20 protein-coding genes (1 of these 20 only partly in view) are annotated in these 104,042 nt (G+C 39.1%); 15 read left to right on the top strand and 5 right to left on the bottom strand.

What is annotated here, in order from left to right:
• Positions 1 to 432: 432 nt before the first annotated feature.
• Positions 433 to 1,086, top strand: coding sequence for a LysM peptidoglycan-binding domain-containing protein (locus FD688_RS04395; RefSeq protein WP_225426104.1), 654 nt, complete (start codon positions 433 to 435; stop codon positions 1,084 to 1,086).
• 50 nt (positions 1,087 to 1,136) lie between these two features.
• Here FD688_RS04395 and FD688_RS04390 read toward each other — a convergent pair whose 3' ends face one another.
• Positions 1,137 to 1,778: a hypothetical protein gene (locus tag FD688_RS04390; protein WP_138741949.1), complete on the bottom strand. Its 642-nt coding sequence runs from the start codon at positions 1,776 to 1,778 to the stop codon at positions 1,137 to 1,139.
• Positions 1,779 to 2,166: 388 nt separating this feature from the next.
• Between FD688_RS04390 and FD688_RS04385 the strand changes: the two genes are divergently transcribed.
• The 6 genes from FD688_RS04385 to FD688_RS04360 all read left to right on the top strand — a co-directional run bounded on the left by FD688_RS04385 (position 2,167) and on the right by FD688_RS04360 (position 10,353).
• Positions 2,167 to 3,105, top strand: coding sequence for an aspartate carbamoyltransferase catalytic subunit (locus FD688_RS04385; RefSeq protein ID WP_138741948.1), 939 nt, complete (start codon positions 2,167 to 2,169; stop codon positions 3,103 to 3,105).
• Positions 3,089 to 4,357 (top strand): dihydroorotase, encoded by a 1,269-nt coding sequence (locus FD688_RS04380; protein ID WP_138741947.1) that lies wholly within the window; start codon positions 3,089 to 3,091, stop codon positions 4,355 to 4,357. The genes FD688_RS04385 and FD688_RS04380 overlap by 17 nt, the downstream gene beginning before the upstream one ends.
• Positions 4,358 to 5,437, top strand: coding sequence for a carbamoyl phosphate synthase small subunit (locus FD688_RS04375; RefSeq protein ID WP_138741946.1), 1,080 nt, complete (start codon positions 4,358 to 4,360; stop codon positions 5,435 to 5,437).
• Between the two features lies 1 nt (position 5,438).
• Positions 5,439 to 8,615 carry a carbamoyl-phosphate synthase large subunit gene (carB, locus tag FD688_RS04370; protein ID WP_138741945.1) on the top strand — a complete coding sequence of 1,059 codons (3,177 nt, stop codon included), beginning with the start codon at positions 5,439 to 5,441 and terminating at the stop codon, positions 8,613 to 8,615.
• A gap of 11 nt (positions 8,616 to 8,626) precedes the next feature.
• Positions 8,627 to 9,571, top strand: coding sequence for a dihydroorotate oxidase (locus tag FD688_RS04365; RefSeq protein ID WP_138741944.1), 945 nt, complete (start codon positions 8,627 to 8,629; stop codon positions 9,569 to 9,571).
• A gap of 122 nt (positions 9,572 to 9,693) precedes the next feature.
• Positions 9,694 to 10,353 carry a class A sortase gene (locus FD688_RS04360; RefSeq protein WP_138741943.1) on the top strand — a complete coding sequence of 220 codons (660 nt, stop codon included), beginning with the start codon at positions 9,694 to 9,696 and terminating at the stop codon, positions 10,351 to 10,353.
• A 38-nt stretch (positions 10,354 to 10,391) separates the two neighbouring features.
• Here FD688_RS04360 and FD688_RS04355 read toward each other — a convergent pair whose 3' ends face one another.
• On the bottom strand, positions 10,392 to 11,357 hold the full coding sequence (locus tag FD688_RS04355; RefSeq protein ID WP_138741942.1) for a GMP reductase: 966 nt from the start codon (positions 11,355 to 11,357) through the stop codon (positions 10,392 to 10,394).
• Between the two features lie 15 nt (positions 11,358 to 11,372).
• Entirely contained in the window at positions 11,373 to 12,665 is a 1,293-nt protein-coding gene (locus FD688_RS04350) for an adenylosuccinate synthase (protein WP_138741941.1), read from the bottom strand.
• Positions 12,666 to 12,895: 230 nt separating this feature from the next.
• On the opposite strand from FD688_RS04350, the gene purB reads away from it, so the two are divergent.
• The 3 genes from purB to FD688_RS04335 all read left to right on the top strand — a co-directional run bounded on the left by purB (position 12,896) and on the right by FD688_RS04335 (position 15,586).
• Complete coding sequence (purB, locus tag FD688_RS04345) at positions 12,896 to 14,191, top strand: adenylosuccinate lyase (RefSeq protein WP_138741940.1); 1,296 nt, start codon at positions 12,896 to 12,898, stop codon at positions 14,189 to 14,191.
• Positions 14,192 to 14,273: 82 nt separating this feature from the next.
• Positions 14,274 to 14,822, top strand: coding sequence for a hypothetical protein (locus FD688_RS04340; RefSeq protein WP_138741939.1), 549 nt, complete (start codon positions 14,274 to 14,276; stop codon positions 14,820 to 14,822).
• 92 nt (positions 14,823 to 14,914) lie between these two features.
• Positions 14,915 to 15,586 (top strand): Lreu_0056 family protein, encoded by a 672-nt coding sequence (locus FD688_RS04335; protein ID WP_138741938.1) that lies wholly within the window; start codon positions 14,915 to 14,917, stop codon positions 15,584 to 15,586.
• A 35-nt stretch (positions 15,587 to 15,621) separates the two neighbouring features.
• On the opposite strand, the gene FD688_RS04330 is transcribed toward FD688_RS04335, so the two are convergent.
• Both FD688_RS04330 and FD688_RS04325 read right to left on the bottom strand, forming a co-directional pair.
• Positions 15,622 to 16,560: an alpha/beta hydrolase gene (locus FD688_RS04330; protein ID WP_138741937.1), complete on the bottom strand. Its 939-nt coding sequence runs from the start codon at positions 16,558 to 16,560 to the stop codon at positions 15,622 to 15,624.
• Between the two features lie 20 nt (positions 16,561 to 16,580).
• The gene (locus FD688_RS04325) at positions 16,581 to 17,363 is read right to left on the bottom strand and encodes a tyrosine-protein phosphatase (protein WP_190242907.1); all 783 of its coding nucleotides are present in this window, start codon (positions 17,361 to 17,363) and stop codon (positions 16,581 to 16,583) included.
• Positions 17,364 to 17,838: 475 nt separating this feature from the next.
• On the opposite strand from FD688_RS04325, the gene FD688_RS04320 reads away from it, so the two are divergent.
• The 5 genes from FD688_RS04320 to FD688_RS04300 form a co-directional block, all read left to right on the top strand.
• Positions 17,839 to 40,488, top strand: coding sequence for a DUF5776 domain-containing protein (locus FD688_RS04320; protein ID WP_138741935.1), 22,650 nt, complete (start codon positions 17,839 to 17,841; stop codon positions 40,486 to 40,488).
• A gap of 1,054 nt (positions 40,489 to 41,542) precedes the next feature.
• Entirely contained in the window at positions 41,543 to 48,328 is a 6,786-nt protein-coding gene (locus FD688_RS04315) for a DUF5776 domain-containing protein (protein WP_412174676.1), read from the top strand.
• Between the two features lie 202 nt (positions 48,329 to 48,530).
• Positions 48,531 to 62,741: a DUF5776 domain-containing protein gene (locus tag FD688_RS04310; protein WP_138741933.1), complete on the top strand. Its 14,211-nt coding sequence runs from the start codon at positions 48,531 to 48,533 to the stop codon at positions 62,739 to 62,741.
• Between the two features lie 207 nt (positions 62,742 to 62,948).
• Positions 62,949 to 88,007, top strand: a complete 25,059-nt coding sequence (locus FD688_RS04305) for a DUF5776 domain-containing protein (RefSeq protein ID WP_138741932.1) — start codon at positions 62,949 to 62,951, stop codon at positions 88,005 to 88,007.
• 307 nt (positions 88,008 to 88,314) lie between these two features.
• A protein-coding gene (locus FD688_RS04300; protein WP_138741931.1) for a DUF5776 domain-containing protein crosses the window boundary here: on the top strand, positions 88,315 to 104,042 show its 5' portion. It continues 1,174 nt past the right edge of the window; the window shows 15,728 of its 16,902 coding nt (coding positions 1-15,728); the start codon lies at positions 88,315 to 88,317; the stop codon falls past the right edge of the window.

Raw genomic sequence — 104,042 nt, 5'->3', positions numbered from 1 at the left:
GTTATTTTATCAAATTAAAATAATCATTTTATCGAAAGTGCTTTTATTTATCTGTTCAATATTATAACTTCAGTTCCTTCAACGCCTTTTTTTTATCGTTTTTTTGATTCATTTGAGCATTGCAAGGCTTTTTTTAAAATTTTTTAGCGCTTTTTTTGCCAGATTAGAAACAATTTTAGAATAATTTAAGCTGTATGTAACGTTCAAAAAGCTTTAGCCATGGGGAATATGGCGTTTTTGATGTCATATTGTTACAGCGTAACGACAATGTTACGAAAAAGCCAAATCTTTTAACGTGCATGATATGAGCATGTAATGGATACGATGTAGTATATATCACAGTTAATCAAATCGATTAACACTTTCGACGATACAGAAATACAGAATTATAGATTTTTATAGGAGTGAATTATTATCGTTAAATTAAATAGTATGAAGTCAATGTTATTTGCTACTGCCGCAGTAGCTGGATTATTTGTAGCTGGTGGCTCAAATGCCAACGCAGATCAAACTACTAATGCATCTGCACAACAACCACAACAACAAGCTAAAGCATCAGTTAAGAAGACTGTGACTGTTCAAAGTGGTGATACTCTATGGGGATTATCACAAAAATACAACGTTTCATTAAGTTCACTTAGAGCAGTTAACAACCGTGTTAACACAGATTTAATCTACGTAGGTGAAAAGATAACTTTACCTTCAAGTGCAACTGTATCTACTGATCAAAAGACTGTTGCCTCAGCAACAACTACTCAAAGTACTACTACTCAAAAATCAGCAGCACAACCACAACAACAAGCACAAACTCAAACTCAAAGCACAACTAATTACAGCCAATCACAAAGCTCAAGCTACACTGGTTCAAGCAGTTCTGCTAAAGAATGGATTGCTAACCGTGAATCAGGTGGTTCATACACTGCCTCAAACGGTCAATACTATGGTAAGTACCAACTAGGTGCTGCTATGCTACATGGTGACTACTCAGCTGCTAACCAAGAAAAAGTCGCTGATCAATATGTTACTGCCCGTTACGGTTCATGGGATAACGCTAAGTCATTCTGGTTACAACACGGTTGGTACTAAGATCTTAGCCGATTTATTCAATCGATATTTATATCTACAAAAAGACGCCTTTATGGGCGTCTTTTTTTGTCGGTTATTTCTTCACCAATTTTTACTAATTCATACCACGAAATGATTGTTAAAATAATTAGTGGTAGTTCAATGCAATAAATAAAAGCTAAGATAATATTAGCATTGGTAAAGCTAGTATTATCATCCATGATTTTAATTCCACCATATATAATGGAAATAACCGTAAAGGAATTTTTGAGCATTTCTAAAATAACTTTAGGTAAAAAGTATTTAGCTCGAAAACTATTTAGATTAGGATTGATTGTTTGGGTGTGGCGATAATAAAATATGGTTATGATGATTGAAAAACATAATAAAAGAATAATGACGAATGATAAAGATGATGTAATGTAATAATCGATAATGGATATTTTGGGATGAAAGAAGCTTAAAAAATTAAATGTTCCCAGACATGCAAGCTGAGCAAAAATAATCATATCTATAGAAATGATTAACATCTGTTCACCATTTCTCACTCTTACTATGATAAGAAATAATAACGGTACGCATATTGAAGAATAAAAAAGGTTAAACAGTTGTGATATATGGCCAAATAATGCACCTACTATTATTAAGGACGCCACTAAAGATATTTTTAATATAAATATTGTGGTAAATTTTGTTCTTAGAGATGGTTTCATCTAATCACTTCCAAATTGTAAAGTTATTTATTTACTGTCATTATACAAACAAAATGTCATGATGATTGAGATATTGGTAATCTTAAGAATGTTTTTAAAATTTGACTTGTTATATTTCATAATTGTGATATATTAGAAACAACATAAAAAGAGATTCGCCTTTAAGTATTGACCAGAGAGTCAGACAAGGCCTATGCGTAGAAACTATACGCCATCAGTGTAAACAACAGACATTGAGGGACTTTTCTGACACGGTCAGGGAAGTCCTTTTTTATTATCTTGGTTTCAATTAAGCAACTCCAGAGAGGGTGCATTGGAATATTACGCAATCAGTCCATTCCAAGCACCCACTCCATCGAGTTGGGTGCTTTTTTAGGAGGATGGATACATGCAAACACATTTTTTAGACCTTAATCAGCTAGACGATGACGAAATCATGGAACTACTCAAGTTATCTATTGATTGCCGAGACGGCAAGATTGTGCAACTAAAACGTCCGGTATACTTCGCTAACATGTTTTATGAAAACAGTACGCGTACCCACACATCGTTTGAAATAGCTGAACGTAAGTTAGGAATCACGCCAATTAATATCGATCCAAAGAATAGTTCGGTGCAAAAAGGTGAAACGCTCCCAGATACAATCAAAACGCTACAAGCAATTGGAACCGATGGGATAATCATCAGACATAAGACGACAGGATGGTATGAACCACTAATCGATGATAAAAGAATTCAGACATCATTGGTAAACGCCGGGGATGGTAGTGGTCAACACCCATCACAGAGCTTGTTAGATTTACTTACCATCTACGATGAATTCAAGAAGTTTAAGGGCTTAAAGATTGCCATCGTCGGAGACTTACTTCACTCAAGAGTCGCAAGGTCAAACGCTGAAATTCTAAAACGACTTGGAGCAAAGTTATACTTCGCTGGACCAGATGAATGGTACCCAAGCGATTTTGACCAATTTGGTGAGTTCACAAACATCGACACTATTGTCGGTAAAGTTGATGTCATGATGATGCTCAGGGTGCAACTAGAAAGATTAAATGAAGATGCCCGTGAAAGTTTCACTGCCGTGGAATACGCCAACATCTTTGGCCTAACTGTAGAACGCGGCAACAAGATGAAGAAAAAGGCCATTATCATGCATCCGGCACCGGTTAATCGAAACATTGAAATTGCCGATTCTCTTGTGGAAGCACCCCAATCTAGAATTTTTCGACAGATGCAAAACGGGGTGTTTGCCAGAATGGCTATCCTAACATCAATCCTAAAGAGTAAAGACTTAATTGTGGAGGACGATTATGAAGACATTAATTAAAAACGTATATGTAGACAATCAATTACAATCCATCCTTATCGAAGATAAAAACATCAAGGCCATCGGCAATAACCTAGGCGACAAGTTCAATCACGTGATTGACGGAAAGAAAACAATAGCACTACCCGGACTGGTAGACGTTCACGTCCACTTTAGAGATCCTGGACTAACATACAAGGAAACCACAGAGACGGGAAGTAAGGCCGCTGCACACGGTGGATTTACAAGCGTCTGTGTGATGCCAAACGTCAAACCAGTTGTGGATACACCACACGAGTTACAAGAACAATTAAGTCTAAATCGACGTGAGAGTGTCGTACATGCCTACCAATATGCAGCAATCTCAAAACAGTTAATCGCATACAAGCCAACTGACTTTACACAAATGGCCAAGATGGGTGCCATTGCATTTACCAACGACGGGCATGGGGTTCAAAACGCTGAAACAATGTATCTTGCAATGAAGGAAGCACAAAAATTAAATAAACCCCTAGTTGCCCACGTTGAAGACGACTCGTTAATTAACGGTGGGGTGATGAATGCGGGTGACAAGGCCGACGAACTTGGCTTGCCAGGGATGTCACCACTATCAGAATCATCACAACTAGCTAGAGACCTAGTTTTAGCCAAGGATACTGGAGTGCACTACCATGTCGCTCATATCTCCACTAAGGAATCAGTGGAACTTGTTAGAATGGCTAAACAACGTGGAATCAACGTGACTGCCGAAGTTTCACCACATCATTTATTACTGGATGATTCAATGATTGACAGTGATAATCCAATGATGAAGATGAACCCACCACTAAGAAGTCCAGAAGATAGACATGCACTAATTGCCGGACTATTGGACGGCACAATCGACATGGTAGCAACTGACCATGCTCCACACAGCGAAAAGGAAAAATCGGGATCGATGAGAGACGCGGCTTTTGGAATTGTCGGAATTGAAACAGCATTCAGCTTAATGTACACCAGCTTTGTTAATTCAGGATTGGTTGACTTAAAGACATTGGTTAAATGGATGAGCAAGAATCCTGCTGAAATCTTTCACTTGCCAGCAGGAAGGTTAGAAGAGGGTCAACCAGCTGACTTAATTTTGATGGATTTAGATGATGAATATGAAATCGATGCTAATGACTTCTTATCAAAAGGTAAGAACTCGCCATTCATTGGTAAAAAGGTATATGGCAAGACAAGACTAACATTAGTTGACGGCGACATTGCATATCAAGATGGGAGCGTGGAATAAATGCAATCACGTTATTTAGTATTAAAGAATGGATCAACTTACGAAGGAATTGGCTTTGGTTCCAAGAAGGTAGTTCATGGTGAATTGGTTTTCTCAACGGGGATGACTGGTTACCAGGAAAGTATGACCGATGCAAGTTATGATGGGCAGATGTTAGTGTTTACCTACCCACTAATCGGAAATTATGGGGTCAACAGAGATGATATGGAAAGTTTACATCCATCCGTTGCAGCTATTGTAGTAAATGAAATTGCTAGATTGGTTGGTAACTGGCGTAGCAACATGACACTGACTCAATATGCTGAACTAGAGGACCTTCCAGGAATTTCACAAATCGATACCAGAGCATTAACCCAAGAATTACGAGACGAGGGTTCAATGGAAGCTGTTATTGTAGATGATTTAAAACCAGAGACCATTCAATCAGCATTCGACCTGCCGCTAGAAAGTACATCTGCAAAAAGTGCTTCCACTAACAGCGTATACCAAGCACCTAACACTGGTTTGCGTGTTGCACTAATTGATTTCGGACTAAAAGACTCTATCTTACGTTCGCTAGCCCAACGTAATCTAAACGTAACGGTCTTCCCATCAACCAGCACTGCAGAAGAAATTTTAGCAAGTCATCCAGATGGAATCTTGTTATCAAACGGACCTGGGGATCCAAAGGAATTAAAATACGTTTTACCAGTAATTCGTGAACTAGAAGAACAATTACCAATACTTGGAATTTGTCTGGGTCACCAACTATTTGCCTTAGCCAACGGTGCTAACACCTACAAGATGAAGTTTGGCCATCGTGGGTTCAACCACGCGATTGCAGAAGCTGGGAAGCAACAAACTTACTTTACTTCACAAAACCACGGATACGCAGTGGATGCAGAATCAATTCCATCAACTGAATTAGAAATTACTCAAACAGAAATCAACGATGGGACGGTTGAAGGAGTGCGTTTGAAGAATAGGCCAGCATTCTCGGTTCAATATCATCCAGATGCATCACCTGGACCACACGACGCGGAATACGTCTTTGACGATTTTGTAAAAGCAATGCAAGATAATCAGAAAGCGGGGATTTAAGATGGCAAAACGAACTGACATTAATAAGATTTTAGTAATTGGATCCGGACCAATCATTATTGGGCAAGCTGCTGAATTTGACTACTCAGGATCACAAGCTTGTCTGGCTTTGAAGGAAGAGGGATACGAAGTTATCCTAATTAATTCCAATCCAGCGACAATCATGACCGACACTACGATTGCAGATAAGATTTTCGTTGAACCAATCACCTTGGAATTCATCAGTAAAATCATCCGCCAAGAATTACCTGACGCAATCCTACCAACTTTGGGTGGGCAAACTGGCTTGAACATGGCTAAAGAACTAGCTGACAGCAACATTCTTGATGAATATAATGTCGAACTATTAGGTACTAAGTTAGATGCTATCGAAGAAGCTGAAGATAGACTTCGTTTTAAAAATCTAATGGAAGAAATTGGTGAACCGGTTCCTGAATCCAAGACGGTCGAAAACATGGAAGACGCAATTGCTTTTGCTGAAGAAATCGGCTTTCCATTAGCCATTCGTCCTGCATACACGCTAGGTGGAACTGGTGGCGGATTCGCGCATAACATGGCAGAATTCGAAGAAATTATGGAAAATGGATTACGCCTATCACCAATCAGCCAAGTGCTAGTGGAACGTTCAATCGCCGGATACAAGGAAATCGAAATGGAAGTAATGAGAGACCAAATCGATAATGCAATGATTGTCTGCTCAATGGAGAACGTCGATCCAGTCGGGGTTCATACTGGAGATTCAATCGTTGCCGCACCAGTTCAAACATTATCTGACCGTGAATATGAAATGTTACGTGACGCAGCATTGAAGATTATCAGAGCTCTCCATATTGAAGGGGGATGTAACGTTCAAATGGCACTTAGTCCAACTTCAATGAAGTACTACATCATCGAGGTTAACCCTCGTGTATCACGTTCATCAGCTCTGGCTTCAAAAGCAACTGGGTATCCAATTGCTAAGATTGCAGCCAAGATTGCCGTTGGTATTAATTTAAACGAAATCAAGAATCCGGTAACTCAAATCACATTAGCTCAGTTTGAACCCGCCTTGGATTATGTTGTAACTAAGATTCCACGTTGGCCATTCGATAAATTCCCACAAGCTGATAACCACCTCGGTACTCAAATGAAGGCTACTGGTGAAGTCATGGCAATCGGTCGAAATTTCGAAGAGTCTTTATTAAAGTCAGTTCGTTCTTTGGAAATCGATCAACGCTACTTTGACCCAGGCCAATATGAAAATGTCGATACTGTCGACATGCTTCAAGCAATTGGAGAACCAACCGACGATCGACTATTTATGATTGCGGAATTAATCAGGAGAGGGGCTACCATTGAACAAATCAATGCCAGAACCCAGATTAACCTCTTCTTCTTAGATAAAATTCAACACATTGTGGAAATTGAAACAGAGTTAGCAACTGACCAATCACTTCCGATGTTGAAGATAGCCAAACGTTACGGCTTTTCAGACGAGTGGATTGCTAAAATTTGGAATACAGACGAAAATTCAATTCGTCAAATTCGTAAAGACAATCAAATTACACCAGTTTACAAGATGGTAGATACATCCGCTGGTGAAATCAAAGCCGCAACTCCATATTTCTACAGCACGTGGGGCCAACACAGTGAATCAGAAGTATCTAATCAGAAGTCAGTCCTAGTTCTAGGTTCGGGTCCAATTAGAATCGGTCAAGGAGTCGAATTCGATTACGCTACGGTTCACGGTGTGCAAACCCTACAACAGTTGGGCTATGAAGCCATTATTATGAATTCCAATCCAGAAACGGTTTCAACCGACTTCTCAATGTCAGACAAGCTATACTTTGAACCGCTAACTATTGAAGATGTGTTAAATGTTATCGATATTGAAAAACCAAAAGGAGTTATCGTCCAATTCGGTGGTCAAACTGCCATTAACCTGGCGGAACCACTTCATGAAGCAGGGGTTAAGGTATTAGGAACAACTGTAGAAGACATTAATCGCGCCGAAGATCGTCATGATTTCGACCAAGTTATCAAGCAATTAAAACTACCGCAACCACAAGGTGATACCGCTACAAACATCGATGAAGCCATAAAAATTGCCAATGCAATTGGTTACCCAGTCATGATTAGACCGTCATACGTATTAGGTGGAAAGGCGATGGAAATCGTCCACGACGATGATGAACTACATCGCTACATGACCAAAGCGGTTCATGCATCAAACGACCATCCCGTTCTAATTGACCAATACTTATTAGGATCAGAAGCCGAAGTTGATGTCGTATCAGATGGTGAAACTGTTGTTATTCCTGGAATTCTTGAACATATCGAGAGAGCCGGGATTCATTCGGGTGACTCAATGGGGGTATACCCACCACAAATCATGTCTAAAACTGTCCAAGACCAAATTGAAACGGCGGCGGTGGAATTGGCCAAGGCATTAAACACAAAAGGACTAATGAACGTTCAATTCGTTATTAAGGATGACGTGGCCTATGTCATCGAAGTTAATCCAAGAGCTTCAAGAACGGTTCCATTCATGTCAAAGGTTGCTCACGTCCCAATGGCTGACCTAGCCACCCGTGTCATGGCAGGGGAAAAACTATCAGGCCTTGGATACAAGTCAGGGGTGGTTACACCAGCTAAACGTATTAGTGTGAAATCACCTGTGTTTAGTTTCTCCAAACTACCACTAGTCGATAACACTTTAGGACCTGAAATGAAGTCCACAGGTGAAGCGATGGGTTCAGATACAAGTTACGCTAAAGCATTGTACAAATCATTCATTGCATCTGGAATTACGATTCCAACATCAGGGAATGTCTTATTCACTGTCTGTGATGAAGATAAGCAAGAAGCACTAGATTTAGCCAATCGTTTCAGAAGATTAGGGTTCCAAATTAAAGCAACTGAAAATACGCATCGCTTTTTCCAAGAAAATGGGTTAGACAATGACTTAATCCACAAGTTCTCAGAAGACGATGATAATAACCCGGTCAGCGAATTAAATAAGCAACATCTAAAACTAGTCGTTAACACTATCGACTCAACGGAAGCGACTTTCGACGATGAAGCGCAAATCAGGGCTGCAGCGATTGAAAATGCGGTCCCCTTGTTCACAGCATTAGACACTGTCGCATCATTGTTAACAGTACTAGAAGATCAAACACTAACCGTCAACGCACTTTAGGAGGAATTCAAATGTCAGTAGACTTATCAGCACAAATCGCCAACATGTCAGTAAAGAACCTATTTTTAAACGCGTCAGGAATTCATTGCCAAACAGAGCAGGAACTAGATGAATTGATGAACGAATCAGTATCAGGCGCCATGGTAACCAAGAGTATGACTCCCAAGAGTCGTTTTGGAAATCCGCTTCCCCGTTACTACCGTATGGAAAATGGCTCTATTAACTCAATGGGGCTACCTAATCAAGGGTTCGATTACTATATGAATTACTTGAAGAATCATGACCAAAGAAAACCAATCATTGTATCAGTGGCTGGGATGTCAAAACAAGAAGATTTAGAAATGTTACACCAACTTCAGGATGACGATGACTATCAAGGTTTGACCGAGTTAAACCTATCTTGTCCGAACGTGATTGGCAAACCACAAATGGCCTATGATTTTGAAGCTGCTGATGACTTACTACATGATGTATTTAGTTTCTATAAGAAACCATTAGGGATTAAGTTACCACCATACTTTGACCTAGTTCATTTTGACATGATTGCTGAAGTATTGAACAAGTATCCACTAAGTCACGTTAATACGATTAACTCTGTCGGAAATGGTCTGTGGGTTGATACCAATTCTGAAACGGTTGTATTAAAACCAAAGGGTGGCTTTGGAGGTGTTGGAGGATCGATGGTACTACCGACAGCTTTAGCCAATGTCCGTGGGTTGCGACAACGTCTAAACGACGACATTAAGATTATCGGTACCGGTGGAGTTACCAATGGACGAGATGCATTCGCCCACATCTTGTGTGGTGCAGAAATGGTTTCAATTGGTACTCAACTATATGAAGAAGGACTACGAACTTTTGAACGAGTAACAAGAGAATTAACTGACATTATGGAGGCTAAAGGATATACATCACTAGATGATTTCCGAGGCCAATTAAAGATAATTGAAGACTAAGTAAAAAAGACTGGGAAACCGGTCTTTTTTACTTAAGAATTGGTAATGGTTGCGCTTTATATAACGAAATTTGGATTTTTTGTGGTACGATAAAAATATAAAATAACTAGTGAGGAATCATTATGAAAAAGAAGTTATATACAGCTACATGGGTGTTATTGCTTGTGGTTGGAATTTTCTTAGTCAGCCTACCATTTCTAGAAAATTCAGTTATTCAACATTTGACTAATAGTGAAATGAATGGAAAAATCGTTCAACAAGATAAGAGCAAAAATGCTAACTTTGATTTTTCAAAGATTGAGAGCGTGAGCGCTTCTTCTATCTCAAAGGCTATCTTTAGTCATAAGCACACAATGATTGGAAAGATTTCCATACCATCGGTTTCAATTAATTTACCTGTATACTATGGTTTGAATAATCAAGAACTATTGTCAGGTGTAGGAACTATGAAACCTAATCAACAATTGGGGAAGGGTAACTATGCCATTGCCGGACATCATATGAACAATGAAAAGATTTTGTTTGGTCCATTACACAAGGTGGTTGAAGGTGAAGCAATTTACATCACCAATGGTAAAAAAGTCTACAAGTATGAAGTCAGTTCAGTCAGTGTGATCAGTCAATATGATACACAGTTCATTACCAAGAAATATAAGAAGCCGACGTTAACATTGATTACTTGTGCGAGTGGAACACCTAACGAACCTAACCGTACAATGGTAAGGGCTAAATTAAGTTCTGTTACCACATTAAACGATAAAACAGCTAAATACTTTAAATAAAAAAAGACCAACTCTTAAGAGTTGGCCTTTTTTTAATATTATGATTCATCAATGCTGTCTAGTAGTACGTAGTTAACTTTACGTAGTGACATTAAGTCTTTTCCACCAGCATATGAGATTGAGGATTGTAAATCTTCCTTCATTTCAAGTAGAGTGTCTTCAATGTTTCCCTTGAATGGGATTAATAATTGACGACCTTCAACATTGTGGTGTTCACCTTTTTGTTTGGCAGAAGCTGAACCCCAGTATTGCTTGAATTTCTTACCATTCTTTTCAACAATTTCACCAGGTGATTCAACATGGCCAGCAAATACTGAACCAATCATCATCATGGTAGCGCCGAAACGAATTGATTTTGCAAGATCACCATTAGTGCGGATACCACCATCAGCAATCATTGGTTTGGTTGCAGCTTTTGAGCACCATTTAAGTGCGGAAAGTTGCCAACCACCAGTACCGAAACCGGTCTTGTACTTAGTGATACATGCCTTACCGGGTCCAATTCCAATCTTAGTGGCATCGGCACCGGCATTTTCGATTTCACGAACCGCGTCAGGGGTACCTAAGTTACCAACTATTAGGAAGGTTTCTGGAATTTCTTTTTTGATGTATTTAATCATCTTGATAACGAAGTCTGAGTGACCATGAGCCACATCAATAGTGGTGTATTCAGGAACGGCGTCAGCAGCTTTTAATTCGTCGATAAAGTCGTATTCAGCATCCTTGATACCAACACTAATTGAAGCAAATAAACCTTTCTTGTGCATGCTTTGAACAAATTCTAGACGTTGTTCCGGTTGGAATCTGTGCATTACATAATAGTAATCATGTTGAGCCATCCAAGTAGCTAAGTTTTCGTCCATGACTGTTTCCATGTTAGCGGGAACAACGGGTAATTGGAATTTATGTGGGCCGAATTGAACTGAAGTATTAGCTTCACTACGGCTCTTAATGATACATTTTTCAGGTAATAGTTGAACATTGTGGTAATCAAAAGTTCTCATTACAATGACCTCACTTTATTTATGATCTTCCCATACGTTTTTCAAAATGTTTGTAGATTCACGGTCTGGACCGACAGCGAAGGTGCATAGTTCAACGCCAGTTAGTTCAGCAACGCGGTTTAGATAATTTTGTGCATTGGCGGGTAGTTCTTCGACAGTTTTGCACTTTGTGATATCTTCTGACCAACCAGGTAGGTCTTCAAAGACAGGTTCGCACTTGTCTAAGAAGTCTAGGTTAGCAGGGTAGTATTTGATTAATTCACCATTGTATTTGTATCCAGTACAGATTCGAACGGTTTCAAAACCAGATAATACATCTAAACAGTTAAGTGATAGATGGGTGATACCAGAAGTACGAACGGCGTGTTGTAATACAACGGCATCTAGCCAACCAATACGGCGAGGACGCTTAGTAACAACACCATATTCATGAGCAACTTCACGAATACGATCAGCACGTTCATCAAATAATTCAGTTGGGAAAGGACCATCACCAACACGTGAGGTGTATGCCTTACATACACCAACAACAGAGTTGATACGGTTAGGACCAATTCCTGTACCAGTAGCCGCATTTCCGGCGGTAGGGTTAGATGAAGTAACGTATGGATAAGTTCCATGGTCGATATCTAACATTGCGCCTTGTGCACCTTCAAATAGTACTTTTTTGTCGTTATCTAAAGCTTCATTAATTAGTAGAGAAGTGTCAGTAACGAATGGTGCAATCTTTTTAGCGTATGCGTTGTACTTGGTGAATATTTCATCGAAGTCAAAACCAGGTTGGTCGTAAAGTTTTTCTAAGATGTTATTTTTAATGTTTAATGCTTGGTGTAACTTGTCAGCAAAGGTATGTTCGTCAATTAAGTCGGCGATACGAATACCAATACGTTCTAGTTTATCCATGTAAGCCGGTCCGATTCCCTTATGGGTGGTACCTAATTTATGTTCTTTTTGTTCTTCTTGTAATTTATCAAACAAGATGTGGTATGGCATGATTACTTGGGCTCTGTTTGAGATACGTAGTCCAGAATAATCAAAACCATTTTCTTCTAAGTAGTCCATTTCAGAAATTAAGGTTTCTGGATTAACTACAACTCCGTTTCCGATGATGCTTAGTTTATCGGAATAAAAGATTCCAGATGGAATTAAACGGCAGTGAAATTCCTTGTTGTCAATAACGATGGTATGGCCGGCGTTGTCTCCGCCAGAATATCTTACGATCATATCAGCATCTTGACTTAGAAAGTCGGTAATTTTACCCTTTCCTTCGTCGCCCCATTGGCTACCTATAATAACGATTGATGACATCAAGTTCACCTCATATATTTCATTAAGTATTGAGGAGCGTGTTTCAACACTCCACGAAAGATTTTACCATGATGGAAAAATTAATCAAGAACTATTTGTACAAATGAGAAAATAATGTTCGGAAAAAAGACAAAAAACGAACAATAAGTATAATTAATTTTAATATAATAGTGAAAAAACGAATTTTGTATGTTAATATTAAAGCAAGATATTCGAAAGGATGGATTGTGATGATTGATCGTTATACCAGACCAGAAATGGGAAATGTATGGTCTAAATATAATCAATACGCCTCATGGCTAGCTGTGGAGGTAGCAGTTGACGAAGCTTGGGCTAAGTTAGGAGAAATTCCAGCAGAGGATTTAGCTAAGATTCAAAAGAATGCTACATTCGATGAAAGAGAAATTGAAGAAATTGAAAAGACTACCCATCATGATGTCGTAGCATTTACTCGTGATGTTTCAAGATACTTGGGCGATGAAAGTAAATGGATTCACTTCGGTATGACCAGTACAGATATCGTTGATACTGCACAAGGTTATCGTTTGAAACAGGCCAATGCGATTATTCGAAAGGATATCGAAGAAATTATTGAAACTATCGGTAACAAAGCACTTAAATACAAGGATACTGTTATCATGGGTAGAACCCACGGTGTTCAAGCTGAACCAACTACATTTGGTTTGAAGTTACTTCGTTGGTATGAAGAAATGAAACGTAACTTGGAACGTTTTAACATTGCATCTAAGGATGTTGAAGCAGGTAAGATTTCCGGTGCCGTTGGTACTTTTGCGAATGTTGATCCATACGTTGAACAATATGTGTGTGATAAATTAGGTATTCGTGCTCAATCAGTTGCCAGTCAAGTCCTACCTCGTGATTTACATGCAAATTACATTGCATGTTTGGGTGTAATTGCAACTAGTCTAGAAGAATTTGCAACCGAAGTTCGTGGTTTACAACGCTCAGAAATTCATGAAGTTGAAGAACATTTTGCTAAAGGCCAAAAAGGTTCTTCAGCAATGCCACATAAGAGAAATCCGATTGGATCAGAAAATATCTGTGGGTTAGCACGTGTTATGAGAGGCCACGTTGTGACAGCGATGGAAAACGTCGCATTATGGCATGAACGAGACATCTCTCACTCATCAGCAGAACGTGTTATTTTGCCAGATTCTACTATCTTAATTGATTATATGTTGCATCGTTTTAACAACATTGTTCGTGACTTAGATGTATTCGAAGACAGAATGTTAAGTAATCTAAATATCACAAATGGTCTAATCTACTCACAACGTGTGATGTTGAAATTAGTTGAAGCGGGAATGACTAGAGAAGCTGCTTATGACACAGTTCAACCACTTACTGCAATTGCTTGGGATGAAAGCAAGCAGTTCAAGCCATTGGTGGAAGCAAGCGAAACAATTAACGAAAAACTTTCCAAAGAAGACATTGATGATGCCTTTGATTATCACTATCACATCCGCCACGTCGATGAAATTTTCAAACGTTGTGGTTTAATGTAAAACAAAAAGAGTTGGCAATCCGTCAGCTCTTTTTTTGTGTAATTTTTTAAAATCAGTTAGAATGAATGGTAGGTGATATATAATGAATAAAAAATTTCAAATGACAAAAGAAGGATGGATATTTGCTATCCTATTCTTCTTATTTACAGTTTATTACAGTTTTAGTAAAGCCCACTTTGCTCACTGGGGCAGTGTGAAAGTGACATTCTTTTTAGTTAATTGGTCAACATTATTAAGTTCATTAATTTATGCAGTGATCTTGGTATTGTTCTACCTAGTTTGCACATTGTTACCATCACGTCGCATTGTGGCTTTACCAACAATTATTACGTTATTACTGGCTGGGCAGGAATTAGCACTTGCTTACTACACACTTCCAGTCGGTGATATTTTAGGCGGACTAGTATTATTAATTGGTGCTTTGACGATTCTATATATGGCTTATATTAATGCCAAGATTAGTTTCAACATTATTGATTCAATTATTGATGCAGATGAAGGACATTACTTCAGACGCTGGTTTAACCGTGTGAAAGTTAGTCTAGCGTACGATTGGAAGCCACTAGTGATTTCAATTGTTGTCTACATGATTATTAATGCATCAATGTTTATGACTCTAACTATTAAGTAAAGGAATAGCCTGTAAGGTTATTCCTTTTTTATTATAATTTTCCATAACCTTAAATTAATGATATTATAAAAATATTATAGGGAGGTTTTGTGATGAAAAAAATTATATGTATGATGGGGGTACTTGTTTTAATCTCAACTGCTTTAGTGGGTTGTGGAAAGAGTAAATCAAATACTTCATCAGATAAACCATATGGAGCGGGGGCAACTTCAAAAAAGGTCAGTTCGACAGCTACTAACTCAACTAGTTGTAGTTCAAGTGATAATCATTCTAGTCAAGTTAATGTAAATAACTTGGATGATAAAACAATTGGATTATTAGCTTATGAATGGACTAGAGATGAGCAGTCTAAATCTTTGGGTAAAAAGACTAATTTTGATCAATATTCTCATTACAACACTGTTATAAAGAGTAAATTTTTAGGTAATGATGATGGAAATACTGACGACTATTACCTTAGTAGGATTTGTTACGATGGGACGAAATCCAATGGATACAGTTCATTAACTTTAAATGGTGATGGTTTAGCTGATCTTCAATTTGATGTTGACGGATCAAACGTTAAGCTTCAATATCTCGATTCATCTCATTTGGGTAATAGACCTGTATCTCAAGCTCCGAAGGTAAATAAAACAGTTAGTGTGTTGTCTTTGGTTAAGACATACTACAATACTGTGGTACAAAAAAAACATGTAGATAATTTTGCTAAATCTATTTTGAGTGAATCAGAATGGACTAAAGAATACAATGAAAATAATGACTAAATAAAAAGACCCAGCGAAATGCTGAGTCTTTTTTATTAGTCAAAATGAGTACGTAAGAAATCTTTAACACGTTTTTTGTATGCAACTGGATTAACCCAGAAGCTTTCTTCATGACCAGCACCTGGCACGATCCAAAGTTGTTTTGGACCATTAGATGCAGCGTAGTTTTCATAAGACATGTAAGTTGGTACGTAAATGTCGCTATCTCCGTGAATGAATAGGGTAGGTAAATCATTTTTCTTCAATGCTTCGGTGCATGAGGCATTATGCAAACGATATCCAACCTTATACCAGTTAATTGCACTGACCAGAGGTTCAATTGGGTATGGAGGTAAGTGGAACATATCTTTTAGTAGGTAGTTAAATTCATCACCAACATTGGTGTATCCACAATCAGCGATAATTGCTTTAACTTGTTTTGGTAAATCTTCGCCACTTAACATTGTGACAATTCCAGCTCCCATACTGATACCAAACAAAAGAATTTTGGCATCTTCACCGACTTTTTCAAGTACTAGCCTAATCCAACGAAGATAGTCGATACGATCCTTCCAGCCATAGCTGACGTATTTACCGTCACTATCGCCGTGGGCACGATCATCTGGAGCTAAGACGTTAAAACCTAATTCGTGGTACATCTTAATGAAGTTAGCCATTGTTTCACGATTGCATCCAACACCATGAGCCATAATGATTGTTTTCTTTGTTTCTTCTTCAGCGGGGACATATGAAGCAATCATTTTTTCTCCAGTATCGACTTCTTTTAATACCCATTCTTCTTTTGGAATAGCGTGGAACCAATCGACATAACGGTAGTATGCGTATGCAAAACGTAATTGGCTAGTTTGTGGGACAGGTTCGTCGTCCTTTCTGTTCATACCTAATTTAAATAGGTAGTTACTGAACATAAAAGCTCCTGCCCCAACTGCAGTAGACATTATACCTAAAGCAGCAGCAGCTTTTTTAAATCCCATAAAAATCACTCCAATGTTATTTAATCAGTAAGGTAAATTTCTTTTAATTTAGCGATATCATCATCGGTTAACCCGATGAATTCATGCAAGAAGTTATTAATGTTACCATATTTAGCTTTGATGGTATCCATAGCAGCATCAAAGTATGATTCATCAACAGTATATAAGTCGTGTAGGTTTTGACGAAGTTCCTCGGTCATACCGTACTTACTGTATTGATCAATTTTCACTTGAATGAATGGTTTCATTGCTTCTTTTGATAATAAGTAATCTTTTTTTATAGTTTCTTCATCAACGCCCAGAGCAAACAAGAAGAAAGCAGCTGATAGACCAGTACGGTCCTTTCCTTGCGCACAATGGAATAGTACAGCTCCGTCGTCAGTGTTAGCCAATAAAGTTTTAAAAAGATTCTTAAAAGCTTTTTGTGCGGATGGACTAGTTACCATTGACTGGTATGAATTAATCATATTTTGTTTGCCGCGCGTAGCATCATTCATGTATTGTTCAGCATATTGACGCTCAGTCTTATCATGACCACTGTTGAAGACGGGGTTTGCGATAAACTTTGTCTTTTTAGGTAATTTATCTGAAGCCTTTTGTCTTTCAGTGTCTGATCTTAAGTCGACATCGAAATTAATACCATAATCTTCCAAAAAAGCTAAGTCAGAATCAGATAATTCGGATAGTTCTCCAGAACGCAGGACTTTATTCCATTTTACAAAACGGCCATCTTCGGTTTGGTATCCACCAAGTTCACGGAAGTTATAGCCGTTTTTAATGTCTAATAATCGTTGTTGTGACAAAATTTATACCTCCCATATTAACGCAAATATTATTTATTATATTGTAAAAGAAAATCATTGATAATGAAAGCTAGAAGAAAAATTATTTAATCTTTGCAAGTAAAGCTAAATAAGTATTTTTATGTTTATTTTTATTATAGAAATCTTAAGTTATATGTTATGATATTTGAGATTGAAATTAAAAGAATATTTAACAATTTATATAACTATATTTAAATATTAAAAAATCCTTAAACACATGATTTCACCGTTATTTCGGAGATTTTATTAGACACGGTGTATGTTTTAATCTAATAAAGTTAAAAACTTCTTCAAAATGTTTTAAAAAGTTTTAAGAAAATGATAATATAAAGATTATGTAAAATTACCTTAAGTGCGCGGTTTTTATGAATTAGCACTTTACAAAACATACAATAAATAGTTATTAACATCGACACCTAATAATGTAACTTAATTTTTTGAAAGGGCCATTAATATGCAATATAACAAGCAGCAATTTAATAAAGTAAAAGATAAAAAAATGATGAAGAAGGTTAAGAAACAATGGGTTGTAGTATCCGTTGCGACATTAGCCTTTTTGGGAACCACTGCATACACAATGGGCGGGACGACAGCTCATGCCGCTGATGGATCTAATGGTACCAATCCTGCCCCAAGCAATAGTAACAGTGGAAACACTCAAAATAGTGGAAACGGTGGTACTACAACCAATCAACAAAGTGGTGGTGGCGGAAACGCTGCAAATAACAATAACGCTGCCTCAAATAACGGGACCATTGCGTCTTCAGGAACCAGTGCGTCTGCTCCAGTTGTTACTGTAGGAACTACGAATGGTCAAGCTCCTAGTTTTAACAACAATGACGAATCAGCTAGTTATTCACAACAAATTCAACAAGGTTATTCAGATGCTTTCAACGGGAAAGGTAACAACTCAAATAACTTAACCGGACAAGCTGTAAACTACTACAACGCTGCCTACAATGGTGCTCAAGCGGCTATGAATGCCTACAACCAATTAACAAATGGTTATGGTGCAGGTACTCAAGATTACACATACTATGGTAATACTCCAGTTAGACGTAATGATAACGGAACCACTGCTAACGCCAGTTTAGCAGTTCCTTCTGGTACTCCAAGTGCAGCTGCAGTAGCATCACTACAAAGTAGTGATCCTGTTTCTGGAGCCACTATGTCTGCTCAGGCAATCATTGATGGAACTCCTCAATCATACGCTAGTAGTGACTCACCTTATCGTGGTGGTGCTAACAACCCGATTGAAGCAACTAACTCTGTTAATAAGTATGAAACAACATTGTTAAACAAATTAAATAATGCAGATAACGTCAGTGTTCAATTACCAAGTACAACTATTACTGTTCCAGATCAAAACAACCAAGTGATTACCAACGCTGAACAAATGTATGCTAATTACGCCGGTTTGAACAAAGCATTTCAAACAGGGGCTAATATGGCGTTAGCTCAACAAGGAATTAATGATGCTGAATCTGGTAAGTGGACTGGTATTTCAAAAGGTTCCACAAACAATACTGATTTTTATCTTCAATCTAATACTCAACCAACAAATAATCCTTATGATCAAGCTTATCGTGGTGCTAAGCTGGCTATTTCACAAACTTTCACCAATGATAATTATAATGGGAACAGTTCAATTCAAGCTAAAACAGCAACGAGTGATACAGATTACAACACTCTAGGTTATAACGACGTTGTAACGAAATCACAGAGTGGTACAGCATTTGTTTTAAATGGACAACAATTCTATTCAGTTTTAACTGGGCAACAAAACTCCATTTCAAATTCAGGTGGGTCAATTTCAGCTAACGTTAATAATATTAGGTTAGTCGGTGATGTGGGATTAACTGGAAATACTTTAAGTGGATTCACTAATTCAACAATCACCACTAACTTATCGTCGTTAATAGTTGATGGTCAGAATCACTTAATGGACTTTAACGGAATGAACTACGCCATAAGTGGAAATGCTTTTAAAGATTTATATTTAAAGAATTTCCAAACTCTATATGGATCTAATTATTATGGTCCTTTTCAATTAAATGGAAGTGGAAGTATCCATTATTCTAACTTGAACTACGTGGGGCCTCAATTACTTAGTGCTTATTCAAATGACGTATTCTTTTCTGGAAATGTTAACATCTTAAACCCATATGATATTAATACAACTAATGGTAATGTTGCTTACAATTACAATAACAATAATAATTATACTCCTTATCAAAGAAGTGGGGATGCGATTCAGGGTGGAGGTAACCAAGAGAACCTTGAAGTCAATAACTTTGTTCTAGAAGACGGTGCTCGATACTTTGGAGCTGTTTCTCCAGACAATGGTGGTACCAACATCATTGCTAAAGGAAACTTTACTCTTGGTCAAAACTCTAAGATGACATTGTTAACTCGTGATGCTTATGGAAAAGCTGAAGGCGCATACGATGGAGCTAACTATGGTATTTATTTATCCTCCGGCGGTGCTAACACGCCTTCACTGAACGTTCTTAAAAATGCGGTTTTGAACTTGATTGGTGGACAATCTACCCGTTCTAATTATATCGGTTCAGGTATTGCTACCGATTCTGCTGTTACTTCCACTATTAATGTTGATGGTGGGACAATTAATTATGAAGGTGCTAACGGTGTTCCGGGACAATATGGACAAGCATTTGACTTCAAAGGAACCACTACGATTAATGTAATTAATGGTGGACTAATCAAGGTGCTTTTAGCTCAAGCCCCTAGTTCATCAGTCGGAGCCAATTATAACGTTGGTGGAACCCCATCTAAACAAGTTACCTATGGTGGATTAATCAATAACTATAATTCTGGAAATCCTCAAACTGCAAACTTTAATGTTGCTAATGGTGGTAATTTAATCGTAGGTTTATACGATAATGGTGGGGGATATGTAATTCCTTACTATGGTAATTTGAACATGAACAGTGTTGGTCCAGATAATGCGGTCTTTTTGACAAATAATTCTACTAATGCATTTCAAACTAATAGTGGTACCAATGGACAAACTTATTCTGGGGCCATTACTGCCTATAACGTTGCTGTAACAACAGATAACTCTACTACTCCAACTAATTTCTACAAATTCCAATTACCTTCTGGAAGCACTACTTATACCGGTGTTACTTCTGATGGAAGAAGTGTATCTGGACAAATCTCTGATACTCATAAATTAGTCATTTCCAACCTACCATCAGTTCAATTTGTTGGAAATCTTCAAAGCTACGTTAATAGTAATGGAGATACTGTTGTGACTGCGAATGCCAAAGTTTCAAATTATTCTGGTAACTACCAAAATATTTACTACGGGGTCGGTTATTCTAACACAAATCCGAATGGTAACTTTAATTCATTAACTAGTTACAATAATTCAACTCTTAAAAATACGACACCTAACGTTGTAGATCCTAATTCTTACTATGGTTTTGTATCGGTTCCAAGTAACTACGACGGTTCAATTATTCCAATTTCCTTTACAATTCCTAAGTCAGTGGCATCTAATCCAACTTATGTCGGAATGAGACTTAAGTATGGTTTAGCCAGTGTCACAAGTGTATTGGGTGGTAGTAACTCTGTCACAAATATTGAAGGTTATTCATTACAAAATGGTCAAATTGCACAGGATACAAATGGTACTTTCTTAGTTGGTACCAATGACTTATCAAAACAAAAACTTGGTGCAAGTGATGCATTAATCGACTTGGTAAACAATAACTTAAATGCTAAAAATCAAGAAGATTTTAATACTCAAACTAACACTGATTACTCTGTAAGTTACACAGCTGCTAAGTCTGGATATCAAGCATTTAATATTAACAATCCACTTTCTGTCGACCAACTTAGACAGACAAGTGCCTACTCTAATTCACCAAACCCAACTGCATATGCACAAGGTTACGAACGTGCTTTGTATGATGCAGGTGTAAGGGATGCCAGGAATGGTATTACAACTAATTCATTATCACAACTACCTGATTATCAAGCAGGGATGAATCAATATGTATCCGCTTATACTGCCGCATTATCGACAAATAACCTTGGACTAGATGCCAATACGATTATAAGCAAATCTAATCTTCCGACATCTTATTTGGGTGCGCCAGCCACTGGTACGACAGCCGGGATTGCGGATGCAACTGGTGCTTCTGACTTCGTTCAAGATGAAAGAAACGGGACAATCCAAGCAGCTAATTCAAAATACGCTGCGATTACAGATCCTAACCGACAATCAGCATACCTAGATGCTGAAGCTGGTTATTTTGCTGCAGTAAATAACCAAAAATTGGATGCAACAGCTAGTCGTGCTAAACAAGCTGGATACCAATACGCCAAATCATTAATCGCTGGAGCAATGTCTCAAAGCCAGCCTACACAAAGTAACACTGACCCAAGTCTTAACTTCTCCGCAGTTCAAGATGGTTACAATGCTGCTCAGGCTGCGATTAACAAGGCGGCTACTAATTTATATGCTTCTGGTAATCAAGAAAGTCAAATGACCAGTCACGGAGCATTGAGTGATGATTCGTTTGCAGGTGATAGAACTGTATACAAGAGTATTAAATACGGATATTACCAAGGATCTAGATCAATAAATAGTCCATTCCAATCTGACGTAAACCTAATTGGCCAAACTGAAACTAAGCTAGACCAAATCGAAGAAGTTGGTTACGTTGCATATGTACAACCTTTGTCTTATGCAGCAGGGGCTAATAGTTATAACACTAAGGGTTCAAGCACACCAACTGCACCCTATAATAATTCAACGATTGGGCAACAATCATATACTAATGGTTATAATGATGCACAAACTGCGTTCAACCAAGGTCAATCTGATGGACTAACCAATGTAAAAAGTGTTGATAGCAGTCAGCTTAGCACCTTTCAGGATAACCCTACATCAGTGCCAAGCACCTATACCAACCAAAACGTCCAAAATTCATACTCAACAGGATATAAAGGGGCGGTTGATGGTTATAAAGATGGTATCGCTATAAACTCTGGCGGGACACCAAACGCTAATAACAACCAAGGTAATGCTCAAGCGACTTATACTAACTCATATGCTGAGGGTAATGCACAAGGAAAACAACAAGCTGGTGCCAATGATTACGTATCCAATAACGTTAATCAAAACCTACAAAAAACAGATAACAACTATGCAACGGGTGTACAAACAGCTGAACAAGGGCATGCTGATGGGTATGCTGCTGCTACAAATAATCCAAACGCAACCACTAATAGCACTAGTAAGACATACGTTACTGGGTTTAAAGTTGGGGTTAGTGACCAAATATCTGATGCCAAAAAATCTGGTGATATAGATGCCTTTCTTCAAGGTGCGCGCGATTACATTCAAAATAAAAAAGTGGCATCTGTAAATAATAAAGATGTTTACTACATTAACTATTACAATCAAGGGTATTCAACAGCCCAACGTGGTTTATTGGATGCTCGAGATGGTAATGAACAAACCTTACCGGTATACCCAACACCATCTAATAAGGATGATCAGTCTTATGTAAACTCTCAAGATATCATTAACCAATTTACTGCACGGCTACAAAATGCATACAATATGGGTTATACAGCATTTAAAAATGATGCTACAACCGGATTTAATGATGCTAATAATGCGTTAGTTAGTACTAAACCGTCCTTAACAGGTAATGATAGTAACAAGTCGGTAGCATATAACGTCGCTGCCGACATCTTCAACTCTGAGTTGGCATCATTGTCATTGCAAAATAACGCATACAGCCATAGCCAAGATAATACTGGTACTTTGTACAAAGACTTGCAAAATTGGTTCAGTACTAAAGCACAAGCCGATTACCAAAGTGGTGAAAGTGTTGCGAAAATGACAACCGTTCCTCCAACTACAGCTAACAATACTCCTCAGATTTCATTTGGATTCATCAAAGCTGGTTTTAATGACCTAACTAACGGATACAATGGATCTACTGGAAACAACGTTAATACCAACTCCGTTGGTTATATAGATGGTCAAACTCAAAAACAAAACTTAAAAACAGGGATTAATACTGCTATTCAATCAGTTAAAAACAACGCACCAAGCGATTCAGATCAATTGGATGCCTACAATGGTACCAAGGCTGGATACATGGATGTTGCTACTGGTTCAACTACTGGTTCTAAGACAATTACTTCCCAATTTGACAAGGTCTTCGTTGATGCATATAACAAGGCTTATTCAGATGGCGCTAATTTAGCTAGTGAAGCATTGCAACAATTAAGTCAAAATCAAACAGCATCTGGTTTAACATTAAATGCGGATGGTGCTAAGAACGATGCTTATACAGCAGCTTACAATCAAGTAATGGATGGATACCACGATAAGATTAAATTGCCATCTTCTGGTAACACTGCAACAACAAATGCTAACTATATTGCTGGTCAGGGTGTTGGAACTACTTTCTTAAGAGATTATGCTCAAGCTGAAAGTAAAAAGAATCCGCAATATCCTGCAGATTCAACATCAGAAACTTATCATGGTGTTTTCGATGCATTAAGCAATGCAGCTGCTAATGGTCAAATTACAACGATTCAAAATAGTCCAAACGGAACACTTTATGTTGACGGATACAACCTTGCCGTAGCTGATATCAATGCAGCTTCTGACCATGCTAAACAAGATTTCGCGAATGGTAACGCTGCGAGTGCAAATCGTGAAAGTACTCCAGCAATGCAGGCTGCATATATTCAAGCGTACAACCAAGCAACAGAAGGATTCAAACAAGCAATTAATACAACTAATACTTCCGCGCCAGCTAATACCAATGCATCCAGTGGATTCAAATTAGGTGCAAAGTATAAGCAAGGTTACCTAGATGCAATTACTGACTTTAATAGTGGTATTACATCAACTATTAATAGAAGTGAAGATGGATATGCGGATGCAATGCAAGCACTAGTCGATGCTAAGTCCGGTAAATATAACAATACTGATTACAGTTCCGTATATACCATGGCATACTCACAAGCATTGGGGACTAACAATGGACTTATTAATGTTAAGGCAAAACCAAATATCAGTAATGTTCCATCTGCAGGTAGCATTCCATCTAATGTTAACCAGACTGCTTATCAAAATGGATACCAAGGTTCTGTTGATGGATATCAAGATGGTGTTGCAAGTACTCAAGGAACATCAACCAACAAGAACACCTACAGTTCTACACAAGGGAACAACGTTATTTATCAAAACGCTTATAGTCTAGCTAATGCATCAGGTCGCCAACAAGCGGGGGCCAACGATTATACAGCCGGTTCCTTCAGTCAAAGCGAAGCGGCAAGTGATTCTAACTATGCTGCAGGTGGTAAAAGTGCTGCAAACGGATATACCGAGGGGGTGGCAAATAAACCTAAGAGTAGTCAAGATTTAACCTACCTAACTGGTTATACTCAAGGTCAACAATCTGGTAGTGGTGTTTCTCAAGCCCAACAATTGAATAGTACCGATAACGGCCTAACTGGTGATCAGTTAAATGCTTACTATGGTGTTAAGGATGCTTACGCCACTGTTAAGTCTACTAATACATCTACATTATCATTACCTTCCAATGGTAAGGAGGTTAACAAGACTTCTAATGCCTATGTAGCAGCATTTAATGCCGCTACCCAAAATGCACAAAAATCTGAATTAGATGGATTGGCATACTTCCAAAAAGGTAATATAACAGCACCACAACCAAATAATAATCCTGAAACCATTGACGATGATGCAAGACAAGATGGTTTTAATCAAGGATCAATTGGTTACGGTAAGGCACAGATCAATGAATTTGATTCCACTAACCAAAATATTGCCTACATTAATGGTGGCAAGATGTATTCAGATATTCAAGCAGGTATTAAGGATGCTCAGGCTGATCCAACTAAGATTGGTCAATATAGTAGTGGTTCAGCAGCAAGGGACGCTGCTTATGACGGTACTGCTGGAGCATACAATGATGTTTGGAATAATACGCCTAATTCAGCTAGTCAACCAAAGAGTCGTGATCAAAATCAAGCCAAAGCTTATGTTGATGCTTATAACCAATCAAACAACACTGCCATTACAGATGGAAATAACGGTGCTTCAGCATACGTTAGAGGTCAAAACCAAGCAATAGGTAATGATGCTGATTCACGAGCATTTAACTATGGATATGGGCAAGCACAAAAGGGTTTCAGTGATGGTTTAGCTCAATCAATTGCTCAAAACCCATCTAATACTGCATACATGACTGGTTACAATGCATATCAATCTGAAAATGCAGGTAATATTGATGCTGTTAATGGAAACACAGTTAACCAAAGTAGTGTTAAGGACTCGACCTCATATCAAGATGCACTAAATGCTTATAGAGATGCATATACTCAATTAATCCAAAATCCTGATGCGACAACAATGCCAAATAGGACTGGAAAATCTCAAGCATATCAAAACGCATACAGTGTTGCTATGGGTGAATTGAAAAATGATTATCAAATCGGATACCAAGCTTTGGCATCAAGCGTCACACAAAATACTTCTGTGCCTGCTGGATCAAACTCATATTCAACAAGTATGAGAACAAAAGGTTTGAACAATGCCACAGTTGGTTATGGATATGGTGTACTATCACAAAATGTGCCATCCACTTATAAAAATTCCGGTTCATTATATGGTCAACAACAAGGTCAACTTGTTGTTCAAGCAGCTAATGATATTGCTAACACAGGAACAAGCAACAGTAGTCTAACATCAAATCAAATCTATAATATTGCTGCGTTAGCTGCTGGAGATGCTAAAAATGCATTTGATACTAATCCAGATACTTCCGACGAAGCTGGAGGAATATCTGTAAATCCAAATAACAATAATGATGTTTATCGAACTGCCTACAAATTAGCAGTTGATGCTATGAAGGCTAAATATAATGCAGGTGCTCAACAATACCTAAACAGTCAAGCTGAATCTGCTAATCCAACTACTGAATACGACATGGGGTACAAGGATGCACAAAATGGATTCAAATCCGGCTTTACAGGTGCAAACCTTCAAAATAACCATAGTCAAACATTAGTTGGCCAAACAGCTGGTAAAAACGCGTTAGCTGGTTATAACGACGCCAAAACTGGAATTGCTTCATCTACTTACAGTAATGTAGATAGCAATAAAATGGATGGTAATCTTGGTGCTACCCAAGCTTATGATGACATTTCAGCTGGTAAAGGTAACATTCTTGCTTCATACACTAACGCAAGCAACGCCTTCCAAGCTGCATATAACAAGGCAGCTAATGAAGCAAAACCATACTATGATAATGGTGCAAATGGATATGTAAATGGTTATAGTAATACCAATGCTACTGATCCTCTATCAAAGGTTCAAAGCGCTGGTTATTTGAACGCGCAAAATGGTCATGATGCAGTCGTTAAAAACAAGACTAGCGAAAATGACTTAACTCAAGCACAAAAGAATGATCCATCATTTATGATTGGATTTAACAACGCCACTCAGGGTCAAACTGGTTTAGCATCTGCGGGAAGTAATACACCAGTATCTCAAGAAACATACAATTCTTGGAGTCAGTCTCAAAAAGACGGTTATGATGCTACTAATGCTGCTTACGCAACTGGTAAGGATGACAACCAAAAGGCAAATCTTGATGGTAAGAGTCAAGCCTACAAGGACGCATACAATGCAGCTTATGAAGATGCACAAAATAAGGCATCTCAAGGGGCAGCTAATGTGTTAAGTGGTCAATCTGTCGATGCAAGTACTTGGAATACTTGGAATGACAAGCAAAAAGATGCATATACGACTGGTCAAGCTAATGCCAACAGTGCATATTCAACAGCTGAAACCAACACTAAAGCATCAAATCCATACCCATCAGGAACAGATAAAGCAGAGACATTTAACGGTGCTCAATCAGCTGTTAATGACATTATTAGCGGCCAAGCTGGTCAAAGTAAGAATAATGACAGTAACCCTGTCTACAAAGCTGCTTATGAAAAGGCTCAACAACAAGCCCAAGCTAAAGTTAACGATGGAGTTACTGCCTTTACTAAGAACCAAGCAAAAGTAACAAATGACAATACTGCAGACGGCGTTGCTCAAAACTACGGTTACACTCAAGCAGACGCTGGTTACAATGGTAAAGCTGGAGCTGATATCAATACCAACGATCCAGCTTACCAAGCAGGTCGTCAACTACGTAATGATGAAGACACCGGTGTTTCAGAAGCTAAACAAGCAACTGGTAAGGATGACACTTCATTTAAACCAGCTAATGATTCACAAAGAGCCGCTTACGATGCTGCTATGGCAGGTATCCTAGACGGTGCTAAGAACAATACTAGTGGCCAAACAGTTCCTCAAGCCGATTCTGCTCAAGCTAAGGTATACACTGATGCATATACCACAGCTCATGCACTAGGAATACAATATGCTTCGGACGGTGCTAACACATTTAACGATGGTCAAGCCACCACAAACGATAATAGTTTGCTTGGTCAAGCTAAAAGCCAAGGTTACACTGATGCTAAGAAGGGTCATGACGCTGCTGTTAATAAGCAAACGCCAACTGCTGATGAACAAAACAATCCATCATTTATGGCTGGATACAATGCTGCTCAATCTGCTCGTACAGGTCTAGCTGACATTGAAAGTGGTGCTACTACGTCTTCTACTCACGAAGACGATAAAGCGTATGCTCAAGCTCAACAAGCATACAGGGAAGCTGCTCAATCAATTGCCGATAACCCAGACAATCCAGCAGCAACCACTAACACTTCACCTGCATATAAAGACATCTACAAGCAAGCTCAAAATGATTTGAAGAGCAACTATGTTGCAGGTCAACAACAATTCTTGAATGCCGAATCAAGCGCTGACACAAGCAGTTCTGATTCTCAACAAGGTAAGGATAGAATTAGCCAAGGTTACGCTGATGCACAATCTGGTTTCAATGCTGCAATTAACGGTCAAACCATTACTAATCCAAACGTTGCTCAAAAAGCAGGGATGGGCGCTGCTATGACATTGACTGACGCTGTTAAAGCTACAGTTAATGGTTTATATCAAAACAGTGACGATAAAGTCGCTCAAGCTGCTAATAGTGCAACCGATGCAGCTCGTAGTGACCTATTAAGTAATCCTGATTCTACTGGATCCACTAACACAGATATCGTAAATAATCCTGTTAAGGCTGCTGCTTACAAGCAAGCTCAAGCTCAATACAAGGAAAATTACGATAATGGTTCAACTGCATTCTTAAGTAATCAATCAAAACCTGCTCAAAATGATGCGCTAGGTCAACTAGGTTACAACAATGCTAAAGAAGGATTTGAAGCTGGTTTCAATGGCACTACAATGCCTAACCAAAACAGTGCTACTAAGACTGGCCAAACAGCTGGGCAAAATGCACTATCTGGCTACCATCAAGCAATGCAATCAAATGATTCAACATATTCAGTTCCAGCAAATGCATCACAAACAACTAAGGATGCAGCTAGTGGTGTTCAAAAAGCATTTAACGATGCTAAGAACGGCACGCAAATGACGAAATCTGAATTGGCAACTAAGCCAGTCGCTTTCCAAGATGCATACAACAAAGCAATTGATGACGCTAAAGCTGCTGTTTCTGCTGGTGCAAATGCATTTGCTAACGGTAGTGGTCGTCCAGTCGCTAGTGATGCTAAGACTAAGGCTCAAGCCGATGCTTACGATGATGCACAATCAGGTTATGATTTAGCTAAATCAGGTAAACAACTTAGTGAGGCACAAACTAATGATGCTTCATTTAAGGCTGGATATAATGCATATCACGATGCTCAAAATGGTCATGTTTTATTCGTTTCAGGTGGTAAGTTGACAGGAAACGAATCTGAAGCTGAAAAATTAGCTTATCGAGCTGCGAGTGACGCTTACCAATCAGGTGCTAACAATGAAGCTAAGAGAAATGATTTAAGTCAACAATCAGGTATTTACCAAGATGAATACAAGAAGGCTTATGATGACGCTAATAGTAAGGCATTGTCTGGTGCTCAAGAAGCATTTGGTAATGCTTCCTCTACTTTTAGCCAATCAGGATGGAATCAAGCTCAAAAGGATGCATATAAAGCAGGTCAAACTAATGCTAAGGCTGGTTACGACCAAACTAAGAGCGATGTTGATGCACAAAACACAAATGCTCAAGGTAGCAATGCTGCTGAAGCATTTGATGGTGCCAAGGCTGGTTTCTCAGACGGTAAGTCTGGTTCAACCACTGACCTAACTAATAAGACTGAGACATTTATCAACGCATACAACGCTGCTAAACAAGAAGCTAAACAAGCTGCTGAATTAGGTGCTGCAGAATTTAACGCTAATAAAACAGATACTGCTGTTGCCAATGCTAAGGATGCGATAAACGTTGCTCATTCAAATGGTTACACCCAAGCTGAAGCTGGTTATAATGCTCAAAACAATGGTTATGTCGATAAATCCAACAAGGATGCTTCATACCTATCTGGTGTTAAGACTGCTCAAGACGTTGCTAAGGGTTCTTCTGACGCATTAACTGATCCAAGTAAGAAGGGTTCATATAACTCTGGTTCAGCTGCCCAAGATGCTGCTTACAAGGCGACCGTTAATGGTTACCTAGACGGTAGCAATGGTAATAACGCAAATGCTCAATCCACTGATAGCACTCAAAGTAAGGCATACAATGACGCTTACCTAGTAGCTCAACAAAAGGGACGAGATGCCGCTTCAGCTGGTGCTTGTTCATACCTTGACGGTAATAACAAACCAACTGGAACTTCTGCAGAAAACCTTGCTCAACAAAGGGGTTATGAAGATGCATCAAAGGGATATAGTGATGCTAATAACAGTTCTGCTACTATTCCAGAAGGTGCTACTCAAGCATACAAAGATGGATTTAATGCTAACAAGTCTGGTCAAGCAGGTATTAGTGATATCGAAAACGGTACAACTACTACTCCAGCAGATACCACTGCATACACTAAGGCTCAACAAGCATACGATGCTGCTTCTAAAGCAATTAGTGCTAATCCAGATAAACCAGCAGGTGCTAGCGATAACTCACCGGTATACAAAACTGCTTATGCTAAGGCAATTAGCGATTTGAATCAAAACTATGCTACTGGTAAAGACCAATTCATTTCTGGTAATAAGCAAGCTGATACAAGCGTTGCCGTTTCAAGTCAAGCTAAGAGCCAAATTGAACAAGGTTACAACGACATTCAACGTGGTTTCGATGACAAGATTAACAAAGCAACAGCTAAAAACGCTAACTCAACTACCCAAGCTGGTGCTGAAATGGCGCAAAAGGTGATTAATTCTGTTAACGGCGTAGCAACTGGTAACGTTTTAAATAGTGATGATACAATTGTTCAAACTGCCAACGCTGCAGCTCAACAAGCAAAACAAGACTTGCAAAGCAACCCAGATCATTCAACTACTTCAGATGATCCAAACATTCAAAACAACCCAATCAAGGCTGCTGCATACCAAGTTGCAGTTAACCAAATGCATCAACAATACACTGACGGGTCAAATGCTTACTTGAATAATCAAGCTCAACCAACCACAACCCTAGGGGATAAAGGTTATACCGATGCCCAATCTGGTTTTAGTGCTGGTTTCAATAGCACTACAATGCCTAACCAAAGCAGTGCAACTGTAGCTGGTCAAAAAGCTGGTGAAGAGGCACTTGATGGATACCAATCAGCATTGGATGGTAAACAAGATAATTCAGGAACTGCAATGCAACAACAAGCTAATGCTGCTGCAAATCAAGCGTTTGAAGATGCTAAGCAAAACAAGACATCTGATATTTCAAACCAACCTAAGGTTTCTTATCAATTAGCATATGAAAAGGCGATGGCAGCTGCTCAAGTAGCTACTACAAGTGGTGCCAAGGCGTTTACTGATGGTGATACCGAACCTACTGGTGATAAGGCGTTAGATAAGGTATCTCAAGTTGCATACGAAGCAGCCAAGTCTGGATACGAAGCTGCAAGGGATGGTTCAACAATTACATCTGATGAACAAAAGAATCCTTCTTTCCAAGCCGGTGTTACTGCATACCACGAATCAATTCAAGGACATGACCATTATGTTTCAGGTCAAAAATTACCAGATAATGCAAGTGCTGCTGAAAAGGCTGGTTATGAAGCTGCTAAGAGTGCTTACACTATTGGACAAAATGATGGTGATAAACCAACTGATCTAAGCAGTAAGTCTGAAACTTATAACGATGTCTTCAACAATGCTTACAACGACGCCAAAGCTAAGGCTCAAGCTGGTGCTAATGAAGCCTTTGACAACACTACACCAGTTAGTCAAGATGACTGGACTCAAGCTCAAAAGGATGCATACGCAGCTGGTCGTCAAAACGCTCAAACTGCATATGACGACACTAAGAGTGATGACACCAAGAGCAATCCAAATGTACCTGGTACCGATGCAGCTAATGCATTTGATGGTGCTAAGGCCGGATTTAAAGCGGGTGCAACTGGTATTACGCCAGCTGACGTTAATGATCATCCAAGTGGTTACATGACTGCATACCAAAAGGCTCAATCCGAAGCTCAAGCCCAAGCTCATCAAGCTCAAATTGACTTTGCTAAGGGTCAAAATGATCAATCAACTGATTCCAATGGTGCATTAAACCAAGCTTACAAGTCAGCTTATGCTCAATTTAAGGATGGTTATAACAACAAAAAGAATGGTAACGTTGATTCAAACAACAAGGATATCAACTACATTCAAGGAATTGAAAACGCTAAACAATTAGCAAACGGTATCCAGGATGCGACAGATAATCCTAAAAATAATGGTACTGAATACAAGAGTACACCTGCTCAAGAAGCTGCATACAAGGCTACATTGAACGGTTACACTGATGGTGCTAATGGTAACTCAGCTAACCAAACACCAACCGACCCAAGTCAAACTGTGATTTACAATGATGCCTATGCAACTGCCAAGGCTCAAGCAAAAATTGATGCCGGAACTGGTGCTACTGCGTTTAACAACGGTTCTGATAAACCAACTGGTACTGATTCACACGTAGTCGCTCAACAAAAGGGTTATACAGATGCCAAAGATGGTTACGATTATGCTAAGGACAATCCAACAGCAGACCTACCAGCTAACCCAACTAACGCATACAAAGCGGGTTACAATGCGTTCCACTCAAGTCAAACTGGTCTAAGTGATGCTGAAAACAACACATCAACTAACCACGCTGATTCGACTGCATATCAAAACGCTCAATCTGCTTATGCTGATGCAAGTAATGCTATTGCATCCAACCCAGATAGTCCTGCATCTGCGCAAGAAAAAGCTCCAGCATATGTTGACGCATACAAACAAGCTATTAATGATTTGAAGGCTAACTACCAAACTGGGCTACAACAATTCAATAGTGGTGCTAACAGTACTGATACCATCGTGGTTACTTCACAACAAGCTAAGGATCGTTTGACACAAGGTTATGAACAAACTAAGGCTGGTTTCGATTCAGTCACAGATGGTCCAGCAATCGATCATCCAACTGCAGCACAACAAGCAGGAATTGACTCAGCTCATACTGTTCAAAACGCGGTTAGTGGAATCGTTAATAACAATACCGATGCCAACAACCAAGATCCTGTATACCTAAGTGCTACAGCTGCAGCTCAACAAGCTAAGGACGACTTGGTTAACAACCCTGGTCACAGCACTAGCTCAGACAATGCTGATATTCAAAATAATCCAATCAAACGTGCTGCGTACAAGCAAGCCATTGAAGCAATGCAAGTACAATACACACAAGGGGCCAACGCATTTGTAAATAACCAAGGAAAACCAAGTGACAAACTAGGTCAAGATGGTTATGAGGATGCTCAAGAAGGTTTCAATGAAGGATTTGCTGGTACTAAGGTTGCTGAGAGTGAAAATAGTGGGACTCAAACCGGTAACAAGTATGGTCTATCTGCATTAAGTGGATACACAGACGCATACAACGGTAAGGTCAATAATGACACTGACGATGCACCAAGAAACGAAGCTAATAAGGCTGCGCTTCAAGCATTCGATGATGCTAAGACTGGTAATACTACTGATTTATCTGATAAGTCATTGGCTTACCAAACTGCATACAAGAAGGCTCAAGCAGACGCTAGCCAAGCACTTCTTGATGGTGCTAAGGACTTTGCCAACGGCCAAAGCAGTCCAGCTGTAACCAACGCACCAAGCGGTGTTGCTGCAAAGGCTTATGCCGACGCACTATCAGGTTATCAAGCTGCTGCAAATGGTGGTAATTACACAGAATCTCAAGAAGCTAACCCTCAATTCATGGTTGGGGTAACTGCTTACAACGACATGGTTTCAGGTCGTCAATTATTCACTAGTGGCGGTCAATTGACTGGTAACGAATCTGCTTCAGAAAAAGCAGGTTATCAAGCTGCTCAAGCTGCGTTTGCTACTGGTAAGAATGATGAACCAAAGGATCCAAGTCTTTCAGGTCAATCAGTTCAATACCAAGATGCTTACAACAATGCTTATGACAGTGCTAAGCAAATTGCTACTAGCGGTGCTAACGATGCATACGCAACTAGCCCATCCACAGATACTTCAAAACTATCTTCAACTGAATTAGTTGCATACAATGCTGGTAAGCAAAATGCAGAAAACGCATACAACGCAATCAAAGGTGACACTACAATTGCTAACAATAACATTGCTAACAGTGATGCCTACAACTCATTTGAAGGTGCTAAGGATGGTTTCATTGCTGGCAAGACTGGTAACGATATTTCACTAGATGGTAAATCTACTGCATACATCAACGCATACAAGAGTGCTAAGTCTCAAGCTGCCCAAGCTGCTGCTGAAGGTTTAGCACAATTCAATGCGAACCAAACAGATACCGCTACTAATTCAAATGACGCAATCAATGTTGCTCATAAGAATGCATACAACCAAGCTCAAGCTGGTTACAATGCTCAAAACAGTAGTAACGTCGATAAATCCAACAATGATGCTTCATACCTATCCGGTGCTAAGACTGCTAAGGATGTTCAAACTGGTTACAGTGACGCCAAGACCAACCCATCAAGGGCTGTCTACAATGGAACTCCTGCTCAAGTTGCTGCATACTACGCAACTGTAAATGGTTTCCACGATAGTAGTTACGGTACTAACAACTCGACATCAACAGATGCCACTCAAGCTAAGGCATACGCTGATGCTTACAAAAAGGCAACTGCTGATGGTGCAACTGCCGCATTACAAGGGGCAAACACATACAATGCCGGTGGTGCTAAGAGTGATGACAGTAATGCATCAGGATTAGCCGCACAAAAGGGTTATGAAGATGCTAAACAAGGTCATGATGATGCAATTGCTAACCAACAAGCACCAGAAAATGCTAGTGCAGCATATCAAGCTGGAGCTCAAGCAGTAGCAGATGGTAAACGTGGAGCAACCGAATTTAACGGTCAAAAGGATGCTAACGCAAACTACTCATCATCAAATACTAATGTTCAAACTGGTCATGATGGTGCCAAGGATGGATACACTGATGCCATCAATGGTGCTAACAAGAAGTCATTCGATACTAATTCCGATAAGACTCAAGCATATCAAGACCAATATAGTTTGGAATACGACAAGGCGTTGACTAAGGCTTCTCTTGGAGCTCAAAACAACTTCACCAAGACTAATACTGATATGAATGGATGGACTCAATCAGATATCAACGCATACCAATATGGTCAAGCTAGTGCATCACAAGGTTACGATGAAGCACGTCAAAAACCAGATAACACCAGTCATACTGGTACTACCAATATCGACGAAAGTTTCAAGGGTGCTGCTGCAGCATTTAACGACGTGAAGAACGGTGAAGAAGGTCAAAACGCCACTGCCGAAACTAACCCGGTATATCAAGATGCTTACCAAGTTGCGTTAAATGCAGCTAAACAAGTCGCTAATAACGGGGCAACTAGTTTTGGTAACGGTCAAACATTATCTGATCAATTAGCAAAACTAGGTGACAACCAAGCTGATAAGAATGCATTTACTAAGGGATACAACGATGCACAATCTGCATACGCTCAAGCTCAACAAACACCTAGTCAAACTAGTCCATATGCAAATGGAACTAACAGTAACTTGGTATTTGAAGCTGCCCAAAACGCATTTAGCGATGTGAAGAACGGTGAAGCAGGAGCTCAAGCTAACAAGATTTTTGATCCTGCATATCAAGCTGCATACCAAAAAGCATTAAACGAAGTTCAACCGGTGGCTACTAATGGTGCCAGCGGATTCAGTAAGGGTGTTGATTTACAACAACAACTTGCTGCATTTGGTGACAACCAAGCACAAAAGGATGCTTATTCCAAGGGATACAATGATGCACAAACCGCATACGGACAAGCATTACAAAATGCAAATGACGTAGCTGACCACAGTACATCATCCAATGGTGATGAAACATACCGTGGAGCAGCCGCTGCCTTATTAGATGTTAAGAATGGTACTGTTGGCAAGAATGCAACTGCAGAACAATCAGGTCCATATAGGGATGCTTATGCTAAGGCATTAACACAAGCTCAAGCTCAATCCAATGCCGGGGCAACTGCATTTGGTAATAATGACAACCTTAAGACCGCACTTGGTCAATTTGGTAACAAACAAGCATTAAGTGATACCTTTGCTAAGGGATATGACGATGCCAGTTTTGGATACAATGATGCCCAAAAAGATTCTAATATGGGTTCTACTCATAGTTCGAATGGTGATAAAGACGAGGTCTATCGAGGTGCTGCTGATGCATTTAATGCAGTATTACGTTGGGAAAATCCAAATCCTGATTTATCACAAACTAATGCTGCATACCTTGCTGCTTTTAGCCGTGCTAAGAGCCAGGCATTACAAATTGCCAAAGATGCTGCAATTGGTTTCAGTAAAGGAACCACTCAACAAGAATTAATCAGTGCTCAAGGCGATAACAAGGCATTGCAAAATGCAGCAATTAGAGGATATATTGATGCTCAAGCTGCATACGCACAAGCTGAATTACAACCTGACACTACTACTCACCTAAGTGATACCAACGCTGATAAGACATTCCATGGTGCTTCCTTGGCATTCAACGATGTTAAGTCAGGTCAAGATGGTAATAGTCGACCAGCTGACAGTGATCCAGTTGCTCAAATTGCTTACGACAAGGCATTGAGTGCTGCTCAAGGTCTTGCTAAGAACGGTAGTACCGCATTCATCAAGGCATCATCACTAGAAAATGCATTGATGGCTGCCGGTAATAACCAAGCAGATAAGGATGCAATTACTAAGGGATACAACGATGCCCAAACTGCTTATGAAGCAGCTCAACAAAACCCAACTGCAACTAACCCATACGCTGCTAACACTAACAGCAACCTAGTATTTGCTGCCGTAGCAAATGCAATTGCTGATGTGAAGGCTAACAACATCGGTGCACAATCTAAGAACTCAACTGATCCTGTCTATGTTGATGCTTACCAACGTGCATTGAATGAAGCTCAACCTCAAGCAACTAATGGTGCGACTGGATTTGGCCAAGGTGTTAACCTTGCTGATGAACTTGCTAAACTTGGTAACAACCAAGTTCAAAAGGATGCATACAACAGAGGTTACACTGATGCGCAAAACGCTTACGCTCAAGCTCTTCAAAATGCTAATGATGGTGCAAACCATGCATCAACAAGCAACGGAGATGAAGTATACCGTGGAGCCGCTGCTGCCTTGTTAGATGTTAAGAATGGTACTGCTGGTCAAAATGCGAACGCAGAACAATCAGCACCATTTAGAGCAGCTTACACTAAGGCATTACAAGCAGCCCAAGCTCAAGCAAATGCTGGTGCTACTGCATTTGGTAACAAGGCCGACTTGAATTCATCATTAGGTCAATTCGGTAACAACCAAGCATTGAAGGATGCCTTCACTACTGGTTACACTGACGCCAATAATGGATTTAACGAAGCTCAAGTGGATGCATCTAAGGCATCTGATCATGCTAGTCAAAGTAATCAAGATGCAACTTATCGTGGAGCTGCTGATGCATTTAATGCCGTTGCCCAAGATAAGAATGCACAACCAGACGCAAGCAAAACTAACCCAGCTTACGTTGCGGCATTTAACCGTGCTAAAGAATTGAGTAATCAACTTGCTCAAAGTGGTGCGGTTGGCTTTAACCAAGGCAAAGCAGAAGCTGACTTACTTGCTGCACAAGGTAATAACGATACCCTTAAGAAGGAAATCAGTCGTGGATACTCAGATGCTCAAACTGCGTACGGTCAAGCTAAGAGTCAACCAGATACAGATAGTCGTCAAACTGATACCAATGCGGCTCAAACTTTCCATGGTTCATCACTTGCATTTAACGATGTTAAGTTAGGCCAAGCTGGAAACAGTCGTCCATCTGATTCTGATGTTGTGGCTCAAAGTGCGTACGATAAGGCATTGAGTGAAGCAATGGAAATCCTAAGAAGTGGTATGACTGGATACCTAAACGCAACTTCGCTAAGCGTCCTATTAGACCGTGTTGGTGATGACCAAGCAAGTAGGGATGCAATTACCAAGGGTTACGATGATGCTCAAGTTGCTTACGCACAAGCTCAACAAAACCCTAGTCAAACTAGCCCATACACATCAAACAGCAACAACGACTTGGTATTTAAGGCCGTTGTTAATGCAATTACCGATGTGAAGAATGGTAATAGTGGTGCTCAAGCAAATGCTTCAAGTGATAGCATCTACGTCGATGCATATCAAAAAGCAATTCAAGCTGCACAACCTGAGACCGTCAATGGGGCAACTGGTTTTGGTAACGATGTTAACTTAGATAACCAATTGGCAACATTTGGTAACAACCAAGCTCAACGCGATGCTTACACTAAGGGTTACTCCGATGCCCAAAACGGTTACAACCTTGCATTGCAAAATGCAAATGATGGCGTTAACCACACAAGCAACTCTAACGAAGACAGTGTCTACCGTGGAGCCGCTGCTGCGCTTAACGACATCAAGAATGGAAATCCTGGTCAATATGCAAATGCTGAACAAGGTGCTCCATACAAGGCTGGATACGCCAAGGCATTGGCATATGCTAGTCAAATTACTAAGAACGCCAGCGTAACTTACTTACAAAATGGTTCATTGAATGATTCATTAGGTCAATTTGGTAATAACCAATCCGTTAAGGATATCTTTACCAAGGGTTACAATGACGCTAAGACCGGTATTGAATTAGTTCAATTAGGTACTGATCAATTAGCAAGTCATAACAACAACACTAACGTTGATAACACTTACCGTGGTTCCGTATTAGCATTGATTGATATCAATTCTAACCGTCCAAATAACCATCTAAACGATAGTACTGACCCAGTCTTCGTTGCTGCATACCAACGTGAAGCTCAAATTGCTACGCAAGCAGCTAACAATGGTGCTAAGGCATACACTGAAGGTCTTACAGAATCAGCAGCTGTTAACAAGTACTCAGCTACTCCTGAAGACGTTGCATCAATCAAGATGGGTTACGAACAATCACAAACTGGTTATGGCGATGGAAACACAGCTAATGCCCAATCTAAGTCTGACAATCCTTATTACCAAGTTGGTTTCAACTATGCAGATTCTGCATACAAGGGTTACCAATCAGCTCAAAGCAATGGTAATCAAACACCAACTGGAAACGTTGCAACAGACGATGCTTACCAAGCAACAGTGGCTGCAAGTTCCGATGTTAAGAAGGGTGTTGCCAAACAAGATGTTTCTGGCAAGTCATTGGCTTACCAAACTGCATACGGCAGAGCTTACGACCAATTCTTGGCTAAGAAGAAAGCTGATCAAGAAAGTGACTTCTCCAAGGTTGGTAAGAAGTACTACAAGAAGAACTACAAGCTATTTAGAGTTATCAATAAGTATGGTGCGAGAGTATACACTAGTCCTAAGTTCACTAAGAAGAACTGGGTAATCACTCTAAAACGGGGTGACTTATTCAAGGCAGTTAAGATTGTTAGACACAATAAGACTACTAGATTCTACGTAGGTAATGGTGACTACATCACTGCTAATAAGGATTATGTAGAAGCAACACAACTAGCTAAGAAGGATAAGACCAAGAAGACTACTAAGAAGGCTAAGACAACCAAGAAGAAGGTTGTTAAGAAGGTCAAACCAGTCGTTAACACTAAACCAACTAAGAAGAAGGTAGTGAAGAAGACTCAAAGCACCAAGAAGCCAACAGTAGCTAAGACTCATAAGACTATCAAGAAGCAAGAACCTAAGAAGACTACTAAGAAGAACGTCAAGAAGACAACTGCTCCAGTAATCAAGAAGAAGCAAACAATTAAGCATCCTGGTTACTCAGTAACACTTACTCCAAAGGGTAATAGTCGTTACTACAGAAAGAACTACACTGTCTTTAGACTTCAAAAGGGTGCCTTGATTCATACGGATAAGACTTTCAATGAACATAACTGGGTATCTACACTACGTAGAAACGATGTCATTAGAGTCCAAAATGTTGTGAAATTCCATGGCATTACTAGATTCTATCTAGGTAGCGGTCGTTATGTAACAAGTAACAAGGAATTCGTGGTGGATGAAAATACTTACGAACAACGTAAGGGTACAAAGGCTGCTAAGTCCGATCGAGTAGCTAACAAGCCACTTCCAAATAACTTGTCTAAGTATAGCGACGCTTACGTTCAAGCATACTTGAAGGAATTCTACCAAGGTTCAAATGCCCAAGTTACATTCCGTCGTAGAGATAATGAGACTAAACAAGTCACTTCATCAAAAGCTAAGAATGATAAGGGTAGTTATTATCATGAGAATTACAAGGTATATAAGGTGATTGCTAAGAATGGTGTTAGAATTCACACTAATTTGAAATTTAGCGCTAATAATTGGACTGCTAAATTGCAACAAAACAACGTCTTTAAGGTTAAAAAGGTATTTAAATATTATGGAATTACTAGACTTTACATTGGAAATTCCGAATATATCACTGCTAATAAAGATTTTGTTAAAAGAAATGATGACTAGTATCTGTTCTAGTAAACGTTAATATATCAACTAAGAGGCGCGCTCCTAAACGGGAGCGTGCCTCTTTTTTGACTACTTTTTTAATAATGTTTAAATTTTTATAAAGAATTATTTAAGTTATTTAATCATTAATTAAAATCATTTTAAAAAATGGTTAAGAGTGTTATCATGATTAAGACGTGAAGTATAAATCACTGATTTTTTATTAATTGTAGGAGATGATATATTGCAATACAATAAGAACGAAATTAATAAAGTCAATGATAAGAAGATCATGAAAAAGGTTAAGAAACAATGGGTCGTAGTATCTATTGCTTCATTTGCCCTTTTAGGTGCATCTGCTTATGCAATGACAACTAGTTCTGCTGTGGCTCACGCCGACACAGTTCAAACTAGTCAATCAGGTTCAGCTGATAAATCAGCAAATCAATCTGATACAAGTTCCAATGGTCAATCTGACTCTAACCAGTCAACTGACCAAGGTACATCTACTTCAACTTCATCACAAGCTGCAGTAAATGTACCAGCAATTCAAACCCAAAATGCTGGTACAATCAGTACATACAACAATTCTGATGAATCAGCACAATATGCTAGCGAAACTCAACAAGGTGCTAGCGATGCTTTCAACAACAAAGCAAACCAATCAGCTAACATCAGTGGAGTAGGTGCAAGTTACTACCAAGCTGCCTACGATGGTGCTAAGCAAGCAATGAATTCCTACAACGCCCTAACTAATGGTAAGGGTACAGGAACTCAAGACTACAACTACTATGGAAACACTGTTATAAGACAAGATGGTTTCACTAGTGATAACAAGAATGCCCAAACCGGTGCAAACGGTAACGGTAACAAGACTGCTACACAAGGTGACAACGGTAATGCTAATGGTTCAACCAACGGTACTACTACAACATCAAGTTCAAACAGCCAAAGCTCAAGTAGTCAAACTGATGGTACTCCATTGAACTACGGTTCAACAGATGATACCAACCAAGGTGGGGCAAACGACCCAGCCTCTGCTTCAACTTCAGTTTCAAATTATGAAACTCAAATGAACAACAAACTAAACACTGCTACTAACACTTCTGTTAAGAATCTAACAGATGGTAAAGCAATTAACCTTCCAACTGCTAACACTGACGCTATCGTTCAAGAAAAGAACAAGTATAACGGTGTTGCAGGTTTAACTGCTGCTTACGCACAAGGTGTTACTTATGCCTTAACTCAACAAGGTTTAACTGATGCCGAAACTGGTAAATGGCAAGGTGTAACTGCTACTTCAAACGGTCAAACTGTCGACTTCTACCTAGACGGTAAGAAGACAGCTGATGCTTCTGATGCCTATGATTCAGCTTATCGTGGTGCTAGAAATGCTATGAATGCATTCTTCACTAAGAATAGCTACAACGGTAACACATCAGTTGCTCAAAGTAGCACTTCAAACGCTGCCTACGATGCTGGTTTTAATGACGTTGTAAACCAAGCTGCTCAAGGTATTGTATACGTTCAAAACGGTCAACAATGGTCATCAATTATTAGTGGTTCAACTACACCTGGTGGTGGTAACGTAGCTACTGGTATTAACACTATTAAGTTATCTAATGACATTGATTTGACTGGCGCAACTAATGGTGAATCTGATCCATCTATTAACGTTAGCTATCCATCACTTACTATTGATGGTCAAAACCATATGATGGACTACCACGGTATTAACTACACTATTAACCGCCCAGGTAATGGTAGTTTAGACTTATACGTTCAAAACTTCCAAACTATCTATGGTGCTAACTACTTTGGTCCATACCGTGCTGAATCAGGAGCTTCTATTCATTTCAGTAACTTAAACTACGTTGGCCCCCAACTATTAAGTTCAACTTCAAATGATGCATACTTCTCAGGTAACGTTAACGTGGTTGTTCCAACAACTTCAGACGCCACATACACTTCACCATTCCAAAGCAAGGTCACAATTGAAGGTAATGGTAACCAAGAAAACCTAGAAGTTAATAACTTTATCTTACAACCTAACTCTCACTACTTCGGTAGCACATCACCAGTTAACGGTGGTACTAACGTTGTCGTTTCAGGTAACATGACTTTAGGTGAAAACTCAAAGATGACTTTGATTCCTCGTGGTGGTAACGCTAATGCAGCAACTATCGCTGATGGTTCTGTGTGGGGTGTTTTCTTGAAGTCAAGTGGAGCTTCACTAAACATCAACAAGAACGCTACATTGAACATTATTCCTCAACTTTACAGCAAGCAAAGTAACATCTTTGGTGGAGCTGTTTATGCAGGTAATCAAGTAAATGTTAATATTAATGGTGGTACTCTAAACTACGAAGGTTACAAGGGAATTTCAGGTTACTACAACGAACCAGTTGATTTACAAGGATCAAGCCAAACTCAAATCAACGTTACTAATGGTGGTATCCTACAAGTATTGATGGATAGTATTCCTGATGTAACAACTTATAATTCATACAATAGTCAACACCAAGCCGTTTATGGTGGTTTAATTAATAACCTAAGTCAAGGAAGCATCAACATTGCTTCTCGTGGTAACTTGAATGTTGGAGTTACAAACTCTGATTCAACTTACAACGTTCCTTACTATGGACCTATCACCATTAACTCCGTTGGTGCTAACCACGTAATTTTCCAAAAATCAGGTGCAGTTAAGCAATTCCAAACTAATACTGGAGCTTCAACCACTGGTACTGGTGGAAACATTTCTGCTAACACTGTTGGTGTTATCCAAGGTGGACACCTACAATACCTATACAGCTTTAATGTTCCTTCCGGATCAAACACATACACTGGTATTGATCTAAACGGAAACAAGGTAAGTGGTACCATCCAAGGTAACAAGCTTGAAATTATGGATATTCCAGCTGTTCAATTTGTTGGTCCTATCAGCAAGCAAAAGAACGATGATGGAACTACCACAGTTAAAGCTTATGCTAGAATTTCAAACTTCAACCAAATTGAAGACTTGAAACAACAAAACCACCTAAGCGATGTTCCTTTATATGTTGGTATTGCATCTGGTGCAACTCCACAATCTGGAACTGTAACTTATAACTCATTAACACAAGCCACAGGTGATAATGTGTCTGATAGTGTATCAAAAGTAGATACTGCTAAATACACTAAAGCAATCACTATTCCTGATAACTACAACGGTGGAATTATTCCAATCAGCTATGACATTCCAGCTGGTCAAGATACTACTAACGTAGGTGTTAAGTTACGTTACGTTATCAATAGTGTTGATTCATTATTAGGACCAAACGTTTCTTCTAATGGTGATTACGCTACAAGCATCGAAAGTTTTAACCCAGATGCTAACGGTAACCTAACTCAAGGTGCAAGTGTTACTGTTGGTAATGGTAGTACTTCTACTATTCAACAAGCTCAAAATGATGCCTTGACTGATATGGTTAACGGTAACAATAACATGAGAGCAAGCCGTGATTTCACAACCCAAACAAGTCCTGATTACTCAGCTGCTTACAACAATGTCCAAGCTGGTTACCAAGCTTTCCAAGCTAACCCTAACCAAGACATTACTAAGTCTGACGCATACAAGAACTCAGACAACCCAACAGCTCTACAACAAGGTTTTGATCAAGCTGCTTATATGGCTGGTGTTACTGATGCTCAACAAAACAAGAGCAACTCAACTAACCCTCAATACCTTGCTGGTCAACAAGCATACCAAGATGCATATAACAAGGCTATTAAGGATATCGCTGCTGGAAAGAACCCTGCAGAGGTAATTAGTCATGCTAAGGCAAATGCTCAAAGCAACCCATTCACTAACAATGCTGTTGTAATGGCTCAAATCGATAACTGGCAAGGTGTTGCTAACTTCATCAAGGATGAACAAGCTGGTACTATCAGTACTACAAGTGACGCATACAAGAAGTTATCTGCTGGTCAACAAGCCGCATACAACGATGCTAAGACGGGTTATGAAAACGCATTGAAGGTTGGTCCAAACCAAGCTAACCCTGATAACAATGCTAACAAGTCAGAATCATCAGTATTCGACTATGCACAATCAATCATCAATGGTGGTTACAGTGAAGCTAGACCAACTCAAACTGCAGATCACATGACTAACCTAGATACTGCTCAATCAGCTTACGATTTAACTCAACAAGCTATCAGTGCTGCCAGAACTCATGGTAAAGATAGTGACGAAGCTAAGCAAACTGATCCTTCTAAGTTAGATGGTGAAAAGAGCACAGATGTTACTGCATACCAATACATCAAGTATGGTGCTTACACTGCATTGAAGGGACTATCTTCAGATGGTCTAAACCAAATGGAATTAGTTGGTTACAAGGCTATTAATGAAGCTGGTCCTAGAGCTTACAACAAGGGTGTTAGCCAATTGACTTCTGGTCAAAAGACTGCTGATGCCAGTGCTGAAGGTTCACAAGACCTTAAGGATGAATTAAACAATGGTTTCAAGGATGCACAAACTGGTTACAACGCTGCCATGAACGGTGAAACTGCTGCTCCTAAGAATGCCGATGGTTCAGATAACAAAGGTATGGACTCAGGTTACAACTATGGTAAGTCATTAATCGATGGTGCTTCAGCAGCTACTAGACCAACTGTTGCTACTGGTAACGATGATCTATCTACTGAACAAAAAGCTTATGACGATGCTCAAAAGGCTAAAGCACAAGCTAAGGCAGACCTTGCAAATGGTGTTCAAAACCCAACTGCTGACCCTAAGGGCAACAATGCAAACAACGCAGATGTTTATACAGCTGCTTACAATGCTGCATTGAAGGCTAACTCAAAGGACAACGCTGGTAAGAACGCTCATGATGCAGGTGTTGCTGACAACGATGGTGTTGGTAAAGCTGTTTACAACCAAATGCAAGACTCAGCACAAGGTGCTAAGGACTTTGTTGATGGTAAGGCTAACCAACAACCAAACAACCCAGCCTACACAGATGCTTACAACGATGCTGAGAAAGGTTTAAATGCCTACTTAGCAGACCCAACTAATACTAGCGATACAACTGATAACCCAGCATACAACAAGGGTGTTGACGCGGCTAAGGGTATTGAAGCAAGTGTTAAGAATGCTGAAAACAACACAAATGACGACAGTGACGCCGGTAAGGGTGCTGCTGATGCTATCAAGGCTGTTAAGGATGCAATTGCTAATGGTCAAGATGAATCAAAATTACCAGATAACGATGATTCAGATAAGCCAGCTGCTTACAAGCAAGCATACAATGCTGCATTAAAATCAGCTAAGGATGCTGCTGAACTAGGTAAGCAATCAGTTGTAAACCCAGATAGCAAGAACACTGTTGCTCCAAGTCAACCAGCTCTAGCTGATGTATACAAGGCTGCTGCCGACAATACTCAAAAGGGTTACGACGAAGGATTAACTAACGGTAACGTTGCTGATCCAAACAGTGACACTGAAAAGGCTGGTTACACTAAGGGACAAGCTGACAGACCTGCTTACTTAGCTGGTATCAAGGCTTACAACGATGCATCTGACAAGAACAATGTTCCTGCTGCTCCTTCAAACTTCGATGATGGTCAAAAGGCTGTTTACAACGAAGCTGTTAAGGCGCTACAAGATGCTGGTAAGGGAACAACCGATGCTACAGATGTTTCACCTGTATACAAGGCTGTTAACTCACAAGAACTTGGTCACCAAGCTGGATTAGCTGCTGCTAAGGCTGCTGATGCAAATGGTGAAGATCCAACAGCTAACCTTGATCAAAAAGCTCAAGAAGCTGCTGACAAGTCAACTGCTCCTGACAAGCAAGCATTTATCAATGCTTACAAGAATGTGATGAGTGGTTACACTGCAGCTAAGAACAACGATAACAATGCTCAAGCAAATGGCAATGATCCAATTGATCAAAAGGCATTTGATGATGGTAAGGCTGAATACCAAGCATACGCTGACGCTGCTAAGAAGAACTTAGAAGCTGGTGCTGAAGCATTGTTAAACGACAATAAATCAAACTCAGCTGATCATGCTAACGATGTTAAGAAGGCAAACCCTTCAACTAAGGATGATAAACAATTCAACCAAGGTGTTGACGATGCTAAACAAGCATTACTAGATGCTCAATCAAATGACCCATCTAAGGATGCTAAGTACGCTGGTACTAATGCTGATACTCTTGCTGGTGATGTATACCGTGGTACAAAGGATGCATACAACGCCGTTAAGAATGGTACTACTCCATTAAATGACGACCAACTAGCTAAGGAAGACCCAGTATATGCTGCCGCATACAAGAGTGCTCTACCAGTTGCCCAAGACGCTGCTGCTAAGGGTGCTAACGATGGACGCGACAACGCTGCTGACAACTCAGATAGCCAAGCCAATCCATTAGCTAAGGCCGTATACCAAAGTGCTAGAAATGATGAAGAAACTGCCTTCAAGAACAAGTTAGATGGTGTTGCTGACACTACTAACACTCCTGCTGCACAAGAAGGAACTCAAAAGGGTAGCCAATTCGCACAAGCACTTAAAGACGTTGCAAATGGTAAGCCAGATGCATCAAACAATGACGCAAGCTACAAGTACGGTGTAACTACTGCTGAAACTGCTATTGCAAACGCAACTAACGATGGTAAAGCTGGTAAGAAGCTTCCTGCTGACCTAAACAGCATTGAAGTTCCTGCTGGTGTTGATCCTGTTGCTTACAGAGAAGTTTACGCTGGTGTCCTAAGTGGATTTACAGACGGTGCTGCTCAAAAGCCAAGCAACTCTAACTCAACTAAGCCATACTACAATGATGCTTACGCTATCGGTTACAAGACTGGTAAGGATTCAGCTCAAAAACCTACAAGCGCTCCACAAGACTTCTTGAACAACAAGAAGGCTACTCCTAAGAACGCTGAAGAAGCTAAGGCTTACGCAGAACAATACAAGGAAGCTCAAGATGGTTTCGAAGCTGGTATGAGTGGTAAGAAGGCTAACTCATCAAGTCAATACTACCTAGCAAGTTACCAAGCTGCTAAGGATGGTTTAGCTGGTATCAAGTTAGCTAAGAAGGGTGACAGCAAAGCTTCCCGTGAACTACTTAAGAGTAAGCCAGCTGAATTTGCTCAAGGTTACAAGGGTTACCTAAAGGGTATCTCTGCAGCTAAGAGAACACTTAAGAATAATAAGAAACTTTCAAAGAAGGACTTATTAGGTAAGGATAAAGTTTATGTTTATGCATTCAAGGAAGCATACAAACATGAAGCTGCTATCCAAAGTGCTCAAGGTCGCAAAGCTGGAATTAGAAGTGCTAACAAGCATCACTCAATTCCAAGTAACTTGTACAATGCTCATTCTGCTAGTTATGCTAAAGCATATGTAAAGGCATTTAAGCATGAAATGAAGATTCACATGCCAAGATACATTTACAACACTGGTACTATCTACACTCACAAGGGTGTATTCTTCAGCAAGCGTTCAAGAATTAAGAAGTTCAAGTACTCAAGAAGATACAACTCAACTGTATTTAGAGTTGTTGGAGTATCTTACTACAAGAACCGTGTTCCTAGATATCATCTAAGCAACGGTGCTTATGTAACTACTACTTCTCTAGTTAAGAATGCTTACTACAGAAAACAATTTAAGAAGTTCCGCGTAATCAAACCTACTGGAACATTGATCCACAGAGGCAAGACATTTACTAAGAAGAATTCTGTAAGAAGACTTCACAGAAATGAAATTGTTAATGTTAAGAAAGTGGTTAAATTCTACGGAATTACCCGTCTATACATTGGTAAGGGTGAATACGTAACTTCAAACAAGACATTCGTTAAGGCTATTATTAAGTAGCATTAACAAAAAAAGATGTTGGAATTTTCCAGCATCTTTTTTTATACATATTTAATAAATTAATTAATTTCATATTTTATTAAGAAAAGTTAAAAAAGACGAAAGCATAAGGTTTTTTTATAAACATAAGGGTAAAATAGTGTTAGATTATAGTAAGTAAATGGACAACTTGTATATGTATAGATATAAGGGAGTGATAATTATGCAATATAACAAAAATGAATTTATGAAATCTAATGATAAAAAAATAATGAAAAAGGTTAAAAAACAATGGGTAGTTGTATCTATTGCCACATTGGCCTTTTTAGGAGCATCTGCCTATGGCATGATGAATACCAATGTCTCTGCATCGGCTGATACTGTTGCTGCAAGTGCCGATAATCAATTTAATAATAGTGATGAAACTGCAAAATACAGTAGTCAGATCCAACAAGGATACACTGATGCTTACCAAAATAAAGGTAACCAATCAAGTACTATGTCAGGTCAAGCCGCTAACTATTACAATGCTGGTTATGCTGGTGCTCAATCAGCAATGAATGCATATGTACAAAAAACACAAGGCGTGGGTGCTGGTAACCAAGATTATAATTACTATGGTAACACCGTTACTAAACAAGATGGATTCCAAAACGACAATGCTGACGCTAACTCGGGTACACAAGGTTCCGCAAACAAGCGAAAAACAGCAGGTGATAACGGTAATGCTGCTAAGACGCAAACAACAACTACTACCACCGAAGCAACTAATCCAACTGACGGAACACCTTTAAATTACAGCAACCCTAACAACATTAACCAAGGTGGAGCTGATAATCCTAAGGATGCATCCAACTCAGTTGCCACTTACGAGTCAACAATGTTAAATAAGGTTAATACTGCTAATAACATTTCCGTAAAGGTTACTTCACCTACTCAAGCTATTAATATTCCAACTGCTAACACCGACGTAATTGTTAATGACAGAAACAAGTATGCTAATGCAATCGGTTTACGTAAAGCGTTCGACCAAGGTGTAAACTATGCTTTGCAACAACAAGGTATGGCTGACGCTGAAAGTGGTAAATGGCAAGGTGTTACACAAGGCTCAGGAGGTCAAACTAAAGATTACTATCTATCAAGTAACACAAATGATAGTACTAACGTTTACGACCAAGCTTACCGTGGTGCTAGAGATGCGATGAACGCATACTTCAATAGCAGTAACGCTTATCAAGGTAATGGTTCTGTTCAAACTATTACTACTGGCACTGCTGACTATCAAGCAGGTTACAATGACGTTGTTAACCAAGCAAGCCAAGGTATTGTTTACGTTCAAAACGGACAACAATACTCATCAGCAATGACTGGATCTACTACCAACGGAAATGTTGGTGGAAATATTGCCAACAACATTAATACCATTCGTTTAGCTAATGATATTGATTTAACTAATGCTACGAACGGTGAAAACGATGGAACTGTTAATACCAATTCCGCAACTATTACTGTTGACGGTCAAAACCACATGATGGACTTCCATGGTAACAACTACACCATTAACCGTGTTGGTTCTGGTTCACTAGATGTTTACCTACAAAACTTCCAAACTATGTATGGTGCAAACTACTTTGGTGCTTTCCGTGCTGAAAACGGAGCGGTATTCCACTTCAGTAACATTAACTATGTTGGTCCACAATTGCTAAGTTCATACAACAATGATACTTACTTCAGTGGAAACGTTAATGTATTAGTACCAACCGCTTCAATTTACTACACTTCTCCATTCCAAAGTAATGTATTAATCGAAGGTTCAGGTAATCAAGAAAACCTTGAAGTTAATAACTTCATTCTAGAACCTAACTCAAACTACTTTGGTAATACTTCACCTGCCTTAGGTGGTACTAACGTTGTTGTTACTGGTAACTTCACATTAGGTGAAAACTCTAAGATGACTTTAATTCCTCGTGGTGGTAACGGGGGAGCTGCTACTATCGCTGACGGTTCAACTTGGGGTGTTTGGTTGAAGAATGCTGGAGCATCTCTAAACATTAACAAGAATGCTACATTAAACATTATTCCTCAACTTTACAACAACCAAAAGAACCTATTCGGTGGTGCGATTTACTCTGGCGCTAACGTTTCAATCAACATCAACGGTGGTACTTTGAACTACGAAGGATACAATGGTATTTCTGGTTACTACAACCAACCTGTTGACATTCAAGGTTCTAAACAAACACAAATTAATGTTATCAATGGTGGGGTTATGCAAATCCTTATGGATTCTGTCCCTGACGTTTCTGTTTGGAACTCATACGCCGGTCACCAATCAACTTACGGTGGTTTAATTAACAACGTCGGTCAAGGTAGTTTTAACATTGGTTCACGAGGTAACTTAAAGGTTGGAGTTACTAACTCTGATAGTACTTACAACGTGCCTTACTTCGGACCTATCAACATTAACTCGGTTGGTTCAAACCACGCTATCTTCCTAAAATCAGGTGCTGTTAAGCCATTCCAAACTAACTCTGGTACTTCAGGACAAACATTAAGTGGTAATATTAATGCTTACACTGTTGCCGTAACTCAAGCTGACGGTAGTAAACAATACCTTTACAACTTTAATTTACCATCTGGTTCTAACCAATACAGCGGTATTGATTTCAATGGTGATAACAAACAAGGAACTATTAGTGGCAATACTTTAGATATCGCTGACGTTCCTGCTGTTCAATTCGTTGGTCCACTAACTAAGCAAACTAACAGTGATGGTACTGTAACTGTTACTGGATACGCTAAGTTATCTAACTACAAAGAACTAAATAACCAACCTATCTATGTAGGTGTAGCAAGTTCAAATTCAAACCCAGCTAATTACAACAGTTTAACTGCGGTTCCAAATACTACTCAAAAAGATGACTATTCAAAAGCTGACCCTAACCTATATGTAACCACTGTTGATACTACTGGTTACACTGGTGGTATTATCCCAATTAGTTATACCTTTGCTAAAGGCGCTAACACTAACTACATTGGAATGCGACTACATTACGGAATCAACTCTGTAAATAGTATTCTTACCCCTACTGGTTACAACTCAACTGTTGAAGGTTACAAAGATGCTGGTAATGGTAAGGTTGTTGAAGACACGACCAATGGTGATATGCAAATTGCTAATGGTACTACTGCTAACATTCAAGCTGGTATCAATGACGCTTTATCTGACAGTATCAACAATAGCTCTGACAGCAAAAACAGCGAACCATTTGCTACTAAAACTAACGCTGATTACTTAGCTAGTTACAGCTCGATTCAAGCTGGATATGCCGCATTTGATCCAAGTAATCCCAACCAAGATTACACTCAATTAGCATCATACGCTAATTCAGCAAGCCCTTCTGCATTTGCACAAGGATACCGTGAAGCAGCTTACCAATCTGGATTAAATGATGCTCGTTTTAATAAGACTACTGTTCAAGGCAACGCTAACTACGCTGAGGCTCAAAACCAATACAACCAAGCTTATCAAGCTGCTTTAAACGCTGGCCCTGGTGTTTCTGTAAATACTATTATTTCTCAAAATAATTTACCAACCGTTACTTCAAACGGAACTGCTGCTAGTGCTGTTACTACCGCTATCTCTGACGCCCAAGGTGCTTTAGCATTTATCAGTGATGAACAAGCTGCTACTATTAACGGTACTAATTATCAAGCAATTAAGAATGATAAGGCTAAGTTAAATGCTTACAATGACGCGGAAACCGGTTATAACAATGCCCTATCTGTTGACCATAATGCTGATAATCCTGATACAAATGCCGATAAAGCTGAAACTGCAGGCTTTGAATATGGACAATCATTAATTAATGGTGGTTTATCAAGTTCAACTCCTACGGCAACTGCTCCACACATGACTAACTTACAAGCTGCTATTTCTGGATACAATGCTGCTCAAGCTGCGATCAGTAAAGCTAATAATACTAATATTGCTATTATTCAACGTGGGATAAAGTCAGGTACACATACATCAATGAATACTGACGGTTATCAAGGTGACCTTACTGCATACCAATCTGTTAAATATGGTGCTTACATGGGTCTTGCCAACCAAAGTGATAGCTCATTGAACTCACTTGAAAAAGTTGGTTACAATGCTGTGGTTATCCCAGTTGCTACTCAACTAGGTCAACAGGCATTTATGAGTAAATCTGGTAATACTCCTACTGGGGTTGCTGCTTTATCAGATGCTGGTAAGCAAGCATTCATCAATGCTTACAATCAAGCTCAAACTGATTACAACGCTGGTCAATCACAAGGATTAACTGACGCTCAAGCCAACAACAAGACATCAAACGTCCCTTCAAATATTCCAAGTTCAGTCATCAATTCTGATGCCTACAAACTAGGATACAAAGGTTCCGTTGATGGATATGCTGACGGTAGTTTAACCAGTGCTGGTACGCAAAATGCTAAAGACAGTAAAGCTCAACCAGCTTACAACGATGCTTATAACGCAGCTTACGCCTTAGGTCGTCAAACTGCTGGTGGTAATGACTACGTTCAATACAAACAACCAAAAGCATCTGACGCTGATTATAAGACTGGTTATAGTCAAGCCCAACAAGGACATGACGATGGATACAATGATGCAAAATCTACACCAAATCCACAACCAACTAAGTCATCAACCATTCCTTATGTAACAGGTTACAAGTCAGGAGTTGCTGATGAACAAGCTGACGCAACTAACGCTGCTAACGACCAAGGTTATGTCGATGGTGGAAATGACTTCTTAAACAACGTCACTCGTCCAACAACTGTCGCTCAAATCAATAATAAGTCAGTTCAATACACTACTAATTATTTCAAAGCATTTGACGCCAGCCAACAAGGATTTATTGACGCTCAAGCAAATAAAACTGCTAACCCAAGTCAATACAGTGACGCTAAACAACAAGCTGCTTACCAAGCTGGATTCCAAGCATTTAGTACTGTTCAAGCTAAATTAGCTAGCGATAGTCAATCAGAAGCTAATGCTGACAACGCTAATAACAAACTTGAATCAGTTACTAACGATACCTTCAAAGCATTTATGGCTAGTTTGAGAAAAACTTCCTATACTAATGTTGAAAACAACAATGGTAACTTATACAAATTAATTGCTAATAACTATCAATTCGCTCAAGCTTCCTATGATAAAGGTAAAAAGCAAGCCGCAGATGACACAAAAGCTAAGGGAACTGATGTATATAGTCAATTAGCTATCGATCAATACAATGACGGTCACTCTGATGGATACCAAGCAGCTAAGACTTCAGATAGCCCAACACCAACTAAATCAAGTGCAGATTCATACGTACAAGGATTTAACAAAGGGGTTAGTGACGAACAAAGGGATGCATCTAATGCTGCTGATGCTCAAGCATATTCAGACGGACAAAATGACTTCTTGAACAACGTCACTCGTCCACAACAAACTAGTCAATTGAACGGTAAGTCAGTTAACGGAACAATTAATTACTTCAATTCATACGACGCTGCAGAAGCTGGATTTATTGATGGAATTGCTAATAGTGCAAACAACACTAATAAGTATACGAATGCAACTTTACAAGCTGCATATAGTGCGGGATATAATGCCGCCGTTAATAAGGTAAGAGCTCAACTAAACAATGATGAACAAAACATCAACAGTGCCGATACTCCAGCATCAAGCGATACTACTGCTGACAAGTCTGTTACAGCTGCCAATGAAGTCTTCAAGGCTAACTACGATAGTTTAAAGGGAATTAATCACACTCCTGACAGTAACATTAATACTCAAGGTAACCTATACAAGGATATTAATAATGTATACAGCAAAGAAGCTGGTCAAAAGTATAATGAAGGTATTGATGCCGTTCAAAAAGACAAGAATGCAAAGAGTGCAAACACAATTGAACAACTAGCTATCGATCAATACAATACTGGACATGCTGACGGTTATGAAGCTGCTAAGAACTCATCAAACCCTCAAGCAAACAGTACTGCTGCATCATACGTTCAAGGATTTAGCAAAGGGGTAAGCGATGAACAAACTGACGCTGCTAATGCTGCTAACTCACAAGCTTTCGTTGATGGTCAAAATGACTTTTTAAACAACGTCACTCGTCCTCAAACTGTTAGTCAACTGAGCGGTAAGTCAACAACAGCTACAACTAACTACTTCAATGCATATGATGCTGCTGAAGATGGATTTAAGGATGCGCTTAGCCAAACTGCTAAGAACACCTCTAAGTACACAGATACTGACTTACAAAATGCTTACAACAATGGATATGATACTGCTGTAAACAAGGTGCAAGCACAATTAACTAAGGATGAACAAGATGTTAATAACGCTAACACCCCAGCATCAAGCGATACTACTGCTGATAAGTCAGTAACTGCAGCTAACGAAGTATTTAAGGCTAACTACGATAATCTAAAAGATGTTGCTCACACTGCTGATTCAAAGGTTAACACTAATGGTAACTTGTACAACGATATCAATACCATATACAGTCAATCAGCTGGTAACAAGTACAACGCTGGATTAGCTGCTGTTCAACAAAACAAGAACGCAACAAGCTCCAACACAATTGAACAACTAGCAATTGACCAATACAATGACGGTCACACTGATGGTTACGAAGCTGCTAAGACTTCTGATAATCCAACACCAACTAAATCAAGTGCTACTTCATACACCCAAGGATTCCATCAAGGGGTTTCTGATGAAAAGGCTGCTCAACAAGGTTTCAAAGCCGATGTCTTAAGGGCAGAACAACAAACCGACCCTGATCATCCATCAAATGATGGTCAATCTGACGCATTTAAGGGTGCTGCTGATGCATTGAAGAATGTTTATGATAATGGTGGTAACCAACCACACATTACAAATAGTGCTGGTTACTCAGATGACTACGTAAATGCTTACAACCTAGAAATCGACAAGGCGAATGCAGCAAATGAACAAGCTAAAAATGATATGACTAACGGTGTTGCTAAGAACAGTGACAACATCAATGAAGATAGTAAGAACAATGCTACAAAGGCTATTTACAACCATGCATACGATCAAGTTGCTACTGGTTTCGGCGCTGGATTGAACAGTACTAATGGTACTAACTATCCATCCAATGCTGACCAACAATACGGTTACAACACTGCAACTGGTTATGAAACTGGTAAGAGTTTAGCTGCTGGTTACCAAGCTGCTATGAACGACTTCCTAGCTGGTAAGACTGATTCAAGTGCTAACGCAGCTCCTGGATACGCAGACACAATGAAGGCATTAGTAGCTGCCAAAAACGGTACTGCTAACCCATCAACTTCTGCTCTAAGCAAGTATGCTTACAGTCAAGAATTAGCAACTAAGAATGCTATCAACGATTCAATTAACGGAAATACCAAGGGTAATGTTCCTGATGGAGTCGACCCAGATGTTTACAACGAAGCATACAAGGCTGCTAAAGACGGTTTTGCTGACGGAAGTACATCAGGTGCTGTTCAATCAACTAATAAGGACAATACTGATACTTCATTGTCCTACACTGCTAGTTACACTCAAGCACTAAATGCTGCTAGAGCTCAACAAGGTGCTAAGGACTATGTTAACGGTACAATCAATAGCAATAGCCAAAACACAGATCCTTCATATGCTGCCGGGATCACAGCAGCTACAAGTGGATTTAACGATGGTAAATCAGGTCAAGATAACACTGCTACTTCAAGTAACCCAGCAGCTTACGCAATTGGTTTAGCGGCTGGTCAATCCGCAAAACGTGGTATTGATGAAGCACAAAGTACTAATGATCCTTCCAAGTTAATCGGTGACGCCAGAAATGCTTATTATGGTGTTAAGGATGCTTATGCTGATGTTGAAAACAATGAAAAACCATCTACAGGAGTATCAGGAGTTCAAACTGGTAGTCAAGCATATACTTCTGCTTACAACGATGCATTAACTACTGCTCAAGCCAAAGCTAACGATGGTGCTAGTGCATTCGCAGGTCAAACCGCACCTGCAAGCAAGTTGAATTCTGATGGAACATACAACCCATCAAATGATGATAACGATAAGGCTTATGCTTCTGGTTACAACCAAGCATTAGCAGGTTACAATGCGGCCAAGAGTGGAAATATTGATTCAACCAACACTAACTCAAGTTATCAAGCAGGTGTTGGTTTAGCTAAGGACTTACAAACTGGAATTAACATTGCTAAGACCAATAGTGGACAAGCAAGTGATCCAGCACAACAAGCTGCAATCGATGCTGTTAAGCAAGCATACACAGATGCTAAGAATGGTGTTGATAATCCAACCAACGTTCCAAGTAATGATGCTGCCTACGCTAAGATTTACCAAGACGCATACAACCAAGTAAAACAAGATGCTAAAAACGACATCAACAATGGTGTTCAAAACTATCTAAGTGGTGGTAACAAGTCTGGTAACTCCGATATCGATTCACAACAAAGCGATGCCGCATTTGATAAGGCTGCCCAAGGTTACATCGATGGTTCAGCTGCTGGCGCAACTAACCAACATCCAAATGACGTTGCATACACTAAGGGATTCGATGCTGCTAAGTCAGTTCAACAAGCAATTGCTGACAAGCAAAACAACACTAATAACTCAAGTGACAGCAGTAAGAACCCAGATAATACAGCTTACAACAACGCTGCCCAAGGTTACACTGACGGTCTAGCTGCGGTTACTTCAAGTACTACTCCAGCACAAACTGGTGTTGAGTACACTACTGCTTATAACCAAGCATTGAAGGACGGTCAAACTGCATACAACACTGGTGTTAACAACGCACTATCATCATTATCAGGATCTGAAAATGATGGTAACCCAATCGGTTCATACGGTACTAACTCACCATTAGGTGGAGTTGCTAAACAAGGATTCGATGATGTTAAAGCTGGTTTCGATAATGAAATTCAAAATGCTTTAGGTAACAACCCAACACCAATCAGTAATCCAAATGCCGCTAACACCGAAGGTACTAAGTTGGCACAAAGCGTTGAAAATGCAATTACAACTGCTTTGGCCTCAGCTGACAACATTAACGCTCCTAAGATTAGTGGAATCAACAATGATGGTTTGACTAATGACATCAATGGTGCAATTGCTGAAGCTTACAAGAACTATCGTGATGCAAGTGCAACCGATAAAAATGGTAATTTCACAACACCAACTAGTTTCACTCCAGCTCAACAATTGGCATACAACGATGCAATTGCAAAACTTCAATCTGAAGAAAAAGCTAACTTGAAGGCTGCTCAACAAGATGTAATGAGAAACAACGTTGACAACCACAAGGATTCTAATGTTGATATCTACAACAAGGCTAAGGCTATGGTTGATGGTATTAGCGATGCCAACGATGATAACCCAACTAATGATTCTAAGTATGCTTCAGATAACAAGGATGCTTACGATCAAGGTAAGGACCTAGGTGTTAAGAACCGTGCAACTGGTGCTCAAGCTTATCTAAATGGTTCAAGTGAACCAGCTGGTAGCGATGCATTGAGTGGTGCACAAAAGACAGGTTACGACTTAGCTAGACTTGGTTTCCAAGAGGCTACGGATACCAATGGTACTGCTCCTTCTAAACCAAATGATCCAAACTACATGGCTGGATATGATGCAGCTAAAGCTGTTAAGGCGGTTGAAAGAAACAATGCTAACAACGACAAGAATGCAACTTATGCTGATAAGGCAAGTGCTACTCAAGCGCAAAGTGGTTACACTGACGCCATTACAGCATTCAAGAATGCTTCTGACCCAGCTAATGTAAACGATGCATTTGCAAACCAATCTCCTGCATATACTCAAGCATACAAAGACACTGTTGATAAGTTGAAGCAAGACTATCAAAATGGCCGTGACCAATTCAAGAACGGTCAATTGACTGCTGATACAACAGGAATTGCTAATGCCGACGAACAAAAAGCGGTTCAACAAGGTTTAGCAGATGAAAATGCTGGATTCACTGCCGGATTAACAGGTGATACTACATTCAAACCTGCTAACGGTGCTCAAAGCGATGGACAATCACTAGGCCAAAAGGTTAAGAGTGAAATCCAAGCTGCAAATGATTCAGGTCATACTGTTGATACTGGTAGCAAGATTCTAGATGACGCCATCAACAAGGCTCGTCAAGCCGTTGAAAACGATTCAACTGTATCTGACACTAACTACCCAGAAGGTCTAAGTGATCTTGCAAAACAAGTTTACATGGCTAGTGTTGATTCATTTAAGGCATCTTATCAAAACGGTGTGAACTCAGTTGTTACTTCTGGTGCAACTAAGCCAGCTCCAGCAGCAAATGATAATTCATTCACTCAAAAGGGTGCTTCAGATGCCACTGCAGCAATTGATGCCGGATTTGCCGGAACTGACAAACCTAATGCACTTGATGCTGCATATCAACTAGGTCAAGATGCTAGGAACGGTTACTTAAAGGCAATCGGCCAAAACACAACTCCTACAACTAGTGATGCTGCCAATACCGGTAACCAAGCTGCTAGTCAAGCAATTACTGATCAAACAAGCACACCTGCAGGTAATACTTCATTAGACGATAAGTCAGAAGTATACAAGCTTGCATACAAAGCTGTTAAGACTAACAGTGTTGTTGAAAGTTCTAAGAACGATGGTGCTTTGAGATTCAGCAAGGGTCAAATTGAACCTACCGCTACTGATCAAGTATCACAAATCGCTAAGGATGCTTACGACGCAGCAGCTAAGGGTTATGCTGATGCAAGGGATGGTAAGATTGACAGTAACCGTCAAGACGATGCATACAAGACTGGTATCAAGGCTTATCAAGATGCTCAAGCTGGTATCAAACTTGCTAACCAACAAACTTCGGCTGGCCAAGGTGTTCCTGCTACTGATCCTAATAACGATAACAAGCCACTTTCTGATTCAGAAAAACTTGCATATCAAGCTGTGATGGATGCATACAATGGTGTGAACGAAACTAACCCTGGTAACCCAATCTATGACGAAGCTTACAAACAAGCATTGAATGATAAGACTAGTGCTGAACAAAAGGGTGCTACAGCCGAATTAACTGGCAACGAACAACCTGTAACTGCACTACAACAATCCATCTATGATAACGGTAAGAACGAAGCTAAGACTGGTTATGAAAATGCTCAACAAGATATGACTTCATCAGTAACTGACTACAACACTGGTGTTAACCAAAAAGATGCTGAAAACGGTGCTGCATTAGCATTCCAAGATGCATTGAATGGAAAGCCACAAAGTGCACCAACTCAAGCAAGTGAAGTGTTCAAGGATGCTTACAACAAGGCTTATGCAGAATCACAAGGCTACATTAAAGATGGTGAAGCTGCTGCTAATAAGAAGCAAAATCCTAACCTATCTGGTTCAAGTGCTAAGAACAGATTAACTCAAGCTGCTTATGACCAATTTACAAATGGTTACAATACTCAAATGGCCAATGTTGATAGTAACGCAGGTTACCCAACTAATAACCAAACACCAATGTTTAGCGACGGTGTTAACAAGGCTAAGGAAGTTCAAGCCGCAATCGCAAACTACGAAAACAGTGGTTTTGTAAACGGTACTGATAAGACTGATGCCCTACAAACACTAGCTGATCAAGCATATCAAGATGGTATCAATGGAAACACTGACTATAAGTCAACTAACATTGAACCAAGCGATGCTCAAGCACTTGAAAAGACTGATGTATACAGCAAGATTCAAGACTACGCAACAAACGTAGTCAACGGTGCTAAGGCATTGTTTAACAATGACAACCAAGATTCTACTAAGGGTGATTCACTAAAGATTAACCCAGCAAAGGCTGCAAATGATAAGGCCTTTAACAAGGGATTAGATCAAGCTAGCGCCGCATTGAAGGATGCTATGCAAAACGATTCATCAATGGATGCTAAGTACGACCCACAAACTCTTGCTGGTAGAGTCTACTTCGCTACTAAGATGGCATACAACCAAGTAGCACCAAATGGTAGCTCTGAATATAACGGTAAGGTTGATGTTGCAAATGATGCTACTGCTAAGGCCACATACGACGCAGCATTAGCAAACGCTAAGAGGATTGCTAGTCAATCTAGTCAAGATGCATCTAACAATGTCGACAATTCAGCTAACTACTCTGGATTAGCTAAGATTGTATACGATGGTACTCACAGTCTTGCTAAGGGTGCGTTCTCTGATGCTCTAAAGGGTATCAATGCAGATAAGTACACTGGTAATGACGAAGGGTCTATCACTTACCAAGCTGTTCAAAACGCTATTAACGACTACCTAACTAACGATGGTCAAGCTAAGAGGGATCCAAATAAGGCTAACATTAGTGCCGATAAAGCAGATGTTTACACAGCTGCATACAACCAAGCATTAGCAATGGTTAACAAGGCTGCTGGTCATGGATTATCAATGTATCAAGCTGGTAATTCAGACGAACAAATTTCTTCATCTCAATCACCAAATGATAGTTTGAACAAGGTTGCTGTTGAATCTGCTAGAAGAGCTAAGGCTGGTCATGACGATTCAATCAACAATGAAGGTCATGTAAGCGATGATAACAAGTCAATTGCTGAAGATTCATCATACTTGGCAGGATTGAAGGGAGCAAAGGATGCTGATAAGGGTGTTGAAATGGCATTAGCCGACTCAACAAAAGCACCTGATGCAGACGCTTCTCAAGCTGAAAAGGATGGATTCAACGGTACTGTTGATGGTTATCATAAGGCATCTACTGACGGAAGCATCACTCCTGAAGATATTGATTCATATGTTTCTAATAATTTAGGTGACAAGTCCGTCGCATATCGCGATGCCTTTAAGAATGCTTATCTAGATGGATTAAAGGTTGCCAAAAAAGGTGCCGATGCTGCGAATGCAAATCAACTGGATTCAACCAAGGGACAAAATGGTGCAGCTCAAAAGGCTCAATCACAAGGTTATCAAGATGCTAATAATGCATTCTTAGATAAACTACATGGCATTGATGACAAAGACGCAACTTCGAACACTCCAGCTTCAGTTTCTGGACGTCAAAGAGCTACACAATACTTGTTAGCACTACAAGACGTTGCCGATGGTCATCCAAACACAAGTAGCCAGGATGCTGATTATCAAAATGGATTAGCTATAGCTCAAGCAGCTCTACAACAAGCTGTATCAGATGGAAAAGCTAACAAGCAATTACCAGATAACTTGACACAAATCCCAGTTCCTGATGGACTTGATCCGGTTGCTTACCGTGATGCTTATGCTGGAATTCTAAGTGGGTTCTACAACGGTTACAACAGTAAGTCAACTGATTCTGGTTCAACTGATGCTTACTACAACATCGCATTTGGTATCGGATATGCTAAGGGTAAAGCAAGTATCCCAACTGATACTTCAGCTCCTAGCGACTTCTTGAACAACAGAAAGATGCCAACAATCACAGATCCAGCTGTTGCTAAGGCATACAAGCAACAATATGACGAAGCTAAGTCTGGTTTCTATGATGGGCTATATAATAGAGGCTCTAAGTCAAACAATGCTTACTACAAGGCAAGTTACAAGCTTGCTCAAGATGGACTAGCTGGTATGAGACTTGCTGCTAAAGGTGATACCAAACAACATCGTAAGATGCTTAAGAATGAAAGTGCTTCTTTTGTAGAAGGATACAACGCTTATCTAAAAGGTGTCGCTGCAGCTAAGAGAACTCTTAAGAAGAATAAGAAGCTTTCTGCTAAGGATCTTCTAAACAAGGATAAGCTATACAGCTACACCTTCAAGAAAGGTTTGAAGCATGAAATTAAGATTCAAAGAACACATGGTAAGAAGTTCGGAACCAGAAGAGCACTAGAACGCTTTGCAATTCCTAAGAACATCTACACTCATCATTCTGAAAGCTATGCTCGCACTTATGTCGCAACATACAAGAAGGAAATGAAGAGACACATGCCAAGATACATCTACAATGTAGGTACTATCTTTACGCATAACCATGTTAAATTCACTCGTCATACTCGAATCAGAAAATATGCTTACTCAGCAAGATACAATTCAACTGTATTCAAAGTTGTCGGCGTGAAGTACTACAAGAACCGTATCCCAAGATACCGTTTAAGTAATGGTGCTGTAGTAACCGCAAGTCAAGCAGTACAAAACGCATACTACAAGAAGCACTTTAAGAAGTATCGTGTAATCAAGCCTACTGGAGTATTGATCCATACAGGTAAGACTTTCACTAAACGTAATTCAGTAAGAAGATTGTACAGAGGAGAAGTATTCCACGTACGTAAAGTTGTTAAGTTCTATGGAATTACTCGTCTATACATCGGAAAAAATGAATACATTACTTCTAATAAGACATTTGTCAAAGCAGTTATTAAATAATTGCGAATAAAAAGAGTCACTGGTTAATTCCAGTGGCTCTTTTTTATATACTCATATTAAAAAGGAGAATAAAGTTTAAGTTTTTTTTAAAAATAAGCTTATTAGACCTTTTTTATGAACAATAGAGTAGAATAGTGTTAAATTAAGATTAGAGTAATTAGACACTTTGTATAGTTATATAAAATCGTGACAAGAGGGGCGATATGTATGCAATATAACAAAAATCAATTCATAAAATCTAACGATAAAAAAATCATGAAGAAGATAAAGAAACAATGGGTTGTTGTATCCATTGCGACTTTATCTGTTTTGGGTGCTTCAGCATATGGTATGAGCGGGGTCTCTGCCAAGGCTGATGATAATAATAATGGTACTACTCAGGTGGTACAATCATCCAACAATAATTCAGGGGGCCAGTCTACCCAAAATCAGACTTCTTCAAATGATTCACAAAGTGATGACACCCAACTAAGTAATCGCGACGGGGATAGTACGTCTTCAAGTACTACTGATAATACAGACTTATCTGCCCAATTCAATCAACAAATCAGTCAAGGTGAATCTGACGCATATAACAATAAAGGTAATAATGCGGCTAACTACAGTGGCCAAGCCCAAGCTTACTACCAAGCTGGTTACGCTGGTGCTATCAGCGCCATGAATGCCTACAACACCAGAACAAAAGGTGAAGGTACTGGTACTCAAGATACAACTTACTACGGAAATACACCAAATCGCCCTGGTGGATACACTGGAAATACTTCAGATGGTGCCAAAGGGGACACCGGTGGAGTGAACGGAACTACCAGCCAAGATACAGGATCTGGTAATAATACTTCATACACTCAAGCGCCAACAGATGGTACACCTTTAGCTTACAACACCCCAAGTAATCCTAATCAAGGTGGAGCTGACGATACTAAAGCAGGTTATGCGTCAGCGCAAAATTACCAATCTACTTTATTAAATAAACTAAATACTGTTTACAACCACAGTGTTCAATTTGCCAATGGTTTTACAATCGATGTACCATCCGCAAATGATGTATTGATTACTAATGATAGGAATAAGTACGCACAAAAAGCGGGATTATTAGCCGCATTTGACCAAGGGGTAACCTACGCTTTGACCCAACAAGGTTTTGCTGACGCTGAGGCTGGTAAGTGGACTGGGGTTAAAGGTGATGGTACTACGACATCATATGACTTCTATGATAACGGTAATACCGACTTACACAATTCACAAAACCCTTACGATCTAGCCTACATTGGGGCAAAAGATGCTATTATGGCCCAATATGATAGCAAGAATAACTACCTAAAGAACAACTTACCTAAAGCACTTACAACCTCTCAATATGGTTCAGCTTACGTAACTGGTTACAACGACGTTGTTTCTAACATCAACCAAGGGGTAGCTTATGTTACCAACTCTAACCAATTTGTAGCAGTTATGACCAATGGACAAGCTAGCTACACAGGAGGTGGTAATACACCAGGGAACATTTTTACAGTTAAATTAGCTGCCGATGTTGACTTTACTGGTGCACCAAACGGTGAGAGCAACAACACTTATAATGGTAATCCTCAACCATTCACATTAGATGGTCAATTCCACATGTTAGATATGCACGGGGTTTCATACAGATTAACTTCTGCAACTCAAATTAATCTACAAAACATCCAGGCATTGTATGGATTCAACTTCTATGGTCCATTCGCACCTTCTAACAATAACCAAACGTTGCACTACAAGAACATTAATTACATCGGTTCACAACTATTAAGTTCAACTAGTAATGACACCTATTTCTCTGGAAATGTTAATGTATTGAACCCTACCAATGCTAAATACTACTCACCATGGATAGGTTCTGGTGGGCTTACTGTAGAAGGTGGGGGTAACCAAGAAAACCTTGAAGTAAATAACTTTATCCTAGAACCCAACAGTAACTACTTTGGAGCATCTGGTAAAACTAAAGGTTCAAGTCCACTTGCCATTTTTGGTGGTGGGAACGTTACCCTAGGCCAAGGCTCGAAGATGACACTAGTTCCAATCGGGAACTCAGGTGCCAGCCCAATCAATGGTGATGGATTTGGTGTTGCATTTATGCAAGGTGGATACCTAAATGTAAATAAGGATGCCATTTTAAATATTATCCCTGATGTTTCAGCAACAGATGGATATGCTGGTGGTGCGATTGGAACTACTGGAAGTAACACTACAATTACTGTTGACGGTGGAGCCATTAACTATATTGTAGATGGAATGCAACCAGGTCAATATAACCATCCATTTAACTTCCAAGGTAACACTAGTATTAAAATTTTGAACGGTGGATTAATTCAAGCAAAAATGACTAATAACCCTGGTGGCGCTGCTGCTTGGGGTGGAATTTTCAATTTTGCTAATAATGGTTCTTCAAACTATATAAACGTTGGTAATCGTGGTAACTTAATTATTACAACAGACAACACTGGGCAAAGAATGATTCCAATTAATGGTCCTTTGAACATTAACAACGTTGGTGCCAGTCACGTTGTATTGGCTAAGAATGCTAATACAAGTCAATTTAGTAACAACGCAATCAGTGCTTATACCGTATCCGTTGATAATAAGTTGTTCTACTACTTCAACTTGCCTTCTGGTTCTACTAACTACACAGGTATTGATAGTACTGGAAACAAGGTAGCTGGAACAATTAGTGATCCTAATAGAATTGAAATCGGTGATGTTCCGTCCGTATCATTCGTAGGACCTATCACTAAGACAATTAACTCAGGCAATACTGCTACTGTTACTGCTTATGCTAAGGTATCTAAGTACGATCCTTCAAATGGACCCATCTATGTTGGTGTATACTCTGGCGGTGACAATAACTTAGTGTACAAGGCTAACTTATTAGTCCCTAATCAAACTACTAACAAGACTATTAAAAATGGAAACGCGCCTGCTGATCCAAACCAATACTCTGATACCAATACCTTGCCAACCAACTATTCAGACGGTCAAGTTGTACAAGTTACTTTTACTTTGCCAAGTTCACTAGCAAGTAATAAGATAACCGGGGTTAGATTGACCTATGGTATTAGTTCTGTTGTTCAAACAACGGATGGAACAAGCTATACCAACACTACTGAAGCTTACAACCAAGGTACAAACGGCCAAGTTAAGTTAGATAGCAACGGAACAATGACAACTAGCCAAGGTAACGTAGCTCAAACTACTCAAGGGGTTACTGATGGAATAAATGATTCTATCAATGGAAATGGAAACGCTAAGGCAGCACAAAGCTTTAATGTCCAGACCAGTCCTGACTACTTGAGTGGATATGATAGTGCTGTAGCTGGTTACAAGGCTTTTAATCCATCTAATCATGATGCAGACTATACTCAATTAGATAGTTATAATAACTCTTCTAATCCAGCAGCGTTCATTAGAGGATATCAAGAAGCTTCATACTTAGCAGGTGTTCAGGACGCTAGAAATAATAAACTTCAAAAATTTGCTCAAAGTACAAATGATAGTTATAGAAAAGCATTTTTAGATTACTTTAAGGCATTGAATGATAAAGAAGGAAAAGTAACCTTTAATCCTAAAAAAGATTTGAATACTGCTGGATTCCCTGCAGTTGGTATCCAAATTGGGCTGGCCGACGTAAAGGCAATTAAAGCTTTTCAGCAAGATGAAAAAGATGGTGCGTCATTTACTATTGGTAGTTTCAATGGCTCTCAATGGAATAGTATTAAAAATGATCCTAATGTAGCATCTGCTTACCTATCAGCTGTAATTGGTTTCAATAATGCAATTAATATGCCTGATTCTACTGCTGGTAATCCAGATGCTAACTCTAATTATCCTGAAACATATGCCTTCTTAGATGGAAAGTCCTTGGTTAATGGTGCTAAATCTAAGACTTTACCATCATCACAAGCATCAGCTGACATTCCAATTCATGATGCAGGAGTTGCAGGTTACTACTCAGCACAAGCAGGTTTTGCTGCCGTTCAAGCTGCTGTTGCTTCAGTATCTGGTAAAGATGTTACCAAGATTAAGGAAGCCCAATATAGTGATCCAAGTCAATTGAGTGGAACTACTCAAAAGAATCCGGATGGGACTAATATTGATCAAATGGTATACAAGCAAGCTAAGTATGGTGCATACCAAGCTCTTCTTGGTAAACCAGAAACTGGATTAAACCAACTTCAATTAGCTGGTTATTCTAAGGCAATCGGACCAATCGTTTCTGCTAACGCAATTAGTGACTTCAAGAATGGTAAGCCACAAGCGTTTGCTCAAACCGATAATTCAATTCGTGCCACAGCATACCGTACTGCTTACAACCAAGCTCAATCTGCGTTTAACCAAGGTAAACTTGACGGACTAGCTGCTGTACTTGCTAATAGTAACGTTAGCCATACAGCAAGTGATTCTGCTGCTAACCAAAGTGCTGAAGCTAGTTCATACAAGATTGGTTACCAAGCTGCCGTTGACGGTTACAAGGATGGTTTTTCTGGAACTAACCCAACAACAACCAACAACGATGCTACTCAACCAGCAATTTACAGTACTGGTTACCAATACGGTATGGACGAAGGTCGTCGTACTGCCGGTGCTAATGACTATGTAAACAAGAGTGTTAACAGTAGTGTTCAAACTAGTGACGCTAAGTACGCTGATGGTATCGCTGCCGCAACCCGTGGTTACAACGATGCATACAGTCAAGCTCAAGTAACAACTAACCCAACTACCAACAGTACTGATCATTCATACGTAATTGGTTTTAATGCTGGTATTCAACAACACGCTGCAGATGTCCAAGCACAAAAAGATGCTCAAGGTTACATCGATGGTGCTAATGCATTCGCTAACAACCAAAAATTAACTACACCTGCTGGCCAAACAGCGGCATATCAAAGTAATTATGCTGCTGGTTTTAATGCGGCCGCAGCTGGACTAAACACTGCTTTAACTAATTTACGTAAAACTAATAAGGATTTAGGAATCGAAGACCAAGGAACTTACACTGCTGATACAGCAGGTGCTACAGCCATTGGTTTCTACGCATTTAACGCTCAAAACGTTGGTGCTAAACAAGCATTCCTAGTATTAGATGCTCAAGGAAAGAACATCACATCACAAAATAATCCAACAGTTGCGTATGGAGTTGCCGTAGATGCATTCTACGGTTCTTTGGCGAACCTTCAACAAGCCACTTATAATGCTACAAATGATACAACTACGCCACTTTATACTGCACTACGTCAATTTATCGATAATCGTGGTAGCAAAGAATATTCAGATGGTTACAATGCTTACCTAACTGGTAATGCAGCCCCAACTAATGGTTTTGGTGTCGCTGGTTACAATGATGCTAGTGATGGATTCAATCAAAAGACAGCCCAAAATGGTGCCAACGTAAATTCAGGTGGATACCAAGCTGGTTTGACTCAATACCAAAACTACCAAGCCGGTGTTGCTGCCGCTAATAACGATGTAAGTACCGAATCAGATAACATTAAGAACAATGCTGATGCTAACGATGCATTCTTAGCTACTGCTCAAGGTTATGGTGATGGTGCATACAATCCTAACTCACAACAAACAAGTACTACACTTACTAACAAGAGTAAGATTTACAAGTTAGCTTACAACCAAGCCTTAACCATTGGACAACAACTTGGAAAACAAGCTTACAGTGATTTTGTTTACGGAAGAGTTAATGGATCTACTAAGGCCCAAGATAAGGGCGGAAAGACCATTGCTTACTTTGGTGCTATTACAGACATAATTACTGGATTCCAAGATGGTGCAAGTGCAAATAACCAACAATCATCTTCGCCACAATACGAAAATGGTTATCAATTAGGTCAATCAACATTGCAAGCCGCTGTCAATGCACTATCAAACATTGCAACTACTAAGCATATAAATAATGACAAAAGTTTACCTGCGTCAACATATGCAAATAACGATGCAAGTAACGCTGTTATCGATGCATACAACGATATGCTTCGTGGTACTGGACAAAACAACTCTGATTTGAACAAGTACAGCATTGTTTACAACTCTTACTACAATTCATTCTTTAACGTACTTCAAAGTAAATACAACGAAGGTAAGAATGCCTTTGATAATCAAAATCCATACACTGGTGATTTTGCATACACTGATGATCCTGCATATAACGAGGGATATTTGAATATGGCACTAGGATTTCAAGCTGGAATCACTGGAGAAAATTCAAGTACGGATTTACAAAATTACAATAACCAAGGGTTCATTACCCAAGGTCCCGCATTCCAAGCTGGTCTAGCAGAAGGTGTCGCTCAAGCCAAAGCCTTTACGAACGCTAATAACCAATTAACACCAGCACAAACTGCGAGTGGTGATGTAACCCAAGCTGTCTTTGATGCATTTAATGATGTTAAAAACAGTGGGGTTACCAAGAGTCCCGATGCATCCAAGTCAAGTCTATACAAGAAGGTTTACTACATCACTGCTCAAGATGCCGTTACTTCTTATACCAATGGTTCAATTGGTTATGTTAACGGAACATCTAGAGTCGATCCAAATAATCCAAACAATCTAGATGGATTTACTTATGCTAACGGTTGGGATAAAGCAAAAGCTGGTTTATTGGCTGCATTTAAGTCATCAAATACTAAACCAACTGAAAATGCCCAAAGTACCGGTTATGTATATGGTAAGAACATCTATGCTGGTGCAATGGCATCAAGTCAACCAACTGATAAGACTACTACTGCATACAAGGGATACGTAGCTGCTCAAGCCGCCTTAGCTCAAGCTAAGAGTGACAATGAACACGGCGTTACAGTCGATATTAACAACCTTACAATCCCATCTGGATACGATAATGGTCAAACTGAAGCATACAAGGCTGTATACCAAGGTGCTTACTTCCAATACAAAAACACTTCAATTCCATCGCAATATGATAACGATGTGAGTGAAAATGCCTACAAGACATCTAAGAACTCAAACATGGCATTCTACGGTGCTCAAGCATTCGCTAATGGACAAGCCTTAACCGGTGATAATGCTAATAATGCGGACTATGTTGATGGTTACAACAATGCCAAGGCTGGTTACCAAGATGGATTAATCAATGGACCAAGCCAACAAATGGAAGAAGGCAAGTCAAGATCATACAACATTGGATATGAAGCGGGTGCAAGCAAGCATGATAGCTATGTCAGAGCTGTAAACGATCAACCTAGTGATAATACCCAAACTTATGCTGGGGCAAAACAAGCACTAGATGACTACAACAATGCAACCACTGATGCTGCTAAGAGCAGTCTTGCTGATAAGCAAATAAGCGATACAGTTAATTCTGAATACGCTAATGCCTACAATGCTGCATTGAGCCAAGCTAGAGCAAGCGCAACTCAAGGTGCCAACGACTTCGTTGGTGGACAAGGTCGCGCAACACTTCCATACAGCGAAATTCAAAAGATTTACAACCAAGCTTACAACGATGCCCAAGTTGGTTTCCAAGCAGGATTAGTTAATCCAAATGCTAAGGGCGCTAATGCTAGTCAAACTACTGGTATTCAAGCTGCTCAAACTTACTCAATTGGATACGGTCAAGCAATTTCCGATGCCAAGGGTGGTACTTTGAACCCAACTGCTCACCCTGAATTAGTTGGATACAAAGATACAATGCAAGCAATTATTGATGCTAACAAGGGTCAAGTAAATAACCAAAGTACATCATCTGTATACGCAATTGCTGCTTCACAACAATTAGGTATTAACGATGCACTTGCTAAGCTATCTCAATCTGCTTCATCAGCCCAAAAACTAGGACCAAATGATGCAGTTACTAACACCCAATCATTAAGTGATAACGCATACAAGACTGGATACAATGCTGTCTTAGATGGTTACCTTGATGGTAAGGCAAGCACACTTGGATCAAGTGACAATTACAACAAGTCACCAGAAAATAATAATCCAGCATACAAGACTGGATACAGCCAAGGTAACGTTGTTGGTAGAAAAGAAATTGGTGCCACTGACTTCTTAAATGGTAAGGAAGCCGGAGACACAGCTGATCCTAATTACAATACTGGATACATTGATGCTTCAAATGGTTATTCAGACGGAATTAGTGGAGCTAACTCAGCTAATACTTCTAAGGAATACAACCGTGGATACGAAGTAGGTCAACAAGCTAAGAATGATTACCTAGCCGCTGAAGGAACTGCTTCACCTGTATCAAGTTCATCTACTTCAGACACCTACAATGGTGTTGCTGACGTTATTGCATCAGTAAAGAAGACAGGTTCATTTACCCCAATTTCAGTTGATAGCAGTCATAATGCCGCTTACGTAATGGCTTACAACAAGGCCGGATCCGATGCATACGATGCTAACAATGCTGGATTAAGCGACTTTGCTAATGGATTGGTTGCCAACCCAAGCAGTCAATCAACAGTGACTAACCAAGCTGTATACCTACAAGCTTACAATGATTCTACTGCCGGTTTTAAAGAAGGATTAAGTGCTGGTGCAACTACTGAACCAACTAATCCAAACGCAAAAGCCGGATACGATATGGCTAGATCTGTTCAAAAGGGTTATCAAGATGCTATGAATGACTTCTTGGCAGGTAAGACTGACATCAACGCCAACGCAGAACCTGGCTACAAGGACACAATGGGTGCCTTAGTTGATGCCAAGAACAATACTAGAAATGCCACAAATACAACTCCATTGTATGCTGTGACTTACTCACAAGAAGTCGGTGCTAACGATGGTATTAATGCCGTTAAAGCAGATCCAAATACTTCAAATGAAACAACTGTTCCGGCCGATCGTCAAAGTAGCGTAAACAGTAGTGCATACCTATCAGGTTACAAAGGTGCTGTTGATGGTTACAAAGATGGTGCTGCAAGTACAAAGGGTGATTCTACTAACAAGAATGCTAGCCAAAGTACTGAAGGTAACAACGCGGTTTACCAAAACTCATACGATCAAGGTAACGCTTCAGGTCGTCAACAAGCCGGTGCTAATGATTACACCAAGGGTACTGTTGATAACCAAGTTAAACAAACTGATAACAACTACGCAACCGGTGTAGACACTGCTGCTAGTGGTTTCTCAGATGGTAAACAAGCTGGACAAACTTCAAGTTCTGTTCAACCAACTAACACAGATAAACCATACGTTACAGGATTCGAACAAGGGGTAGCGACAGCCAGCGGTTCCAATGCAGCGGTTCAACCAGGTGCAAAGGATGAAACTGGACTTACTGGGGATGCTAAGAACGCATTCTACGGTACTAAAGATGGTTACCTACTAGGTGCAAATGCTGGTAATCCAATCTCAGCCAAACCATCTGATGGTAAGGGTGCAGATACTCAATCCAATTCATACACTGCTGCTCTACAAGATGCATACAATGATGCGGTTGTTAAGGCTAAACTAGGTGCACAAAATGCATTTAGTGCTACCAAACCAACAGCTTATGCAAGTTGGAATCCAGAACAACAAAAGGCATACGATACTGGTGTGCAAAATGCTCTAAATGGTTACAACGAAGCTAAGGCAAACATCAACTTAACTCAACCAAGCAACAACGGTGCTAACATGGTTAATACCTTCAATGGTGCCAAGGCTGGTTTCGCTGATGGAACTATTGGTGCAACTCGTGACATTTCAAGTCAACCTTCTGAATACCAAGCTTCATACAAACAAGCTAGAAATGAATCTATGGCTGCTGCTAAGTTAGGTGTAGCCGACTTTGCTGCTAACAGCGGTAATGTTAAGGATAAAGCAACTGATGCTCTAGGAAATGCAGAAAGCCATGGATTTGTTGCAGCACAACAAGGTTACAATGACCAAGACATGGGTGGAGCAAGTAGTTCTAATACGGATCCTTCATACCAAGCTGGTGCTACATTATCTAGTGAAAAACAAAACGGAGAAATGGCAGCAACCAACTCACCTGATCAAGGTAGTTCTTACAGTGGTAGAAGTGCGGCTCAAAATGCTGCATATGCAGCAACAGTTGCCGGAAATAAAGATGGTGCTAACGGTACAACTGACCACAATCAACCAACAGATTCATCACAAGCAAGAGTATATCTAGATGCTTATAAAGATGGTTATTCAAATGGTAGACTTCAAGCAAGTTATGGAGCTAGAGCATATACTCGTAACAGACCATTATCTCCAGATAATCCAATAGATGGTGAAATTCAACAAATTGGTTATAGTGCAGCTCAAAGTGGATTTATCGATGGACTTAAGAACCAAAACAATAGTAATAATCCAGCCTACGGAGTAGGTTATGATTCAGCTAAATCAGCTATGATAGGTTTATCAGAAGCTGAAGCGGGAAATAAGAACTCTCAAAATACAGCTGCAGATGGAAATTCATATGCGGATGCTCAAACTGCCTACAACGACGCAAGTACTGCAATTGCTTCTAACCCAGATGACACCTCTGTTACTCAAACTAACAACACTCCAGCTTACCAATACGCATACAACCAAGCTAAGCAAGATCTAAATGCTCAATACAATGCTGGTAAGCAACAATTCTTGAATAACTATGTTGCAGGAACAACTCAAGCTGATACTAGTTCTGCTAAGTCAGCTCAAGGTGTCAGTGCAATCACCCAAGGTTTCAATGAAGCCGTAAATGGATTCAATGAAGGAATGCGTGGATCAAATACTTCATCTAAGTCAACTACTGCTGCACTTGCTGGTTTCGCTGAAGGTCAACAAGCTCTAAATGCTGTTAACCAAGTTACTGGTGGTCAAACAACTCCAGATTCTGATAACAACGATGCCACATACCAAAAAGCATTTACTGCTGCGGTAGCTGCTAAGACAGCATTTGATAAGAACCCAGACATTTCTAACCAAGTACCTTCAACTGATGCCAACGCTGACAACACAGTATACGCAGCTGCATACACTGCTGCGGTATTAAACATGTCTACTGACTACTCAAATGGGATTCAACAACTTCTAAGTGGTCAACCACTACCAGAAAATGCTTCAACTGAATTCACTGCTGGTTTCAATGATGCTAACAATGGTTTCGATAATGCATTGAGTGGACCAAACTATCCTGATACTAACAAGTACGGATACGTTACTTCCGGTGCTCAAAAAGGTCTAGCTGTTGGTCAAAGTGCATTGTCTGGTTACAATGCCGCAATGCAAAACAACACCACAGCAACTGCTGATTCAGTTCAAAATGACGCTAACAGTGGTGCAACTGCCGGATATAAGGATGCAATTTCAGGTTCTAAGCAAACTGATGCACAATTAGCACAAACTAGTTTGGCATACAGAAAGTCATACGCTAAGGCTTACGATGACGTTAAGAATGCTGTTCTAACAGGTTCAACTAACTTCGTAAGAGGACAAACTCCTGATAAGTCAAACAGTCAATACTCCAAGATCATGGAAGGATACAACTATGCTTCCCAAGGTTTTGAATACGCTAAGAGTCATCAAAGCAAGGACACAACCGGTTTAACAGATGATCAAAAGAACAACTCTTCATACATGAGAGGGTTCTATGCTTATGTTGACGCTGTAATTGGTTACAACGATGCACAAAATGCAACATCAGATACTGCTCCATATAACGCTGCCTACAAGGAACAACAACGTGGTTACGAAGGGGCAATTGATGGATACAGAGATGGTAAGAACGGAACTACTCAATATACTAACAATGAAGTCTTCCCATCCTCACGTGTTGCATACGACCTTGCATACCAAGATGCCAAAGCTAAGGCCACTCAAGGTGCAATTGATGCAATGTCAACCAATCCAACAACTGATACTTCTCAATTCAAAGCAAAACAATTAGATGCATATCAAACAGGTAAGAACAATGCGGTTACTGGATATAACCAGGCTAAGTCTGATTTGTCCGCATCAAACATCAACCCTTATTCTGCTTCAACTGACTCATATGACACATTTAATGGTGCCCATGATGGTTTCATAGCTGGAATTAGTGGCAACGGGACAATTCCAGCTGGTAGCAATGCAGTATATTCGGCTGCTTATAGCAAAGCTCAATTAGAGGCTAGTGCGAACGTAATGAATGGGGTTGCTGACTTTGCTAAGAATGCTGATGATACAAATAAACAAAATCAAACCGATGCCACTAATCAAGCTTTATATAATGGTTATAACAATGCTAGTGAAGGATATGCCGCTCAACTAGGTGGTAATGCCGATAGTAATAATAATAACGTTGCTTACACTGCTGGTGTTCAAATGGCAGTTGACAGAGCAAATGGTATTAGTGCTGCTATAGCTAACCCTAGTGCGACCGCTTCAGGTTCTCCAGCACAAGTAGCTGCTTTTAATGCAACTGTTGCCGGATACAGGGATGTAATCAATGGAACTAATAGTGGTCAAACTCCTAGTTCAAGTGATGCACCTCAAAGCAAGGTATATGGTGATTCATACGATCAAGCAATTTCAACTGCCACTGCTAGTGCTAATAATGGAGCACAAGCATTCGTTCAAAACACAGGGCAACCAGCAAGTGATAGTGACTACAATTCAATTGCTACACTAGCCGGTTACAACCAAGCTAAGAGTGGTCATGATGAGTTTGTCGCAAACAAGTCTGCTCAATCATCAACCGCTGCTTACATGACTGGTTACAATGCTGCCAAGTCAGCAGCTAGTGGTTTAGCCGATGCACAAAACGCAACTAATAGTGGTCAAGGAACAGCACAAGATGCTAACGCTTATGGTGATGCTCAAATTGCATACACCGATGCATTTAACTATGTCACTGCTCATCCACAAGATACTGCAGCTCAATCATTTGCTAATAAATCCACTGCATACAACGATTCATACAATGCAGCTAAGACATACCTACAAGGTCAATATGTTGCGGGTCAAAACCAATTCGTCAGCCAATACGCAAATGGAAATAGCTCAGCTAACCTAAGTGGTGTTGCTTCGATTCAAGCCCAAACATTGGTTAACCAAGGATTTAATGACATGTTAAGTGGATATAACGAATCCATTAATGGCAATAATCTAAACGGTACTGCTAGTTCATCAGATAACCCAGTCCAAAAAGCTGGTTTTGCTGAAGGGCAATTAGTATTGAAAGCAGCAAATCAAGTTGCTAACGGAAACACTACCGGTGATGCAGGGAATACAGATGCAATTTACCAAAAGGCTTTAACTGCCGCTAATGCTGCTAAGAACGCATTTGATGCTAACCCTGATATTTCAGACAGTATTGCTGCTAGTGATAGTAATTCCTCAATTACTCCATACACTAATGCATACAAGGCAACTGTGGATCAAATGAAGGATAACTACCAATCAGGTATTTCACAATATTTAAGTGGTCAATCTACTCCATCAAACGTATCTAGTGAATTAATACAAGGTTACAACGATGCCAAGAAAGGTTATTCTACAGCAATGCAAGGTTCATCAATGGCATCCAACTCTACAAGTGGTGTTCAATCTGGTTTCAACCAAGGAAAACTTGTATACAATGGATACACTAATGCAATGAACAACCAAGGTAGTGCCGGAAGTCAAAACCAACATCAAGTTGATGGTTACAATGGAGCTTCTGACGGTGTGAATGCTGCAATGACCGCAGGTGGAACAATTCAAACCGATGATCAATTAAAGGCTAATGGTAAGTCATTCGATTACATTCAAGCATACGATAAGGCCGTTAATGAAGCTAAAAACTCAAGATCAATAGGTGCTCAAGAATACTTATCAGGTCAAAGCAGACCAGCAGGGACAACTCAAATTGAAAAATCTAAGGCCCAAGGTTATGACGATGCCAAGGCAGGTCATGATGCCGCTGCTAATGGAGGTACTCCTACATCTGATCAAAAGGCTAATAAGGAATTCATGGCTGGTTACAATTCATACTCAAACAGTATGAGTGGTTATGACACTTATGAAAATGGTGGTCCATTGGATTCAAATGCTAGCCAAATTCAAAAGGACGCCTATGATGGTGCCCAAGCAGGTTACCTAGCAGGACCAAACGGTGCTGGTTTACCTGATATGACTGGTAAGTCACCAGCATACATTGACTCATTCAAGAAGGCATACCAAAAGGCCAAAGAAATCGCTAACCAAGGTGCTGACGATGCAATGACTGGCAACAAGTCAGACCAAAGCAACTGGAGTGCTCCTCAAAAGGCTGCTTATACTGCAGGTCAACAAAATGCCAAAGCTGCATACAACGCAACTAAGGCCAACATCAGTGCTAAGAACACAAATCCAAGTGGTTCTGATGCCTCTGAAGCATTCGCTGGCGCTAAGGCTGGATTTGCTGCAGGAACTACTGGTTCAAATGATGACAGTATCCTAAACGGCAAGTCAAAATTGTTCAAGGATGCCTACAATAAGGCTAAGGCCGAAGCAGTCGTTGCTGCAAAACAAGGTCAATCTGATTTCGAAGCAGGTAAAATTAATGGAGCAAGTTCTGGTCAAGATGCATTGAGTGTTGCTAGATCAAATGGTTACAACCAAATGCAAAAAGGTTTCAATGATGCGAACGCAAATCCTCAAACCATTGATCCTAATAACCAAGATGCTTCATACTTAGCTGGTAAAGCTATGTCTGACCATGTAAAACAAGGGATTGCAGATGCTAATGCCAACGGCTCAATCAAGAACTATGGTTCTGATGGTACCAAGACACCAGCCGAAATTGCTGCATACAATGCCGCTGTTAACGGATACTATGCTTCGGTTAATGGATACAAAGACGGTGCTAGTGGAGATAAAGAACACAGTAACCCAATTAATCCAACTCAAGCAGCTGCTTACAACTATGTATATCAATTAGCATGGAATAATGGTGGTCAACAAGCTATGACGGGTGCTAATAACTATGAGAATGGTAATGCACGATCAAGTGATGAAGGAATTCAATCACTTGCTCAAAACATTGGTTATGATGATGCCAAACGTGGTCATGATGACTTCTTAAATAACCGTCAACCAACTGGTAATGTTACTCAGGCTTATACTATGGGTCGTGATATGACTAAGGCTGCACAAAGCGGTTTAGCAGATGCACTAAACGGATCCAATAATTCAAGTTCTTCTAGCCAACCAGGTGCATATAATGATGCACAGCAGGCTTATAAGGATGCTGCTAACGCAGTCTCCGCTAATCCAGATAATCCATCAGGATTACCAGCAGGTAAATCTATTTCATATCAAGATGTTTACAACAAGGCTGTCTCAGCTCTACAAACTCAATACCAAAATGGTGCTAACCAATTTGGTTCTCAATACTCCAATGGTAAGAGTACAGCTGATGAAACTTCAGTAAATTCAGATCAAGCCAAACGACTATTGCAACAAGGATTTGAAGAAGCTAAGGCTGGGTATGAAGAAGCCATTCAATCGGCTACAAATTCAGATGGTAAGTTGAACCTTAACGTTCAATCATCTGCTAATGATAGTAGTGCAAAAAATATTGGATTTAATCAAGCGATAACAGCGTTGACTGCGGCACAAAATGTGGCTAATGGTGAAATTCAACAATCACAAACTGGTCCAATGTACAATACAGCTTTTGAAGCAGCTATCGCTGCCAAACAAGCATTGCATAATAATCCAGATGCACCTAATACACTTTCACCATCAGATCCTAATAATAATAATCAAGTTTACAAGGATGCTTATAGTGTGGCTATAACACTAATTAAACAACATTATGCCGAAGGATTTAATGATTATATGACTGGTAAGTCTGTACCGACAGGTGACACTCAAGCCGACATTGATGGTTACAACAATGCTAAAGCTGCTTATGCTCAAGCAGTGAATGGTCAATCTTTAAGTGGTTTGACTTACCAAGATGCTAAGAGTCAAGAAGCATTTGCTGCAGGACAAAAGGTTGTGAATGGTTACAACGATGCTTTCAACAAGCGAAGCGAAGATACCACTAATGATTCAAGCGATGCTTACCAAGCAACCAAGGATGCTTACAATGACGCAAATGCCAATACCAAACATGATTTAAGCACTTCATCATTAGACTATGTTACTGCTTACAACTACGCTATAAAGATGGCAAAAGATGCAAGAAATGATGGTGCTTCTCAATTCGTATCCCATGGAACTACTGATTTTGGCAGTCAAACATTGGCCAATGATGCTCAAAGCAAAGGTGCTGTTGCAGCTGAAAAGGGTAAGGATGACGCTAAGAACAATAATTCAACTAACGATTCAACTGATAGTGCTTATCTAATTGGTTTCAATTCACTTTCAGGTGCCACTGATGGTGCTGAAGATGCCAAAAATGATAACGGAATTAAGAGTGATGATGAACTATCTAAGGATGGCAAGGATAAAAACTACATCGATGCCTACACTGATGGTTATAACGGTACTAAAGCCGGATATATTGATGGCCAAGATGACAAGCAAAAAGCTGACTTGAGTCAACAAAGTCAATCCTACAAGGATGCTTACAACAACGCATACAATGATGCTAAGTCAATCGCTAACCAAGGTGCATTGGATCGACTTGCTGGAAAGAATAACCCAAGTGGTTACAACACTTTACAACAAGCTGCTTACAATACAGGTCAAACTAATGCTCAAAATGCTTATGCATGGGCACATGACGACGTTAATAACAAGAACAAGTTTATCAATAACTCCGATGCTTCAGACATCTTTAACGGTGCTAAAGCCGGATTCTCTGATGGAAAACTAGGAAATGTTGCTAATGTTACTTCACAAACCGCTGCTTACCAAGCTGCATACAACAACGCTAGAAGCCAAGCTGGAGCTCAAACAGTTCAAGCGATTAAGGACTTCAAAGCAGTTAAGGATACAATTTACAATGCAGAGCAAGGTAAAAATGATGCAGAATCAATTGCTTACACTAATGCATACGATCACATCAAGGCTGGTTTCAATGACCAAATCAACCAAACTGCATTAGTTGACACTACTGGTAAGGATTCGTCATACAAGGCTGGTATTCGTATGGCTAAAGATGTCCAATTAGGTAGGTTAGATGCATCTAACAATCCAAGCCGTACAGATTATGTTGGTACTGATACCCAAAAGGCTGCCTACGTAGCAACCCGTGATGGATACCATGACGGTAGTTACAACAGCAATACCGCAATGGACTCATCATTAGCTCCACAAAAGTACGCTTACGATTATGCTTACTTACAAGCTAAAGATAAAGGGGTTCAATCTGCAATTAACGGTGCCAATGTTTACATCCAAGCTGATGCTCAAGTTCCAGCTGTTAGCGCAGATGGCATTGCCCAACAAAAGGGTTATAATGATGCGCATTCTGGATATCAAGCATACTTGAAAAATCCAAGTGGTAGTCTTGATAATAGTCAAACGAAAGCATATCAACTAGGTTATGCTGCCGCTAAAGAATCGAGACAAGGTATTACAACATTTAATGGTTTAACTAGTCCAAATTCGGCAACTACAGATCCAAATACTAGTGCAACGGTTAATGAACAAGATGGTTTCAACGGTACCCGTGATGGTTATTTTGCTGGAATCTCACGTTTGCCTAAGCAAGTATTTGATACTAGTTCTAGTCAGTCTCGTGCTTATCAAGATGCATATAATGCATCATATGATGCTGCAAGAAGTAAAGCTCAGTCTGGTGCCATTGATCAATTGAGCGGTGCAAATAATGTACAAACTAGTTGGGTTCAAGCTGATCAAAACGCATATGCTTATGGACAACAAATTGCATCTAAAGCGTACACTGATGCAAATAGCAATCCTAACAACACTAACTACACAACTGTCAACGATGCCAGTGATGTATTTAGTGGTGCTAATGCCGGATTTGCGGATGGTACATTAGGAAACAACAATTATCCAAGTGATACGTCTGCTAAACCAGTATACTGGGCAGCTTATAAGACGGCACAACAGGCTGCAGTTAATGCGGCTCAAATAGGTGTGAATGAAGTAGCTGCTGGCAATCAGGTGAGTGATACAGTTAACAACACTGATCAACTTTCTATTGCACAAAATTATGGTTTTGCTCAAGCTCTAGCTGGTTACCAAGATTCCAGTAATGATACTTCTCCAAATAGTAGTAATGTGTCATATATGGCAGGTTACAATTTGGAACAAGATCAAATTAAAGGTACAAATGATGCCCGATCAGGTAATAAGAAAGATAGTTCGAAAGCACAAGCCTATTCAGCTGATGCCTATAATGCTGCTTATGATGCAACAATCAATGGGTTCAGTGATGGTAGTGAAAATAATAATAACCATAGTCAACCATCTAACTCAGCTCAAGCACTGGTATATAATTCAGCATATGTAACAGCTAACTTCTTAGGAAAATCATTTGCTAAACAAGGTGCAATTGCTGGTGCAGTTGATGCAATTACTGGTAACGGTAAAGATCGCTCAAATAATAATGCATATGATAAAGCATTCCACCAAGGATATACAGATGCCCATACAGCAAAAGCAACAGCATTCGATGACTACAGTAAGTCACAAACTAATGCAACTGATAATGAAAACCAAGCATATAACGGATATGCAGATGCAATTAATGACGTTATTAATGGGAAACCACAAAGGATTAATATAAATGCTGATCCTTATGATGTATATTCAGCTGCTTATGCAACAGCATATGTCTATGGAATGAAACTAGCTCAAGAAGCTGCTATTAACTATTTGAATAATCAACCAACAGTCACCCAAAGCACAAAAGCCGAGACAGCCATGTCTGATAAAGGTATTAATGATGCATCCAATGCTTACACAGCTGCGGTAACTGATCCTAACCAAACTGAACCTGCATCATATGTTTCAGGTGGTAACGCTGATAATACGTTCAATGGTGCGGCTCTAGCATTTAATGAAGTAGCTGTCGGAAGTACTGACTTGGGTACAAATGGCAATACCAATCAAGTATTCATTGCTGCTTATAACAAGGCATTGAATGAGGCTAAGACCTATTCAGATAAAGGTGCGACTGCGTTTGGTAAGTTAACTGGTATTAATGATTTAGTTAATACAGTTCATAATCAAATTGCATTTAGCAATGCTTTAGTAAGTGGATATATCACTGCTCAAAGCGCATATGCTGAAGCTCAAGTTAACTTAGACGAAAATCACAGCACTGATAGTACGTATGATCAAACCTACCAAGGTGCTACAGCAGCATTCAAGGATGTTATTGATGGTAATGAAAGTAACTCACATGCTAAAGATAACAAGTCAGCGGTATTTAGTGCCATTTATGATCGAGCACTTAGTCATGGAATTGCCCAATCTAAGAAGGGTGCCATTGCATTTGCTAAAGACAAGAAACAATCGGTTAACGATACTGCTAATGCAGCAATGTATAACAAGGGATACACCGATGCACAATCAGCTTATGCATCTGCGCAAACTAATCCTAACCAAGCTGCACAACACACTAATAACACGAATGTAGATAATGCATATAATGGTGCCGCTGCAGCATTTAATGATGTAGCAAAAGATACGCCAAATGCTCAACGAGATAATGATAGTGCTGTTTACAAAGCTGTTTATGATAAGGCAATAGTTGAAGCTCAACAAAATGCCCTTGCCGGAGCTAATGCTAGACTAACTGGTGTAAATCTTAATGATGGAATTAAGAACATGAGTACTGCTTCTGCTCAAAACGCTTACAAAACTGGTTTCCAGGATGCTGATAAAGGTTATGTAGCTGCTCAAAATGATATGACACAGGCTAGTGCCCATGGAACTACAAGCAATGTTGATAGTTCATATCGTGGAGCTGCAGCAGCATTTAATGATGTTGTTAATAACACCATTAATGCGGGTAAGAATGCCGACAGTAGTTCGGTATATCAAAACGCTTACAAAATGGCTTTATCTGAGGCAGTTGGTCACGCCAACGATGGTGCTCAAGCATACTCTAAAGGCCACGTTTTGACTGATGATTTGAAGAACCTACCAAACGATTCAGCAAAACGTGCATTCAAAACTGGATTTAACGATGCCAAAAGTGCTTATGCCGCAGCAACTACTAATCTCGCAGATACCACCCATACTAGTCAAAGCAACTTTGACGAAACATTCCGTGGAACTGTTGATGCATATAAAGCTGTAGTAGGTCATAAGTCATCTGATGCTGGTAAGGCTTCAGATACTAACAATGCTTACACTGCTGCATACAACAAGGCATTTGCAGAAGCTACCAAACATGCTCAAACTGGTGCAATTGACTTTGGTAAAAATGCTGATGCAACTCTTGGACGTACACAGTTTGTTAACAATCAAGCTGCTAAGACAGCCTACACGACAGGATACAACGACGCAAAGGTAAGTTATGCCAAAGCACAAGCTAACCCAAGTGACCAAGGTAACCACACTAGTCAAAGTAATGCTGATGAAGCATATAAGGGTGCTGCCGCTGCATTTAACGATGTTGCAAATAACATTCCTGGTAAAAACGCTTCAGATGGTAATCCTGTATACGCTGCTAACTACAATAAGGCGTTAGCAGAAGGTAAATCAATCTCAACTAATGGTGCTCAAACCGCTCCACTTGGTAAGGATGCTGTAAACCAAGCATTAGCTGTATACAAGAACAACCAAACTGCTCAAAACATGTTTAACAATGGTGTTAACAATGCTAATGCAGCATACAAGGATGCAAGAAATAATCCTAACAACACTATTGATCACCCAACAAACAGTGACTACGACGAAGCATACCGTGGAGCTGCTGCTGGATTTAATGATATCTCCAGTGACACAACTAATAGCCAATTCAATGATGATAAAAGTCTGGTATATCAAAACGCATATACTAAGGCTGCAAACGAATCCATTGCATTGGCAACCAAAGGGGCAATCCTTGCTAATACTGGTAAGCAAGTTACTGATGGATTAGACGGTTCAAATGACCAAGCAGTTTACAATGCCGTAAACTCCGGATATAATGATGCTTCAACTGGTTATGATACTGCGGTTCAAGATCCAAGCAAGAGCTTTAACCATACTTCAAATAGTAATATCGATAAGTCATACAGTGGAGCTGCTGCTGCATTTAACGATATTGCCGGAAACAATGGTCAATCAAGTCGTTCAATCAGTGATGATCCAGTCTTTACTTCAGCATACGACAAGGCATACCAAGTTGGTTTGCAATACCTAAACAATGGTGCCAACGATGCTGCTAATAATGTAGATGAACAAACTGGTATCAATTCATTGAATGGTTACCAAGCATTGATTGACGTATACGACCGTGGATACCAAGACTCAGGTAATGGTTACAAACTTGCTCAAGAAAACAGAAATGATCAAGCTAACCATACTTCTAACAGCAACAACGATGTTTCATACAATGGTGCTGCTGCCGGATTCAATGATGTCATCAATGGTACTGTCGGCAAACATCAAAACGATGTTCAATCAGCTACTTACCAAAATGCATATGCTCGTGCCGTTAAGGAAGCTCAAGCCCAAATTCATCAAGCAACACTTGATTTCAACAATGGTTTGAATAGAGATACTCAAGCTCAACAAATCAGTGCTGGTTCCGATAAAGATGCTTACGTAACTGGTTACAACAATGCTAGTGACGTATACAAGAGTGTCCAAGACTCAGGTGAAAACGATGGTAAGCACACATCAGACAGTGTTAACGATGAACAATACCGGGGTGCAATGAACGCATTCACAGATGTCATCAACGACACTCCTGGAGCAAATGCTTCAACTGATAGTGTGGCTGTTTCTGAAAAAGAAAACACAAGTGACGTCTACACTACCGCATATGCTAAAGCACTCAGTGAAGCTACTCAGGATGCTTTGCATGGTGCAACTAACTTTATCTCGCCAAATACTGCTGGTAATGCGCCAACAGCTACTGGTAAGTTGAAGGCTTATGAAAAGGGTGCAAGTGATGCACAAGGTGCTTATGAATTAGCTCAAGACGATAGAACTCAAGGTTTGACTCATTCAACTAATAGTAACTTTGATGTTGTTTACACCAATGCTATTGCTGGTTTTAATGATGCAATCAATAATCCATTAGCACCTGCTAAAGAAGGAAACGACCTAGCTACATTGACCTACAATAAGGCATTGGCACAAGCTAAACAGTCTGCTCTAAACGGTGTATTGGCCTTCAATAATGATAATCATGATGAAGCGTTTGCGAAGGAAACCAAGCAAAGTGATAGGGATGCATTTAATGTTGGGTTCACCCAAGCCAAAACCGGTTTCATTTCTGCAGTAACTAATTACTTAGACGCAGCTCATCACGACAGTGATTCATACGCTGATCAAGTATATAAAGCTGCTGCCAAGGCATTTAAGGATGTCCATGAAAGAACTGGTCAAGTTAAAGACAATGTCACAAATGATGTTGCGGGTTCTGCTTACAACAAGGCCTTCAACGAAGCATTCAACATCGCAAACAATGGTGCTGATGATTCAGTTAAGGGTGCATCACAATCTACTAACGTTGCTCAATACGATGGCAAGAAGGCTTTAACCGATGCTTACAATGCTGGATACGTTGATGCAACTAAGGCTTACGCAGATGCCGAAAACGACCATACCAAGTCAAACGACCATAATAGTGATAGTAACTATGATCGTGTATACCGTGGTGCAGCACTTGGGTTTGCTGATATTATTAGCCACCAACCTGGTCAAAATGCTAAGGTTGATTCCAACAAGGCGTTCGTTGATTCTTACAGCAGAGCATCACAACAGGCATTTACACAAGCTCATGATGGTGCTATTGATGCCAATGGTCCAAAGCAAGTTCGTCAATTGAACACCAATGTCGATAAGCAAGCTTACCAAGTTGGATTTAACGATGCTACAAATGGTTACGCTGAAGCACAAGGTAATCCTGATGATAAGAGTCGTGCTGATCAAACAACTAATGCAGGGTTAGCATATGCTGGTGCATCTGCAGCATTTAACGATGTTGCAGAAGGCAAGCCAGGAGAACATGCTCAAACCATCGCAGATTTTGTTTACCAAAATGCTTACAGCAAGGCATTATCTGAAGGTAAAGCTAACGCAAATCAAGGAGCAACAGCATTTGGTCAAGGTCACACATTAAGTGATGATACTAAACAATTTGCAAGTTCTGGTGCTAAAGTAAAGGATTACACCAAGGGTTACAATGATGCCCAAGCTGCATTTGCCGCAGCACAAAGTGATGCTAGTCAAATTGATCAACATAAGAGTGACAGTGATTATGATGAAGTTTATTCCGGTGCTGCAAACGCCTTTAACGACGTTTCAAACCATACAGTTGGTCAACACCGCAACGCTTCAAGTAATCATGCATACGTTGCCGCATACGACAAGGCATTAACTTTTGGTCAATCAAACACTCAAGATGGTGCTTTGACATACTTGAGTGACAGCCAAGACTACGATAAGAAGATGGATTCATTTATTACCCAAGCTGAAAAGAATTCATTTGCAACTGGTTTTAATGATGCTAAGAAGGGTTACGAATTAGCACAACAAAATTCAATGCTTCAAAGTCATATTGATCAAAATGATTTAGATGACACTTATCGTGGTGCAGCAGCAGCATTTAACGATGTTAAAAACGGTCAGTTTGGACAACGCGCTAAGAGCGAAGATAATCCAATTTACCAAAAGGCATATGACAAGGCATTGTCTGAAGCCATGAATTCATTCACCGATGGTGCTAACGAATTCTTGGACAACAAGCCAAACTCATCAAATGGTGTTGACGCAAATAGTCTAGCTCATACCAAGGGTTACCAAGATGCTAAGGCACAATACGAAAATGTCTTGGTAAATGGTGATGATAATCTTCCAGACAATGCAAATCCGGCACAAAAGATTGGTTACCAAAAGGCTAAGTCAGTCGTAGCCGGAATTATCGACGCAACTAGTGGTAATAAGCAACAATCAAATGATCCAAGCTATGTATTGGGTTACAATTCTGCTCAAGCCGCATTGCGTGATGGTCAAGCATTTGCTCAGGCCAACGGTAAGATGGACAATATAGATGATATTCCGGTACCAGATGGATTGGATCCAGATGCATACCGTCAAGTATTTGTCGGTGCTTACGAAGGTTACAAGACAGGTGCGGCTCTTCATCCTAAGAACCCAAGTCAAACTAACCCAGCATTCGTCAATGCTTACAATAACGGTTACAACAAGGCAGCAAACGATATTCCAGCCCAAGAAGATTACCTATACAACGGTAAGAAGACTAACTTCAACAGTAGAACCGACAAGAGCTCGTATGAACAAGCATACAAGCAAACTGGTGATGGTTTCACTGATGGAATTAAGAATATCGCAATACAAAATCCTGATTCTGGTTACTACGTAAATGGTTACAATTCTGCTAAGATTGCACTTGCTGCAATGAAGAAGGCTAAGACCAACGTTAAGTTGACCACTAAAGAGCTAAAGGCTTTAGGTGGACAAACTTATGTCAATGCCTTTAACGGATACCGTCAAGGTGTTAAGGCAGCACAAGCCAGTGCTCGTACTCATAAGAAGTTAACTGCTAAGCAATTAGCTGCCAAGGGTCAAGTATTTGCATACACTTACAACCAAGGATTCAAGATTGAAACAGCTCATCAAACTAAGATTGGTAAGAAATACGGAAATGCCCGCGCAATTAAGCGTAGTCCAATTCCAATGAGTATTACCAAGAACCACTCAGCTGCGTATGCAAAAGCATATATCGCTGAGTACAAACGTCAATTCAAGGCACATATGCCAAGATATATTTACAACGTTAAGACTATCTATACTCACACAAGAACTAAGTTCTCTCATGGATCAAGAGTAGTTAAGTACAAGTACTCAAGAAGATACAACGCACATGTCTTTAAGGTTATCGGTATCAAGTACTACAAGAACCGAGTACCAAGATATATTGTATCCGGTGGTCGTCTAGTTACTGCTGGTCAAATGGTCCAAGATGCATATTACCGTGGTAATACAGCTAAGACCGCTAAGAATAGTAGTAATAAGAAGACTAAGAATAAACCAATGGTATTCCGTGTAATTAAACCTACCGGTGCATTGATCCATACAAGTAAGAAATATACTAAGCACAATGTAATCAGAAGAGTTCGTCAAGGACAGTTGATTCACGTTGTTAAGGTTGTTAAATACTATGGATTAACAAGACTATACCTAGGACATAACAGATACTTTACTTCAAACAAGACCTTTGTTAAGAAGGTAAGATAGTCTGATGAAGAAAGACCTAGCAATTTTTGCTAGGTCTTTTTTGTACTTTTGTCATAAAAATTTAAGTTTTTATTAAAGATAAGTTTGAGATATTAACTATTTATTATACTGGGAGTAGAATTAATTTGTAATAGTTTTAGTGAAAAAACACGGTTTATCAATGTTTTTAGCGTGAATATGTTGTATAAGGCATTATAATATGTGTTCAATTTAACTATTTATATATTTTGGGATTGATTATTTTAGTTGTTTAATTGTCTAAAAAATTAAACGATTTAGAGGGTCAAAAAATAGGGGGGACTTTCTTTTGCAATATAATAAACACGAATTTCAAAAAACAAATGATAAAAAAATTTTAAGAAAAGTAAAAAGCCAATGGGTAGTAGTTTCATTAGCTTCTTTTGCTTTCCTAGGGGGAACATCCTTAGCTTTAATGTCACAAGGTGTTAAAGCAAGTGCAGATATTAAAGATACCCAGACTCAAAATGTTCAGTCTGATGAACAAAAAGGAAAATCTGGTGATCAATCACAGAATCAAAAACAATTGGAATCAAAGAAACAAAATGTTGAAAATGATACTAATGCCAGCGTAAAAAGTAATTCTGATGATGAATCATTATCCAATCGAATATCAAATGATGATCAATCAAATAATCAAAATACTGATATTGTTAAAAATCAAAATGCTAATGACGCTATTGATTATCAAAAGAATCTACAAGGTAATACCCAAACAAATGGTGACTCATATAAGCAATATACTAATGCCATAAACGACGGTGTAAATGATGCTTATAGTAATCGTAAGGCTGACAATAGTGACTTAACTGATAATAATAGTAAGGAACTATATAGTGCCGCTTATGAAGGGGTTAACTCAGACCAAACTAAGACTATTTCTGATAATATGGCTAATTCGTCCTTAGATGACGTAAAAAAGGCTGCTGTAAATACTTCTTCAATGTTATACATTGCATATAAGTATGGGGTAGATTTCAAAAAGACTGCCGATGCAGCATTTAATGATGCAACAACTTCAGGCTCAGATGACTATACTAAAGGTAATAATCGTCCTAGTGACGATTCTGGCTTACAGTCGATGTATGATAATGCGTACATGGGAGTTAGAAAAGCATTAAATCAACAGTTTGATGTCAATGATAAATTTAATGTATCTGGGTATGATGCTAATCCAGATGATAAAAGCGTTGCTCATAATAATACTGATACAAGTATTGCTCAATATAAGACAACATTTAATAAAATGGTAAATGATTTCAATAATGGAATTGTTTACGCTAATAATAACGTTCAATTTAATAATGCGATGCAAGCATCTAGTTCAAATAATATTAAGAAAATTGTGTTAACTAATAATATTAACGCTTCGGGCACTGTTGCTAATCTAGATAATTTAATTATTGATGGACAAAATAAGTTTACATTAAGCGGAACGTATACTTTTAATCAATCTAATAGTAATGCGACGGTCAAAATTCAAAATATCACAAGTTTATCATCTCCATACGTAGTGAATGGTGATGGTTTTGTTGAATATGATAATGTAAATTATTCCGGCAAATTTGATGAATTATTTAATTCCAATAATGGTAATGGTAATTATGTTATTGGTGGCAATGTTATGGCAAATGACGCTACAACAGATGCTGATGGGACCATCAAATATACCGAAACTTATTCCAACTTGAATCAATTAGGTGGAAAGGTTGTCTTCGGTTCAGACGCTAAGTACGCTTTTAATTCTTTGATTGCTAATTATATTGTATTTCAAGAAAATGCCAGTGTGAGCTTAAGTCCGGTTGAAATTGATAACTATATTTATACTAAGAGTTGGGGTAAATTAGTAAAAACGGAAAAAATTGATTCTACTAAAATGCCTAGTTATGCCATTATGGCGAACAATAATATTAATGTGCACAAGGGTGCTATCGTTAACATCACTTTAAGTAATAACACTAATGCTATTAGAGTAGGAAACATAAATAAGCCTGAAGACACTGGCTCAGGGGATAGTGGAAATATCGTTATTAAAGGGATTGTTAACCTAAATGTTCCCAATGGAGTTACTCCCACAGCATTGAACCCCAATTTGGTCTATAGTAATACGAATCAAAGAAGTGTTCCAAATGATACAAGTACTAAAACCACTAACGCAGTAGTGTGGTTAGGTCATGGGATGCAAATCCAAAGCGGCGGGGAATTTAATGTTAACGCTAAAGTCGCTGATACTGCTTATGCGGGATTATACAACGCATTTATCTATGGTCCTTACGCAACGATGGCAAAAAGTAATAGAAGAATTCAATCAACTAGTAAGATTGTAGTTCTACAAAATGGGACTTTGAATATTAACCTAAATACTGGAGCAAAAGCTCATCCAATTCGTGTTGCCTTTTTACCAATTGTGGCATTTAATCCTAAGAAATTTAATTTGTCATTAAATATTACACCTGGAACAGATTTAAATGGTGCGGCTGGACCTAAGCTAAGTTTATCTTCTATTGATGTATTTGGTGCCATTCTGGATGATAATAATATTTCAAGCATTAAGACCAGTAGTGGGTACCAATTGAATCCTTATATATACCATTATCGCCGTAATGGAACTGCGCTAGATGAAAATAATAGTAATTTTAATAGTAGTGAAATTTTTCAAGATATTAATGGAACGACTAACGGTTATAAGCCATCTGGTTCAGATACCAAGAATCGCTTTAGCTTTAGTTATCCATACACTTGGCAGACAATTCCTAATACAGGCGTGACGGTAAATAATGTTTATTTTGATACCGCATTTGATTATTTACAATACTACGTTCAATTGTATGAAGATATTATTGCTAAAAACCAAGATTATAGTGATCAAATTCAAAACGGGAATATTGTAACTACTGATAACAGACGATCAGGTGCCTATAACCCTGAAAAAAATAAAAATGTTTATCAACAACCATCTCAAGCTGAAATTAATGCAGCCATTAATACTCTATGGAAGCGAGACACTAATAATGCAATTAATTCAACACCAAGATTAGATGACACCACTAACGCAAATGACTTAAATATTCAAAGAAATTACTTAAGCGGTAGTACTTTTGCTGAAATTGCTGGTATGTCCAAGAATGATTTCAAAAAGAAACTTAATAATATTGATGATCCTGATTTACCAGGAATTATTATTAATATTGCGAAAGCATTAGGACAAACAATTGCTGGAATGTCTGATAATGAAACTGTTGTTAAGAGATTTAACGAATCCTTTAATGGAAATAATCCTTCGGTTGTGTCAGGTCAAAATGCCAGAAACGATACTTCCATTAACTTTTCAGGTTCACCTTCAATTGAGTTTAATAATAATATTCAAACCTACGTTGATGCTAATGGACACACTCATGCTAAATTCAGTGCTACCTTAAACAATGTTGGAGATGATGCAAAAGAACACCAAGTAGAAGTACATTACGTTACTGGAACTTTTGATGCAACATCCAATAATGGTGACGTTTACCGTAATATGTATAAAGCTAATAACAATAGTGAAACTTTAGCTGAAACGATATCATTAAATCCAAACAATTCCACAACTCTAAGTGATGGCAGTATCGTCTTTAATGGCGATATTGATTTGGGAACAAAACCAATTGATACTGTAGGAATCCGTTTAAACACATTTATGAACACTGGTTTAACAGATAAACAAGGTGCAGCATATCAACCAATTGCCAGTGTAACCAGTTCACTTCGCCCAAGTAATGATAGCTATCAAAACAATGTTGAAGGATACAACAGTGTTTGGACCCGATTGGATGATGGAAAAGAATTAAAATTACAAAATAATTATGGTTCAGATAATGACATGCACTCGATTCCAGCATTGCCAACTGCTCAAGGTTTCTTGAAAAATATTAGTGGTATTTTGAATCATTTAAGCGATCGTGATTCAAACGAAGCACAATATTATACAAATAAGACATCAAGTAATCCACTACCAACACCAGAATACCGAGAATACTTAATTAATGGACAAAATATTACTCCTTTTGATGATTCATCTTATAGTGGTTCTGATTCACTAAATGATAGTGATAATAAAGGTACGATTAGAGTTATTGCAACAAATGGTGATAAGACCAGACTAGTTGCTATCGCCAATGTACCATTGGATACAGCTATCACTAATGGCACACTGGACATGTCTAATTATCAAGCCAAAACAGCATTTACCAGTTTAACAAATGATGTTGCGAAAAATAATAAGGGATATGTTCTAGATTTATCCAAGACCCCAATGAAACAATACGATAAGTCCACATATGATATTTTTGTTCCTGATGTGCAATACATTCAAGACGGGTCATTGTTACCAATTGATACACCTTCTGGGAAGCGTATTCCTTTTAAGGGGATTGCTAAAGTTGATAAATCAAATGGTAATGTTATTTCAATCACACCACAATTGCCAGGTTTTGCCATTTCTTCAAATACTACCGGATTAAACGTGGATAACTTTGGTATGTATACAGTTCAACCATCTGTTGGAAATGCTACAGTATATATTGATGATGCTAATGGAAATCCAACCGGTTTAACAGCTTCTGTTCCAGTTAAAGGGAATAGTGACGGATCTGTGAATGCTGTGAAGACTGTCAATGTATCGACTGGCAAAAATGACGGATTACAATATACTATAGATAATAAAACCAGAATCGGAATTGTTACTGATGTTAATGGTAACCCTACTTATCATGTGAAATTAGCAACAACAAGTGATAAGAAATATGTAAATGTGCAAACTGATGCTGGTGGTTCCGTGTCTCAAGGTGGATACAGACGTCAAGATGCTGATGGTAGTTTGCATACAATTACTTATTTGCCAGGATTTAATTCAAGCAATCCAACTAGAACTGCCGGTAGTGGTAATAGTCAACAAGATATTGTTACTCCAGCAGATACACCAGAAACGGTTAAGTTACCGGTTTATCAACAAAACACCACTACACCAATAATGGTTAATAATAAACCTGTTTATGTAGAAGTTGCCGCGCAAGGTCAATCTGATGGTTCTTCTAAGATTACTTCAATCAATGGTAGAGGTGTCTTTAATAGCGATACAGGAAGATATAAGGTAAGTGTTGGAGACAACGTGAAAGCTTACACTGATGATGCAGGAAATGTTACTGTTTACGTGGAAGGAATTGTCGATAAGGACATTGTTACTAAGACACCTGCCGTGACAGCTAACGGAACATCTGTTGATGGTGGTGCGACTGTCATTAATAGTGATGGAACACTAACCATTAAACCTGGTTTACCAGGATTTGATGGTAGTAACCCTGGACAGATGAAGGGTAATAATGCCGTTGTAACACCATCAGCATCACCGGTTAAGGTGACCGTTCCTGTAATCAGTAGCAAGGATGGTAGTCGTGTCGGTGAAGTTCAGGTCTATGTTCAAGGAAAAAATGATGGGCATTCCTATGTTACTGACATTGATTCAAACACTCAGATTAAAGATAGTAAGGGCAATACTTATACTGTTAAGAAAGGTGATGTTTTAACACCACAATATGTCGCCGGTAAAGTTAGTCCTTCTATTGTAGTAGATCCAGAATCACCAGCCGATTACACTACTAGTGCGGTTACTGATAAAGGTAATTCAATTGCTGCTGGTGCAACTATTAGGACCAATGATGGAATCAAAAAATCGATATCTAATGTGCCGGGATTTGACGGTAGTGATCCAGCTAATATCGATGCAAATGGTAATGCTGTATTGACACCTTCAAAGAATCCTGTACAAACAACTATCACAGTTTATGATTCACAAACTGGTAAAGCTATTGGTTCTATGACCGTTCATGTGCAAGGAAATTCAGACGGTAATTCATACATCACATCCGTGGACACACCAAGCAATGCTACATTGATTGATGGTCATAATGGATATAGTATTACTGCTGGTACTGCGATTGTCCAAGACCCAAATGATTCAACTAAGTTTAGTGTCTCAGTTGCTTCATCTTACGTAGGAACTGAACAAGTAAACGCTGTTACAGATACGGGCAGTCAAATTAATGGTGGTGCAACCATTTCTGCTAATGCTTCAGGCGGAAAGCAAGCAATATCCAATCTACCAGGTTTCGCGCAATCAGTTAATGCACAATTTGATAATAATGGGAATGCGATTTTACAACCTACTACCGCACCTGTTCAGACTAACGTAGACATTATTGATACAAATACTGGTGAAAAAGTTGGAACTGCGACTGTTATGGTTCAAGGAAATGAAGACGGTTCTTCTCGTATCACTAGTGTTGTTAGCGGTGGATTCGTTGGAAAACAAGATACTGATGGAAAGCATATTAGTTATACCGTTACACCCGGTAGTTCGATTGACTTGAAACAAGACAGTCAAGGAAACTACACACCAATTATTAATGTAACAAAGAAAGCCTTTGAGTATGATCCAGGTGACAAAGTGCCAATTAAACGAGAAGATGGAACCATTCTTCCGTTTTCTGGAACCATTAGTTATGATAAAGATGGTCATATGGTGGTAACTCCTGATTTACCAGGATATAATTCACAACAAAATGATAAAGATGACACATTTAATGTTACAACTAATAGCACCCCACAATCTGTTAATATTCATATCTATAATGCATTAACGGGACAAGATACTGGAAAAGTCGTTAACGTTCAACTTAAGGGACATAATGATCCAAATAAGACTGATAAAAAACCAGTCTATGTGGATATCACAGGCTTAACAGACCAACAGTCAGATGGAGTAACCGCTGATAGTTCTAATAATAGTGTAAAGATTACCGATAATGATGCTAATAACTACACAATCAACAATATTTCGAATGTAAACAAGGATGTATTGGTTCATATTGCGGCAAACAGTACAGATTCAAATTATTACTATCTATCATTATTACCCGATGGAACACCAAAAGACCAACAAACGGTTAAAGTAGTGACTTCTAACGGTGCTAGTGTAGGTGTTGGTACCTATAATTCCAATACTGGTAATGGTAAACCATTTGTTACGCCAGATAATCCTGGTTTTACAACAACAAACGCTAAAAAGTATAAAGGACAAGATGCATATGTTGTTACACCAACATCATCTCAAACTTCCATTTCTGTTATTGATGGTAATGGTAAAGTTGTTGCCAATAACGTCAATGTAACAGTAAGTGGTAACGTGGATGGAACCACTAGCATTACCAAAATTGACAATAACGGCGTTGTTAAGGGTGATAATGGAAACACCTACAAAGTTAGTGTGGGTGAAGATATTCATCCAAATATAGAAAATACAATTGGTAGTGGATACAATGCTATTGGTAAATTAATTGGGTATGGCAATGTTTCTATCAATTCTGATGGTCAAAAGACCAACTCAACAATTAGTAATCTACCGGTAAGCGAAGATAGTGAAGGCAATCAAGTTGTTACTAAGAATATCACTAGCGATGATGGTTCTTACATTGTTCCTGCTGGTTCAATTGTATCGGTTAATGATAAAAATCAACCTGATGTTGATGGTTTACCATATAACCAAACTGACCAAACAGTTGAAATTAACAACGTTCATTTTGATCACAGAGGTAAAGATACTGGACTAAAAGCAAATATTAAAGGGATTATTGGCCCAGATGGAAAAATTAAAGTTGTTAATGATACTACTATAGTCGGTAATAATAATGATGCATATACTGCTAAAGCCAATACTATAGTCGAAAAAGTAATTAATAATGGTGTAACTGAATACCATGTAAAGACTGTTGAACATAAACTTGTTAAGACTGTTCCAGCCATAGCGGGTGTGAATGGACCTGTTGTTAATGATGGTGCAACTATCAAGTTTGATCCAAATACTGGAATTAAGACAGTTACATCCAATGTCGTTGGATTTGGTTTAGATAATGGTCAAAAGAGTGAAGTAGTTCCTCCAAATACCAGTACAGCACAATTTGAGTTAACACCTATTAAGGAAACTATTGATGGTGTCCACAACAACCAAAATGGTAAAGACACAGGTTCAACTACGGATCAATTAAGCGTTCAAGGAAATAATGATGGCAGTGTTTCTGTAGTTTCAAATTCCATTTCAAAAGATGGTAAATTCGTCATTCCTGCAGGTGCTAAAGTTACCAAGAATGCTGATGGAACCTATAGTGCAGAATCATTATCAAGAAATTCAGATGGAACTATTACCATCAATAATGCATCGTATGATGGCAATGATGGAACTAGTACTACCGGAGCAATTACTGCTCACTTAAATGATGACGGCTCATTGCAAGTAAATAGTGATACCGCAATTGATGATGGTACAGGTAAAGTATTTGTTGCAAAGAAGGGTAGCCAAATTACTCCTATTATTAATAGTGATGGCTCAACTTCATATCACATTTCAAGTCAAGTTCAACAACAAGATCAATTAGTACCTGCAAAAGCTGGTAAGAACGGTCAAACAATCCAAAATGCAGCGATTATCCATACAAATTCAGATGGAACTAAGACAATTAAGTCAACAATTCCTGGATTCGTTGGAAAAGATAATGTCGATATGAATACAGATACTAGTTTGCCAATTCTTAATCCTGGAATTACTAATTTATCTAATGTTCATGCTGATGATATCAATAGTAAGGATACTGGAAAAACTATTGCTATCGCTCAGGTTCAAGGACATGATGATGGCTCATTAACATTGGTAAACAACACTAATACTGATGATGGTAAGAATGTAGCAGTTGCTAAGTCTCCAGTAACAATTAATACAGATGGATCTTATCACGTTCAGACTCTTCCATTAGATGATAATGGTAACGTTGTCATAAATGACGCCACGATCACCGATGAAAATGGTAAGAAGATTAACAGCCAACAAGTTTATGCAAAGCTTAATAATGATGGCTCTCTTACATTAAACGAACCTAATGTAAATGGTATTCATACTATTACAAAAGATGGATATGCATATCAAGCTAATAACGGTGTAGTTGTAAGTAAGACCGGAAATGGATATCAAATTAAGAGTAAAGACGATACCGCAAGAATTACAAATGCTACATTAATAGATGAAAAAGGTAAAAAAGTTGATGGAACAGCATTAATTAATGTTGATAAATCAACTGGAAAAGTATTACCAAGTTCTGATTTATCCAGTGTTTCTAACTTAGGATTGAACCACGAAGGATACCATATTAGTAATCCTGATAATCAAAGCGTTAATTGGAATGATGGTCAAGGAAATGTTAATACAGCAGCTCAAGTAAACGTTGTTGAAAATTATCCTTATGATTACACATCTAATGTTAAATTTAAAAATTCATATACCGGTGAAGAATTTACAGATTCTAATCCAAATAAGAAATATCAATTGAAGGTTACCCGTGCTGATGGAATGCCGGTCAATTATGGTACCAAGGATGCATCAAAGGCAATTAACGAATTACCAGATGGATACGTATTTGATGTTTCCAAGAATATTATTATTAATAAGACTACGGGTAATGAAGATGAATATATTATCCCCGTTGTTCCAACCCAAGCTAATTTACCAACTGCAATCATTGATGGTAAGGATAATCAAGAAAAGGCGGTTACCCAACTACCAGTAAATACTAATGAAGATGGAACAATTGTCACTTCAAAAGACCATGTTGCTAAAGGTATGAATGATGATCATAACTATTACTTTGTTCCTCAAGGATCAAGCGTTCGACATGAAGCAGACGGCACATACCATGCTGATGGATACACAATTCCTGCTAATCCGGACGGGACGTTTAGCATTACTAATGGTCAATATGACAAGGATGCTAACACTTCATACCCAGGCAAAATAACGGTTAATATTGATCCATACACGGACAAGATTACAATTGCCAAAGCATCGGTAACTAAGGCACCTGATGGAACAATATATCAAGTCGATGAGGGACAAGAAGTAGTTCCTAAATTTGAAAATGGGGATGTCTCATACCACGTTACTGCCAAAGCAGTTCCTGCTACTCAAAATATTCCAGCTAAGACAGGTCAAAATGGGCAACGAATTGAGGATGCTGCTACGGTTAAAATTGATCCTGATAATGGAACAAAAACAATCATCTCCAATATTCCAGGATATGCTGGTCAATCCAATGTACCAGTTGATATGGATACTGGTAATGTCGTGTTAAAACCAGTTAATGATGTCGTAAATGGTGTTCATTTTGATTCAGATGGCAAAGATACTGGTTCAACTGGTGATATACCAGTTAAAGGTAACCAAAATGGTGATATTGTTGTAACTAAAAATACTAAATCATCGGATGGAAAATACCTAATTCCTGCTGGTACGACGGTTACAAAAGGCAATGATGGTAATTATCATGGTGAATCATTCCCTATTAATACTGATGGAACAATTAGCATTCCTAATGGTAGTTATGATTCATCTGATGGTACATCTCAAGCTGGTAACCTAACTGCTAAAGTGGATGACAATGGAAACATGGAAGTAGCAAAATCATCCATAACTAAGGATAATCAAGGTAATGTCTTTATTGCTCACAGCAACGCACCAATTACAAAGTCAGTCGATAAGGATGGTAATGTAACTTACCATGTTAATGCCGAAAAAGCTGTTCAAGATCAATCAGTAGCTGCTCAAGTTGGTAGTAATGGGTCCATCCATGAGGGAGCTGCTAAGATTCATGTAAATGATGATGGTAGTAAGACCGTTGTTTCAAATGCTCCTGGATTTAAGGGCTTTGATATTCCAGAAGGTCAACCTGTCCCAAGTCCAATTGTGCTAATTCCAAGTGAACAAAAACTTAATGGTGTTCATATGGATGACATTAATGGTAACGATACTGGAAATACCTCTGATGGTGTAACAGTAATTGGTCAACCAGATGGATCAATTAAGACAACTAAGTCAATTGTGACATCAGATGGAAACAATATTATCTTGGCTAATACAACTCTTTATAAGGATAAGGATGGTAATTGGCATGCTCAATCATTCCCTTATGATGCTGGGAACCGTCAAGTTACACTTTCTCAATTACCAATTAAAGATGATCACGGCAACGTGATTGATCATCAAGACGTTGTTGCTAATGTTGATCTTGCTAATGGAACCTTGTCAGTAGCTGATTCAGAAGGTGTACATGCAACTACTAGTACAGATGCATATCAAGCTGACACAGGAACTCCAATTATTTCCGATAATAGTCATTTATATGTCACTACTTACAATGACACTGCTGTTATCCACAATGCCACATTGATTGATGTTAATAATAATCAAAAAGTTGGAACTGGTGTAGTCAGAGTTGATAAGACCACAGGTAATATTTTAATTGCCGACTTACCTTCTAGTGGTGGTAACCAAGATGCTGGTTTCCATGTTTATGATCCAAATGGACAAATTATTTTATGGAATGATGCCACTGGCAATGTTAATGATAATGCGATTGTTAGAGTTACTGATAATGCACCATATCATTCAAATAAACATGTTAAATTCTTAAATATTTACAATAATAAGGTATTTTCCGATACTTCAAACAATCCATTGATTAAGGTCAATGATGATGATTTACTACCATTGTTTGCAGGAAGCAGTAGTGCGGGAAATGCAGTTACAGGCCTTCCAACAGGATATAAGTATGCGACTGGTAAGCAAATTATTGTTCTACAAACAGATAATAACGATGATACCGATAAAGATAAGAGAACTTATATCGTTCCAGTTATTCCATCGGTAGGAGAAATTACAAATGCTAATGTCTTGGACGAAAAAGGTGACGTCAAGGTTAACCATAGTCAAACACTACCTGTGGTAACAAATGATGATGGCTCAATTAATACTACTAAGGATATTATTGCTAAAGGCCAAGATGGTAACTACTATGTAATTGCAAATAATACTTCTGTAGTACCAGATAGTTCTGGTGATGGTAGCTATACTTCTCAAGGTAGCAAGTTAGCGGCTAATGCAGACGGTACAGTAAATATTAATAATGCACACTTAGTTGATAAGAATAATCAAAATAACTCAATTATTGGAAATGTATCAGCAAGTGTTGACACTGCAAATGGAACATTAAGCGTTAATAAGACTACTGTAGTTACGGACCCAAATGATTCTACAAAAGCATTCCAAGTAAATCCTGGTGATTTGATTACGATTACTAAGGATGATCATGGTGAACCTCAATATTTTGTTCCAGCTGTTGTAATTGAACAAGATAAGAAAGTTAGTGCACAACTGGGTTCTAATGGAACTGTTCAATCTAAAGCAGCTACAATCCATGTAAATAATGATGGTAGTAAGACCATTGTTTCAAATGTTCCTGGATTCACTGGCGATACCATTTTAAATGGTGATGAAGTGCCAACTAACCCTGTATTGAAGCCAACTAATGGTATTGTTGATAATGTGCATGTTTTAGACGATAGTCGAAAAGATACTAATTCCATTGTTAATAATCTTCCTGTTCAGGGTCAAAACGATGGAACAATTAAGATAACCAAACCCGTTATTACACCAAATGGAAGAATCATTTTACCTGGTAGCGAACTAGTTAAAGATAGTAATAACAATTGGACAGTAACTTCATATCCATATGATGCGAATACTCGTCAAGTTACATTGCCAGGAGTTGCTATTAAAGATAGTAAAAATAATGTGGTTGATGTTCGTGATGTAATTGCTAACATTGATCTAAATAATGGAACGATGACTCTTGGAAACGACGAAGGAGTTCACATTGTTAATGGTAAACAAGCATATCAAGCCAATGCAGGGACATCAATTAATAATGAATCAGGTTCATATTCATTAATCGCAAACGACGACACTGTTGTTATAAACAATGCAACATTCATAGATAATAATGATGGTGAGTCTAAAGGTAATGGAAAAGTGGTTATTGATAAAACTACTGGTCATATTCTAGATGCTCAGTTACCATCAGGTGGATATCAAAATAATGGATTCCATGTTTACCAACCTGATTCTCAAGTAGTTGATTGGATGGATGACAATGGAAACGTTAAGGATGATGCCAAGGTAATTATTGCTGATAATTCACCTTATTCTGCAAGACACAACGTTCAGTTTATTAATATCTATACTAATAAAGTTGTATCCGTGGATACTACAAAATACTTTATCTATGCTAACGATAAGGATAATACTCCAATATATGCTGGTAGCAGTGATGCGTTTAAGGCTGTATCTGCAATTCCAGATGGATATAGATATGCAAATGGTAGACAAATTGTTGTTATTCCTGACGCTACAATGCCATCGAATAATTTGTATCAGGTTCCAATCTACCCATTGAATGGTGAAATTGACAATGCTTCTATTTATGATCAAGCTGGTGTAGTTCAAGTAGATCATAGTCAAAAATTGCCAGTTACAACTGATGACAATGGTAATATCAATACTAATAATAATGTTATTGCCAAGGGCAAAGATGGAAACTACTATATTATTCCAAGTGGAACAAAGGTTAATATGAATTCTAATGATCAATCATATGAAACTATTGGTAGTAAGTTGCCTTCTACAAGTGATGGCATAGTAAATATTTCTAATGCCCATTTCGATGATAAAGACGATAAGAATAAGTCAATAATTGGTCCAGTTAGTGCTAAAGTTGATACTCAAACGGGTACTTTGACTGTTAATAAGAGTGCAGTTGTTACTGACCATGACGATCCAACCAAGGCATATCAAGTTAACGCAGGGGATCCAATTATCATCAAATCAGATGGTAATGGCGGTGTCGAATATCACATTGAAGCAACACCAATTGCACAAGGTAAATTTATTGATGCACAATTGGGTGATAATGGTAAAGTTGAATCCAATGCTGCTACGGTACACTTCAACACCGATGGTACCAAGGATATCATCTCCAATGTTCCTGGATATGTTGGTCAAAAAGGTATTCCAAACAACGCTGACACAAGCAAAGAGATTTTACACCCAGTAAATGATATTGCCCGTGACGTTTCCTTTGATTCAGATAACAAGTCTACTGGCTCAACTGGTGATGTTCCGGTCAAAGGTGATAATCAAGGTAATATAACAGTGACAGAGAATACTAAGTCCACTGACGGTAAGTATATGATTCCTAAAGGAACTAATCTTACTAAGGGTGACGATGGTAGATATCACGGCGAATCTTTACCTATTAATAGTGATGGTACTGTTAACATAAATGGTGCTAATATTAACGATACTTCTGGAGATACTAAGGGTCATAAAGACATAGTTGCTAACGTTGATGGTCAAGGTAATATCACTACTGCTCATGATGAAATTGCCAAAGGTGACGATGGAAATGATTACATCGTTCCTGCGGGCTCAAAGGTTATTAAAAATTCATCCACTGGAAAGTATCAAACTATTGGTACATTGATTCCAATCAAGGATGGGGTTGTAAAAATTGATAATGCTCATTATGATGACAGAATTGAATCTGGAAAGAGTGTAATTGCCAGTCTTGAAGCTAATGTTGATGAAAAGACAGGAAAGTTAACCGTTAAGAATGATACTGTTGTTAATGATCCAAGCAATCCATCTCGTGCTTATAGAGTTACAGCGGGTGAAACCGTCTCAGTTAAATTAGATGATAATGGTGGTGTTGAATACCATGTTGATGCAACACCAATTACTCAGGATCAAATTGTGCCTGCACAGTTAGGTCCAAAGGGTTCAGTTGAATCACATGCAGCAACCATTCACTACAATGGTGATGGTTCAAAGAATATCATTTCAAATGTTCCTGGATTTAAGGGACAAAGCAACCTAGCATTTAATACAGATACTAGCAAACCAGTGCTATCACCAACTGAGGATATTGCTCATAATGTACATTTTGATAACGATGGAAAAGATACTTTGTCAATGGGCAACCTACCTGTTAAAGGTGATGAAAATGGTAATGTGGTTGTAATCAAAACTACCAAGTCATCTGATGGTAAATATATTATTCCTGCCGGAACAATTATTGCTAAGCAAAATGATGACAATTATCACGGTGATTCATTAAGTATCGATGATAAAGGCATTGTTAATATATCAAATGCAAATGTAATTGATAGTAATGGTAACGTTCAAAGTAAAACTGATTTATCAGTCAATGTTGATAACAATGGAAATATTACAACTACAGATACAAAGATAGTTAAAGGGCAAAACGGTAATTATTACGTCATTCCTTCTGGATCACCCGTAACTAAGGATAAGGGCACCGGTTCATATCAGGTACATGGTAATGAACTAAAGGTCAATAACGATGGAACAATTACAATTGATGGTGTTTGGTTTGATGATAAAGACAATCCAAATAAATCAGTCAATGGACAACTTGTTGCAAAAATTGATCCAAATACAGGTGATTTAACTGTTGATAGTACTGTTGTTGTAGATGATTCAACTAACCATCAACGCGTATACCGAGCTGATGCAGGTGAATCTATTACAATCCATGTTGATTCCAACGGTAATATTTCTTACCACGTAGCTGCAACACCATTAGAACAAGACAGAAAAGTTTCTGCACATCCCGGAGCAAATTCAGCACCGGTTAAAGATGCAGCAACAGTTCACATTAATTCTGATGGTAGTCAAACAATCATTTCTAATGTCCCTGGTTATGCTGGCACGACAATTTCTAATTCCGCACCAGTTCCTGCAGTTCCTGTACTAGTACCTGTTAGTGGTGAGATTATTGGTGCTCACTTCTACTACGATGATAAAGACACTAATTCAATTGGTAATTTACCTGTCAAAGGTAGTGATGATGGCAAGATTATTGTCACAGCACCAGTTAAATCTAGTGATGGTAAGTACTTAGTAATATCCGGAACTAATGTGATTAAGAATGCAGATGGTGATTATCATGTTTCATCATTGCCAATTAATAGTGATGGAACAATTACACTTAACAATGTATCGTTAGATGCAAATGATAATTCTTC

The organism is Apilactobacillus kunkeei (assembly GCF_005930975.1).
Taxonomy (GTDB): domain Bacteria; phylum Bacillota; class Bacilli; order Lactobacillales; family Lactobacillaceae; genus Apilactobacillus; species Apilactobacillus kunkeei_E.
This window is presented reverse-complemented; position numbering and strand designations above follow the sequence as displayed.

Excerpts from the sequence above, each read along its gene's own strand:
- FD688_RS04350 (WP_138741941.1), bottom strand. The coding sequence starts at position 12,665 with ATGTCATCAATCGTTATTATAGGTAGCCAATGGGGCGACGAAGGAAAG.
- FD688_RS04315 (WP_412174676.1), top strand. The coding sequence starts at position 41,543 with ATGAACAACAAACTAAACACTGCTACTAACACTTCTGTTAAGAATCTA.
- FD688_RS04335 (WP_138741938.1), top strand. The coding sequence starts at position 14,915 with ATGAAAAAAATTATATGTATGATGGGGGTACTTGTTTTAATCTCAACT.
- FD688_RS04390 (WP_138741949.1), bottom strand. The coding sequence starts at position 1,778 with ATGAAACCATCTCTAAGAACAAAATTTACCACAATATTTATATTAAAA.
- FD688_RS04385 (WP_138741948.1), top strand. The coding sequence starts at position 2,167 with ATGCAAACACATTTTTTAGACCTTAATCAGCTAGACGATGACGAAATC.
- FD688_RS04340 (WP_138741939.1), top strand. The coding sequence starts at position 14,274 with ATGAATAAAAAATTTCAAATGACAAAAGAAGGATGGATATTTGCTATC.
- purB (WP_138741940.1), top strand. The coding sequence starts at position 12,896 with ATGATTGATCGTTATACCAGACCAGAAATGGGAAATGTATGGTCTAAA.
- FD688_RS04355 (WP_138741942.1), bottom strand. The coding sequence starts at position 11,357 with ATGAGAACTTTTGATTACCACAATGTTCAACTATTACCTGAAAAATGT.
- FD688_RS04375 (WP_138741946.1), top strand. The coding sequence starts at position 4,358 with ATGCAATCACGTTATTTAGTATTAAAGAATGGATCAACTTACGAAGGA.
- FD688_RS04395 (WP_225426104.1), top strand. The coding sequence starts at position 433 with ATGAAGTCAATGTTATTTGCTACTGCCGCAGTAGCTGGATTATTTGTA.
- FD688_RS04320 (WP_138741935.1), top strand. The coding sequence starts at position 17,839 with ATGCAATATAACAAGCAGCAATTTAATAAAGTAAAAGATAAAAAAATG.
- FD688_RS04380 (WP_138741947.1), top strand. The coding sequence starts at position 3,089 with ATGAAGACATTAATTAAAAACGTATATGTAGACAATCAATTACAATCC.
- FD688_RS04305 (WP_138741932.1), top strand. The coding sequence starts at position 62,949 with ATGCAATATAACAAAAATCAATTCATAAAATCTAACGATAAAAAAATC.
- FD688_RS04365 (WP_138741944.1), top strand. The coding sequence starts at position 8,627 with ATGTCAGTAGACTTATCAGCACAAATCGCCAACATGTCAGTAAAGAAC.
- FD688_RS04360 (WP_138741943.1), top strand. The coding sequence starts at position 9,694 with ATGAAAAAGAAGTTATATACAGCTACATGGGTGTTATTGCTTGTGGTT.
- carB (WP_138741945.1), top strand. The coding sequence starts at position 5,439 with ATGGCAAAACGAACTGACATTAATAAGATTTTAGTAATTGGATCCGGA.
- FD688_RS04310 (WP_138741933.1), top strand. The coding sequence starts at position 48,531 with ATGCAATATAACAAAAATGAATTTATGAAATCTAATGATAAAAAAATA.
- FD688_RS04330 (WP_138741937.1), bottom strand. The coding sequence starts at position 16,560 with ATGGGATTTAAAAAAGCTGCTGCTGCTTTAGGTATAATGTCTACTGCA.